100 protein-coding genes and 1 pseudogene (1 of these 101 only partly in view) are annotated in these 115343 nt (G+C 62.2%); 49 read left to right on the top strand and 52 right to left on the bottom strand.

The window, feature by feature from the left end; genetic code table 11:
• Positions 1-79 precede the first annotated feature (79 nt).
• Entirely contained in the window at positions 80-1387 is a 1308-nt protein-coding gene (shiA, locus tag AAGS40_RS25410; RefSeq protein WP_345817218.1) for a shikimate transporter, read from the top strand.
• A gap of 654 nt (positions 1388-2041) precedes the next feature.
• Here the strand turns inward: shiA and AAGS40_RS25405 are convergent.
• Positions 2042-2845, bottom strand: coding sequence for an MBL fold metallo-hydrolase (locus AAGS40_RS25405; protein WP_345817217.1), 804 nt, complete (start codon positions 2843-2845; stop codon positions 2042-2044).
• Positions 2846-2889: 44 nt separating this feature from the next.
• On the bottom strand, positions 2890-4053 hold the full coding sequence (locus tag AAGS40_RS25400) for an alpha/beta fold hydrolase (protein WP_345817216.1): 1164 nt from the start codon (positions 4051-4053) through the stop codon (positions 2890-2892).
• A gap of 487 nt (positions 4054-4540) precedes the next feature.
• Here AAGS40_RS25400 and AAGS40_RS25395 point away from each other — a divergent pair, with 487 nt between their 5' ends.
• Entirely contained in the window at positions 4541-5452 is a 912-nt protein-coding gene (locus AAGS40_RS25395) for a LysR family transcriptional regulator (RefSeq protein WP_345817215.1), read from the top strand.
• A gap of 6 nt (positions 5453-5458) precedes the next feature.
• On the opposite strand, the gene AAGS40_RS25390 is transcribed toward AAGS40_RS25395, so the two are convergent.
• From AAGS40_RS25390 to AAGS40_RS25350, 9 genes are all read right to left on the bottom strand, one after another.
• Positions 5459-6844, bottom strand: a complete 1386-nt coding sequence (locus AAGS40_RS25390; RefSeq protein WP_345817214.1) for an MFS transporter — start codon at positions 6842-6844, stop codon at positions 5459-5461.
• Positions 6845-6937: 93 nt separating this feature from the next.
• Positions 6938-8668 carry a GMC family oxidoreductase N-terminal domain-containing protein gene (locus tag AAGS40_RS25385; RefSeq protein WP_345817213.1) on the bottom strand — a complete coding sequence of 577 codons (1731 nt, stop codon included), beginning with the start codon at positions 8666-8668 and terminating at the stop codon, positions 6938-6940.
• 40 nt (positions 8669-8708) lie between these two features.
• Positions 8709-9515 carry an enoyl-CoA hydratase-related protein gene (locus tag AAGS40_RS25380; RefSeq protein WP_345817212.1) on the bottom strand — a complete coding sequence of 269 codons (807 nt, stop codon included), beginning with the start codon at positions 9513-9515 and terminating at the stop codon, positions 8709-8711.
• Between the two features lie 6 nt (positions 9516-9521).
• Positions 9522-11147, bottom strand: a complete 1626-nt coding sequence (locus tag AAGS40_RS25375; protein ID WP_345817211.1) for an AMP-binding protein — start codon at positions 11145-11147, stop codon at positions 9522-9524.
• Positions 11140-11676 (bottom strand): (2Fe-2S)-binding protein, encoded by a 537-nt coding sequence (locus AAGS40_RS25370; RefSeq protein WP_345817210.1) that lies wholly within the window; start codon positions 11674-11676, stop codon positions 11140-11142. The genes AAGS40_RS25375 and AAGS40_RS25370 overlap by 8 nt, the downstream gene beginning before the upstream one ends.
• The gene (locus tag AAGS40_RS25365; protein WP_345817209.1) at positions 11673-12494 is read right to left on the bottom strand and encodes an FAD binding domain-containing protein; all 822 of its coding nucleotides are present in this window, start codon (positions 12492-12494) and stop codon (positions 11673-11675) included. Before AAGS40_RS25365 ends, AAGS40_RS25370 begins: the two co-directional genes overlap by 4 nt.
• Positions 12491-15541: a molybdopterin cofactor-binding domain-containing protein gene (locus tag AAGS40_RS25360; RefSeq protein ID WP_345817208.1), complete on the bottom strand. Its 3051-nt coding sequence runs from the start codon at positions 15539-15541 to the stop codon at positions 12491-12493. The genes AAGS40_RS25365 and AAGS40_RS25360 overlap by 4 nt, the downstream gene beginning before the upstream one ends.
• Positions 15538-16161, bottom strand: a complete 624-nt coding sequence (locus AAGS40_RS25355) for a UbiX family flavin prenyltransferase (RefSeq protein WP_345817207.1) — start codon at positions 16159-16161, stop codon at positions 15538-15540. The genes AAGS40_RS25360 and AAGS40_RS25355 overlap by 4 nt, the downstream gene beginning before the upstream one ends.
• On the bottom strand, positions 16154-17617 hold the full coding sequence (locus AAGS40_RS25350) for a UbiD family decarboxylase (RefSeq protein WP_345817590.1): 1464 nt from the start codon (positions 17615-17617) through the stop codon (positions 16154-16156). Before AAGS40_RS25350 ends, AAGS40_RS25355 begins: the two co-directional genes overlap by 8 nt.
• Positions 17618-17924: 307 nt before the next feature.
• Between AAGS40_RS25350 and AAGS40_RS25345 the strand changes: the two genes are divergently transcribed.
• The gene (locus AAGS40_RS25345) at positions 17925-18860 is read left to right on the top strand and encodes a LysR family transcriptional regulator (RefSeq protein WP_345817206.1); all 936 of its coding nucleotides are present in this window, start codon (positions 17925-17927) and stop codon (positions 18858-18860) included.
• A 583-nt stretch (positions 18861-19443) separates the two neighbouring features.
• Positions 19444-21687: a xanthine dehydrogenase family protein molybdopterin-binding subunit gene (locus AAGS40_RS25340; RefSeq protein WP_345817205.1), complete on the top strand. Its 2244-nt coding sequence runs from the start codon at positions 19444-19446 to the stop codon at positions 21685-21687.
• A 199-nt stretch (positions 21688-21886) separates the two neighbouring features.
• On the opposite strand, the gene AAGS40_RS25335 is transcribed toward AAGS40_RS25340, so the two are convergent.
• Entirely contained in the window at positions 21887-22147 is a 261-nt protein-coding gene (locus AAGS40_RS25335) for a hypothetical protein (RefSeq protein ID WP_345817204.1), read from the bottom strand.
• A 580-nt stretch (positions 22148-22727) separates the two neighbouring features.
• On the opposite strand from AAGS40_RS25335, the gene AAGS40_RS25330 reads away from it, so the two are divergent.
• The 3 genes from AAGS40_RS25330 to AAGS40_RS25320 all read left to right on the top strand — a co-directional run bounded on the left by AAGS40_RS25330 (position 22728) and on the right by AAGS40_RS25320 (position 27511).
• Positions 22728-23486, top strand: coding sequence for a hypothetical protein (locus AAGS40_RS25330; protein ID WP_345817203.1), 759 nt, complete (start codon positions 22728-22730; stop codon positions 23484-23486).
• A 780-nt stretch (positions 23487-24266) separates the two neighbouring features.
• Entirely contained in the window at positions 24267-25604 is a 1338-nt protein-coding gene (locus tag AAGS40_RS25325; RefSeq protein WP_345817202.1) for an MFS transporter, read from the top strand.
• A 626-nt stretch (positions 25605-26230) separates the two neighbouring features.
• On the top strand, positions 26231-27511 hold the full coding sequence (locus tag AAGS40_RS25320) for an FAD-binding oxidoreductase (protein ID WP_345817201.1): 1281 nt from the start codon (positions 26231-26233) through the stop codon (positions 27509-27511).
• Positions 27512-27569: 58 nt separating this feature from the next.
• Here the strand turns inward: AAGS40_RS25320 and AAGS40_RS25315 are convergent, their stop codons facing one another.
• The 3 genes from AAGS40_RS25315 to AAGS40_RS25305 all read right to left on the bottom strand — a co-directional run bounded on the left by AAGS40_RS25315 (position 27570) and on the right by AAGS40_RS25305 (position 30745).
• Positions 27570-27833: a DUF3761 domain-containing protein gene (locus tag AAGS40_RS25315; RefSeq protein ID WP_345817200.1), complete on the bottom strand. Its 264-nt coding sequence runs from the start codon at positions 27831-27833 to the stop codon at positions 27570-27572.
• Between the two features lie 118 nt (positions 27834-27951).
• Positions 27952-29259, bottom strand: coding sequence for an MFS transporter (locus tag AAGS40_RS25310; RefSeq protein ID WP_345817199.1), 1308 nt, complete (start codon positions 29257-29259; stop codon positions 27952-27954).
• 55 nt (positions 29260-29314) lie between these two features.
• Positions 29315-30745, bottom strand: a complete 1431-nt coding sequence (locus AAGS40_RS25305) for a sulfatase-like hydrolase/transferase (RefSeq protein ID WP_345817198.1) — start codon at positions 30743-30745, stop codon at positions 29315-29317.
• Positions 30746-30876: 131 nt separating this feature from the next.
• On the opposite strand from AAGS40_RS25305, the gene AAGS40_RS25300 reads away from it, so the two are divergent.
• The gene (locus AAGS40_RS25300) at positions 30877-31827 is read left to right on the top strand and encodes a LysR family transcriptional regulator (RefSeq protein WP_345817197.1); all 951 of its coding nucleotides are present in this window, start codon (positions 30877-30879) and stop codon (positions 31825-31827) included.
• A 35-nt stretch (positions 31828-31862) separates the two neighbouring features.
• Here AAGS40_RS25300 and AAGS40_RS25295 read toward each other — a convergent pair whose 3' ends face one another.
• Together AAGS40_RS25295 and AAGS40_RS25290 are read right to left on the bottom strand one after the other, a co-directional pair.
• Positions 31863-32771, bottom strand: a complete 909-nt coding sequence (locus tag AAGS40_RS25295) for an alpha/beta hydrolase (RefSeq protein WP_345817196.1) — start codon at positions 32769-32771, stop codon at positions 31863-31865.
• A 25-nt stretch (positions 32772-32796) separates the two neighbouring features.
• The gene (locus AAGS40_RS25290; protein WP_345817195.1) at positions 32797-33693 is read right to left on the bottom strand and encodes an alpha/beta hydrolase; all 897 of its coding nucleotides are present in this window, start codon (positions 33691-33693) and stop codon (positions 32797-32799) included.
• Positions 33694-33790: 97 nt separating this feature from the next.
• Here AAGS40_RS25290 and AAGS40_RS25285 point away from each other — a divergent pair, with 97 nt between their 5' ends.
• Positions 33791-34177 (top strand): MerR family transcriptional regulator, encoded by a 387-nt coding sequence (locus tag AAGS40_RS25285; protein WP_345817194.1) that lies wholly within the window; start codon positions 33791-33793, stop codon positions 34175-34177.
• A 231-nt stretch (positions 34178-34408) separates the two neighbouring features.
• Here AAGS40_RS25285 and AAGS40_RS25280 read toward each other — a convergent pair whose 3' ends face one another.
• Complete coding sequence (locus AAGS40_RS25280; protein WP_345817193.1) at positions 34409-35023, bottom strand: NIPSNAP family protein; 615 nt, start codon at positions 35021-35023, stop codon at positions 34409-34411.
• Positions 35024-35119: 96 nt separating this feature from the next.
• On the opposite strand from AAGS40_RS25280, the gene AAGS40_RS25275 reads away from it, so the two are divergent.
• Positions 35120-36076, top strand: coding sequence for a LysR family transcriptional regulator (locus tag AAGS40_RS25275; RefSeq protein WP_345817192.1), 957 nt, complete (start codon positions 35120-35122; stop codon positions 36074-36076).
• Positions 36077-36167: 91 nt separating this feature from the next.
• On the opposite strand, the gene AAGS40_RS25270 is transcribed toward AAGS40_RS25275, so the two are convergent.
• Positions 36168-36860: a VIT family protein gene (locus tag AAGS40_RS25270; RefSeq protein ID WP_345817191.1), complete on the bottom strand. Its 693-nt coding sequence runs from the start codon at positions 36858-36860 to the stop codon at positions 36168-36170.
• Positions 36861-36874: 14 nt separating this feature from the next.
• Positions 36875-37456: a cytochrome b gene (locus AAGS40_RS25265; RefSeq protein WP_345817190.1), complete on the bottom strand. Its 582-nt coding sequence runs from the start codon at positions 37454-37456 to the stop codon at positions 36875-36877.
• A gap of 320 nt (positions 37457-37776) precedes the next feature.
• On the opposite strand from AAGS40_RS25265, the gene AAGS40_RS25260 reads away from it, so the two are divergent.
• The 6 genes from AAGS40_RS25260 (at position 37777) to AAGS40_RS25235 (ending at position 45854) form a co-directional block, all read left to right on the top strand.
• The gene (locus tag AAGS40_RS25260; RefSeq protein WP_345817189.1) at positions 37777-39123 is read left to right on the top strand and encodes a sorbosone dehydrogenase family protein; all 1347 of its coding nucleotides are present in this window, start codon (positions 37777-37779) and stop codon (positions 39121-39123) included.
• 99 nt (positions 39124-39222) lie between these two features.
• Positions 39223-40527: a LarC family nickel insertion protein gene (locus tag AAGS40_RS25255; RefSeq protein ID WP_345817188.1), complete on the top strand. Its 1305-nt coding sequence runs from the start codon at positions 39223-39225 to the stop codon at positions 40525-40527.
• A complete protein-coding gene (locus tag AAGS40_RS25250) occupies positions 40527-41351 on the top strand; it encodes a hypothetical protein (protein WP_345817187.1) in 825 nt (274 codons plus the stop codon). The genes AAGS40_RS25255 and AAGS40_RS25250 overlap by 1 nt, the downstream gene beginning before the upstream one ends.
• The gene (gene larB, locus AAGS40_RS25245) at positions 41348-42067 is read left to right on the top strand and encodes a nickel pincer cofactor biosynthesis protein LarB (RefSeq protein WP_345817186.1); all 720 of its coding nucleotides are present in this window, start codon (positions 41348-41350) and stop codon (positions 42065-42067) included. Before AAGS40_RS25250 ends, larB begins: the two co-directional genes overlap by 4 nt.
• A 148-nt stretch (positions 42068-42215) precedes the next feature.
• Positions 42216-43208, top strand: coding sequence for an aldo/keto reductase (locus AAGS40_RS25240; protein WP_345817589.1), 993 nt, complete (start codon positions 42216-42218; stop codon positions 43206-43208).
• A 399-nt stretch (positions 43209-43607) separates the two neighbouring features.
• A complete protein-coding gene (locus AAGS40_RS25235) occupies positions 43608-45854 on the top strand; it encodes a multicopper oxidase domain-containing protein (RefSeq protein ID WP_345817185.1) in 2247 nt (748 codons plus the stop codon).
• Positions 45855-45902: 48 nt separating this feature from the next.
• On the opposite strand, the gene AAGS40_RS25230 is transcribed toward AAGS40_RS25235, so the two are convergent.
• The 3 genes from AAGS40_RS25230 to AAGS40_RS25220 all read right to left on the bottom strand — a co-directional run bounded on the left by AAGS40_RS25230 (position 45903) and on the right by AAGS40_RS25220 (position 50095).
• Positions 45903-46973, bottom strand: coding sequence for a linear amide C-N hydrolase (locus tag AAGS40_RS25230; protein ID WP_345817184.1), 1071 nt, complete (start codon positions 46971-46973; stop codon positions 45903-45905).
• Between the two features lie 275 nt (positions 46974-47248).
• Complete coding sequence (locus tag AAGS40_RS25225) at positions 47249-49567, bottom strand: molybdopterin cofactor-binding domain-containing protein (RefSeq protein ID WP_345817183.1); 2319 nt, start codon at positions 49565-49567, stop codon at positions 47249-47251.
• A complete protein-coding gene (locus AAGS40_RS25220; protein ID WP_345817182.1) occupies positions 49568-50095 on the bottom strand; it encodes a (2Fe-2S)-binding protein in 528 nt (175 codons plus the stop codon).
• Positions 50096-50257: 162 nt separating this feature from the next.
• Here AAGS40_RS25220 and AAGS40_RS25215 point away from each other — a divergent pair, with 162 nt between their 5' ends.
• Entirely contained in the window at positions 50258-51154 is an 897-nt protein-coding gene (locus AAGS40_RS25215) for a LysR substrate-binding domain-containing protein (RefSeq protein ID WP_345817181.1), read from the top strand.
• Here the strand turns inward: AAGS40_RS25215 and AAGS40_RS25210 are convergent.
• A complete protein-coding gene (locus AAGS40_RS25210; protein ID WP_345817180.1) occupies positions 51151-52038 on the bottom strand; it encodes a LysR substrate-binding domain-containing protein in 888 nt (295 codons plus the stop codon). The two genes, AAGS40_RS25215 and AAGS40_RS25210, sit on opposite strands and share 4 nt — an antisense overlap.
• 241 nt (positions 52039-52279) lie before the next feature.
• On the opposite strand from AAGS40_RS25210, the gene AAGS40_RS25205 reads away from it, so the two are divergent.
• From AAGS40_RS25205 to AAGS40_RS25165, 9 genes are all read left to right on the top strand, one after another.
• Positions 52280-53236 (top strand): amidohydrolase family protein, encoded by a 957-nt coding sequence (locus AAGS40_RS25205; RefSeq protein ID WP_345817179.1) that lies wholly within the window; start codon positions 52280-52282, stop codon positions 53234-53236.
• A complete protein-coding gene (locus AAGS40_RS25200) occupies positions 53236-54162 on the top strand; it encodes an amidohydrolase family protein (protein WP_345817178.1) in 927 nt (308 codons plus the stop codon). Before AAGS40_RS25205 ends, AAGS40_RS25200 begins: the two co-directional genes overlap by 1 nt.
• Positions 54163-54277: 115 nt before the next feature.
• Complete coding sequence (locus tag AAGS40_RS25195) at positions 54278-55672, top strand: UbiD family decarboxylase (protein WP_345817177.1); 1395 nt, start codon at positions 54278-54280, stop codon at positions 55670-55672.
• Positions 55669-56259: a UbiX family flavin prenyltransferase gene (locus tag AAGS40_RS25190; protein WP_345817176.1), complete on the top strand. Its 591-nt coding sequence runs from the start codon at positions 55669-55671 to the stop codon at positions 56257-56259. The genes AAGS40_RS25195 and AAGS40_RS25190 overlap by 4 nt, the downstream gene beginning before the upstream one ends.
• Positions 56260-56298: 39 nt before the next feature.
• Positions 56299-57414 carry a GTP-binding protein gene (locus tag AAGS40_RS25185; RefSeq protein WP_345817175.1) on the top strand — a complete coding sequence of 372 codons (1116 nt, stop codon included), beginning with the start codon at positions 56299-56301 and terminating at the stop codon, positions 57412-57414.
• A gap of 143 nt (positions 57415-57557) precedes the next feature.
• Positions 57558-58898, top strand: a complete 1341-nt coding sequence (locus tag AAGS40_RS25180; RefSeq protein WP_345817174.1) for a nucleobase:cation symporter-2 family protein — start codon at positions 57558-57560, stop codon at positions 58896-58898.
• Positions 58899-58986: 88 nt separating this feature from the next.
• Positions 58987-60372 (top strand): amidohydrolase family protein, encoded by a 1386-nt coding sequence (locus AAGS40_RS25175; protein WP_345817173.1) that lies wholly within the window; start codon positions 58987-58989, stop codon positions 60370-60372.
• A 20-nt stretch (positions 60373-60392) separates the two neighbouring features.
• On the top strand, positions 60393-61124 hold the full coding sequence (locus AAGS40_RS25170) for an Asp/Glu/hydantoin racemase (protein WP_345817172.1): 732 nt from the start codon (positions 60393-60395) through the stop codon (positions 61122-61124).
• Between the two features lie 83 nt (positions 61125-61207).
• Positions 61208-62131 carry a DUF72 domain-containing protein gene (locus tag AAGS40_RS25165; RefSeq protein WP_345817171.1) on the top strand — a complete coding sequence of 308 codons (924 nt, stop codon included), beginning with the start codon at positions 61208-61210 and terminating at the stop codon, positions 62129-62131.
• A gap of 204 nt (positions 62132-62335) precedes the next feature.
• On the opposite strand, the gene AAGS40_RS25160 is transcribed toward AAGS40_RS25165, so the two are convergent.
• The 8 genes from AAGS40_RS25160 to AAGS40_RS25125 form a co-directional block, all read right to left on the bottom strand.
• Positions 62336-63505 (bottom strand): zinc-dependent alcohol dehydrogenase, encoded by a 1170-nt coding sequence (locus AAGS40_RS25160; RefSeq protein ID WP_345817170.1) that lies wholly within the window; start codon positions 63503-63505, stop codon positions 62336-62338.
• Between the two features lie 259 nt (positions 63506-63764).
• Positions 63765-65099, bottom strand: a complete 1335-nt coding sequence (locus AAGS40_RS25155) for a cytochrome c (RefSeq protein ID WP_345817169.1) — start codon at positions 65097-65099, stop codon at positions 63765-63767.
• A gap of 4 nt (positions 65100-65103) precedes the next feature.
• Positions 65104-65583 (bottom strand): hypothetical protein, encoded by a 480-nt coding sequence (locus AAGS40_RS25150; RefSeq protein WP_345817168.1) that lies wholly within the window; start codon positions 65581-65583, stop codon positions 65104-65106.
• A 2-nt stretch (positions 65584-65585) separates the two neighbouring features.
• The gene (gene ctaD, locus AAGS40_RS25145; protein WP_345817167.1) at positions 65586-68192 is read right to left on the bottom strand and encodes a cytochrome c oxidase subunit I; all 2607 of its coding nucleotides are present in this window, start codon (positions 68190-68192) and stop codon (positions 65586-65588) included.
• Between the two features lie 11 nt (positions 68193-68203).
• The gene (gene coxB / locus AAGS40_RS25140; protein WP_345817166.1) at positions 68204-69169 is read right to left on the bottom strand and encodes a cytochrome c oxidase subunit II; all 966 of its coding nucleotides are present in this window, start codon (positions 69167-69169) and stop codon (positions 68204-68206) included.
• Between the two features lie 17 nt (positions 69170-69186).
• Positions 69187-69420 carry a hypothetical protein gene (locus tag AAGS40_RS25135; RefSeq protein WP_345817165.1) on the bottom strand — a complete coding sequence of 78 codons (234 nt, stop codon included), beginning with the start codon at positions 69418-69420 and terminating at the stop codon, positions 69187-69189.
• Between the two features lie 166 nt (positions 69421-69586).
• Entirely contained in the window at positions 69587-71965 is a 2379-nt protein-coding gene (locus AAGS40_RS25130) for a PAS domain-containing protein (RefSeq protein WP_345817164.1), read from the bottom strand.
• A 216-nt stretch (positions 71966-72181) separates the two neighbouring features.
• Positions 72182-74011 (bottom strand): MEDS domain-containing protein, encoded by a 1830-nt coding sequence (locus AAGS40_RS25125; RefSeq protein WP_345817163.1) that lies wholly within the window; start codon positions 74009-74011, stop codon positions 72182-72184.
• A 193-nt stretch (positions 74012-74204) separates the two neighbouring features.
• Here AAGS40_RS25125 and AAGS40_RS25120 point away from each other — a divergent pair, with 193 nt between their 5' ends.
• Positions 74205-75959 (top strand): ATP-binding protein, encoded by a 1755-nt coding sequence (locus AAGS40_RS25120; RefSeq protein ID WP_345817162.1) that lies wholly within the window; start codon positions 74205-74207, stop codon positions 75957-75959.
• 405 nt (positions 75960-76364) lie between these two features.
• Here AAGS40_RS25120 and AAGS40_RS25115 read toward each other — a convergent pair whose 3' ends face one another.
• Together AAGS40_RS25115 and AAGS40_RS25110 are read right to left on the bottom strand one after the other, a co-directional pair.
• On the bottom strand, positions 76365-77051 hold the full coding sequence (locus tag AAGS40_RS25115; protein WP_345817161.1) for a phosphatase PAP2 family protein: 687 nt from the start codon (positions 77049-77051) through the stop codon (positions 76365-76367).
• A 315-nt stretch (positions 77052-77366) separates the two neighbouring features.
• Positions 77367-79292: a PAS domain S-box protein gene (locus AAGS40_RS25110; protein WP_345817160.1), complete on the bottom strand. Its 1926-nt coding sequence runs from the start codon at positions 79290-79292 to the stop codon at positions 77367-77369.
• A 270-nt stretch (positions 79293-79562) separates the two neighbouring features.
• Between AAGS40_RS25110 and AAGS40_RS25105 the strand changes: the two genes are divergently transcribed.
• The 5 genes from AAGS40_RS25105 (at position 79563) to AAGS40_RS25085 (ending at position 84404) form a co-directional block, all read left to right on the top strand.
• Positions 79563-81011, top strand: a complete 1449-nt coding sequence (locus AAGS40_RS25105; protein ID WP_345817159.1) for an ATPase domain-containing protein — start codon at positions 79563-79565, stop codon at positions 81009-81011.
• Between the two features lie 15 nt (positions 81012-81026).
• On the top strand, positions 81027-81392 hold the full coding sequence (locus AAGS40_RS25100) for a response regulator (protein WP_345817158.1): 366 nt from the start codon (positions 81027-81029) through the stop codon (positions 81390-81392).
• A 102-nt stretch (positions 81393-81494) separates the two neighbouring features.
• Positions 81495-81851: a response regulator gene (locus AAGS40_RS25095; RefSeq protein ID WP_345817157.1), complete on the top strand. Its 357-nt coding sequence runs from the start codon at positions 81495-81497 to the stop codon at positions 81849-81851.
• Between the two features lie 441 nt (positions 81852-82292).
• Complete coding sequence (locus AAGS40_RS25090; RefSeq protein WP_345817156.1) at positions 82293-83441, top strand: HAMP domain-containing sensor histidine kinase; 1149 nt, start codon at positions 82293-82295, stop codon at positions 83439-83441.
• 420 nt (positions 83442-83861) lie between these two features.
• Positions 83862-84404 (top strand): DUF4142 domain-containing protein, encoded by a 543-nt coding sequence (locus AAGS40_RS25085; protein ID WP_345817588.1) that lies wholly within the window; start codon positions 83862-83864, stop codon positions 84402-84404.
• 251 nt (positions 84405-84655) lie between these two features.
• Here the strand turns inward: AAGS40_RS25085 and AAGS40_RS25080 are convergent, their stop codons facing one another.
• Together AAGS40_RS25080 and AAGS40_RS25075 are read right to left on the bottom strand one after the other, a co-directional pair.
• Positions 84656-85063, bottom strand: coding sequence for an Hsp20/alpha crystallin family protein (locus AAGS40_RS25080; RefSeq protein WP_345817155.1), 408 nt, complete (start codon positions 85061-85063; stop codon positions 84656-84658).
• A 25-nt stretch (positions 85064-85088) separates the two neighbouring features.
• The gene (locus AAGS40_RS25075) at positions 85089-85529 is read right to left on the bottom strand and encodes an Hsp20/alpha crystallin family protein (RefSeq protein ID WP_345817154.1); all 441 of its coding nucleotides are present in this window, start codon (positions 85527-85529) and stop codon (positions 85089-85091) included.
• 245 nt (positions 85530-85774) lie between these two features.
• Here AAGS40_RS25075 and AAGS40_RS25070 point away from each other — a divergent pair, with 245 nt between their 5' ends.
• The 5 genes from AAGS40_RS25070 (at position 85775) to AAGS40_RS25050 (ending at position 88589) form a co-directional block, all read left to right on the top strand.
• Positions 85775-86215 (top strand): hypothetical protein, encoded by a 441-nt coding sequence (locus AAGS40_RS25070; protein WP_345817153.1) that lies wholly within the window; start codon positions 85775-85777, stop codon positions 86213-86215.
• Positions 86216-86581: 366 nt separating this feature from the next.
• Positions 86582-86818, top strand: coding sequence for a hypothetical protein (locus AAGS40_RS25065; protein ID WP_345817152.1), 237 nt, complete (start codon positions 86582-86584; stop codon positions 86816-86818).
• Between the two features lie 221 nt (positions 86819-87039).
• Positions 87040-87297, top strand: coding sequence for a hypothetical protein (locus AAGS40_RS25060; protein ID WP_345817151.1), 258 nt, complete (start codon positions 87040-87042; stop codon positions 87295-87297).
• Positions 87298-87374: 77 nt separating this feature from the next.
• The gene (locus tag AAGS40_RS25055) at positions 87375-87611 is read left to right on the top strand and encodes a hypothetical protein (protein WP_345817150.1); all 237 of its coding nucleotides are present in this window, start codon (positions 87375-87377) and stop codon (positions 87609-87611) included.
• Positions 87612-87707: 96 nt separating this feature from the next.
• Positions 87708-88589: a formate/nitrite transporter family protein gene (locus tag AAGS40_RS25050; protein ID WP_345817149.1), complete on the top strand. Its 882-nt coding sequence runs from the start codon at positions 87708-87710 to the stop codon at positions 88587-88589.
• A gap of 158 nt (positions 88590-88747) precedes the next feature.
• On the opposite strand, the gene AAGS40_RS25045 is transcribed toward AAGS40_RS25050, so the two are convergent.
• The 8 genes and pseudogenes from AAGS40_RS25045 to AAGS40_RS25010 all read right to left on the bottom strand — a co-directional run bounded on the left by AAGS40_RS25045 (position 88748) and on the right by AAGS40_RS25010 (position 96356).
• Positions 88748-88990: a hypothetical protein gene (locus AAGS40_RS25045; protein ID WP_345817148.1), complete on the bottom strand. Its 243-nt coding sequence runs from the start codon at positions 88988-88990 to the stop codon at positions 88748-88750.
• A gap of 90 nt (positions 88991-89080) precedes the next feature.
• Positions 89081-90286 carry an MFS transporter gene (locus AAGS40_RS25040; protein ID WP_345817587.1) on the bottom strand — a complete coding sequence of 402 codons (1206 nt, stop codon included), beginning with the start codon at positions 90284-90286 and terminating at the stop codon, positions 89081-89083.
• 137 nt (positions 90287-90423) lie between these two features.
• Positions 90424-90990, bottom strand: coding sequence for a hypothetical protein (locus tag AAGS40_RS25035; RefSeq protein ID WP_345817147.1), 567 nt, complete (start codon positions 90988-90990; stop codon positions 90424-90426).
• A gap of 26 nt (positions 90991-91016) precedes the next feature.
• Positions 91017-91811 carry a hypothetical protein gene (locus AAGS40_RS25030; protein ID WP_345817146.1) on the bottom strand — a complete coding sequence of 265 codons (795 nt, stop codon included), beginning with the start codon at positions 91809-91811 and terminating at the stop codon, positions 91017-91019.
• A 140-nt stretch (positions 91812-91951) separates the two neighbouring features.
• Positions 91952-93337 (bottom strand): sigma-54 dependent transcriptional regulator, encoded by a 1386-nt coding sequence (locus AAGS40_RS25025; RefSeq protein ID WP_345817145.1) that lies wholly within the window; start codon positions 93335-93337, stop codon positions 91952-91954.
• A complete protein-coding gene (locus AAGS40_RS25020; protein ID WP_345817144.1) occupies positions 93319-94902 on the bottom strand; it encodes a HAMP domain-containing sensor histidine kinase in 1584 nt (527 codons plus the stop codon). The genes AAGS40_RS25025 and AAGS40_RS25020 overlap by 19 nt, the downstream gene beginning before the upstream one ends.
• A gap of 107 nt (positions 94903-95009) precedes the next feature.
• Positions 95010-95249: pseudogene (locus tag AAGS40_RS25015) on the bottom strand (hypothetical protein); the annotation flags it as partial.
• A gap of 174 nt (positions 95250-95423) precedes the next feature.
• Positions 95424-96356 carry a LysR family transcriptional regulator gene (locus AAGS40_RS25010; protein WP_345817143.1) on the bottom strand — a complete coding sequence of 311 codons (933 nt, stop codon included), beginning with the start codon at positions 96354-96356 and terminating at the stop codon, positions 95424-95426.
• 229 nt (positions 96357-96585) lie between these two features.
• Between AAGS40_RS25010 and AAGS40_RS25005 the strand changes: the two genes are divergently transcribed.
• The 3 genes from AAGS40_RS25005 to AAGS40_RS24995 all read left to right on the top strand — a co-directional run bounded on the left by AAGS40_RS25005 (position 96586) and on the right by AAGS40_RS24995 (position 99781).
• On the top strand, positions 96586-97359 hold the full coding sequence (locus AAGS40_RS25005) for a putative hydro-lyase (RefSeq protein WP_345817142.1): 774 nt from the start codon (positions 96586-96588) through the stop codon (positions 97357-97359).
• A 131-nt stretch (positions 97360-97490) separates the two neighbouring features.
• Positions 97491-98798, top strand: a complete 1308-nt coding sequence (locus AAGS40_RS25000; protein ID WP_345817141.1) for an MFS transporter — start codon at positions 97491-97493, stop codon at positions 98796-98798.
• A 638-nt stretch (positions 98799-99436) separates the two neighbouring features.
• Positions 99437-99781, top strand: coding sequence for a response regulator (locus AAGS40_RS24995; RefSeq protein WP_345817140.1), 345 nt, complete (start codon positions 99437-99439; stop codon positions 99779-99781).
• 54 nt (positions 99782-99835) lie between these two features.
• Here the strand turns inward: AAGS40_RS24995 and AAGS40_RS24990 are convergent, their stop codons facing one another.
• Positions 99836-100405, bottom strand: a complete 570-nt coding sequence (locus tag AAGS40_RS24990) for a hypothetical protein (protein WP_345817139.1) — start codon at positions 100403-100405, stop codon at positions 99836-99838.
• Between the two features lie 650 nt (positions 100406-101055).
• Between AAGS40_RS24990 and AAGS40_RS24985 the strand changes: the two genes are divergently transcribed.
• The 3 genes from AAGS40_RS24985 to AAGS40_RS24975 all read left to right on the top strand — a co-directional run bounded on the left by AAGS40_RS24985 (position 101056) and on the right by AAGS40_RS24975 (position 104196).
• Positions 101056-101460 carry a hypothetical protein gene (locus AAGS40_RS24985; protein ID WP_345817138.1) on the top strand — a complete coding sequence of 135 codons (405 nt, stop codon included), beginning with the start codon at positions 101056-101058 and terminating at the stop codon, positions 101458-101460.
• Between the two features lie 27 nt (positions 101461-101487).
• The gene (locus tag AAGS40_RS24980; RefSeq protein WP_345817137.1) at positions 101488-102000 is read left to right on the top strand and encodes a cupin domain-containing protein; all 513 of its coding nucleotides are present in this window, start codon (positions 101488-101490) and stop codon (positions 101998-102000) included.
• 516 nt (positions 102001-102516) lie between these two features.
• Positions 102517-104196 carry an ATP-binding cassette domain-containing protein gene (locus tag AAGS40_RS24975; RefSeq protein ID WP_345817136.1) on the top strand — a complete coding sequence of 560 codons (1680 nt, stop codon included), beginning with the start codon at positions 102517-102519 and terminating at the stop codon, positions 104194-104196.
• A 98-nt stretch (positions 104197-104294) separates the two neighbouring features.
• On the opposite strand, the gene AAGS40_RS24970 is transcribed toward AAGS40_RS24975, so the two are convergent.
• A complete protein-coding gene (locus tag AAGS40_RS24970) occupies positions 104295-105509 on the bottom strand; it encodes a mechanosensitive ion channel domain-containing protein (RefSeq protein WP_345817135.1) in 1215 nt (404 codons plus the stop codon).
• Positions 105510-105837: 328 nt separating this feature from the next.
• Between AAGS40_RS24970 and AAGS40_RS24965 the strand changes: the two genes are divergently transcribed.
• On the top strand, positions 105838-106680 hold the full coding sequence (locus AAGS40_RS24965) for an SHOCT domain-containing protein (protein WP_345817134.1): 843 nt from the start codon (positions 105838-105840) through the stop codon (positions 106678-106680).
• A gap of 172 nt (positions 106681-106852) precedes the next feature.
• On the opposite strand, the gene wrbA is transcribed toward AAGS40_RS24965, so the two are convergent.
• The 3 genes from wrbA to AAGS40_RS24950 all read right to left on the bottom strand — a co-directional run bounded on the left by wrbA (position 106853) and on the right by AAGS40_RS24950 (position 108772).
• Positions 106853-107452, bottom strand: a complete 600-nt coding sequence (gene wrbA / locus AAGS40_RS24960) for an NAD(P)H:quinone oxidoreductase (RefSeq protein ID WP_345817133.1) — start codon at positions 107450-107452, stop codon at positions 106853-106855.
• Between the two features lie 23 nt (positions 107453-107475).
• On the bottom strand, positions 107476-107916 hold the full coding sequence (locus AAGS40_RS24955) for a nuclear transport factor 2 family protein (protein WP_345817132.1): 441 nt from the start codon (positions 107914-107916) through the stop codon (positions 107476-107478).
• A gap of 100 nt (positions 107917-108016) precedes the next feature.
• A complete protein-coding gene (locus AAGS40_RS24950) occupies positions 108017-108772 on the bottom strand; it encodes an SDR family oxidoreductase (protein ID WP_345817131.1) in 756 nt (251 codons plus the stop codon).
• A 141-nt stretch (positions 108773-108913) separates the two neighbouring features.
• Here AAGS40_RS24950 and AAGS40_RS24945 point away from each other — a divergent pair, with 141 nt between their 5' ends.
• The 3 genes from AAGS40_RS24945 (at position 108914) to AAGS40_RS24935 (ending at position 111982) form a co-directional block, all read left to right on the top strand.
• Entirely contained in the window at positions 108914-109840 is a 927-nt protein-coding gene (locus tag AAGS40_RS24945; protein ID WP_345817130.1) for a LysR family transcriptional regulator, read from the top strand.
• A 128-nt stretch (positions 109841-109968) separates the two neighbouring features.
• Complete coding sequence (locus tag AAGS40_RS24940) at positions 109969-111561, top strand: flavin monoamine oxidase family protein (RefSeq protein ID WP_345817129.1); 1593 nt, start codon at positions 109969-109971, stop codon at positions 111559-111561.
• Positions 111554-111982, top strand: a complete 429-nt coding sequence (locus tag AAGS40_RS24935; RefSeq protein ID WP_345817128.1) for a cytochrome c — start codon at positions 111554-111556, stop codon at positions 111980-111982. The genes AAGS40_RS24940 and AAGS40_RS24935 overlap by 8 nt, the downstream gene beginning before the upstream one ends.
• Before the next feature lie 185 nt (positions 111983-112167).
• Here the strand turns inward: AAGS40_RS24935 and AAGS40_RS24930 are convergent, their stop codons facing one another.
• The 3 genes from AAGS40_RS24930 to AAGS40_RS24920 all read right to left on the bottom strand — a co-directional run bounded on the left by AAGS40_RS24930 (position 112168) and on the right by AAGS40_RS24920 (position 113992).
• The gene (locus AAGS40_RS24930) at positions 112168-112944 is read right to left on the bottom strand and encodes a molybdopterin-dependent oxidoreductase (protein WP_345817127.1); all 777 of its coding nucleotides are present in this window, start codon (positions 112942-112944) and stop codon (positions 112168-112170) included.
• 22 nt (positions 112945-112966) lie between these two features.
• Positions 112967-113593 (bottom strand): cytochrome b/b6 domain-containing protein, encoded by a 627-nt coding sequence (locus AAGS40_RS24925; RefSeq protein WP_345817126.1) that lies wholly within the window; start codon positions 113591-113593, stop codon positions 112967-112969.
• 147 nt (positions 113594-113740) lie between these two features.
• Positions 113741-113992, bottom strand: a complete 252-nt coding sequence (locus AAGS40_RS24920; protein ID WP_345817125.1) for a pentapeptide MXKDX repeat protein — start codon at positions 113990-113992, stop codon at positions 113741-113743.
• A gap of 223 nt (positions 113993-114215) precedes the next feature.
• Between AAGS40_RS24920 and AAGS40_RS24915 the strand changes: the two genes are divergently transcribed.
• Positions 114216-114788 (top strand): sigma-70 family RNA polymerase sigma factor, encoded by a 573-nt coding sequence (locus AAGS40_RS24915; protein ID WP_345817124.1) that lies wholly within the window; start codon positions 114216-114218, stop codon positions 114786-114788.
• Positions 114785-115343, top strand: the 5' portion of a protein-coding gene (locus AAGS40_RS24910) for a DUF1109 domain-containing protein (protein WP_345817123.1). 83 nt of this gene lie beyond the right edge of the window; only the first 559 of its 642 coding nucleotides appear in the window; the start codon lies at positions 114785-114787; the stop codon falls past the right edge of the window. The genes AAGS40_RS24915 and AAGS40_RS24910 overlap by 4 nt, the downstream gene beginning before the upstream one ends.

Below are 115343 nucleotides of genomic sequence, written 5' to 3'. Positions count from 1 at the left end.
GGAGTCAGCGTTCGCCCGGCAAGCGCCTTTGCCGACCACATTAGCCGGACGCTTAAACGAAACACATTCGAGACACGCCATGACATTCGCCGTTCAATCCTCCGAAGCCACCACTTTCGTCCGCTCCGACAAGAGCCGCGCGCGCAAAGCAGCGCTGGGCAGCTTTGTCGGCGCAGTGGTCGACTGGTACGACTTTCTGCTTTACGGCATCGTCGCCGCCATCATCTTCAACCGTGAGTTCTTTCCGCAAATCAGTCCGGCAATGGGCACGCTTGCCGCCTTCGGCACCTTCGGGGTGGGCTTCCTGTTTCGCCCGCTCGGCGGCTTCGTGTTCGGGCACTACGGCGACCGGCTCGGACGCAAGCGCATGCTGGTGCTGACCGTCATGATGATGGGACTGTCGACCGCGCTAATCGGCTTCCTGCCGACGTTCGCGACGATCGGCTGGTGGGCGCCGACGCTGCTCGTGTTACTGCGCGCAATCCAGGGCTTCGCGGTGGGCGGTGAATGGGGCGGAGCGGCGTTGATGGCCGTTGAAAGCGCACCGGAGAAAAAGAAGGCGTTTTACAGCAGCGGCGTTCAGGTGGGTTACGGCGTCGGACTGATCCTCGCCACCGGCATTGTGTCGATCCTGAGCCAGACGATGGACAACGAGACTTTCAGAACATGGGGTTGGCGCATTCCCTTCGTCTTCAGCGTGGTACTCGTGCTGATCGGTCTGTGGGTACGCTCGAGCATGGAAGAGTCGAAAGAGTTCGTCGAAAAGGTCGAAAAGCCCCGTCATCGCGCACGCCTGCCGATCGTCGAGGCGTTGCGTCAGCACCCGAAAGCCTTCCTGCTCATCATCGCACTGCGTCTTGCCGAACTCTTCACGATGTACATCGTCACGGCTTTCGCACTGAGTTATTCGACGACCAATCTCGGCATGCCGCGCCAGTTCTTCCTCAACATCGGTCTGCTGGTGGGCGTCGTGAGCGTCGTGACCATTCCCTGTTTTGCGCTGCTTGCCGACCGTTTCGGACGCCGCCGCATCTATATCGTCGGCGCACTCGTGGGCATGCTGAGCGCCGTGCCGTTTTTTCTCGCTCTCGACGCGCGTTCAACACTCTGGATCGTCGTCTTCGCCGTGTTGCTCGCCAACGTCGCACACGACATGGTGGTGAGCGTGCAGCAGCCGATGTTCACCGAGCTGTTCGGCACCGAGTATCGCTACAGCGGCGCAGGCGTCGGCTATCAGGTCGCGAGTGTCGTGGGCGGCGGCTTCACGCCGTTCATTGCCGTCGGCCTGGTCAGCTTCGCGGGTGGCTCGTGGCATCCGGTGGCGGCCTATCTAGCGGTCGGCTGCCTGCTGTCTCTGGTCGTCGCCGCTCGGATGAAAAAACACTGACATAACCGTGCGGGGAGCCTTTGGCATCGGATGCCAAGGGCCCTCCGTGCCTCGATCAGCCCGGCTGACGCGGGCGATGCCACATGTCACATGGTTGGGGAGATCGCGGTTGAAGTCGTGATCGCGAACGCGTTCCCTCGATCACTCGCCCGGCGGATGCGCGCCGCCGTCCAGCGAACTAACGATGTTCGCGCGACGAGTCGAATGACGACTTAAAGTATGGATTCCGCCTGCCGTAATACCCACTGGAATGTCGACTGCAACGTACTGCGGCGGCGCGCCCTTAACCGGTCCACGTGGCCTTTCGTATGTGAATCTGAAGTGCAAAGTTCTCAAAAATGCAATATATGCACGAGGGGCGCGCTCGTCCCTGTGCGGATGGGCGGCAGGCCTGGCGATAAACCCACGAAAAGTGTCACCGGTCAGTGCGACAGATGTGGAAGTATCCTGCGCATCGGACTCAGCGCATTGCCCTCTGCGCAAGCCGGCGCCTCCGCGGTACGGTCCGTCACACTCGGCTAGCCAGGTACGGCGAAGCAACTGAGCGGTCGGGTCCATGGCGCGAGGATGTGATGCCCGGTTTCTCAACCGCGCTCGCCTACACCGTTCCAGTTCCGGAACCGTCGAGGGCTCTCGATAGGGCGCCGACTCGCGTCATGCGAAGTCCTGGTCCGCCATGCGCGTCAGCTTGCGCTGGGAACAGGTGCACCCGGTCGCCTGCATTCCGTATCTGCGGCCCGGTGCAAGGAGTTGCAGTGAGCCGGCGTGCCGACGCACCTCTTCGGCGGGCAGCGGACCGCCGTGGCCCATGTGGAAGCGCCGTATTCCCGCGTCGACCATGCCGAGCAACGCTGCGCTGACAGCTTTCGGGTCGTCTTCGAACGGAGGACGCATGGCGTGGCGCTTGCGCATGATTCCCCCGAGAAAGACACCCGATGCCACCAGATCGCCGACCAATGCGTCGCCACTGCTCAGCTCGACCGACACAGAGCCCGCCGTGTGGCCTGGGGTGTGCGTTGCCAGCCCGTCGATCCCATAGCCGCTCAGATCGAAGCTGGCGCTCTCCTGCAGCAGGATGTCCGGCGTGAAAGGCAGGTAGGGCTCAAGAGGCAACCCGGAGCGCAGGAAAAGCGGTCCCCACCAATGGGCGACGCAGTATGTCATCTCCTTGCGCCGCTCGTAGTAGTCCAGATCGGCCGCATGAGCAAGGATCGGTGCGCCCGTGAGTTCACGCAGTCGGGCAGCCGACCCCGCATGGTCGGTATGCGCATGCGTGATGACAATCAAGGTGACATCGTGAAAGCCGCGGCCAATCTTCCTCAACGCACGCTCGATCTTCGTCTCCGATCCCGGCGTGCCCGTGTCGACCAGGATGCAACCGGTTGTACCGACAACCAGGTGGCAATGCACCATGCCCAACGGCAGGATCGGGATCGTGATGATGGATGGGGGAGTCACGATGTATTTTCCTTGTACGTGGTTGATGGGCCACACCTGCCGGTTCAGTTCAGCCCCAGCGGGTTCGAAATGCGCAGTCTCCAGCCACCGTCGCGTCCCCTTTCCATGACCTGCGTGGCAGTACCGTGCTCCACGTGGGGCTGCCCGTCTGGCAGCGTCACGTTCAGCGTCCAGTCGAGCAGCACGAGTGCGATGTCGCCGCTCTGCAGCACACGACGCACGGTGTTGCGAATGCGCGGTCGGAGTGCCAGCAGTTGCGCGAAACCGCTACGTAATTCAGCGTTGTTTTGCTGTACCACGTCGCCGTTCGTCATCCGCATCGTGGCCTGATTGCTGAACACGCTGACCAGCGCATTGAGATCGCCCGCATTCAATGCCGCGTCGAAAACCACCGGGACCTCGCCGGGCGTGCTGCACACGGCGCACCTGTCCTCGATAGCCGCGACGAAGCGCGCGATGGTCTGTGCAACTTCGAGCGGAGCTTCCAGCGGCGACAGGTGTCCCGTTCCCGGCAGGATGTGCAACGCCGCGTGCGGAATGCGAGGCAGCAGTTCGGCCTGCAGCGTCGCGACGCGATCCACCTGGTCCAGCTCCCCGGAAATGACGAGGGTCGGGGCGTCAATCGCCGCCACCGCCTCGCTGATGTCTTCGCGCATCGCCACGTTCGGCCACGCCGCCTTGGCCTGCGGCGCGCCCTTCAGGCTGTCCTCGATCACTTGCTGGCGGCAGGCGGCGTCGAGCGGTTTCGCGGTCAGCACGTGATCGATAACGAACTCGACCGATTCAAGAGATTGATACGCGCCGGCCAACGTCGCACGCTGCTCATCGGAGAGGCGCATCGGCGACGGTGGCGACGGGGCGACGAGCACAAGGCCCTCGAGCCCGCGCGGCCGGCGCGATGCGATGAGTTGCGCGACCTTGCCGCCCATCGAGTGACCGACGAGAACGCAGCGTTGCAATCCCAGCGCTTCAATGACGCCCTCGGCGTCCGCAGCAAGATCAGCGATACGGTAGCCATCTGCGGCCGCCTCGGAGTCGCCCCAGCCTCGATGATCGGTGGCGACGATCCGGTAGCGGTCGGACAACTCACCTGCCACTCGGTCCCACGTTCGGGACGAGCCGCCGTAGTAATGCAGGAATACGAGTGCCAATTCCCCGCTGCCTTGCTGCTTGACGTGAATCCGCGTGCCGTTCGTCTGGATGTCCATTGCAGTGCACCTTGTTCATTAGGTGCATCGATGGTAGATCCCAGCCCGGCATCTGATAATTCCCGGATCAGTGGTGACAGTCGATAATGGTGTTACCGAATCGGAGCGCAGGTCTGTTTGACGAGCTTCGGGCGGCTACCCACACAACACGCGCGACTTCTTGTGGTCGCTCATAGTGGGCGCATCCACGTTACGAGTGAGCATTCAGTTACCGAGGAGCGCTGCGACCCGGCTTGCGGTTGCCTTCGCCGATTGCGGATTCTGACTGGTCACGCAAGTACAGACGCCTGATGGCACAGCGGGTATCGTGACTGGGGCTGCTGGATCACTGGTCCTGTGACTGCCGGGTGGCCTTGCCAAGCGTTGTGCTCGCGCCCCCAGGAGCGCTTCGTCACGACCGCGCGCGGCTGCTAGCGCTCCCGCACTCTTGTCATGTCAGCCGATTTCGTGTCTATTCGCTATTTACGATGAAGCCGGTAACGCCTGCATGGAACTGAAGCACATTCAATACTTCATCGCCCTGTTCGAAGAAGGCACCGTTACGCGCGCGGCGAGCCGGCTGAACATCGCGCAGCCTGCGCTCAGCATGCAGATTGCCAGGCTCGAAAAGGAAGTCCGCCAGAAACTCTTCGAGCGCGGACCGCATGGCATGGCGCCGACCGACGCCGCCCGGCTGATGTACCGGCTCTACACGCCGATCATGCGCGACATCGCGCACGCGCGCGAGCACATGAGCCGCCGCGACGTGGTGGTGACGGGGCGCGTGTCGCTAGGGATGGTGTCGTCGGAGGCGCAGAGCGTGTTGCCCGAATCGCTCGCGAGATTCGACGCGATGTTTCCTCAAGTCGAGGTATCGGTGGCCGATGGCTTCAGCGCGCAGCTGATCGACGCGGTCGAGGCAGGCCGCCTCGACGCTGCCATTATCAACAAGCCGCGCGGACGTCTCACGCTCGACGTGGAGCCACTACTCGTCGAAGAAATGGTGCTGGTGACGAGCGCGACACATGACCCCGACCTGCCCGACGAAATCGACCTGACGCAGCACACGGATTTCGAGCTGGTTCTGCCGACGCGCCGCAACGGCCTGCGCGGTGCGCTCGACGCAGCGCTGATGGCCGCCGACGTTCTGATCAGGCCGAAGTTCGAGATTGATCTCTTGAGCACCATCGTGCAGTTCGTCAAGCAGAGCAGCGTCGCCACGATCCTGCCGCGCGTCGTCGTGCAGGCGGACGTCGACGCCGGTCTGCTGCGCGCGCGCACGATCGTGTCGCCGCCGATCGTGCGTCAGATCATTCAGGTCACGCATCCCAAGCGGCCGATTGGTCCGGCCGCGCAGGCATTGATCGCGATCATCACCGAGGAGATTCGCCGCGTGACGATCGGCTCATCCGACGCCTGACCGTCATCACGGGTTGCGCGTGCGCGCCCCGTTGTCGAGCTTTCCGAGTTTGCCGAGCGTTTCGGGCACCACGAATGCGCCGACCAGGAAAATCACGCTGATCGCGCCCGCGAAGATTGCGAGCGTGAGTGGCAACTGGCTCGCATCCTTCGCGACCAGCGAGACGAAGGTCGGCATCATCCCGCCAATCGCGAAGCCGATGTTCCATGACAGGCCGGTGCCGGTCGCGCGGATCGCAGTCGGAAAGCGCTCGTTCAGGAAAATCAGCACCGGCGCGTAACCCGCGCTGCCAAGCGCGGACAGCACGACCGCGTACACGCCGACCATCGTGATGCTTTGCGCGGTCGGCAACAGCAGGAACAGCCCTGGCAGCGCGACGAGCCGAATCAGGCCGACCCAGATGAACGTCCATTTGCGGCCGATAAACGTGCTGAGGTGCCCCGCCGCGACCGACGCCACCACTACGGCCAGGCTGCTGATCATCAGGATGGCGGCGGCGGCGCCGTTCGGTGCGTGACTGACCACCTTGAGGAACGTCGGCAGATAGCCCGACGTCAGGTAATAGCCGCTACCGCCGCCGATCGTCAGCAGCAGGTTCACGAACAGCACGCCGCGATACTCGCGCGAGAACAGCGTGCGAACCGGCGAGCGCACCACTTCGGCCGTTGCATGCGTCACCTGGGCCGCGGCTTTCGCGGCTTTTTCCGCAGCAATCTTTTTCCAGAGCGGCGACTCTTCGAGACTGTTGAACACGAACAGACCGAGCACCGAACTCAGGATGCCGGTGAAGAACATGCAGCGCCAGCCCCACACCTCGAACGCATTGCCCGGAAAGAGCGCGGACATCGCCAGATAGGTGAGCGACGCGAGCAACGCGCCGAGCCCTGCGCCGCCGCCGCCGATCAGCCCCGAAACCGCGCCGCGATACTTCGGCGCGACCGATTCGGTGCCGATCGTGTGCGTGGATGCGACCACGCCGCCCACGAATACGCCTTGCACCAGACGCAGAATCAGAAAGAGGATCGGCGCCGCGAGACCCGCTTGCGCGACCGTCGGCAGCACGCCGAACGCAGCCGTCGATACGCCGACGCCGACCACCGCTGCGATCATCGCGCCCTTGCGGCCGTGGCGGTCCGCATACGAGCCAAATAGTGCGGAGCCGAGCGGACGCATCAGCAGCGTCACGGCGAAAGACGCATACACCGCCGCGAGCGACAGCATCGCGTGTTCGGACGGAAAGAACAGCCGCCCGACAATGGGCGCGACGTACAGGAGCACGAACAGATCGAACAGATCGAGCGCCCAGCCCATGCACGAGGCCATCACCGCGCCCATGACCTGCCGTTGATTGACCGGAACCGCGACGGTCCCCTCTTGCGCTGCTACGGACATAGAAATCTCCTTGAGTGTCGCCGGGCTGGCGATTGACTGGCCCGGTACGGCAGGCGCGCTTCGATGCGCGCTCTTTGCGGGGTTAATGAATCGTTAGTACAGCGCGGCCAGCGGCGACGCCGCGCTCGCCCGTCGCTGCGCCACCATTGCGTCGGCGATTTTCTCGGCGATCATGATGGTCGGTATGTTCGTATTGGCGGACGGCAGTCGCGGCATCAGCGACGCGTCCACGACGCGCAAGCCTTGCGTTCCGCGCACCCGGCCCTCGGTATCGGTCACCGCGTCGCGATCGCGTGCGTCACCCATGCGGCAGGTGCCGCTCGCATGCCAGACGCCGAAAACGTTCGCGCGGATGAAGTCGGCGAGCGCCCGCTCGTTGTCGAGCAGCGCACTCGTCCGCAAGCCCTTCGTGAAGAAGCGTTCGATCAGCACCCGTCGCAGCGGCGCGGGCAGATCGAGCATCACGCCGAGCATCGAAGTGAGGCGCGCATTGCCGGCGCCCACCTTGCTGAGCGCCTTGACGCGCGGCGAAAATGCAGCAGGAAAAAAGTCGCGCCCCAGACTGTCAGCGCGCCCCAGACCGGACGCGGCGACAACGTGCGCGAGCAGGCGCACACCGAAGGCCAGTCGCTGCACATCGCGCTCATCGTCGAGCAGATTCAGATCAACGCTTGGCGCGGCGAACGGATCGGACGACGCGAGTTGCACACGACCGCGAGAATAGGGCCGGTTGCACCACAGGAAAAACAGGCCCAGCCGGGTGCCGAGCGCATGCCATGCGGCGCGCGTTGCGCTCGACAAATACAGGTCGGACGCGTCGCACCCTGCTACACCGGAACTGATGCGTGCGGCCGTCATGCTGGCGCGGCGGCGCGCGAGCGGCATGCGAAAGCGCGGCTCCAGGAAATGGCAGAACGTGAGCGACGGATGATCCTGCAGATTGCGCCCGACGCCAGGCAAATCCACCGCACAGGCGATGCCGAGTTCGGCAAGCTCCTGCGCAGCGCCGATGCCGGCGCGCAGCAGCAGTGCCGGCGACTGCAACGCGCCCGCACTCAACACGACTTCGCCAGCTGAAAACTGCACGCGCTCGCCGTTTGGCGCAATAGCCAGCACACCGCGCGCGATCGCGCCTTCCATCACGATGCGCTCGACGCGCAGATTCGCGTACACACTGAGATTCGGACGCTTGCGCGTCGCTTCGTCAAGATAGGCGATGGCCGTGGACACGCGCCGGTCGTCGAGATTCGAGAACGCGCCGGGAAAGAAGCCGTCGCCGAACTCGCCGTTCTGATCGCGCAGTTCCGCGAGGCCGACCGCGCGAAAGCCTTTCGCAAAAGCATCGCAAAACGGCGGCCAATCCTTCGGCATGATGCGGCGAATCGGGACCGGACCATCGCTGCCATGCAGCTCGCCGCCCGGAAAATCCACGTCGCGTTCGAGCTTGCGGAAATATGGCAGCACATCGCGCCATGACCAGCCGTCGGCGCCGTTGGCGGCCCACTCGTCGTAATCGCGCGGCAGGCCGCGATTCGCCGACTGCACGTTGATGCTCGAGCCGCCGCCCATCACGCGGCCCTGCTCGTACACGCGCGGCGTGGCGTCACGCGTGGCTTTCGCCTTCAGCTCCGGCCAGATGTAGGTGTCGCCACAGAACACGGGCATCGGATAGCTGTCGAGAATGGCCTCGGGCACCGCGCCAGGCGGCGTGTCGGCGCCCGCCTCGATCAGCGCGACGCGCACCGATGGCGACGCGGACAGCCGATGCGCAAGCACGCATCCCGCCGAGCCGCCGCCTACGATCACGTAGTCGTAGCGCTCCATTCTCATGTCTCCAGTCTGTTGTTTTATGCGCAGCGGCGCGTCAGGAGCCGCGGAACACCGGCTTGCGCTTGCCGTGGAACGCTTCGACGCCCTCGCGGAAATCGTCCGACGCACGCAGCCGGCTGTAGCAGTGCCCTTCCAGTTCGATCGCGATCGACAGCGGCGCGTCTTCCGAATCGTTCAACAACTTTTTCGCGGTGCGTTGAGCGAGCGGCGAGAATGCGCGCAACTCATCGACCAGCGCATCGGTGGCCGATTCCAGTTCCGCGTCGGCCACGCAATCCACCGCGATGCCCCACTCGTACGCCTGCTTGCCGGGAATGCGGCGTGAGCGCATCACGATGTCCTTGGTCCGGCCAATGCCGACCATTGCCTGCAATCGCGCCGAGCCGCCCGAGCCGGGAATCTGGCCGAGCTTCTGCTCCGGCAGCGCATAGAACGTGGTGTCGGTGACGATGCGGAAGTCACACGCGAGCGACAATTCAAAACCCACGCCGAAGCAGAAACCGCGGTTGGCCGCAATCACCGGCTTCGAGCAACGCGCGGGCGCCGCGATATTCCATGCAAGCTTCGACACGCGTTCCGGCGACGCTTCGAGAAAGCCCTTGATGTCGCCGCCGCTCGAAAAGTGCTCGCCCTTCGCGCGCACGACGATCACGCGAACACGGTCGTCGTCGTCGAGCGCTTCGAAAACGGTGCGCAACTGGTCGCGCGCGTGCATTGAAATCACGTTGAACGGCGGGCGATGGAGAATGATGTCCGCGCGTTCGCGTGCGGCATCGACTTCGACGGAAAAGCCGTCCAGGTTTTGCAGCAATGCGTCGGCGCGATGAGCGAGTTCGGTCATAACGGTTTACTCCTTGGTGGTTTCGGTGGACTGCGCGGCGGCCGATGGCGTAGCCGGCGCGGTCTGTTCCTGCGGATCGGGCGCGTACTCGCCCGCGGATAACTTGCGGCGCAAAATCTTGCCGACCGGCGACTTCGGGATGTCGTCGACGAACACGTAATCGCGCGGGCGCTTGAAGTTGACGAGATCGGACTCGCGGCACCACGTGTCGAGCATGCCCGCGTCCACATATTCGCGGCGCTTGATGAACGCGACCACGCGCTGGCCCCAGCGCTCATCCTTGACGCCCGCCACCGCCACTTCGTCGACGGCGGGATGCAGGGACAGCACCGACTCGATATCCACCGGCGAGATGTTCTCTCCGCCGCTGATGATCATGTCGTCGATGCGGCCAGTCACGAAGAGATCGCCTTCGCTATCCAGATAGCCAGTGTCGCCGGTGAAGTACCAGCCGTCGCGCAACGACTTCGCGTTCGCGTCCGGGCGGTTCCAGTAGCCTTCGAACGCTTCGTCGCCGAGCAGATCGACAATGATCTGCCCTTCTTCGCCGGCGGCGACGATGTCATCGGGCGACTGTGCGTCGAGCGCGACCACGCGCAGCCGGGTATTGATGCCTGCGCGGCCCGCGCTGCCGGGTTTGCGCGGCGCGTCCTGGTCGATGCTGAACGTGTAGACCTCGGACGAGCCATAGTGATTGACGAACAGTTCCGGCTCGAACGCGGCCGAGAGGCGCTTGAGCAACCCGTCGTTCATCGACGCACCGGCGAAGCCGAGCTTTCTGACCGACGACGTGTCCGTGCTGGCAAACGCGCTTTCCGCGATCAGATCGTGATACAGCGTCGGCACCAGATACAGGCAGGTCAGCGCATGCTTCGAAATGCATTCGAGCGCGAGCTTCGCGTTCCAGCGCCGCACACAGACGAACAGGCCGTCGACCAGCGCCATGGCGAGCAGCGAGCGCACGCCCATCGTGTGATAAAGCGGCATGACGCCGAGTGTGCGTTCGCCGCGCCGGTACAGGTTCTGCGCGACATGCGCGAGCGCGCCTGCGCGTTCATGCCGATGCCGGCGCGGCACGCCTTTGCCTTTTCCGGTGGTGCCCGACGTATAGAGGATCAGCGAAATGTCCTCCGCGCTCGCGTGCGTCGTCACTTTGGCCTGGCCGCTTTCGCCGCTCTCGTGCTCAACGTTGCTGCCGCCGCAAGGCGCGAGCAGCGCGGCGAAATCGATCGTGCGGCCGGGCGCGTCGTCGAGTCCGATGCGCGGCACCTTCTGCGCTGCGGGGCTTTGCATCACTGCGTCGGCGGACACGGGCTCGTAGACGATTGCCCTGGCAGCCGCATCGCTTACGCAGTAGTCGAGCTCTTCCGTCTTCGCGCGCCAGTTCAGCGGCACGATCACGATGCCCGCGAATTGGCCGGCCCAATGCAGCGTGGCCATCTCCCACCGGTTCTGCAGGACCACGAGCAGCCGGTCGCCGCGCTGCAAGCCCTGCTCGCGCAGGTTAGCGGCAACATCCAGGATCACGCGATGCCATTGCGCGTACGTCAGTTGCTGCTCGCCATCGACGAGCGCGAGCGCATTCGGGCTGCGTTCGACGCTCTGCAAAAAGGTACGCCCGAGATCAAGCATGCTCGACCTCCTTCCCAGCGGCAGCGTTTCGGCGCCGTGCCGCGACGTCCAGCACCGCCGCCACGATCGGCGTATAGCCCGTACAGCGGCAGATGTGGCCCGACAGCATCTCGCGCACCTGTTCTTCGCTCGGGTCCGGCATGCGTTGCAGAAAGTCCGCGCACGACATCAGGATGCCCGCCGTGCAGAAACCGCACTGCAGCGCATGATGACGCTGAAAAGCCTGCTGCAGATCGCCGAGCGTCTGCGCGGGCGCGAGGCCTTCTACCGTTTCGACGCGCCGCCCGTCCGCCTGCACCGCAAGCATCAGACACGAGCGCGCCGCCACACCGCCGACGTGCACCGTGCACGCACCGCACACGCCGTGTTCGCAGCCCACGTGCGTGCCGGTCGCGCCAAGTTCATGCCGGAGGAAATCCGACAGCAGTTCGCGCGGCTCGCAATAGCCGCTTCGTTCGCGGCCGTTGAGCGTCAGCGTGATGCGCTGCGCTTCGCCGTGCCGCATGAGAGTGTCCGACATCTTGCTCACTTCGCCTCCTCGATCACGCGCCATCCGAGTTGCCGGACCAGATTCCGGCGATACTTTGCGCTGATGTACGCGTCGTCCTGCGCATTCAATTTCCAGCTGAGATCGTTCAGTGCACCGCGCAGGTCGTCGCCGGTCAACGCCGGCCACGTTTCCGTCACCGGCCGGTCCGCCACGCCGCCTACCGCGATCCGGATCGAATCGTCGCGGACCACCGCCGCGCAGGCGACGATCGCGAAGTCGCCGTGGCGCGCGGAGAACTCGCTGAACCCATAGCGCTCGCCCGGCTTTCGCAGCGGAAAGCGCACCGCTTCCACCAGTTCGTCGGGTTCGCGGGCGGTCATCAGCATTCCCTGAAAGAAGTCTTGCGCGGCTAACGTGCGGTGCTTTTTCTTTGAGCGCAGCATCACGTCGCCGCCAAGCGCGCTCAACACGAGCGGCAATTCCGCGCTCGGGTCCGCATGGGCGATCGAGCCGCACACGGTTCCGCGATTACGGATCTGAAAATGCGAGATGTGCGGAAAGGCCAGCGCCAGCAAAGGCACTTCGTCGTGCAAACTTGCACGCCATTCGACGCTGCCTTGCGTCGCCGCCGCGCCGACGACGAAATGCCCTGCCCTCGTATCGACTCGCACACTGTCCAGTTCGGCAGTGCGCGAAATATCGATCAATACCTTCGGCTGCGCGAGCCGCATGTTGAGCACGGCCATCAACGACTGGCCGCCCGCCAGCACGCGCGCGTCTTCTCCGTATTGCGCGAGCGCGTCGAGCGCGCCCTGCGCGGTGCCTGCCCGTAAATAATCGAATGCCGCGGGCTTCATGCCTGCCTCCTGAAACGCGCGAAAAAGCGGGCGAGCCACGATCCACGCGGCTGCGCCGGCTTGCCCGCCGCCTGCCGTCCGAGCGATTCGAACAATTGCCTGAGCACGACCTTGGCCGCGCCTTCGAGCATTCGTCCGCCGACCGCCGCAACCTTGCCCGACACCTGGGCTTCGTAGTCGTAAGTGAGCCGCGTGCCGTTCGCTTGCGGCGTGAGTTCGACGAGACCGCTGCCGCGCGCGCTGCCAAGCGGCGAGATGCCCGCGCCCGCAAGACGCAGACGATGCGGCGCATCGATTTCCGACAAGCCGATGCGCGCTTCGAACCGCGCCTTGATCATGCCGACGCCCACTGTCACGTCGGCGCGATACTGATTGGGCGCGGTCTCATCCAGCGCATGACAGCCGGGAATCACATTCGCGAGCGCCTTCGGATCGAGCAGCACCGCGAATACCGCCTCGGGCGTCGCGGGCAGATCGACACGGCCTTGCGCGGTCAGCGCGCGGCCGCCGCCGGCCACGGCCGGCTTCTTCACCGGGGCCTCGCGATACTCGGGACGCGACGGTTCCGGATCGTCGATGCCGATCATCTCCAGCACCTTCGGCGGCGTGAGCGGCAGCCGGATATCCTCGACGCCGAGTGCATCGGCCACCGCGTTCGCGATGCACGGCGGCGTGCTCATGTTGTTGCCTTCGCCCAAGCCCTTCGCGCCGAGCGGCGTGAAGGGCGACGGCGTTTCGAGATGCACGATCACGGGATCGGGCACTTCGCAGGTGGTCGGCATCAGATAGTCGGCGAGCGTGCCGGACTGGAAACTGCCGTCCGCGCCGTAGCGGAACTCTTCCATCAGCGCGGCGCCGAGGCCCTGCGCAAACGCGCCGCGAATCTGGCCGTCCGCGAGCGCCGGATTGAGAAGGGTGCCGGCATCGTGCACGGTGACGTAGCGGTCGATTCGCACGCGCCCCGTCGCGCGATCCACTTCGACGCCGCACATGTCGAACGCGAAACCATACGCCGCCGATGTGTTGATGCGATCCTGGTCGTCCGGTGCATCCGTGTTCGGCGGCGACCAGAACACGGTCTCTCGCAGACCCGGCTCCTCGCCGTCCGGCAGCAGCGCGGGCGCCCAATGCGGCGCATTGCTCGCGGCGCGCGCAAAGGGCAACGCGCGCTCGGGTGCGCCAGCGCGGAAAATGCGCGCGCCTTCGAAGCGCACGTCGCCGGGCGCACAGCCGAAATCCTTCGCGAGCACGCGTGCGAGCTTGTCACGCACGCGCGTGGCGGCCAGATGCACCGTGCCGGCCACCGCGCCCGCAAAGCGGCTCGAATAGTTGCCCGACGCGACGGACCATGCGTCCTTGTGCGTATCGAATTCGACGTTGACGACGATGTCCTTGGGGTCCAGTCCAAGCACGTCCGCGACGACCTGCGCGCAGACGGTCATGTGACCCTGGCCTGCGGGCGTCGAGGCGATGGTGACGACCACGCCGCCCAGCAGATCGACGCTGACGGTTGCACTGGCGATCGCGCCACTTTTCGGGCCGGCCTTCCTGCGGGCCTCCGCCGGCATCACCGTGGTGATGTAGCCCATGTTCGAGATCGACGGTTCGACGATTGCCGCAAAGCCGATTCCGTACAGACGCCCTTCCTTGCGCGCAGCGTCGCGGCGCGCGGCCAGTTCGCGGTAGCCGCCGTCATCGAGCGAGCGGCGCAGCGCTTCCTGGTAGTTGCCGGAGTCGAGCAGCGCACCCGCCGCCGCGCGATACGGAAACGCGTCGGCGGGCACGAAGTTGCGCCGATACACGTCGAGCACATCGAGCTTCAATTCGATCGCGATGCGCTGTATCAACCGCTCCAGCGCGAAATACACCTGCGGGCCGCCAAACCCGCGCACGAGGCCGGTCGGCGTCTTGTTGGTCAGCACGACGCGGTTACGCACCAGCAGATTGGGAATCGCATACGCCCCGGTGAGACAGCCGTGCATCCGGTAGAACGTCGCAGGCTCGGGCGCGCGCACGTAGCCGCCCACGTCCTCGAGCTGATCGTAGGACAGCGCGACGATCCGTCCATCATCTTCGACGGCCGCTTCGAGCGTCGACAGACGCGCAGTCGCCGAGGTCGCGGCGCTCAGATGTTCGAGCCGGTCTTCGACCCACTTGACGGGCGCCCCGGCCTTGCGCGCCGCAAGACACATCAGCACGACGTACGGGAAGACTGCCTGCTTCACGCCGAAGCTACCGCCGGAATCGCGCGGCGCCTTGTGACGCAACCGGTTCGCGGGCACGTTCAGCGCCATCGCCATCACCGCGTGCAGGGAGAACGGGCCCATGAAGTTCGACGTGACGTCGTACCCTTCGTCGCCGGACAGATATTCCGCGATCACCACGCCGCATTCGATCGGCGCGCACGTGTTGCGCGGATAATGCGCCACCAGTTTCACGCGATGCGGCGCGTGTTCGAAGGCCGCTTCAGGCTCGCCGTAACGAAAATGCCGGTCGCTGATGACATTCGTACCCACGCGCTCGTGCAGCACGGGCGCGTCGCTTTGCACCGACTGTTCGATCGAGGTCACCGGATCGAGCATCGCGTATTCGACCTTGATGAGATCGAGTGCGTCCTCGGCGAGCGCGCGCGACTCGGCCATCACGACCGCCACCGGTTCGCCGACGTAACGTACGCGGTCCATCGCCAGCGCCCACTGTTCCATCGGCGACTTCACGCCCACCACGAACGGACGCGACCACGCGCGCAGATCATCGCGTGTCAACACGGCGCGCACGCCCGCGAGGCCCTCGGCCGCCGCTGCATCGATGGAAACAAGCTCGGCGTGTGCGTGCGGCGAACGCAACACGGCCGCGTGCAACGTGCCCGGCTTCACCGCGAGGTCGTCGCCGTAGCGGCCACGGCCGGTGAGGATTGCCGGATCTTCCAGACGCTCCATCGGACGGCCGACGTGGCGCTGGGGCGCCGGGGCCGGTCCTGCCTCATTGGCGTGAGGCTCGGCCTTGCGAGCGTTCGGTTCGGCGAACGCCGTCTCACGCTGGTTCATTGCGTCGTTCCTCCCGTTTCGTCGCGGCGCTCAAAGGCATCGGCCAGTCCGCTCCAGCGGTGTGCAATCTCGCCGTGCTCGATTCCGAACAGATCGAGAATGCGCCCGACCGTGTGATCGACCACGTCGTCGATGCTCTGCGGGCGCGCATAAAAAGCCGGCACCGGCGGCATCACGATCGCGCCCATTTCGGTGGCGAGGGTCATGTTGCGCAGATGGGCGAGATTGAGCGGCGTCTCCCGTGCGACCAGCACGAGGCGGCGGCGCTCCTTGAGCATGACGTCGGCGGCGCGCGTCAGCAGGTTGTCCGCGAAACCGTTTGCGACGCTCGCGAGCGTTTTCATCGAGCACGGCGCGATGACCATGCCCTCGGTCAGGAATGAACCGCTTGCCAGCGTCGCGCCGATGTCGCGCACGTTGTGTACGACGTCGGCCAGCGCGTCCATGTCGCCGCGTGCAAGGCCGAGTTCCTGCGCCGCCGTCAGCGCGCCCGACGGCGACACCACCAGGTGCGTCTCGTACGTGCCCAGCCGCCGCAGCGCGGCGAGCAGACGCACGCCGATCACCGCGCCGCTCGCGCCCGACATGCCGACGACAATGCGCTTTTTGCTATCAGTCATGATTGCGTGTCAGGTAGGCGTCGAATGCGCTGTTATCCGCGGCGACGAGCGCGTCGAGATCGACCACGTCCTGACCGGGAATCCGGACCCGCGTGAACACGTGTGCCGGATAGACGACCGGACGCGTCGCGTCGAGGCCCATCTTCGCGCTCTGGCCTTGCAGGTACGCGGGCGCGTCGTCGGGCTGACCGACGGTGGTCGACGGATCGAGCGGCGAGCCCTGGGCGCCCGCGATCACGACGAGATCGCGGTCGGCCTGGAAGCGCGTCGCGATCGCCCACTCGATTTCGGCGGGATCGTGCACATTGACGTCGGTATCCACGACGACCACCTGCTTGATGTCGTAATGCGCGCCGAACGCGCACAGGATGACGTTTTTCGCTTCGCCTTCACGCTGCTTGTCGAACTGCACCCACAAGTGATACCGGCACACGCCGCCCACCGACAGGTGCACGTCCTTCACGGCCGGATGACTGCGCTGCAAATGGGCAAGCAGGGTCGCTTCGCGAGGGATTGCACCGAGCAGCAAATGCTCCATCTCGGCGGGCACGATCGTATGGAAAATCGGGTCACGCCGATGCGTGAGCGCGGTCACTTCGATGACTTCGCGCGCTTCCCGTGCGCTGTAGTACTTAGGGAACTCGCCGAACGGACCTTCCGGCTCGCGCACGTTCGGCAGGATGCGTCCTTCGATCACGATCTCCGCGAACGCGGGCACGTGCACGCCGTTCGTCACACACCGCACGACCGGCAACGGCGCGCCGTGCAACGCGCCGGCAATTTCCAGTTCATCGCGATCGATCGCCGTGATTGCCTGCGACGCGAGCATCGTCAACGGATCGACGCCGATTACGATAGCCAGGTCGAGCGCGTCGCCGGCGGCTTCCGCTTCGCGCTGGAAAGCATACAGATGGCGCGGCAGCAGCAGAATCGCCATGCGGTCCGGGCCGTGCACCTGGATGCGGTTGATCGAGACGTTCTGCACGCCCGTGCGCGGATTGCGTGCAATCACGAGACCCGCGGTGATGTACGGACCGTTGTCGTGCTCGCTATGCGTGGGAATGGGCAGCAATGCGTGAAGGTCGATGCCGCTGGTTCGCACCACTTGCTGACACGGCGCGCTATCGCGTTCGACGAGTTTCGATGCAAGCGGTGCCGCTGCGGCGGCCGAAAAACGTGCAAGCAAAGAAGACTCTTCGACGCCCATCGCTTCTGCGATCCACGCGCGCTTCGAGAGAAAGCCGCTGACAACCGGCATCGCATGGCCGCCCGGTTGCGTGAAGAAGCTCGCCTTGCTGCCGTCGAGCCGCTTCGCGATGGCGGCCAGTTCGTGTTCGAGCGCAACAGGTTGGTCGATCGTCGCGACCCGGCCAGTTCGGGCCAGATGCGCGAGCCAGTCGCGCAGTGACCGCACGCCGGTGCTGGCGTGATCCGAATCGTGTTTCAACGAATGCATGCCGACTGCTGCGGCTTCGCGTGTGTTCATCAGCGTCTCCATCTGTGCGCGCCTGTCAAGCAAAGCGCATGAACGAAGACTAATGGGATCGCCCCATAACGGCTAATACTGTTTTTTGATGCGATGAATCATCGCTTCTTATATCGGTATTAGCCCGGATGACACGCTCCTTACAAACGCGTATCAATGAGCCGCTGTGACGGCCTTGCAGGGTTGGAGGCTGATGCGGCCACCAAAGAACGGCGCCTGTTCGCGAACTGATGAGCGCGCCAAACCGTATTAGCATTGCTGATGCCATCAGGGAAGCATGGATCTCAAGCAAATTCAGTATTTCATCGCGTTGTTCGAGGACGGATCGGTCACACGCGCCGCCAAGCGGCTCAACATCGTGCAGCCGGCGCTCAGCATGCAGATTGCGAAACTCGAAGACGAACTGCATCAGCAGCTGTTCGAGCGCGGCGCGCACGGCATGGCGCCGACCGCCGCCGGCCGTCTGATGTACCGGCTGTTTCTGCCGATCATGCGTGACCTTGCGCATGCGCGGCAGCAACTCGTGCAACGCGACGAAGTGGTGACCGGGCATGTGGGCATCGGGCTTATCGCATCGGTGACGGAAAGCGTGCTCGCGGACTCGCTGTCGCGCTATCATGCGCGCTACCCCGAGGTTGAAGTGACCGTCGCCGACGGCTATAGCGCAACCTTCATCGACTGGGTTGCGGGCGGGCAGCTCGAGGCCGCCATCATCAACAAGCCGCGCGCCCGTCTGTCGCTCGATGCGCGCCCGTTGCTCGATGAGGAGATGGTGCTGACCACCAGCGCCGTGCATGGGCCCGATCTGCCGCACGCGATTGAATTCGGGCAACTGTCCGAACTCGAACTCGTTTTGCCGACCAAGCGTCATGGTCTGCGCGGCGTGCTCGACAGCGCCGCCCAGCACGAGGATTTACTACTCGCGCCGCGTTTCGAGATCGACGTGTTGTCTACTATTCTCAAGCTCGTCGAGCACACGCGCTTTGCGACGATCCTGCCGCGCATCGTCGTCGAGCGGGCGGCGCGGCACGGCACGTTGCGCGCGCGTCCTATCCTGGCGCCGCGCATCGTGCGACATATTCTCTGCGTCAGTCATCCCCGCCGCCCATTGAGCGCGGCGGCCGAAGCGCTGATCGAGATCATCGGCGACGAGCTGCACCGGGCGTCGACCATCACGGGTGACGAGCCGCCACACGACACGAAAGATCGCTGAATACGAACGCGACACATCGGATGGCCCGCAAGCGGAGCGGCTCCTACGGCGACAGCATAGTTCTAGACGAGAAGCTCGTTGCGCACCTGATGCCGAAGCGACGACTTGGGGAGCCAATAGATCAGAATGGTTGCCGGCATGCTTGGGCGACGCGATCGTTGGCTCACTGGCAAGATCCCAACATCGCGGGAATGCGCGCAGGCTGTCACCGTGTCGCCGCAGCGCGATGCCCTAACACGCAAGGAGGCCCCCTCTCCTGCGAAGCCGCAGTTGATTGGTAAGGACTACGGGTTGCGGCTTGACCGTTAGTTGCGATTTTCCAAGGATTCAAAAACCGCGGCGCGGAATGGCTCAAGCGAACAGGGCCGCACTCAGGCATTCTTTAGCCGATTGAGCGATGCCGAAGCCACACCAAGCAGAGCGAGGATAAGCGTGGCAAGCTGAACCAGAACGGTTCGTATTCGAGCGGGCCTGGCGCCAGCGGCTTCCACCGCACCATGTGCCGACCTGGCCCTGGCGCCCAGGCTCACGGTCTGAACAAATGGCACGACCTTCTATCTGTAAGGGCTTGCAAATGGAATCCATGATCGCACCACCCGTTCGGGTCGACGCATTTGCCAAAGTCACCGGCTCCGCGCAGTTTGCCGCGGACTTCGTGTTCCCAGGCCTCGCGTACGCATCGGTGGTAACGAGCCACATCGCCCGCGGACGCATCGTGCGCTTCGAACTGACATGCGCTCGTGCCGTCGATGGCGTACTCGGCGTCTTTACGCATGCTGACCTTGGAAACGCGATCGCCCACGTGCCGCACCTGATGGCGGGCGGTTACGCGAACAGTTCGGCGCTGCCGCTCGGATCGGCTGAAATCCATTACGCCGGTCAAATCGTCGCGCTGGTCGTCGCGCAAACCCAGCAGGCCGCAGACGAAGCCGCTGCACGGATCGAAATCGACTACGAGGTCGACGAGGCCGCACTGGATCTCGACGATCCTCGCGCGTTGACCGAACCGCTCGCCGCCGCGCACGAAGGCTACAAGGACGTCTGCACAGGTGATGCGCCCGCGGCCTACGCCAGCGCGGCCGTGCGGATCGACGCGACGTACCGTACGCCGATCCAGCATCACAATCCGATAGAGCTTTTTTCGACGACCTGCGTCTGGGACGGCCCGCATCTGACCGTCTACGATACGAGCCGCTATCTCGGCGCCGTCAAACACGGCCTCGCCCGGCAGCTCGACATGGACGCTCGTGATGTGCGAGTCGTTTGCCCGTTCATCGGCGGCCATTTCGGGTCCAAGCTGGCGCTCGCGCAATACACTGCGCCAATCGCCTGGGCTGCACGGCGGCTGGGGCGCCCGGTACGTTTCGTGGCCACGCGCGCGCAGTGTTTTTCGCTTGCCAATCATCGTGCAATGAGCCGGCACCGGATTCGCCTCGGGGCGACGCGCGAAGGCCGGATCACGTCGCTTTTACACGATGCCGAAGCGTCGACCTCCCGCTTCGACAGCTTTGCGATGGAAGGCACCGACGTCACTGCAAGCCTCTACGGCATTGCGAATGTGCAGGCATCGGAGCGCCTCGTTCGCATCGATTCGAACACTCCGGGTCCGATGCGCGCGCCGCCCGAGGTGCCTTACCTGTTCGCGCTTGAGAGTGCGATAGATGAACTTGCGACCAAACTCGCCATGGACCCGATCGAGTTGCGGCGGCTGAACGACACGAGCGTGGATTACCTCACGGGCAGGCCATTCGTACCACGCAGTCTGATGCCGTGCTTCGACGCGGGGGCGATTGCGTTCGACTGGGCACGCCGGCGCGCGGCCCCTACGAGGGTCGGTGATTGGCTCGTCGGACTCGGCTGCGCAAGCGCTGCGCGACCCGCCAAGGTGGGCCCTGCCGTGGTGCGAGTCGTGCTGTCGGCAAACGGCCGGGTGCGTGTCGACACATCGCATCACGAAATCGGCAACGGCCTTTATACGATCCTGGCCATGACAGCAGCTGCCGCGCTGGCGGTTCCAATCGAACGGATCGACGTTCGGCTCGGCGACACCGCATTGCCGCCGGCTGGCATCTCGGGCGGCTCGTCGACGACAGGCAGTCTCGTGCCAGCGCTGGATCGCGCTTGCGCCATGCTGCTACGGAAGATGGGCGAGATCGGCGGCGCGGGCATACACATCGAAGACAGCGGCGGGGTCGGACAATGGATGGCACGCGCCGGAATCGATGAACTGGCGGCAACGGCCGAGTCCGGCGCACCCGAGGCACTCGACAGGCTGCGCCACGGCAAGCTCGCGCTGTCGACAATCGACGACTCGCCGCGCTGGGTCTTTGGCGCACAGTTCGCCGAAGTACAGGTTCACGCCGTCACGCGGGAGATCCGCGTCTTACGACTGCTTGGCGCGTTTGCGGGGGGCAGGATCGTCAACCGCACAACGGCGCTCAACCAGTTGCGCGGCGGCATGACGTGGGGTCTGGGCTCCGCGTTGCTGGAAGAGACGGTGACTGATCGCGCTTCCGGCCGCTATCTGAACGACAACCTGGAGGAATATCTGCTCCCTGTCGCTGCGGACGTACCGCAAGTTGACGCACTATTCGTCGCCATGCCGGAGGATGACGCTCTGCCGCTCATGGGTCTCGGCGAAATCGGCGTGATTGGCGTCAATGCGGCGATTGCCAATGCCATCCGGCATGCAACGGAAATGCGAGTACGGCAGACACCGATCCGCGTGGATGCGCTGTGGGAAGAGAACGAGAACGACGCAGCGCCGTCGTCGACATCTTCGCCAGGCTCGCCGGTGAGGGACTCGGGATTTATTGGGTTCTTGTAGAGCGGACCCGCGTCAGGCGTTTTAGCCGGTGGATTCTGCTCCGGGGGCAGTCGGGTCCGAAAGGTGGGATGGCTTCATCGGGAACGTCTACTCGGTGAGGCAATGACTGACGGTGGCGGCACAAAGAACAGGCCATGTGACCCCGGCCGATGCACGGCTTCTGGCGTGCCGTTGCAAGCGGTCAGGGTCCGCGATGGACTTACAGTGCCCGCGGCAAGCCGCCTGTCTCGTCTGGCGTATCGCGCGCGTCACTGTCGCCCATCGAATGATCGTGCAACGCCGTCTCCTTCGGATCGCGTGGAATGACCTTGTCGACACGCTCGTCGGCAATGTCGGCATCAGGCAGTGCGCCGCCCGGCGCGTGCGTCCCCGACTGCACGGCCGGATCGCGGTCTTCTTCAACGTGCGGCGCGCTGCCGCCCGGTTCCTGCTCGGGAGAGCTTGTGTGAGTGGCGGTCATGAGAACTCCTTTATCTGGTTTCGATAAGGATGGGACGCGCAAGCGACGTACCTACGCCGCCGGTGATTTCGCAGCAATTGCCACGCTCGGAATTAGAACAGTGCGAGTAGCTGCGATGTTGCTGTCATGATCAACTCGAAGCGGCCGATAACGGCCGTTCGCGCCGGTATGCTTCGAGCATTAAATTTGGCTCGACACCGACAATCGTCCGTGCCTCGCCATTTGCTGTGGAGCAGAGGCGACACTCCTTGGCGGCGGTCCCACGAAGTCACCGAAAACACCGTCGACAAATCGGGCGTCGCCTGAAAAATACAGCACATCTCTGTCGACGCACGTCCAGTCAATTGCTTTACACGCCAATGTTGCGAAATCGCAAAACCACTCTTCAACTTAACTTACACAATCTTACTTGACGTATATTCTCGCCTGCGTGCAATGACGCGCTCGGCGAAGTGTTCAGGCATTGCCAGCAGCATTTGGCAGTGCATCGCCGGACAGCATTAAAAAATGATTGGGTATTCGACCAAAGTAGATTCGGGGGAAGCCCGGCCCTTTAGAACCGGGGTAATGAGAGGCCAACATGAAAAAAATCGTATTCACGGGGATTGTGTCTGCTTTTGTACTTGCCGCATGCGGCGGCGGCGGCGGTAGCAGCAGTGGCAGTAGCACGGGCGCCGTAGCCAACGCCCCGACAGTGCCTACGGATGCCCAAGGTATCTATACTGGGACCGACTCGTCCGGTGACCAGATCACCGGCATCATTCTCGATAGCGGCGCGTACTATTTTGTCTACGTCAACACGGCCACGAATGTTTTAGGACTCGTGCAAGGTACTGCAACCGGCGGCTCGGGAAGTTTTCAGTCTGCGAATGCGATGAACTACGTCGTCGGACGCAACTCCGTGACCGGTGAAACCGTCAATGCGACCTACACCGCGAAGAGCAACATTTCTGGCTCCATCACGCCTTCATCCGGCAGTGCCACGACGTTTAACGGTACGTACAGTACATTGAACAATCAGTCGCCAAGCATTGCATCGATCGCCGGAACCTACAGCGGCGCTGCGGGATCGGCGAAGACGGCTGAACTTGTCACGATGACCCTCGCAACCGACGGTTCGATCTCAGGACGTGGGGTGAGCGGCTGTGTTTTCACGGGTTCGCTCAAACCGCATTCAAACGGCAACTACTACGATACGTCCATTACGTTCGGTGCCGCGCCCTGCCTGTATGCCGGCCAGACAGTCACCGGTGTTGTCGAGGCGAACAACAATGCAATTATTGCTGCCGCGACGCTGCCGAACCGTTCTGATGCGTTCGTGCTCGCCGCAACAAAATAATCTGACCTTGGTCGGGTCTCACGAAGTATTGACCTGACGCTTTGCATTAATCGTGCAACCGGGAAGACGAGCGATAGCTAACGCCGTCGTCGATCTTCCCGAACTCTTTTTCTCATCATTAAAAGAGCGAGGCACGGGCGCGGAATGAGTACGTCATCGCAACTTGTCTGCGATGCGATTGATTGATTGATTGCCTTTCATCTCGGGATGCCGGCGCGACGCAAAGGCACCGGTCCCGAATAATGAGTAGCAAAAATAGCAGCGACGAACGTTGTTTTAACTCGCCTATTTTGAATTGCTGCGAGGCAAGGACTACGCTTGCGCCGGCGGTAGAAACTTTGGCCTTAAGAACAGCGCACGGTTGCCGTAATTAAAGCGTCAAACGGCGATCGCAAATCGGTCCTTTTTCCGCCTCAAGTGGCCATCAAGCTGACTTGGAAAAAGTTCAGTCCAGATATGAGTCGACGCCATTGCCGTGCATTACCCCAAAGCGATCTCTTTCTGGATGGCCAGACCATCAAGTCGTCTTCCACCGACCCCCCGGATCATTGGGGCGCTTATCGCCTTTGTTACAGCGCGAGAATCAGGTAATCGACACCCATACGACGACTGTAATTGCTCAAGGTATGTGCAAGAGCCACCTCCCGAACAGGTTAGTCGCCCCCTCCCCCGAACCAACATCACCAAATCAGATCACCGTCATCCCATTTATTCATTTTTCCTCGACGGCACACACGGGTAGTCTGAAGAGCGTCATCAAGCCACTGCCGCTCTATAAAAATGACTGAATCAGCAAACCCAGGCGTACGGCCGACGTACGCAGAAAGAAATCATGCTTACTGGAAACGCAACCTGGCCGTGTGCGTCTTCGGGTCATTCACGACACTCGTGAGCCTAAGCATGCTGCTGCCGTTCCTGCCGCTCTATGTCGAGCAACTTGGCATGAAATCGGCGGCCGCGATCGTCCAATGGTCGGGAATCGCGTTTGGTGCAACTTTCTTTGGTACGGCAATCACCGCGCCGCTTTGGGGCCGTCTGGCCGACCGCTATGGACGCAAGCCCATGCTCGTGCGTGCGGCGCTCGGCATGGCGGTCGTCATGTCACTGATCGGCATTGCCCATACCGTCAATCAACTGGTCGTGCTCCGTCTGCTGGCGGGCTTGATTGGCGGCTATGCGTCCGCTTCAATCGTGATGATCGGCACGCAGGCGCCGCGCGAGCGGGCCGGATGGGCGCTCGGCGTGTTATCAACCGGTGCGCTGTCCGGCAATCTGATCGGGCCGCTGGTTGGCGGTTTTCTGCCCGGACTCGTCGGCATTCGCGGCACCTTCTTTGTCGGCGGCGCGATGATTGCAATCGCCGCCGTCGCGACGATCATGTTGGTCCGAGAAGATTTCGACAGCGCGCAAGATGCCAGGCGCCAGCGCACCGCTGCGGCATCACCGCGTGAGCAGGCGAGCCGCTACGTGATCCCCGCGCTGCTCGTCACGGCTATGATGGTTTTGCTCGCCAATATGTCGATTGAACCGATTATCACCGTTTACATCGGCCGTTTAGGAGTACCGCGCGATCATCTCGCCCAGTTCGCGGGTATCGTGATGGCCGCGTCCGCTTTCGGCAGCATGCTTACGGCACCCCGTTTGGGCGCACTCGCCGATCGCGTCGGTGGCTGGAACGTGATCATCGGCTGCCTTCTGGCGACCGCACTCGTCCTGCTCCCGCAAGCTTTCGTGACACGCTGGTGGCAACTGGCCCTGCTGCGCGGGCTAATGGGAATGACAATCGCCGGCCTGCTGCCATCGATCGCAAAACTGGTGCGACATTCCGCCGACGAGCATCATTCCGGCACGGTGCTTGGCTACCTCCAGTCAGCGCAGTTTTCCGGACAGGTTATCGGCCCGTTGATCGGTGGCCAGATCGGCGCCCATGTTGGACTTTCGCCCGTTTTCTTCGTCACCGGGTCCTTACTCGCATTGTGCGCACTCCTGAATCATATGGTGCGCACCGATCGTCGCGGCAAAGGAGTTCGGCCGCACGAACGCATGGCTCGGTCCGGCGCTTTGCCGCGAGAGACTCGAAACACGGCCATCGACGTCCAACATTGCAAGGACGAGTAACGTCGCCGATTGCAACCAGACAAACCCGTGCAGTCCGACGAAGTCTCGCGCAATTCTGTCAGGCAGGACGCCGAGCTTGCTCAGCCGGTCTGTGTAAGTGATTAGCGCAAACGCGCCGAGCCTCATCTGTTACGAACGCGGGTCCGGACCATGCCTGCATGTTCATGAAGTCAGCCATTCATTGCTAACGTTACCCTCGGACCGACTGCTGGCAGCCGTTCATATGACCAATTAGCGCCGCGTCCGGCGCTTCAAACCAGCCGACGATTGATTGCGTTTCATTCGACGCGTGCTCGCTCGTCTTGCTGTCAGTGCCGTCAATCGGAAGCGCCTTCCGGTCCCTGCGCTATAGCACTATGCTTTCTATCAAGTGAATGGCGAAGCCAGATTCTGAAGAGTCCGGACAGGTGCGTAGATGCCGATGGATCCGGCGCGGCCGACATCGCGCTTGCCGGTGCTCAGGCTTAACGCGTCCTGCCACGGCGGCGCAACATGCGCCGGCGCCGGATGGAGTAACTCTTTAAGGAGACAGCGTCATGAACGAGTTTGCAATTCCGGGATTTCACGGGAGGCTGATCGGTCCGTCGGACAGTGACTACGACGAAGCACGATCGCTGTACAACGGCATGATCGATAAGCGGCCCAAGGTGATTGCGCGCTGCACCGACGCCGCCGATGTCATGGCGGCAGTCAACTATGCGCGCGAGAACAGACTGCTTCTCGCGATCCGCGGAGGCGGACACAGCGGGCCCGGTCTGGGCAGTTGCGACGATGGGCTCGTCGTCGACCAGTCGCACCTGCGCAGCGTGCGCGTCGACCCGGCGAGCCGCACTGTACGTGTCGATCCAGGCTGCACGGCAGCGGACCTCGATCATGCGACCCACGCGTTTGGACTCGCGGTCCCGCTCGGCATCGTCGGCAGCACAGGAGTCGCAGGTCTGACCCTGGGCGGAGGAACCGGCTACCTCACGCGCAAGCATGGCCTCACGATCGACAATCTGCTGGAGGTGGACATGGTGCTTGCAGACGGCTCTTTCGTCACCGCTAACAAGGACGAGCACGACGACCTCTTCTGGGCGGTGCGAGGTGGCGGCGGTAACTTCGGGGTCGTCACCAGTTTCCTGTTTCAGGCCCATCGCGCCAAATCGGTGTTCGCGGGTCCAATCTTCTGGGACGCCAGGGACGCGAAAAAAGTGATGGCGACTTACCGAGACTTCATTCCACACGCCCCCGAAGAGCTCGGTCTTTTTGTCGGTCTCAAAACCGTGCCGCCGACCGACCCTTTCCCGCAGGAGCACTGGAACACACGCGCCTGTGCTCTGATCGGCGCATACAACGGCGCGATTGCAGACGGCCAGCAGCTGATGGCCTCGCTGCTGGACAAACTGCCCGCCCCGCTCTTTAACTGGATGGGCGAGATGCCATGGACGGCCATCAACAGCCTGTTCGATCCGTTTTTCCCTAAAGGTCTGCAGTGGTACTGGAAGGGTGACTTCGTCAAGGCGCTGCCTGACGAGGCGATCGACGTGCACATCGCTCACGCGCTCAAGGCGCCGACGCCCTTTTGCCTGATGCACCTTTACCCCATCGACGGCGCAGTTCGGCGGGTGCCCAAAGATGCCACGCCGTGGAGCGCGCGGGACGCGTCCTTTTCGATGGTCATTGCCGCGATCAGCCCGGACCCCAAGGACGCCGACGCGCTTAAGACCTGGGGCCGCGCATACTGGCAGGCGATCCACCCGTTCAATCTGGAAGGCGGCTACATCAACTTCCTGGACGCAGACGAGGCAGAGAGCCGGGTCGAGCTGAGCTACGGGGAAAACTATGCCCGCCTTGCCTCGATCAAGGCGAAATACGATCCCGACAACCTTTTCCGGGTCAACCAGAACATCAGACCGAAAGCGTGAATCGACGCGTCTGGCCTCACCCTAAACGCCACTTGCGCGACGGAAGTGCGCCAATGCATTACTCCCACTCCGCTACCCCACCGTGATGAGAGCATGTGCCGGAGTGATGCTGGCTGAAACTGTACGTACCGTCGCCGCAGTGAGCCGTCGCGCCAGTGGGCACACCGCCGGTGCGCGAGTGAGCCGGTGAGTGCACGTGCTGACCAGACCTGTTGGTGTACTGGTGGTGTTCGCGTAGTTGCGACTCGTCCGGCTCCGACCTGTAGGCAAAAGCAGGCGTAACGACAATGCCGATCAGTGCGGCAAATAGAAGATGCTTCATTGAGTCCCGGTTGCGTTTGCTGGTTTCATTCTTCTTGCGCAACTATACCAGGGCGACTCAGCGAGCGTCCGTCGCGGGTCTGTCACATCATTTGTCGACCGTTATGTATCTGTATCAGTCAACGCCTTTCCGCGCTACGGCCGATCTGTCCGCCATAGCGTTTCATGCCCAATCCGGCCGCCAACGCAATCACGGCAACGCCAGTCAGAAAGAGTCCCGGTGCGGCCGCTGAACCCGTCTTGTGCAACAACTGGGTCACGACGAGCGGCGTGATGCCCGTGAAGATGACGGTAGCGAGATTCAGAGACAACGCGATACCGCTAAAGCGCACGTTGGTCGGAAAAAGATCTGCCAGTAGATACGCATACGACCCATTGACCAGCCCACCGACAAAGCCAATTACGACGAACGCGAAGACCGGATCGATTTCGTGAGCGGCGATCAGCCGGTAAAACGGATAACTGCCGAGCACCATGAAGAGCGAGCCGATGCGATGCCAATGACGCGGCGCGAGGCGATCGCCGACCCAGGCAAAGAACAGCAGCGACGCCGACATCGTTGCAATGCCCACATTCTGGCCGGCGCTCGCCAGACTTGGCGAGATATGCAGCACCGTGGTCATGTACGACGGCAACACCACGAACAGCAGACTGTTCGACGCATTCACGATACCCGCCACGCCGACGCCCACCGTCACCTGCTTCGGATAGTCCGTCAGCACGATCCGGAACGGACGCTTGACCTTATGGCTGCGCAGGCGCTGAAATTCCGTCGACTCCTCGAGCGACGTGCGCAACCAGTATGAGACGAGCCCGATCACCCCGCCGAAAACAAAGGCAATCCGCCAGCCGAAAGACAACACGGCCTCTGCGCTCAAGCCTGCGTGAAGCACGAGGCTGATCAGCGTGGCGGTTAGCACACCTGAGTTCAGACAGAAGATCACGAGCCCGCTTACGAGACTCGCGCGTTGCGGGATTTCCTCGACCACATAGGTGATCGAACAAGGCAATTCGCCCGCGAGGAAAAACCCTTGCGTCAGGCGCAGCAGCACGAGGAGTACGGGCGCCATCACGCCGATCGACGCGTACCCGGGAATCAGTCCGATGCCGATCGTCGACGCCGACATCGCCAGCACGGAAACCAGAAACACCAGCCGCCGCCCGAAGCGGTCGCCGAGACTGCTGAGCACGATGCCGCCCAGCGGCCGCGACACGTAGCCAATCGCGAATACACCGAAGGTGCTGATCAACGACGCGATCGGGTCCGCGGCCGGAAAGAACTGGCGCGCGATTTCACGGGCAAATACGCCGTAGATAATGAAGTCGTAGATCTCCAGTGAGCCACCGAGGCTCGCGAGGATGACCGTCTTCCATCGAGTTTGCCGCGTCGGCTCATGCGCCGTCGCTGCCAGGTCTGCTGAGGCCATCGCGTTGTCTCCGTCGATTATTAGTTATGCGCTGCACGAGCGATCGAGCCGGATATCATTCGACCGGCACGGGCGTCGCCGCGGGTGTGCCGGTTCGCAGCGCGGCCTCCCGTCCGCCGAACGCCTCGACGAGGCGCGCCTGATCCGCTTTCGCGAGCAAGTCCACGCCTTCAGGATCGAGCCGTTCCCGCAGACGCCGCTCGAAGAGAGCGACGACATCAGCGTACTCCGGCAACGCCGCCAGGTCGCGCAACTCCTGCGGATCGCTGCGCACATCGAACAGCTCGGGCGGCAAGCCGACGTAGTGATGGTACTTGTAGTCCGCATCCGCGAGCATATAGGCCGCTGTCTCCGAGCCGACGGCATGGTACTCGCTGAACGCAAGCCGCCCGCGCCGATCCGGCGCATTGGCCAGTTTTGCGAGCGATTCGCCCGGGCTGGTATTGCCGGGGGCCACGCAACCAGTGCGCTCCAGGATCGTGTTCTGGATATCGATCAGCGACACAGGTGTTTCACACGCGTGGCCCCTGGGAATACCGGGGCCGGCAACGATCATCGGCACGCCGGTCGACTCGCGGTACATCAGACATTTATTCCACATGCCGCGCTTGCCCAGGTTATCGCCATGATCGCTGCTGTAGATGATCGTGGTCGTTTCGTCGAGGCCGTTGGATTTCAGCGCTGCGAGAATCTTTCCGACCTGCGCGTCGAGGAAAGTGACCAGCGCGAAATAACAGGCCATTGCGAGACGGCGCCGCGCGTCGCTGCCGATCGCGGCGTCATGGTCCATATGAACCGCCTGCCGTTCGACCCACGGGTGCCGCTCATAACCGCTCGACGGATGCAGCAGCGGCAGCTCGATGCTGTCAGGATCGTAGAGATCGAGGAATTCCTGCGGTACGACCAGCGGAAAATGCGGCGCGACGAGGCCCGCGAACAGTACCCAGGGCTTCGGGTTGTCGCGCTGTTCGCCAAGCCAATCGACGGCCGTATCGGCCACGCGCATGTCGAAGCGGTTGTAGTTCGACAGGCCTGGGCCAATGTTGTCGTAGAGCGGCGAGCGCCCCATGGTGTGCGGCAACGGATTGCGCACAGAGCCCCACACCTGGCCTATTCCATCGAGGATATGCACGGGATGGTGCTGACGGCGGAATCCAACAGGCGCTGCGTCGCCCCGGTAATGCAGTTTGCCGATCGAGTCGGTCACCATGCCATTCGCGGTCACATACTGCGCCCAACCCGGCGTCGCGCCGTCGTACGCGATAGCGTTATCCCAGCAGCGGATCTCGTGCACCGAGCGCCCTGTCGCGAGGCTGGCACGCGCCGGCACGCAGATCGGCGACGGCGTGTACGCATTGCAAAAGCGCGTGCCGCGCGCAGCGAGCGAATCCAGATGAGGGGTGTGAATGAACGGATGGCCGGCACAGCCCATCAGGTCGTGCTGATGTTCGTCCGACAGAATGAGCAGTACGTTAGTGGCATTCATATGTGGGTCTATCAGGGCGCGCTGTGGGTGCGGCTGTCTCCTGTACCCGATGATGGTCCGCACACGCATGACGATCAATTGACATTTTTTCGAAAGCGCATAACCATAAGTTATTCGCAATGAGGAGCGTCGTGGACCCGATCGAGCGGTTTTTCCAGGCCGGATTGAAGTTGAACCACCTCAGGCTGCTCACCCTGTTCGCCAGTCTTGGCCAGATCCGGCTGGTTGCTGACAGGCTGAATGTGACGCAGCCGGCCATATCGAAACAGCTTGCCGAACTCGAGGCTGGCCTCGGTGTGCCGGTCATGACGCGGGTCGGCAACCGGCTTGAGTTAACGGCCGTCGGCGAGACGCTCACGAGGCGCGCGCGAGAGGTGTTCCATCAGCTCGAACAGGCGCGCTACGAAGTGGACGCGCTCACGAGTGGCCTTTCCGGCAAGATTTCTGTAGGTGCCGTTGCCACCGTGCTGCCGGTATTCGCGCCGGAGTTGATACTTGAACTGAAGCGGCGCGCGCCGCACGTCAACGTTGCCTTGCACGAAGCGACCAGCGACCGGCTCTTTCCGATGCTCGCGAACGGATCGCTCGATTGTGTACTGAGCCGCACCGAGCCGGCAGGTTTCGGTAAGAGCGAATTTGCGTCGCGCGCCATCATGGACGATCCGATCGTCGTGGTGTGCGGGCGAGATCATCCGCTGGCGAGCCGCAGAAACGTTGTAGTCGAAGACCTGGCCGGTTTGCCCTGGATCCTGCCGCCGAAGGAGGCGCCCACCTACCTCGCGTTGCAAGGCTGGCTTGCCGGTTCGGGGATCGCGTTCCCGGACGGTTGCGTGCAATCCATTTCGCTGCCCACCAATGAGGCCATGCTGGCGAACTACCCATTTCTCGCACTGATGCCATTGGCGGTTGCGCGTAAGCGAGCCAGCCGCGCCGGTCTCGCCATCCTCGCGATACCTGGCGCGAGCTTTCTCGAAACGGTGCAGTTGTTCTATAGCACGTCGTCCGTGAATCCCGTGTTGCCTGCGGCGCTCGAATGCGTCGGCGCCGTTCAGGAGCGGCTATGCCGGTCGATGGCCGACTGATTGCCGAGACGCTGTAGCGCGGCGCGCACAGCCATCTACCAGTCAGCGATTCGCGCCCACAAGAAATCCTCAAGCGACGCCAGGACCTCGTTCGGGGCGTCCTCAGGCAGCAGATGGCCGCCGGGCAATCCTCTGCCCGTCACATTCACGGCCCACCGGGACCAGACTTTGAGAGGCAGAGTCCCTCTCGCCTGCTGTTCGCTCTCGCTCCACAGTATGAGGACCGGGCACGCGAGTCGTCGGCCAGCAGCCGAGTCGCTTGCGTCGTGCTCCAGGTCCTCGGAAGCGGCGGCACGGTAGTCTTCGCACATGGCGTGACGAACGTGCGGATTTCTGAACGCAGTTCGATAGGCGTCGAGCGCCAGGGGATCGATCCGGTCGAGTCCGCCCGCCATCCTGGCCAGTGCCGTGTCGAGATACGCGTCCGGATCGGCTGCAAGCATTCGCTCTGGAAGATCGCCCGGCTGCGCGAGGAAGAACCAATGCCAGGCGTTTAACGCGAACGTCCTGTCAATGGTTGCGAATGCATCGAGCGTGGGTATCACGGTCAGCGACGCGTACGCCGAGACGCGTTGAGGATGGTCGAGCGCAAGCCGGTATCCGGCCCGAGCGCCTCGATCATGTCCGATCACTGCGAAACGCTCGTGCCCGAGTTGGCGCATCAGCGCGACGAGCGCACCGGCCACACGACGTTTCGTCCAACGCGGCTGATCGCTGCGGGTCCGGCTCTCGCCGTACCCCGGCAGATCCGGCACGATGACGGTGTGCGACTTCGCGAGCGTCGGCGCAATCAATCGCCACGCAATGTGTGTTTGCGGATAGCCGTGCAACAGCAGAACCGGCGAGCCAGTTCCGCCCATTCTGCCGCGAAACGAGACATCCCCCGCTTCGACGTCGAGCCTTGCGAAGCCCGGAAAGAAATCATGCGCGGCTTCATGCACCATGGTCGCCCTCCCGTAGATCGTCACTTCATTGCTGCGAGGCCGACCGGACAAACGCCGCCAGATCGCGATTGAAGCGTTCGGGTTCCTCGATGAACGGCGCGTGACCCGAGTCCGCGTACACCTTGCTGACAATACGCGAATTGAGCGCACTCGCCCGGGCCAGCGTCGCATGCGTGTCGACGAGCGCGTCGTGACCGCCGTAGATAAAAAGCAGCGGCACACGCGCGTTGCCTAGCCCCTGCGCGGCGAAGACCGTCATTGTCGGCACTTCCTTCTGCATGTCCCACGATGCCATCGCGGCATTCGCGAGCAGCCGGTCGAACGTGTCGGCGTCAGGCCGATGGTTGAAACACAGGCCGACGAACGTGCGCTCACCATCGAGATGCGTCTTCAGATCCGGCGAATTCATGTCGCGATAAACTTCTGGATGGTCGACGATCTGCCCCGGCGCAAGCTCGACCACGCCGTCGACATACACCGCACCTGCGATCGCGCGGTCGCCATATTTCGCGAGATAGTTCGATATCACGACGCCGCCGAGCGACCAGCCGACCACGACAGGCCTCGCCGCATGGGAGCCCTGTATAACGGCTGCGAGGTCATCGGCCCAGCGGTTTCCGTCGTGATACGACGCTGCGCCGGACGGCTTGTCCGACAGACCGTGGCCGCGCAAATCGTACGTAATGATCCGGTATTGACGCAAGTCGGGGCTCTGCACTTGCGCGTCCCAGTTCAGGCGGCTGCCGAGCAGTCCATGCACCAGAATGATTGGCCGCCCGTTCGGATCGCCGCTTTCCTGTACCGCCAGCTTTACCCCATCTGTCGAAGTCACGCTATAACTTGTAGGCGCCGCGCTCGCGTCGTGTGCGGACGCGAGCAGCGTTGCCGCAGAAAACACCAGAATGCATAACTGGTGGAACATTCGTAAGCTCATTGCCTTTCCCGGAGAGTGTCAGTGCCGCTAGTCTCAACCCTTACACTGATGTGAGAGTCAAGCAGATTGTGTTAGCCTGCTTTTCATGAGACCCGCCCCTGTACAGGAACTGCTGACGATCGGTCAACTCTCGCAACTCACCGGCGCGAGCGTGCGATCGATCCGGCACTACGACGAACACGGTCTGCTCGCCTCGGTACGAGCGAGCAACGGCTACCGCATGTTCCCGGAAAGAGCCGTTACGCAGGTCACGCAGATTCAGCGCATGATCGCGACCGGTTTTACCATCGACGATATTCGCGGCTTTCCGGATTGCATGCTTCTGATCGAGGGCGCCCGCTCTTGCGATCAGATCACGGATGTCCAACGGGCAAGGCTCGAAGCCATCGATCGTCAGATCGCGGACCTCGAAAAACGTCGCGCGCGGCTCGTCAAAACGCTGCAGGAAGGTGCAGTGCCGCCTGTTGACTGACGCAGACTGCGGCGCACGGAGGTCGCCTTCAAACGGAAACGTCAGGCGCGCTTAAGCACACGGCAGATTCAGTTCGGAATGCGCAGTCTTTCGGTAACCCCTCTTTAGAAAGCGCTCTATCCACGTAGGTTGCTGGATGAACGGGTCGCGGCGCAGCGTGCGAACGACGCCGCTGCCAGGATGGCGGCGGCCGCACACCGCACACCGCTGCAGCGCTGCACCCGCAAACACTTAATGCAACGGCGACCACATCTCCGGCAAACAGATCGTGGACGTCGCCCTTTCAATCTGTTCCGGGCCACCTTTCGGCGGCCACAGACCTTCGGCGTAATGCCGCTTTCTTAACGCCATCCGCTCTTCGAGACTTGAGAACCCCCAGATGTGCACGATGCGCGGCGGTCCATCGAGTGCATACATGTTGCCAATCAGATGCGACGTGTAGGCGTGGGCTGGACCGAGCGCCTGTTCCCACGCGGTCATGGTCGGCGCGACGCCGCCGGCTTTCAGCCAATAGCGGCGAATCTCGTAGAAGCTGCCGAAGGTCGCTGGCTCGATGTCCGGTAAAAAGGGAAAAAGCATGTAGCTTTCCATCGCCAACTGAACGGTCGCGCTTTCGATTCCGAAGGGTTGTTCGGCGGTCAACGCGCGATCGCGTTCATGCTGCAATTCACCCATCGTCTCGAAGCCGCGCAGCACGACGATGCGCGACAGCTCACCGATTTCAGTGCGCCATGCTCCAAGCAGTCGGCCGGTCGCGCCGTCATTCGATACCCACCGATGCGCGCAGTCCGACACACGGTCCTGCTCCAGAAGCGGACACGACAACGTTGCCAGTTCATATTGCATTGCTCCTCCCCTTACATGACATGCGTCTACTCTATTCCCAAGCGTAAGCTTGATAAACGCATCGCGTGTTCGAACAGAATCCACTAGTATTGAGCAATGGATCTCCTGAAAGCCATGAGCGTCTTCGTTCGCGTCGTAGAGCTGGGTAGCCTGACGGCCGCGGCGAAAGCATTCGACCTGTCCCCGACCATGGTCGGCAACTATCTCCAGGCTTTGGAGAGTCGCTGTGGCGCGCAACTCGTTCACCGCACGACCCGCAAGCAGAAAATCAGCGCGTTCGGGCAGACTTATTACGAGCGATGCGTGGAGATCCTGGGCCTCATCGACGACACAGAACAACTGGCGCTCGATCACCTCGCGAAACCTAGCGGACGCTTGCGTGTCACTGCGCCTGTCGTCTTCACGAATGAATGCCTGATTCCCGCGCTTGCGGACTATCACGAGCGCTATCCGGAGATCAAGCTGGACATCGTCGCGACCGACGGGCTCGCGGATCTGTTCGACGAAGGTTTCGAGGCTGCCATTCGCATTGGGGCTCTGGCGAACCCTCTTGCGGTCGCACGTCCTCTAGCACCGTACCGTCTCGTGCTATGTGCGGCGCCCGCCTACGTCGACGCGCATGGCGCGCCGGCCACGCCACACGCGCTGGGTGAACATCAATGCCTGACGTATGCGTACCCGCCGCGATCGGAATGGTACGCGGCGCAACCGGAATGGACGCTACACGGCCCGCGTGGGCCGGTCAGCGTCCCGGTGGATGGCAGACTGAAAATCGACAATGCGGAGGCGCTACGCCGCGCAGCGTTAAGAGGACTGGGTATTGCGATGCTCCCCTCCATGTTGATACTCGGGGATTTGGGCGAAGGGCGTCTGATCGAAGTCTTGCCGGACTTTGCCGCCCCCGAGCGGTCCATGAATCTGTTGTATCTGCAGGAGCGGCAGAAATCGCCGAAGCTCCGTAGTTTTACTGAGTTCGTGGTCGAGCGGTTCGGTGCGAATACGTCCGCTCGACAGACCTTGCCGACCGCCAGCGCACCCGGCCGCACGAAGTAGCAGCAGCACGGCCGCTCACAGCGGACTCTGCTCCTGGCGTTGCAGCAAGGCTCTGCACGTTCCCTGTCAGCGGGCACGTAACGACTAACGCTCAACTCGCACCGAAGATCGCGCCAACAGAAGAGGCTAACCCCATTGATAGCGCACTCCAGAAGGCAACCCGAACGACGCCCGGACCCACCTTCGCACCGCCGACGCGTGCCGCCAGTCCGCCAAGAATCGCAAGGGACACTAACGCAGTCGCTGCAAGGCTAAGGACGACCTTTTGCCGAGGCGCAAGCGCAGTGACGGTGAGTGGCAACGCCGCCCCTACCGAAAAGCTGCATGCCGAGGCGAGTGCCGCCTGGAAGGGTCGAGCGGTCGTGACTTCGGAGATACCCAGTTCGTCGCGTGCATGTGCGCCGAGCGCGTCATGTGCCATGAGCGCCTGCGCAACCTTTTTGGCGAGGGCCATGTCGAGGCCGCGCCGCACATAAATGGCCGCCAGTTCGCGGAGTTCGCGGGCGCCGTCCGCTTCGAGTTCAGCCTGCTCCTCGGCGAGCGCCGCTTTTTCCGTATCGGCCTGCGAGGAAACCGACACGTATTCGCCGGTCGCCATAGACATCGCGCCCGCCACGAGACCCGCGAGTCCGGTCAGAACAAGATGGCCATGTTCGGCGTGTGCTGACGCCACGCCAATGATGAGGCTGGCGGTCGAGATGATCCCGTCGTTTGCACCCAGCACTGCAGCGCGCAACCAGCCAACCGAATTGATACGATGGGGTTCTTCATGTGCTTTGCGCATGTGTTGCGAGGCTTCTAGTCATTCCAGTTGGTCTCGCGCCTTCCTGAGGACAGAACGCCTGGCAGCATCCGCTGCAAAACGTGGTCTCGCAGAACAAACCGATGGAATAGCGCCGCTGCGATATGCAATACGATCAGCGCGAAAAGGATCCAGGCCAGTTTGCCGTGCACGTCGCCCATCTCGTGGCCAAACGCCGAGCCCGGAGCGCTCAGTGACGGATACGGCACGACCCCGAGCAGGCGTACCGTCCACCCGCGCGAAGAAGCGTTGATCCAGCCCAGCAACGGCACGACAATCAAGGCGGCGTAGAGAAGAAAATGCGTGATGCCGGAGATCACCCGCAATGGCGGCGACAAGTCCTCGGGCGCCGGCTTATGGCTTAGCCTCCAGATCACCCTGACCACCACCACGGCGAGAAGCGCCGAGCCTACCGCGAGGTGCCACGCGATCAAATCAACTGGCCGCGTATCCTTGTGGACATCGGGCATGGTCCAGCCAATCGTGAACTGCACGGCGACCAGTAGGACAGTAAGCCAATGGAGCGCGCGGGCGACCGTGTCGTATGCCGGTCGTGCACCTTCGTTGACTTTGACCACTCCGCCTCCCTCACAATGTCTGGCACGTCGGCACAGCCAACCGCACGGCGCCCTATGAAAGCAGCAGCGTGTGCGGTCAGAAGCGCGACAAATGTCCGAAATCTAACAAAACGACCTTAAGGAAACCTGATGATACGCGTGCAGTGATTCTGTGTGCCTTATTCGTCGTGCAACGCGATTAAAACTGTCCACCTTCATATTAAAACAGGCGCGCTCATCCAGTACGGCTGTCCGAACAGTCGCGTCCTACGGACGGTATGACAGGCAGGCTTCTTGCTGCGAGCAGAACTGTTTCGCTCACGCGATAGTCAGGAACGCATATGCGGCAATTCAAAACTCTGGTTGCGTTGGCGCTACTCCCGCTAGCGGGCTGCGCGCTCGGGCCGTCGAGTCCGAGCGATAACGCGTTCGGCGCATCGCCGCCCATTCCGGCGCCGGAATCCACCCTGATCCCGATGGTCAACATCGCGCCTGCTCAGCCTCGACCCGCCGGTTTCATGCCCACCGCTCCCGCCGGGTTCGCGGTCACCGCATTCGCTAGCGACCTGGCGCATCCGCGCTGGTTATATGTGCTGCCCAACGGCGACGTACTGGTGGCCGAAAGCGACGCACCGCAAGAGCACGACGCCGGAAGCGGCCTGTTCGGCTGGATCCGGAAACAGGTGATGAAGCGTGCCGGGGCCGGCGTGCCAAGCCCGGATCGCATCGTGCTGCTTCGCGACTCCAACGGCAGTGGGGTCGCCCAGATCCGTACGGAGTTTCTGCGCGGGCTGCACTCGCCTTTTGGAATGGCGCTCATCGGCAATCAACTGTACGTTGCGGACACGGACGCGCTATTGCGCTTCGACTATGAGACCGGGATGACGTCGATCACGAGCCCGGCAACGAAAGTCGCCGATCTGCCCGCCGGCCCGATCAACCATCACTGGACGAAAAATATTCTGGCCGACCGCTCGGGCAAGCATCTGTTCATCACAGTGGGATCGAACAGCAACGCAGCGGAAAACGGCGTCGCAGCAGAACAGGATCGAGCTCGAATACTTGAATTCGACGTGGACAGTGGCCGCCTGCGGCCCTATGCAACGGGCTTGCGCAACGCGAATGGACTATCCTGGCAGCCAGACAGCGGCGCTTTGTGGACCACGGTCAACGAGCGGGACGATCTCGGCAACGATCTCGTCCCCGACTACATGACAGCGGTGAAAGAGGGGGCTTTCTATGGCTTTCCTTATAGCTATTATGGTCAGCATGTCGACAGCCGGGTCAAACCGCAACGCCCTGACCTGGTCGCAACGGCCATTGCACCGGATTATGCGCTCGGCAACCATACAGCATCGCTAGGTCTCGTCTTCTACAACCGCACGCTGTTTCCCGCGCATTACCGGGGAGGCGCATTCATCGGCCAGCATGGATCATGGAACCGCAAGCCTCGCACGGGTTACAAGGTCGTCTTCGTGCCGTTTGCGCAAGGAAAGCCCGACGGCCCACCCGAGGACTTTCTCAGCGGCTTTCTCACGTCGGACGGCCACGCGGTAGGCCGCCCTGTCGGTGTGGCGCTCGACGCGCACGGCGCATTGCTGGTAGCGGACGACGTCGGCAATGCGGTTTGGCGGGTTTCGCCGCGCCTCGACCCGACCTCGACGCAGTTCAATCCGGCGGCCAGATGATGCGGAGGTTTTCGGCGACGGCGCGGCCGAAACCTCTCGGGATCAGGTATGCCCCATGCTGAAACTCCGCAGATCAGCAAGCTTTCCACGCGAGGCGTCATGCGAATTCATCTCGACCTGATTGGCGGTATGGCCGGCGACATGTTCATTGCAGCGTTACTGGATGCGCTGCCCGACCGACGCGACGCTGTGCTTGCTGCCATCCGACAGGCGTTCCCGACGCAATCCGTGCGCTGCGAAATCGAGACATTCAATGACAGCGTGCTGACCGGAAGTCGCTTCCATGTCGAACAGACCGACGTGGCGACCGGTAGCCAATCATCGCAACAACCCAGGCACCACACGCACGATCACGATCACGATCACGAAGCGTTTCATGGCGACCACACGCACAGTCACGGCCACGAAGCGCTTCACAACGACCACACGCACTGGCGCGATATCCGGACACACTTGTCCGCACGACTGACCGGCAACATTCTTCGTCACGCTATCGGCATATTCCAGTTGCTCGCGGAAGCCGAAGGCCGTGTGCACGGCGTGCCTGCCGACGCGGTTCAATTCCACGAGGTGGGCGCCTGGGACTCGATCGCGGATATCGTGGGCGCGGCATGTCTGATCGACTCGCTCGACGCACGCTGGACGGTCAGCGCCGTTCCGCTCGGCGGCGGCCGCGTAGCCACTGCTCACGGCACGATGCCGGTTCCCGCACCCGCCACCGCCCATCTGCTCGAAGGCTTCGTCATGCTTGACGATGGCATTCAGGGCGAGCGCATTACGCCAACCGGCGCGGCGATTCTGCGCTATCTATGCACCGCCCCGGATCGACACGCGGCCCCCACGCGGAGCACTATGCTTGCAAGCGGCATTGGCTTCGGCACGCGCAAGCTTCCGGGCATCAGCAACTGCGTGCGCGCACTCGTGATGGACGAAGCTGTGTCGCATTCGGCGGCTGGCAGTCACCGCCAGCTGGCAGTCATCGAATTCGAAGTCGACGATCAGACAGCAGAAGATCTGGCCATGGGCCTGACTCATCTGCGTGCCCATCCGGCGATATTTGACGTTGTCCAGACGCCGGTGTTCGGCAAGAAAGGCCGCATGGCGACGTCCGTGCGACTCCTCGCGTCACCTACCCGCATCGACGAAGCCCTCGAAGCCTGTTTCATGGAAACCAGTACGATCGGTCTGCGTTATCACATTGTGAACGGCGCGGCTCTACCCCGGCAGATGAAGGATGTGATGGTGGACGGTGAGCGAATTCGCGTGAAGTGTGTGCAGCGTCCAGGTGGCAACACCGCAAAGGCCGAGTCCGACGATGTGATGACGCGACAGAATCACGCGCGCCGGATGCAGATCCGCGCTCAGGCAGCGCTCGGCGCGGCCAATGAGGAGGAGCCCGAGTAATGTCCAACACTGTGGAAGCTGCGCTTGCCTACACACTCGAAGCCATCGGCGACATGACCGTTGCAGTCAGCGGCGGCGTGGACAGTATGACGCTTGCGACGCTCGCGCACCGGGAGGCGGCGCGTACCGGCGCGGCCGTACACGTCGTACATGCGAGTTCACCCGCTGTGCCCGCAGAGGCCACGGCGCGCGTGCGCCGACTCGCGAGTGACGAAGGCTGGTCCCTGACAGTGATCGACGCCGGGGAGTTCGCCAGTGCGCAATACCGGGCGAATCCGGTCAACCGTTGCTTCTTCTGCAAAAGCGCACTCTATGAAACGATCAGTGCGCATACCCATTCGCAGATTGTGTCCGGCGCGAATCTCGACGATCTCGGCGAGTACCGGCCTGGTCTGCTTGCGGCACGCGACCATCACGTGCGTCATCCGTTTGTGGAAGCCAATGTCGACAAAGCGACCGTACGCGAAATAGCGCGACGGCTCGGACTCGGTGAAATTGCGGAATTGCCCGCCGCGCCATGTTTGTCGAGCCGCATCGAAACGGGCATCCGGATCGAACCTGCTTCGCTCGAATTCGTCCACGCAGTTGAGAAACTCGTCGCATCTAAGTTGTCGCCGCAAACGGTGCGGTGCCGCGTGCGCGCGAGCGGCGTCGTCGTCGAGCTGGACTCGCGAAGCCTTACGGCCATGACGCCGCAAATCGAAGCCGCGCTGCGCGTCGAGATCGAACGGCGATACGGCCTTCTGCAACACCGGAGCGTTCCCGCAACGCTTGGCTTCGCGCCGTATCGGACTGGCAGCGCATTCCTGACGGAGCAGACATGAAAAGCAGCGAGGTCAACTTCGATTACGAACGCTCGGCGCGTACAGGCCTCGATGAAGTGGTCTTTGCAGCAGGCAAATCTGTTGATCAGATCGCGTATATCGTCGAGGCTGCCGTCGCGCGTCAGGTTCGCCTGTTGATCACGCGGCTCGCTCCTGCGCAGTTCGAAGCGTTGCCGGAAGCGCACCGCGCACGGCTCGACTATTGTGCGGTGTCGTCGACCGCGCGACTCGGCGCTACCGCGCCGCTCACACGCGCACCACGCATTGCGTTGCTGGCGGCGGGCACGTCGGACATTCCGGTCGCGCGTGAAGCGGAGCGAACGCTCCGCTATTACGGCGAGGCCATTGAGTTATTCGCCGATATCGGTGTTGCCGGGCTGTGGCGCTTGACGGAACGGATCGACGCAATCCGTCTATATCCAGTGCTGATCGTCGTCGCCGGGATGGACGCGGCACTGCCGACTGTCGTCGCCGGCCTCACGCACAGCGCGTTGATCGCCGTGCCGACGTCGGTTGGCTACGGCGTCGCGGCCGGCGGTCACACGGCCCTGAACGCCATCCTTGCAAGCTGTTCGCCAGGTATCGCGACAGTCAATATCGACAACGGATTTGGCGCGGCGTGCGCCGCTTTGCGCATCGTCCACATGATGGATCGCGCTGTCGCACAGGTGGCAATCGCATCCGGCGAAGCGTCACCGCTTTCGGAGGAGTCCTGACATGAAGCGTCGTACTTTCCTGCAGCGAACCGCGGCTGGCGCGGCGGCGGCGGCGGCTGCAGGCGGCAATGCGGCCGCCCAGACGATGTCGTCGCAGCCTGCGCAGCCGGTCAACCCGGACGGCACGACCGGGTCGCTCGACCCGCGCATGCTGCTGCGCGTGACGGATGCCGGCGAACTGCGTGGCGATATGCTGTACCGGACGCTCGGGCGCACCGGCGAGAAGGTGTCGGCCATCGGCCTTGGCGGCTCGCACATCGGCAAGCCTCCGGTCGATGCGCAAATGGCCGTCAAGCTGATTCATGCCGCGCTGGACCGTGGCATCAATTTTCTGGACAACTCGTGGGACTACAACGGCGGTCAGAGTGAGCTACGCATGGGCGCCGCATTGTCGCAAGGCGGGTATCGCAACAAGGCGTTCCTGATGACGAAAATCGACGGCCGCACCCGCACGTCGGCGCAGCAGCAACTCGACGAATCGTTGCAAAGGATGAAAGTCGATCACATCGACCTCGTGCAGTTTCATGAAATACTGCGCTTCGACGACCCTGACCGCATTTTTGCCAAAGACGGTGCGCTCGAAGCACTGGTAGCCGCGAAAAAGGCAGGCAAGGTGCGCTACATCGGCTTCACGGGACACAAAGATCCACGCGTGCATTTGTACATGCTGGCGACCGCCGAGAAATACGGGTTCCACTTCGACACCGTGCAGATGCCACTGAATGTCATGGACGCGCACTTTCGCAGTTTCGGCCATCTGGTGCTGCCTGAACTCGTGAGGCAACAGATCGGCGTGCTCGGCATGAAGACGTTCGGCGACAGCGTCATACTGAAGAGCGGCGTTCCGCTTTCACCGGTGGATATGCTGCATTTCTCGCTTAACATGCCGACGTCGGTGGTGATTACCGGAATCGACAATCAGAAGGTGCTCGACCAGGCATTCGAGGCGACCCGAACCTTCCGGCCCATGTCTGTCGACCAGGTTGCTGAGATGGCGGACAAGACCCGGCTATTCGCGTTGGAGGGCAAATACGAATTATTCAAGACGTCCAGCTACTTCGACACCACCGCCAAACATCCGGACTTTCTCGGCGGCCTGACGCCGGGCGTCGAGGACCTGGCGCCAGGCCCGGCAACGTGACCCAAGGGATAGCGCAGCGCGCCGCGGCCGGCCAGATGGCGGCGGCAACTTGCGCTGACTTTCCGTTCAGCTACCTTACAGACGAGCGGTTTATTAATGCCACCTCCGGGCTCATGACCGATGAGCGTGGTCCGGCCGCGTGCCTGACGGTTTCCCAACGGCCGTGCCGCTGGCACGCCCGGCATGACGGTGAAACGCGACAAGACCTCATGGTTTAGTGACTGCTCAATTCCAGATACTTTTGCGCCGATTATAGTCACCACGCTGTAAGCGGCCGACCCGCCGTACGTGTCCGAAAGGCGGCACCGGGCGGGTCATTCCGGCGCCAGCGAGATTCTTTTCTCTGAGCGTGCCGGCCTTCATTGAAATTCCCCACACTCGACCTGAAGCGGAGTCCCTATGCGGTCCATTCGATGGTTTGCCGCTCTTCTCGCGTGCGTGGCGTCCTGTGGCTGGCTTACCGCATTCGCTCAACCCATATCCGGTGACACGCGTTCGTTCGTTGATCTGGGTAATCCGAAGGCGGCGCTCGGCGTTGCGGAGGCCACGCTCTTCGCGCGTCCCGATTGCGGCGTCAGTGTGTTCCCGGTGAACGGCACGACGTCGGTGACGCTCAATGTAAGCTATGCGACCTATCGTTTGTACAACCCGTCTACCGACGCGTACGACACGTTGAACATGCGCGCTTACAACGGCTGCCCGCTTGGGACCACGGTGAACGTGACACCAGGCGGGACGCTCAATGTTCACGTGGCCAATCATCTCCCGCCCGAATCGGTCGCGACGTGTCCGCCGGATGCGCCTCATGACACGCCCCATTGCTTCAATACGGTCAACCTGCATACCCATGGCATGCATGTGTCGCCATCGGGACATTCGGACAATGTTTTTGTCGCATTGCCGCCGGGCACGTCTTTCGATTACAGCTATCAGATACCGCGCAACCACCCGGCGGGTACATTCTGGTATCACTCGCATTCCCATGGATCGACAGCGATCGACGTGTCGAGCGGCCTCGAGGGTGTGCTGATCGTGCGAGGGAATCGCACGGCGGCGCAGCGCGCGGCCAACGACGGCATCGCCGATATCGACACGATTCTGCATGGCGCCCAGACGAAAGCCGCGTTTCGCGAGCATGTCCTGATGTTCCAGCAGGTCGAATATGGCTGCTTCGACAACGCCTCGCCGAGCGCCGCGCCGCTTGCCGACCCGACCACATTCGAATGGATTTGCCCGCGAGGAACGGTCGGCGAGCTTCGCAACTATTCACACCAGCTCAACTTCGTCGCCGATCCGCGGCCCGGACACGCGGGTCAGTTCAACACGACATGGGCTATCTCAGGCCGTTACACGCAGATCAACGGAAAAGTGCAACCGGTCTTTCCGTCCACGCACGAGCGCGTACCGGCGGGTGAAATCCAGCGCTTGCGACTCGTGCATGGTGGCAATCGCGATACGATCAACGTGAAGATCGTGCGCGCGATAGTCGCGCCAACCGAAGCCTCGAACGATGCCTACGAGGACAGCCATCTCGACAGCACGACCGCGCAGGCCATGTCGCTGCTCGCCGGCAATCGCAGCAAAGCAAGCCAGGCCACGACGCTCGACACCCTGTGCAGCGGAGAGGTCGTCAAGCAGGTGGAAATCGCCGTTGACGGGCTGACCCGCAACGCGATGGTGGAAAAGGACGTCACGACGCTAAACCCCGGTTACCGTAGCGACGTGCTCGTCGCATTCCCTCGCCCCGGGCTCTACTGCATCCTCGACGAAGCGGCCGAGGCGTCCACGACAATCAACTATCGGCCGAACGCAGGCAATGTGAAAGACCGCCGCCTGCTGTCGTTTGCGCGCGTCGGCACGGGTACGGACATCCCCGACTACGCGACCGACGGTGCCGGTCATACGAAGTATTGGCAGTATGTGCGCAACCGGCTGGTCGAAGCCAACAGCGATTTGCCTGCCGACGTGCTCGCGGACCTGCGCCACCTCGATACGCATGTGTTCGCACCGCACAAGCCGATCGAGGGGCCTGTCCACGTAAAGACACCGACCACATTCGACGTCGCCGTAACAAACGGCGCGCTGCAATTCATGATCGACGGCCACACATACGATCCGTCACGCGTCGACTACGCAGCGACGCTCGGCACCGCCGACGAGTGGCAACTGACGGCGACCGCAGCGGGCGGCCATGTATTCCATATTCACGTGAATCCATTCGAAGTGATCGATATCCGCAACGCCAGCGGCAAGTCGATCTTCGACACGAGCGGCGCGTGTACGGCCGATGAGATCGCCACGGGCGATCTCGAATACTGTGCGCTGCACGGTGTGTTTCTCGACACGCTGTTTCTCAAGCCTGGCTATACGGTTCTGACGCGCACCCGCTACGAGGATTTCACCGGCGAATTTGTCATGCATTGCCATATCCTCGATCACGAAGACGCCGGCATGATGCAAAACATCGAGGTGTTATCGCCGGCCAACGCGTTGATATCGCGCCTCACGACGCCCATTGCTGCCGCCGGCGCACGCGTCCAATCGTGGATGAGGCAGGCGGCAGGAAAGCGACCCGATATCGATCTTGCACTCAACGCTCCCATTTGCCGCGCGGGCAACCGCGTACAGGTGGCCACGCAGCCATAGCAAACCGTGTCCGGCCGCTTCTGGTGCGACCGTTCCAGATGGCTTGAGTTACCCGCCGCTCAGACCGAGGAATTGAAACGGCGGCGCAGGCTGGAAGTCTCTGGACACTTCGCCGTCGAACGTATTGCGCTGGTCCTTGCCGAGGTCGAGACGTTTGACGGGTGCGCCTGCCGAGAAATCAAGCTTCTTCAGATCGACCCAGAACGTATTAGGTGTCAACGCCGATTCAAAGAAGTAAAGCAGGCGCTTGTGATCGGCCACGGTGCGCCAGCGGGTGGACGAGATGTTCGGCTCGTCCGGAGTGGTAATGCCGAACGGCACGGACACATTGCGGATCACACTGAATACGCTGGCAAGGGCGACGACGGGGTCTTCGCTTTTAGGAATGGCATTGATGTAAAACGAAGCGCGCGCGAATCTGTCCGCGGAACGGTTTGTACCGGGCAACCAGGCCGTGCCACCAATACGTCCCCAGTACTCGTTGAGGGCAAGCTGTTCGTCGAAAGTCGGCGAGTTGGTCATGACCTGATACTGCCTGCCGTGGTGGATGACCTGCTTGCCGGCGATGTACTCGACGATAGCGCTGTCGCCGGTAGCATCCGACATGGCAAGGTGCAGCGTGGCGAGCCGCTTTTCTCCGGGGACATTGTCCGTGACAATGGTGAAGGGCTCTTTCTCCAGTGCGGCGACCGCTTCTGAAACCGTTGCGAAATTGTCCAGCACGTATTGCGCCCACGCGGCAATGGTCAGTCCCGGCTTCGAGTTTTTGTCGAAGGCCGGATATTGCGATTCGACGAGCCAGAGCAGTTCCGCCGCCAGGCCTTTCTCATTCATGCCGTCGGTGGTGGAGACGTCGTAGCCGGTCGCGACCACGCTACCGTATCGGGCGGTCCATCTAAGTGAATTCGGACCCGCCTCGCCATTGCGGGCAATGCCACGCGGAAGAATGTACAGATTGGTCGAAATGTCGAGTTTCCAGTCCATCGATCGGGCTGTGATGACGTCGTTATTGTCACCAAGGTAGACAACCCGCGTGCAGGCAGGCGAATCGATCGGAATGGCGACTAGCGCCGCTGCGGCGCAAAGACCCGACAGGGTTGACCGGACGAAGCGGCGCATGGTGATTCCTCACTGTTGTCAACGGATACTGAACAATTGTTTTCCGATGCCTGCGACTGAAACCGTCAGATGCAGCCTGGCTGCTTGCGCATTATCGCGTTGATTTTGCCTTCACGGCTCATCGCCCATGTCTCACACGTGTTCGCTATTAAGTTACCGTGCCGGCAACACTTTTTCCAGCGCAGCGGGCGCACCGGCTGCGAGGACGATGAGTTCACCTTTAGCGGCGACATCCGGTCGCCCAGGCATGGGCAATAGCTGTCGCGCTCTTGTCATCAAATATCCGGTCCATCAGGCGCATCCAGGTTCGCAGACGTTTCAGCATCGTCATGATTCACCGCGTTGACCGCTTTTGCGCGCATCCTCGCCAGATCAAACGGTGTGTCCCGCAGCCGTTTCCCGGTGAGCCGGAACACCGCATTCGCCACCGCCGGCGCAACCGATGGACTCGACAACTCCCCAACGCCACCCGGCTTCGACGTATCCCCTTGCACGATCACAATATCGACCTCCGGCATGTCGGTCATGCGCATCACCCGGTACGTCTCGAAGTTCTTCTGCTCGACCTGTCCATGCCGGATATCGATCCGATCCGCCGTCGCATGTCCGAGGCCCCACATCAACCCTCCGTATAGCTGCTCCTCGACCCCGCCAGGCGAAACAGCCAGACCGCAATCCGCGACACAGGTCAGCTTCTCGATCACGACGCCATCACCTCGATGAGCGGCCCGCGCGACCACCGCAACGTAACTGCCATAAGCCTGATTGGTCGCGACGCCTAAAGCAGTCCCGGCCGGCAACGCACTTCCCCATCCTGCACGCTTTGCGGCCTCCCGCAACACTGCCTGGTGCCTCGGGTCTTTCATATGCGCAAGCCTGAAATCGACCGGGTCGCGATGCCCCGCATGCGCCGCCTCATCCATGAACGACTCGACAGCGAATACGTTCGGGATGTAGCTCACCGCGCGATACCACCCCGTCGGCACGCCGGTCTCATGGCGCACCCAGCCGATGTCCACGTGCGGCGCATCATAGGCGAACTCATACTTGCTGATCGCTTCGGTCGTACTGTAATCCATTCGATCCGGACGATCGAAGTATCCCGGCTCCCACTGTTCCGGCGAAGCGGGCATCACCGCGCGTAACTGCAACGTCGCCAGGTTGCCGCGCGTGTCGAGTACCGCCTTGCCGCGGTGATAACTGGCCGAGTGATAGAAGAGCGCGCGCATTTCATCTTCCCGGCTATTCATCAGCTTGACCGGCTTCCCCACGTTTAACGCGAGCCACGTCACTTCAAATAACCAGTACTTCGACTCACGCGAACCAAAGCTGCCGCCTGAAACAAACTCGTGCATGACCACACGATTTGCCGGCACGCCGCCAATGACTTCAGCCGCTTCCAGTACGGTCGACGGCACCTGCAGTCCACCCCAGTACTCGATCCCGCCGTTTGTTGCCCACGCAGTGACGTTCACGGGCTCGAGCGGATTCGATGCCTTATAGGGCATCGAATAAGAAGCCTCGATAACGCGCGCGCCATGCGGCCATGCCGTGACTGCATCGCCACGCTCAATGGTGGGCACGACGTGCGCTGCGGGATCGTCGAGCCACGCCGCCTGCTGCGCGGCGAGCCTGTTGCTATCGAAAGTCTCGAACGGACTATCTTCCCATTCCACATGCAGCGCGGCCTGCCCCTTGTGCGCCGACCAGTAGTCATCGGCTAGCACCGCCACCCCCGCCTGATTGCCGCCGAGAATGTCAGGACGCCCAGGAATCTGTAAAACCTGGCGCACACCCGGCACCGCCAGCGCGGCTTTGGCATCCACACTGCGCACACGTGCATTGACGACAGGAGCGCGTGTAATGACCGCCACCTGCATTCCCGGCAACGACACGTCGATGCTGTAGACAAACGCACCCCTCGCCTTCTCCGCTGCGCCCCGCTTCTTCTGCAGTTTGCCGATGTATTTGAACTGCGAAGGCTCCTTCAACGCCACAGTTTCAGGCGCGGACATGTGCGCGGCGACCTGCGCAAGCGAACCATAGCTCGCACGCCGACCACTCGCCTTCTCGATCACGAAACCATCTTCGGTCCGGCATGACGCCGCTGCAACGTTCCATTGTTCCGCGGCCGCCGCGATCAACATCGTGCGCGCCGTCGCACCCGCGCGCCGCAAGCGGTCGTATTCCAAAGACACGCTCGTACTACCACCTGTCGAAAACACCTTCCACAGCGGATGAATGTAATCGCCGTAGAACGGATTCTCCGGCGTGATCACATCGACGCGAAACGGATCGACGTCCAGTTCTTCCGCGACGACAGCCGCAAGCGCGGTGCGTGTGCCGGTTCCGGAATCGTGTTTATGGACGACCAGTTTGATCGTATCGTCCGGCAACACCCGCACCCAGGCGTTCGGTTCAAACTCGCCGGGCGCGGGTTCGGGATCGCCGCCTTGATTCCCGCTTCTGGCGAGCGCTTCCGGCAACTGAAAGCCGATCGCGAGACCGGCGGCCAACAGTGCCGAACTTTTCCTGATGAATTCACGGCGCGCCGCACCGCGAGCGCTGATCCGTGCTTCCTTGTCGTAGCGCATTCAAGCCTCCTCGCTGGCAGCATGAAACGGGCAGGCGGAAGCGCAGACACGCATATCGACGGCCGCTAGCGTCGGATCGCCCGACGCCGCCCGTTTGATCGCCTTGCGAATTCGCGAGTAGGTGCCGCAGCGACAGATGTTGCCCGCCATCGCGGTCGAGATGGTCTCGTCGTTGACGGCCGGCTTGCCGTTGAGAAACGCAGCCGCCTGCATCAACTGGCCCGATTGACAGTAGCCGCATTGCGGCACGTCCTCAGCGACCCACGCGAGCTGCAGCGGATGCCGCCCGTCCTTGGACAGGCCTTCAATCGTGGTAATGCGTTTGCCCGCCACGGCGAGCGCCGGCAGCAGACAGGAGCGTACCGCTTCGCCTTCCAGATGCACGGTGCACGCACCGCAGAAGCCGCCGCCGCAGCCGAATTTCGTGCCGGTCAATTTGAGCCGGTCGCGCAACACCCACAATAGGGGCATGTCTTCCGGTACATTGTCGAGCGAGTGCCGCGTGTCGTTGACCACGATCTCGATCATGCGCTGTCTCCTGATAATTGTTGTGCAGCGCGGCGTGTGCAAGCAAAGATGCACAAAAGGGCCGCGAGCGTGCGGCCATTATTGAAAGCCGCCGCCCGCAACGCCAGCGACGATTTCTTCCATCACCCGTAAGTTTCGCTAACACCCCATGTCGAAGCACCCATGTTGAAGCGCTATCCGTCCATCCAGTCGATGCAGGCCTTTCTGCAGGCGGCGCGCGTCGGCAGTTTCTCCAGCGCGGCGCGCCACCTCTCGCTCACGCACAGCGCGATCAGTCAGCAGATCCGCACGCTGGAAGAGTTTGTCGGCCAACCCCTCTTTGTGCGCGAAGGCGGCCGCGTCGTGCCGACGGATGCGGGCGTGCTGTTTGCCAACCAGCTGGCCGATGGCTTCGAGCAGATCGACCGTGCGTTATCGTCGGTGAAAGAGCGCACGGTCGAGCGGTCCATCACGCTCGACGTCGACCCCGAACTCGCGCAGAGCTGGCTGGTGGCACGCTTGCCCGCCTTGCTCGGTGCGCTGGGCAGCACCTCGCTTACCGTGCTGTCCACGCCGCGCCACGAGCGCGGCGCATTCGAGCGCGTGGACATTGCGCTGCGCTACGGGTACGGAGAATGGGATGGATTCGAAAACGTGTTGATCTGCGGCGACCGCCTGACGGCGGTGGGCTCGCCTTCGCTATTGCAGGCACGGGGGCTTGGCGCGCCGCTTTCGCCTCACCAATTACTGGACCTGCCGCTGCTGGGCTATACGAAGCGCTCCTGGATTCCGTGGCTAGCCGCCGCAGGCTTGCCCGCCGTCGAGCCCAACGCGGTAGCCGTCTTCGACAATGCCGCGGCCCTGATCGCCGCCGCGAGCGCGAGCGTAGGCGCGGGTCTGGCGCGCGGCCTGCTCGCCGCCGACGCGCAGCGCAACGGCACCCTGATCGAACTCACCGATGTGGAAATCCCGACGCACTACAACCTCTACGCGGTATGGCCGCGTGAGAAGGCGGCACGCGTCGCACCGCTCATCGACGTGATCCGCGACCTGGTCGCTCAAACCCGCAACCCGCATTAGTTTGTACTGGCAGCCACGTCACGCACGGTATCGAGGAACAGTGAAAGTACCGGGGAAGGGTCTTCTGCCCGATAGCGCGCATGCAACGACACTTCGGGACACGGCGCGGCCGCCGGCACGAATGCGACGCCGCCCGTCGACAACTGCCGCGCGGAAGAAGGCAGCAACGCCACGCCCAGCCCCTCGCGCACGAGGCACAACAACGTATGCACTTCGACCACTTCCTGTTCGATCACCGGCGTAAACCCTGCTTCGACGCAACAGTCCTGTAAAAAGCGTGCGAGTTGCGATTGCCGCAGACCAAACGACACGAAGCGTTCGGTCGCCAACTCACGCAGCGCAATCTCTTCACGCGACGCCAACGCATGCCCCAAGGGCAACGCGACCACGGCCGACTCACGCATGACGACTTCGCTGCGAATCTCCGGATCGTCGTGCGACACGCGAAAGAAACACACATCCAGTCGCCGCTCCTTTAACGCGAGGATCTGCGCGGCGGGCGTCATCTCATGCAGCGTCCAGCGCACCTGTGGATGCTTGTGCGCGAATACCCGCAGTGCGCGCGGTATCGGCTCGACCATTGCCGAACTGATGATGCCGATCTCGAGACTTCCCACTTCGCCCCGCCCCGCACAGCGAGTCAGATCGATCGCACGTTCGAACTGCGCAAAGATCAACGGCACCTGTTCTTTAAGTGTTTTCCCTGCATCAGTGAGTTCGACACGATGCTGCGAGCGCATGAACAACGCAGTGCCCATCTCCTCTTCGAGGATGCGAATCTGCTGACTCAGCGGAGGCTGGGAAATGTGTAGCCGCGCGGCTGCCCGGCCAAAATGCAGTTCGTCGGCAAGCACCGCAAAGTAGCGCAACAAGCGGATGTCCATATCGCAAACGTATCAAGATCGTGATTAAAAAATATTGTACAGAGCGCTTTTATCTTGTGAGACTGCATCGCAAGCAGCAGTGCACATCAGTGTGACACTCGATGCCGGCGAGGGGAAGGCGCGCAAACACTGCGTCTTGCAAAGGGCCGCATGGGCAAGCCCAACGGGCTCCGTTCCATCGATGCGCCTGCCCGCGATCCGGCAACTGGATACACCAGTTCCTCTCAAGGAGATCGAGTACATGATCATCGACACCAGCTGTTATCCGACCAACCTGGTCGACCTCGCATGGCGCCACGACGGCGAGCCATTTTCCGCCGAGCGTCTGATCGAGGTGATGGACGGCCCCTACGTCATCAACGGCAAGCCTCGTCGGATCGACAAGGCGTTCATTCAGCCTCCGCAAGGCAACACCATCTATACGTGGACCGATGGCAACCGTTCGGGCCGCGAGTCGATCGACGACTACATGGCGTACACCGTAGAAAGCGTGCAGAAGTACCCGGACCGTCTGCTCGGTTGCTTCGTCTACAACCCGCGTTGCGGTCCGGAGAACGGCGCGGATGCGATCGAGTTCTATGCAACGGAGCACGGCTTCAAGATGGTGCAACTGCAAGCGAACATGCATGCGTACCGTCCCGACCGCGCGCTCGACTGGCTGCGCCCTGCGCTGCGTAAATGCGCGGACCTCGGTCTGCTCGTGAAGCTGCACACCGGCGACGGCCCGTACAGCATTCCGAGCGAATGGTATCCGCTGATCCGCGAATTTCCGTCGGTAAACTTCATCATGGCGCACTTTGGTGTGCAGACGGGTGGCGTGTATTGCTTCGAGCCGTACCAGATGGCACTGGACACGCCCAATGTGTACTGCGAATCGAGCTGGTGCCTGCAATCGCGCATCGTCGAATTCGCGAAGGTGCTGCCCACCCACAAGATTCTTTACGGCTCCGACACGCCGCCAAACGAGCCGGGCATGTGGCTGCGTCTGCTGGAAGTGTTGTGTCACGAACCGCCGCAAGGCCTGAATCTCGACGAAGACACGCTTGAGGATTACCTCGGCAACAACCTTGCCCGCATGATCGGCATCGAGCCGACCGCTCGACCAAAAAGCGTCGAAGAAGCGCAAGCCTATCTGAAACACCACGCCGGCGCCGCGCTGAAACACGCGCGCGAGGCGGACTACGCAGGAGCCCGCTGATGATCATCGATACCCATCTGCACCCCACGAATCTCGTCGACGAAGCGTGGCGTCATACCGGCGAGCCGTTCACCGGCGAACGCCTGCTGAAGATGATGGACGGTCCATACATCATCAACGGAAAACCGCGCCGTATCGACATGGGCTTCATTCAGCCGCCGCCCGGCAACACCGGCTATCGCGACGGGAATCGCCGCGGCCGGGAAGGCATTCGCGATTACATGTCGTATATCGCCGAACTTACGCAGAAGTACCCCGATCGCTTTATCGGCAACTTCACGTACAACCCGCGTTGGGGCCCGGAGAACGGCGCAGCCGAACTCGAATTCCACGTGAAGGAATACGGCTTCAAGATGCTCAAGCTGCACGCGAACATGCATGGCTACCGGCCGGATCGCGCGCTCGACTGGTTGCGGCCCGCGATGAAGAAGTGCGCCGAACTCGGCGTGGTCGTGCTGATTCATACGGGCGACGGACCCTACACCATTCCGACGCAGTTCTATCCGATCATCCGCGAATTCCCGATGGTGAATTTCATCATCGGTCACTTCGGCATTCAAACGGGCGGCAATTACTCGTTCGAAGCCTTCTGGATGGCAATGGACACGCCGAACGTGTACTGCGAATCGGGCTGGTGCTACCAGTCGCGCATCGTCGAATTCGCTCGCGAACTGCCGCGCAACAAGATCGTGTTCGGCACGGATTCGCCGCCGAACGAGCCGGGCATGTGGCTGCGCGAACTCGAAATGCTGTGTGGTCCCGCGCCGCAAGGCATGGATCTCGATGAGGACGGACTCGAAGACTACATGGGCAACAACATCGCCCGTCTGGTCGGCATCGAACCGACCCGACCGCCGAAGGACCTTGCCGAAGCGGAGAAGCGTTTGAAGGCGACGTACGTCAATGATGTGACGCAACCGGCCTGACGCAGACTGCCACGGTTTGAAAGCAGGCGCGGTCGGCGCCGCGCCTGCCCGTTTCGTTCGACGAGTTCCACCTGCACAGCGGCCCGCTTTGTTATCGCTTTCGACGGAGTTCACCATGGCGGATAATCTCCTCCGCGCTACACAGGATTTTCACCGCTTCGCGCAAGCGTACCGGGAACACTATCCCGACGATGTATTGACGTTGACCGAGCCCCTGTCGGCGGATCAGGACGTCACAGCGGTCGTCGCGGAACTCACTGCCCGCGGTCAGCATCCGATGCTGATCTGCGAGAAGGTCGACGGCATTGCGACGCCTGTCGTGACCAACTTCTTCGCTTCGCGCAATCGCATCGGACGCCTGTTCGATGTCGATGCGTCGGGCCTCTTCGACGCCTATCAACAGCGCGCCAATGCACCCATCGCGCCCGTGTTCGTGGCGACCGGCCCCGTGCTCGATCGTGTGATCGAAGGCGACGCCGTCGATCTCGTGCAACTGCCGATGATCCGCCACTTCGACACCGATCGCGGCCCGTATGTCACCAATGCGGTGATCGTCGCCGAAGATCCGGTCACCGGCGTGGCGAACCTCAGCTATCACCGCTCGATGCGGCACGCGAGGAATGCGTTAGCCACCAGCCTGCATTCGCGTGGTCACCTGTGGCGCATGCTGCAAACCGCGCAAGCGCGTGGCGACACGTTGAAAGTCGCCATGGTGATCGGCGCGCATCCGCTCTTCATGCTGGCCGCAGCCGCACGCGTACCGTTCGGCACGGATGAGCGCACCATTGCAGGGGGTCTCTTCGGTGCACCGCTGGAACTGGTGCGCACGCCGCGCTACGGCATCGGCGTGCCCGCTTCCGCGGAGTTCGTGCTGGAAGGCACGATCGATCCTTCCGCGCATGCCGAAGAAGGCCCGTTCGGCGAGTTCACCGGCTATTCGTCGGATCGTTCGACGAACAACGTGCTGCGCGTCGACACGATGATGGCCCGGCACGATGCATGGCTCGTCGACGTGGTCGGCGGCCCGTACGCCGAACATCTGACGCTAGCCCGCCTGCCTCGCGAAGCGGAGATGAGCGAGAAGCTCAAAGCGCGCTTCCCCTCGGTCACCGCCTTGCACTACCCCAACTCCGGCACGCATTTTCACTGCTACGTGGCGCTGAACCAGACGCGCGACGGCGAAGCGCGCCAGATCATGCTTGCGCTGCTGGGCTGGGACCCGTATCTGAAGAACGTCGTGGCGGTGGACAGCGACACAGACATCACCAACGACTCACAGGTCTTGTGGGCGATCGCCACGCATACTCAGCCGCATGAAGACGTATTTATCGTCAACGGCTTGCCGGGCAGTCCGCTCGATCCTTCGTCGTCGGCATTGGGCACCACGTCGCGCATGGGTGTCGATGCGACGCGCGGCTCGCATTTCGACGGCATCCGCGCACGGATCAGCGAGCGTGCGTCGCAACAGGCCGCGGACATTCTCGCTCGCGCGGCCGGAGTCCGGCGATGAGCGCGCGACGGCTCGTAGTGGGCATCAGTGGCGCATCCGGTTTTTCCTATGGTGTGCGCCTGCTGCAACTACTGCGTCAACTCGATATTGAAACGCATCTGACCGTCTCGCGCAGCGCGCTGCTCACGATGACGCACGAGACCGATTACAGGTACGCCGAAGTCAGCGCGCTCGCCAGCGCGACCTACCGTTGCGACGATATGGCCGCAGCCATTTCGAGCGGCTCGTTTCGCTCGCTGGGCATGATCGTCGCACCCTGTTCGATGAAGACGCTTGCCGAAATTGCGAGCGGCATGTCGTCGAGCCTGATTTCACGCGCCGCCGACGTCACGTTGAAGGAGCGCCGCCCGCTGGTGCTCCTCGCGCGTGAAACCCCCTACACGTTGGCGCATCTGCGCAACATGATCGCCGTAACCGAAATGGGTGCGATTGTCGCGCCACCGGTGCCGGCGTTTTACGCGCGCCCGTCTTCACTGGACCAGATGATCGACCACACGCTAGGCCGCGTGCTCGACCTGTTCGGTCTCGAAGCGGGCACCGTCAAACGCTGGCGGGAAGTGGAAGCAACCGCCCCGCCTATCGCCTGATAGCCGAACCGCAGTACAAACGAAGAACGGAGACGAGCCATGAATCACATTCACACCACCCATCACGAAGTCGAGAAAATCCCCGTCACGGTGCTGACCGGCTTTCTCGGTGCCGGCAAAACCACGCTGCTCAACTACATCCTGCGTGAGAAACACGGCCGCAAGATTGCTGTGATTGAAAACGAGTTCGGCGAGATCGGCATCGACGGTGGCCTCGTGCTCGAATCGACCGAAGAGATTTACGAAATGACGAATGGCTGCGTGTGCTGCGTGGGCGCAGTGCGCGAAGACCTGGTGCGGATCGTGCGCATGCTCGTGGAAAGGCCGGACCGGCTCGATCACATCATCGTGGAGACAAGCGGCCTCGCCGATCCGTATCCGGTCGCGCAAACCTTTTTCCTCGACGATCCGATTGCGAAACAGGTGACGCTCGACGCCGTCGTCACGATGGTGGACGCGAAGCATATCGCCGCGCACCTGGACGATCTGGTGCTGGACGGCAGCGACAATCAGGCAGTCGATCAGATCGTGTGCGCGGACCGTATCGTCATCAACAAGGTTGATCTGGTCGGGCCGGACGATATCGCGTCGCTCACGCACCGCATCCGTGGACTCAACGCTACCGCGGAGATCGTGGAGTCGAGCTATGCGAGGATCGACCTCGACAGGATACTGGGTGTGGGTGCGAACGAATTCTCGCAGATTCTCGTCGAGACCGATGGCTTGCATGACGAACACGCGCACGCTCACGAAGAGCGGGAAGCTCACCATGAGCACGAACACGGGAATGACCCCGCGCACGGCCACGCCCTTCTGGACGCCGATCACGCCGACCATCGGCACGACGACAGCGTGTCCTCCGTCGGTATCGAAGTCGACGCGGATATCGACCTGCACGCGCTACAGAACTGGCTCGCCGAGCTGCGCGATTCGGACGCGGCGAACTTGTTCCGTATGAAGGGCATTCTCGCCGTGCAAGGCCAGTCGCACCGCTATGTGCTACAGGGCGTGCATAACGTCATTGAACTGCGCGCGGCGCAAGCGTGGGGCAGTGAGCCGCGTTCGTGCCGGCTTGTTTTCATTGGACGCGATCTCGATCGCGCCGCGCTGACCGACCGCTTCCGTGCCTGTCTTGCCGTGCCGGTCGCGGCCTGACGGGAGACCCGCCCGGCGCGCGCTGTCATGCCGAACGGCGAGAGCCGTGTTGCGCGTTCCGGGCGAAAACATCATGCAAGTAACTTGCAGACGACCGCGGTAAGCGCTGAAGCGCCCGCTCCGGTCGACATAGGAGACACGTCATGAACACCGCCATACACCCCGTCGATCGGATTCTGCCGAAGCGCCAGATGATCACGCTCGGTTTGCAACATATGCTGGTGGCGTATATCGGCGCGATTGCTGTTCCGCTGATTGTCGCGTCGGCACTGAAGATGTCGCTCGCCGACACCACCGTGCTCATCAGCACGGCGCTCTTTTGTTCGGGTATCTCAACGATTTTGCAGACCGTCGGCTTCTGGAAGTTTGGTGTGCGTCTGCCGATTCTGCAGGGCGTCGCGTTCAGCAGCGTCGGGCCTGTCATTGCGATCGGCACGAGTCCGGGCGTCGGCTTTGCCGGTGTGTGCGGCGCGGTGATTGGCGCGGGTGTTTTCACGATGTTCGCCGCACCGCTCGTCGGGCGCCTGCGAAGGTTCTTTCCCCCCGTCGTGACCGGCTGCATTGTCACCGTGATCGGCTTGCAACTGTTTCCTGTCGCGTATCAGTGGGCCGGCGGCGGCGAGGCCGCGCAACGTCAGTTCGGCGCCCTGCCCTTTCTGAGCGTCACGCTGTTCGTCGCGCTCGTCATTCTCGCGATCAACCGCTTTGCCAACGCGTTTCTGCGTAACCTGTCGGTGCTGATCGGCCTCGTGGCGGGTGGCATTCTGGCGTGCTCGCTCGGCATGGGCAATTTTGCAAGCGTGGCGCAAGCGCCGTGGTTCACGATGCCGCTGCCGTTCCACTTCGGCACACCCGTGTTCTCGCTGGTGCCGGTGCTGACGATGATCGTCGTCATGGTCGTGCAGATGGTCGAATCCATGGGCCTCTTTGTCGCGATCGGCGACATTGTCGGCAAGGACGTGAGCGAAGAGGACGTGGTGCGCGGCATGCGCGCCAATGGACTTGCCAGCGCAATTGCCGGCATGTTCGCGGCGTTTCCGTTCATCGCCTTCATGGAAAACGTCGGGCTCGTGATTCTGACCGGCGTGCGCAGCCGCTGGGTGGTGGCGATCAGCGGCGTGCTGATGTGCGTGGTCGCGCTGGTGCCGAAGATCGGCGCGGTAGTGGCCTCGACGCCTTCGGCGGCACTCGGCGGCGCAGGTATCGCCATGTTCGGCGTCGTGGTCGCGGCCGGCGTGCAGACGCTGGCGAAGGTGGACTTCGAGCGCAATCGCTACAACGTGCTGATCGTCGGCTTTACGATCGCCACCGCGCTCATCCCGGTGATGGCGCCGCAGGTCTTCAAGCACATGCCCGACTGGACCCAGCCGTTCCTGCATAGCGGCGTAGTGCTGGCGTGTCTCGTTTCCGTCGTGCTGAACGCGGTGCTCAATGGCGCGCATGAAGAAGATCTGGTGGCGGCGCACAACATGGTCCGCGAATGACGGACGCAGGATGACGAGCGCGGCGGGCACGCCCAAGGATGATGCGGGACTGCCGGCCGCTTCGCAGTAACTGAAAGGACATCGAATCGTGAGCATGCAAACTGAAGCGTTGCTGATCAAAAACCCCGTTGCGGTGATGAGCGGAATGCGCGGCGAACGCGCGCGGCTTGGGCAGGTCGATCTGCGGATTGGTCGTGGCCGGATCGAAACCATCGCCCCGAATCTCGAACCGCGCGCCGACGAGCGCGTGATCGACGCGCGATCCTGTGTCGTCTATCCGGGGTGGGTGAATACGCACCACCATCTGTTCCAGAATCTTCTAAAAGCCGTGCCGTCCGGTATCAACGCGGACTTGCAGGAATGGCTGGCCGCCGTGCCGTATCCACGCCTTGCGAGGTTTACGCCGGAGCTGGCGCGGGTTGCGGCGCGTCTGGGCCTTGCCGAGCTGCTGCTTTCCGGCGTAACGACTTGCGCAGATCATCACTACCTTTATCACGCCGACGGCACCACCGAAACCGGTGATCTGCTATTCGACGAGGCGGCTTCGTTCGGCATGCGCTTCGTGTTGTGCCGTGGCGGCGCGTTGCAGGCGGCCGGCGATCATCCAGGCTTCTCCAAAGTCGCGCTCAAGCCCGAGACGCTCGATCAGATGCTGGCCGACATCGAGCGTCTGAAAGCGCGCTATCACGACAGCGCCGCGGCCTCGATGCGCCGCGTCGTCGTCGCGCCTACCACTCCGACGTTTTCCCTGCCGCCCGAGTTGCTGCCCGAAGTCGCACGCGCGGCTCGGCGGATGGGTCTACGCATGCATACGCATCTGTCCGAGACGACCCGCTATGTCGATTTCTGCAAGGAGCGGTTCAACCGTCTGCCGGTCGAGTTCGTCGCCGAGCACGAGTGGCTCGGACCGGACGTGTGGTTCGCGCACCTCGTGCATCTGCAGGCGAGCGAAATCGCGATGCTCGCCGAAACGGGCAGCGGCTGCTCGCATTGCCCGGTCAGCAACGCGCGCCTCGGCAGCGGCATTGCGCCGGCGCCGCAAATGGCGGCGGCGGGCGTGCCGATGTCGCTCGCAGTGGACGGCGTCGCGTCGAACGAGTCCGGCAGCATGACCAACGAAGCGCATTTCGCGTGGCTCGTGCATCGCGCGGCTCAGGGCGCGTCGGCGACCACCGTCGAGGAGACGATCCATTGGGGCAGCGCGGGTGGCGCGGACGTGCTCGGTCTCGATGCGGTCGGTACGCTCGAAGTGGGCAAGGCGGCGGATGTCGTGCTGTACGACATCGGCGATCTGCGCTTTAACGGGTTCCACGACATTGCGGTCGCGCCGGTGACGGCGGGCGAGCCGGCGCGCGTTCGCTATAACGTGGTGAACGGCCGCGTGGTGGTGGATGACGGCGTGATTCCTGGGCTCGATCTCGACGAACTTCGTTACGAAGCCGCCAGGGGCGTCAAGCTGTTGCTCGCTGACTAAAGCAAACGGGAGGCCTCAGAATGCACGGCAAACGAATCCGGCTTGGCATTCTCACACCGTCGTCGAACACGGCGCTCGAGCCGATCACCGCCGCGATGCTGAGCGAACTGCCAGATGTCAGCGCGCACTTTGCCCGCTTCAAGGTGACGGAGATCGCGTTATCCGACGCGGCGCTTGGTCAATTCGACGCAAGCCGGATCCTGGCGGCCGCGCATCAACTCGCCGACGCGCGGGTGGACGTGATCGGCTGGAGCGGCACCTCGGCGGGTTGGCTCGGGTTCCAGCGCGATCAGGCGCTGTGCAGACAGATTACCGAGGCGACCGGCATTCCCGCGACGACCTCGGTACTGGCGCTCAACGAAATCTTCGCGAAGACCGGCGTGCGACGCTTTGGCCTGGTATCGCCTTATACCGATGACGTCCAGCAGCGGATTGTGCGTAACTACGAGGCGCTCGGTATCGAATGTGTGGCGGAACGGCATATGGGGCTACATGACAATTTCAGCTTTGCCGACGTGCCCGACACGCAACTCGCGATCATGATGCGCGAGGCCGCTTTCGCGAGACCCGACGCGGTGATTACTTTCTGCACCAATCTGCATGCGGCGCATCTCGTGCGCGCGTTCGAAATGGCGACGGATATTCCCGCGTACGACACGGTGGCAACGGTGGTGTGGAAGGCGCTGAGAATGCTGGACGTGGACACGAAGCCGTTGAAGAGTTGGGGGCAGCTGTTTCGGGATCTGCAGTAGTCGGCGTTCGACGCGCCCGCGGATCGCTCCTTGCTCATCGCATTACCTGGAGGGTCACAACGCTTCGATACCAGGACTACAGCATGACAGCGCGGGACAACCGTCACACGCCGCACACCCGTATCGGCATCTCAGGATGGCGCTATGCTGGCTGGCGCGGCACGTTCTATCCGCAGGGATTGCGGCAGGCGGACGAACTTGCATTCGCAAGCCGCGCGGTGCAGACCATCGAAATCAACGGCACGCATTACAGCCTGCAGTCGCCGTCGAGTTATAGGCAATGGTACGAGGCCACCCCGGACCGGTTTGTTTTCAGCCTGAAGGGCGCGCGTTATCTGACGCACATGCTGCGCTTTCGTGACGACGACGCGCGCATCGCCTGCGCAAACTTTTTCGCACAAGGACTGCTTCAGCTTAACGAAAAGCTCGGACCGATCCTCTGGCAATTTCCGCCGTCATTCAGGTTCGAGCCGGACACCATGGCCCGGTTTCTCTCTCTGCTGCCGCGCGACACCGAGGCTGCGCTCACTCTGGCGCGGCATCATGACAAGCGCGTCAAACAGCCATGGTTACAGATCGACAAGCGGCGGCCGCTGCGCCATGCGGTCGAAATCCGTCACGAGAGCTTTCTCGTACCCGATTTTGTTAAATTGCTGCGCAAGCACGCCGTGGCGCTGGTCATATCGGATTCCACAGAAAACTGGCCGCACGTCGAGGACTTGACGGCCGATTTCGTCTACCTGCGTCTGCACGGCACACAGACACGCTACGCTGGCGCATACGAGGACGCAGCGCTCGACGACTGGGCGCGTCGAATTGCGTGCTGGGCGAAGGGCGGTGCGTTGCCGTCGGAGCGGTTGATCGCACCGTCGCTGGCCGTCCCGCATCGTGCGCATCGCGATGTGTTCTGTTATTTCGACAACGATCAGAAAACCCAGGCGCCGTTCGACGCACAGCGTTTGATCGAACGGCTCGGACAAGCCGTCCCCGCTGCGGCCACACGTTGATCGCCCGTGGTATTGGCCGATGTCGGCCATCGGACATTTCTCTTCCCGAAAACCTAGTGGTCCGTCACCCATGGTGCCTGCGGGCAATCCGTCCAACCTGTTATGGCAAGTTGAGCCGTGCGTTCCGCGCCGCCCGTGAAAACGACACTGCCCAACACGCCGTAACACGCAGCCGGCGCTCCGTCGCCGGCTGCGCGTGCATGCTTACGGCTTCAACACCACTTTGATACAGCCGTCTTCCTTATCGCGAAACACCTTGTACATCTCTGGCCCATCGGCCAGCGGTACGGTGTGCGTAATAACGAATGACGGGTCGATCTGCCCTTCTACGATGCGCTGCAGCAGATCGTCGGTCCAACGGTTGACGTGCGTCTGGCCCATGCGGAAAGTAAGCCCTTTGTTCATGGCCGCACCGAACGGGATTTTGTCGATCAGGCCGCCGTACACGCCGGGAATCGACAGAATGCCGGCGGGACGGCACACATAGATCATTTCACGCAGCACATGAGGACGGTCGGTTTCGAGCATGACCGCCTGCTTGGCGCGGTCGTACATGGCGTCGATCGAGCGTGTGGCATGAGACTCCATGCCCACTGCGTCGATGCATTTCTCCGGCCCCTTTCCCTGCGTCAGTTCGTTGAGCCGTTCGACCACGCTTTCGTCGTCGAAATTAATCGTAATGGCACCTGCCGCGCGTGCCATGGCAAGACGCTCAGGCACGCGGTCGATGACCACCACCTGTTTTGCGCCGAGCAGAATCGCGCTGCGGATGGCGAATTGCCCAACCGGGCCGGCACCCCAGATCGCCACTGTGTCCGTTGGCTGAATGTCACATTGCACGGCGGCCTGCCAACCGGTTGGGAAGATATCGCCGAGGAACAGGACCTGCTCGTCGGTCAACCCGTTGGGTATTTTGACCGGCGTGACATCCGCGTAGGGAACGCGCACGTATTCGGCCTGACCGCCCGGATAGCCGCCGGTCAGGTGCGAATAGCCGAAAAGGCCTGCAGTCGTATGGCCGAATACCTTGTCTGCCTTTTCCTTGTTCCGGTTCGAGCGTTCACAGACCGAAAAGAAGCCCCGCCTGCACTGCTCGCATTCTCCACAGGCAATCGTGAAGGGCACGACCACCCGGTCTCCGACTTTTAGCTTTTTGTTGTCCGCCCCTACTTCTACGACCTCGCCCATGAATTCGTGACCCATGATGTCGCCCGACTCCATGGTCGGCATGAAGCCGTCGAACAGGTGCAGGTCCGACCCGCAGATTGCACAACTCGACACCTTGATGATCGCATCGCGTGGATGTTCGATGGTGGGATCCGCAACGGTGTCATAACGAATGTCTTTCTTGCCGTGCCAACATAGTGCTTTCATCTCTATCTCCAACGTTCAGAAGCCCTACGCGACGAAGCCAGGCAGGCAGCAACGCGTCGCGCCTCGATCGGCACCGCGGTGCCAGCCTGAGGGCGCGCAAGCAGCGTGCCGCCCGCGCGGGTAAGCGAACTTTTCTATGAGGAGACAGAGGAGCAAATGTCCTGCAGGAAGATGGAAGATCCAGGTGCCGTTGGCCGGCGCTGCCTGACGTCAGGGCGTTCACTGCGAACGACCCCACTCCCGGCCATGCCTCATGCCGTTATTTATGAATCGCCGACCTCAACGCTTTGACATCGCGGTCGGACACCGGCGCAGCATGATTGCCCCATGTGTTTCGAATGAAGCTCACCACTTGCGCTATTTCAGTCGTCGTAAGTTGGCTGTTGAACGCGGGCATCTTCTGTGTTTTCGCGTTGTCATTCATCTTCGGGCTTTGGCTGCCCTCCACGACGATCCGGATCACCGACGTCGGATCGCCGGCTATCACAAGCGGGTTGCCCGCCAGCGCGGGGGCCTTGCCGGGCTCGCCCGTCCCATCCGCACGATGACAACGCGCGCAATAGGAGAGGAAGATTCCCGCGCCCGGGCGCTCCAGTTCGCCGCTCTCCACCGCTCTCGCCGTCAACGTTCGTGCGTGCAGGTTGTTGTCGAATGTTCCGCTCATGTTCTGTTCCGGCAGCGACTTCAGGAAGACGGCGATCGCATGCAGGTCGGCATCATTCAGATAGTGCGTGCTGTCGCCGACTACGGGCGCCATCGCGCCGAAAGCGGTGGCGTGCCCGCCATGTCCGTCGCGTAGAAACGCCGCGATGTCGTCTGGCGACCAGCGCCCGAGGCCGCTTCCCGGATCGCCGGTGAGGTTCGGTGCAAACCAGTTGTCGTTGATGCCGCCCGTCAGATAGTGGTCGCTTTTAAAGTCGTAGCCCAGTTCGTTGTAGGCAGGCCCGCGCGGCGTATGGCACGCGCCGCAATGGCCGAGCCCCTCGACCAGATACGCTCCGCGATTCCATTCGGCGCTGCGCTCCGGATTGGGCACGTACCGATCGTGGTTGCCGAACAGGTGGCTCCAGAAAAACATCGCCCAGCGCTGATTGAACGGAAACGGCAGCCTGGTTTCGGGAGCGTGGTTGGTCGACGGTTTCACGCCGTGCATGAAGTACGCGTAAAGCGCGGTGACGTCGTCGTCGTTGAGTTTGGCGAACGACGGATAGGGCATCGCCGGATACAGCCGCGTGCCGTTCCGTGTCTTGCCCGAGCGCAGTACGTCGGCGAACTGGCGCAGCGTATAGCGGCCGATGCCGAAGGTCGGATCAGGCGTGATGTTGCTCGCGTAGATTGGACCGAACGGCGAGTTCACCGGCATGCCGCCCGCGTATGGGGTCTTGTCGGCGGCGTCATGGCAGGCGGAACAGTCGCCCGCTTTGGCGAGATACTCGCCGCGCGCAATCAGCGCGCGATCGCTCGCGAGCGCCGGGTTGACGTTGATGCCGGCGAGACCTTCGGAGCCGGTGTCCCGCTCGCAGCCGGACAACAGCCCGACCGCGCATCCGATCATCAGCAATGCACTTGCGAGCGCCAGCGTGATTCGTTTCATTGCGTCAGTACCATTTGCCGCACGGCCCGACCAGCCAGGGCGCAAGCCATACGAAGATCACGCCCACGAAAAAGCCCGTGCCGACCAGCGCGCTGCACAGCGCGATAAAGCGGACCCGGCTCAAATCGTCGCCGCGCAGCTGGTTTCGCGTGCGCAGCGCTTCGTGCCGATGCGCGTGCGCATCGGGCAGGTGCGCGGCGCGTCTCACGAGTATCAGCCCATACCATGCAGAACCCGCGCAAAGCGCGGCCAATACGAGCGCGACTAACGGGATCGCGAAGATCCAGGTGTCAAAGCCGCTCCAAAGCGGCACCGCGCGCGGCGCGCTGACGCCGTAGCAGGCGCGCGCAGACAGTGTTTCCGAAACGATGACCTGCAATAGCCAGACGCCCGGGGTCCCGAACAGGCCGGCGATCGCGCAGGCCGCCAGCAGCTTGCGCTGCGGGGGTACTGTTCGAGGAGCAGCAAGACCCGAAGCAGGCATGACTAGTGCCCCCTGAGGATGAACGGCGACAGGTACAACGTCGAGAAGATGAACAGCCACACCACGTCGACAAAGTGCCAGTACAAGCCGCCGATCGTGATGGGTGCGGTCCGCTTCTCGTCGAGATAGCCGAGCGCGATCCACAGTGTCATCGCGGCCAGCACGATCAGCCCGACCACCACGTGCGCCATGTGAAAGCCGGTGATCATGAAGTACAGCGAGCCGTACAGATGCGCGGTCATCCCGTACGGATGATCCTTCCATTCCTTCAACTGAATCAGCAGAAAGACCACGCCGAGTGCGATGGCCGTCAGCATCAGGCCGATCGAGCTGCGCCTGTGGCCCTTCCTCAGCACGCGCTCGGCGAGCCACACGAACACGCTGCTTGACAGCAGGAAGCCCGTGTTCAGTGCACCGATGCCCACCTTCGGCATCCCCTCGGGCGGCCACGCAAGATGCGTTTGTGACTCGGAATACAGGTATGTGAAGATCAGATAGCCGAACAGGCAGGCTTCGGTCGCGACCAGTGTCAGCACGCCCCACCAGCCGCCCGAGTGTTCGCCCGCACTGCCGACCGGCAACGTCGCATCGAGGTCTTGCGAGGCGAGGTCGGCACGCGCGCTCGGCGGCGCCGGTTCGCGTTGCGCGAGCGCGCGGCGCGGCCACAGCCACGTGAGCATCGCCGCCCCACATGCGACAGTCGCCACTACCACGAAGCTGGGACTGCGCAGCAGCAGTGCGACGAAAAACAACGCGCTGAACACACCGAGCAGGAAGGGCGCATAGCTATCCGTTGGCATCTTCAGGATAACGTCGGCGTTGCCGCCGAGCGGCGATACGCCGAGCGTTTCCCGGCCGCGATGCAGCAGGTAGCCGCGCGTGAGACTCGAACGCTCGGCGCCTTCATCGCGTTGCATCCGGTCTTCCCACAACGGATGGCGCGACGCAATCATGGGCAGCACGGCAAAGTTGTATGGCGGCGGCGGCGACGGCACCGACCATTCGAGGCTCGAAGCGTCCCACGGATTCGCGCCGGCGCGCACACCGCGTCGCGCCGAAACCAGCGCATTGCCGATAAACATCAGCACGCCGATGCCGAATACAAACGAGCCGATGGTCGTCAGCATGTTGCTCAGGTCCCAGCCCATGCCTTCAGGATAGGTGTAGATACGCCGCGGCATGCCGAGCAGTCCGGAGATGTGCATCGGGAAAAAACCGAGATTGAAGCCCACCAGCACGACCCAGAAAGTGAGCTTGCCGAAGCGCTCGTTCATCAGCCGCCCGGTGAACTTCGGAAACCAGTAGGCGATGCCGCCCAGCACGGGAAACACGTTGATGCCAAGCAGCACGTAATGCAGATGCGCGACCACGAAGTATGTATCGTTGAGCTGCCAGTCGAGCGGCACCGCAGCGGTCATTACCCCCGACACGCCGCCAATCACAAACATCAGCACGAAGCCGGCGAAATACAGGAACGGCGTTTTGAACACCGGGCGGCCGAGCCAGATCGTCGCGATCCATGCGAACACGGCGACCGCGCTCGGCACCGAAATCAGCATGCTGGCCGCGCCGAAGATCGCCAGCGCGAGCGGCGGCAGACCGGTCGCGAACATGTGATGGATCCACACTTCAAAGCCGATCAGCATGGTCGCGACTGTGGACACGGCGACCGCGGCGTAGGCGACCAGTGGTCTGCGGCAGAAGGTGGGCAGCGCATCGGAGACGATGCCCATGGCCGGCAGCACGACCACGTAGACCCAGGGGTGCGCGAACATCCAGAACAGGTGTTGCCACAGAAGCGGCCTGCCGTCGCTGGCGACGTCGAAGAAATGGGTGCCGACGTTGCGGTCCATCCACAGAAGGAAAAATGCGAGGCTCACCGCCGGCACCGCAAACAGGTTCGCGAACGACGCGGTCAGCGTGCCCCACACGATGATCGGCAACCGGTTGATCGACATCCCGTCAGCACGCATCCGGAACAGCGTGACCACAAAGTTCGCGGCGCCGACCGTCGTCGAGATGCCGAGCAGCACCATGCCGAGCGCGTACACGTCGATGTTCGGGCCACGGTTGTAGTCGAGCGACGCGAGCGGCACGTAGTTGAACCAGCCCGCGTTCGGCGCTTCGCCGAGCGGGAAGCTCGCGTACAGGAACAGGCCGGAGAACAGGAAAATCCAGTACGACAGCGCGTTCAGGCGCGGAAACGCCATGTCGCGCGAGCCAAGCATCAGCGGCCACAGGTAGTTCGAAAAGCCGCTTAGCACCGGTAGCGCGTACAGGAAAATCATCGTCACGCCGTGCATCGTGAAGAGCTGGTTGTACTGGTCCGGCGTGAGCAGCGTCTCGTTGGGCCGCGCGAGCTGCAAGCGCATCACCAATGCCTCGACACCCCCAAGCAACAGGAATACGAATGCGGTGACGATGTAGCGCAGGCCGATCTGTTTGTGATCGACCGTCGAAAGCCAGCCGCGCCAGCCGGGCTCGGTTTCCCACAGGTCGTGCAGCCGGCGCTCCTCGGCGGAGCCCGGCATCACCTCGCCAATCTCCGGTTCGCGCCGGAAGGCGACTTGCCTGAGTGCGGTGAGATCCTCGCTTCCAGTGGTGGACATGTGGTATTCCATCAGTTGAGGGTCGCGAGGTAAGCCGCGAGATCGCGGGCGTCGGCCGGATTCAAAGCGATGTCGGGCATCAGCGCCTGCGGTTTGATTTCCTGCGCGTGCGCGATCCAGTCCATCACGTTGTCAGGGGTATTCGGCAGCGTTCCCGCAGCGATCAGACGGCGGCTCAGCAGATGCGTGAGGTCAGGGGCCTGCACGCCGGCCGCGTCGCTGCCGCGCACCGTGTGGCAACCGGCGCAGCGGTCCATGAACACGTGCTGGCCGCGCACCGCGTCGGCGCTCGCCGGCGCAACCGCCGCGCGAGCTTGTGCGGCGAACCATCTGTCGTAGTCCTGCTGGCTTTCGGCGATCACTTCGAACGCCATGTGCGCATGTTGTGCGCCGCAATACTGAGTGCATTGGCCACGATAGACGCCAGGATGATCGGCCTGAATCCATTGCCGGTTCACCTGCCCGGGAATGTTCTGCGTCTTGCCGGCCAAAGCCGGCACCCAGAACGCGTGAATCACGTCGGCGCTTTTCAGATTGACCTGTACTGGCTCCCCGACCGGGATGTGAATCTCATTTGCGGTCGCGAAGTGCTGCGAATCGCTCTCGCCGTAGTCGACCTTCCACCACCAGTCGTATGCGGTGACGGTGATCGTCAGCGCCGGTTCGCGCGACGGCGACGCAACCGCCGCAAGCACCCAGAGCATGTAAACCAGCGCGGCGAGCAGCAGCGCGGTAGAAATTAGCGTGCCGATCAGCACCGCGCGGCCGCCGCCGCGCTCGGTGATACTTTCGGCGAGTGCGTTGCTTCCCCCGATCGCTGCGCGGCGGTGAAACACCGCGATGAAGAGCAGCACCGCGATCACGAGGCACACGCCGACGCATAACGCCGTTAACGCCCAGCCAAGGATGAACACCGGCCGCGATGCGGGACCGGCGCTGTGCAGGATATACGCGAGGGGCGTGGATGGGAGGCTCACGTCGGCGCCCGGCGGGTCTACGATTCGCCGCGCGCTACGAGCGCGTTGATGCGCCGGGCGGAACGCAGCGTGATCACCGGGATGGTCGAAGAGGCATTCGCGCCGCTGTGGATCGGAAACACCAAACCGGCGAAGTGCCGCCGATTGCGGCCGTCGCGCAAGCGGCAGTCCGGCTCGAGAGCGTTCGATGCAAAATCATTGCTCAACCGTGCCGTACCGTTCCGGTAGCAGATGTTCTCGTTCTGTGCCATTGAGCCTCCGAGCGTTACCGGCGAATTTCTATGGTCAACCCGTTAGCAAGGAGCGTTCCGGTACTTTTCATTCCGTAATGTCGCTGCCCGCATACGTAGCCGCCTAAGCAAGTTCACTAGTGTCCGCCGCCTGCACACAACGACCGGTTCTGACGGAGTCACCCGTTCATTCACCGCCAACATCGTCGCCTGCAAGCAGGTGCTCGATGCGCCGCATATCGAGTGGCTTGGCGACATGTTCGTTGAAGCCTGCCTCGATCGCCTTCCGGACATCCTCGGGCTGTGCGTAGCCGCTGATCGCGATCAGTTTCGTCTTCGCGGGAAGCTTGCGCCGTAGTATCTGTGCAACCTCGTATCCGTTCATATCGGGAAGCCCGATGTCACATAGCACGACATCATGCTGCTTGACCTCTGCCAGTGCGACAGCGCTGCGTCCGTCGTAACACACTTCGACCGTATGTCCCAGCATCCCGGCAATCGCAGCAAGCGAATCCGCGGAGTCGGCGTTGTCATCGACAATGAGTATCCGCCACGCACGGGTATGACCGTCGTGTCTGACCGCCGGAGAATGTGGCGCGGGCGGCGCTGTAGCCGGTACAAGCGGCAGCTCGATGGTGAACTGCGCTCCGGCACCGGGTGTGCTGACCGCCGTGACGCTGCCGCCGTGCAGGCCGATGACCTCCTTCACCAGCGCGAGCCCAAGGCCGAGTCCGCCTTCCGTTCGCGCCAGACCTTGGCTTGCCTGCGTAAATGGGTCGAAGATGATCGGCAGCAGGTCCGGCGCAATACCAACGCCATTGTCCGTCACGTCAATAAACACGCTTGCCCCGCGTTTTTGGGCCGTGAGCGTAATCTGGCCACCCGACGGCGTAAATTTCGCCGCATTGCCGAGCAGGTTGCCGAGCACCTGTGAGAGCCTTGTCTCATCACCCTCCACGATAAGTGCCTCGCCATCTATGACGACACCAAGTTCCAGCCCGCGTGCCTGAGCGACAGCGCGGTAGTCTTCCGCAGTGCGCCGGGCCAATGCGGCCAGGTCCACCTTGGCGCGCTCCAGTTCGATCTTGCCCGTCGCGATCCGGGTGACGTCAAGCAGGTCGTCGACAAGATTGGTCAGGTGCGTGACTTGCCGGCCTACCACCTCTATCGCATTTCGCGCCTGTTGTCCGGAAGGGTCGACCCGGTCAAGCAGGTAAAGAGCGTTGCGAATCGGAGCGAGCGGATTTCGCAATTCGTGGGAAAGCATCGCGAGAAATTCGTCTTTGCGGCGGTTCGCGTCTTGCAGCGCCTGCTCCGCCCGCTTGCGTTCCGTCACATCGCGGGTGGTGCCGGCGATGGCTTCCACTTCATTGCGAGGGCCCAGCACAGGCACGAAAATATATTCGTAGATGCGTCGGCCGTAGGCGCCGTCGAATGGGACCTCTCCGCGAACCGACTGTTTGGTGGCGATCACCTGCTCGATCTCGCGATCATGCATCTCGGCATGCCACGGCTCGTAACCCAGTTCCAGACAATTCTTCCCGATCGCCTCGTCCCAGGTTCGATTCCACATACCCAGCAATACTTTATTGGCGTAGATGAACCGATGGTTCAGGTCAAACACATAGGCGAGGTCGGGAGAGTGTTCCAGAAAAGTTTCATAAAGTCGGCTGCGGCGCTCAGAATCTGCGACGACATATGCAAGTTCTTTTTGTCCACGCAATCGCTCGCTGGCGAGCCGCACTTTCTCCGCCACCTCCTGAATGAAGGTCAGTTCCTCAGTCGTCCAGTTCCGCGCCTGCTCATGGTTGACGAATACCACCGCCACCAGCTTGTTTTGCTCGATGACCGGGACATTGACGAATGATCCCGCATTGCGCCGCTTCAATGCTGCTGATGCCTGCGTAGTTCGATAGTCGCGCTCGACATCATTGATCGCGATAAATTCACCTGCCTTCAGGTCGTCAATGAACGAACCATAGTCTCGCAGATGGTGTGTGCCCGCCAGGCTCTCAACGCCCTCGGCGTTCCAGTCCCGCACGACGTGCAGTGTTTCGGCCGTGGGATCAATGGTTCCGTAGCCAACCCTGCTTGCATTGAGCGTCTCGCCCAGAAGCTGCGAGGCTCCATAGATGATCTCTTCGGATGTCGTCGCGCCACGCAGCAGATCAGCTAGCCTGAACAACGCGTTGCGGCGACGCTCGTTCCGCATACGCGTCGTGACATCACGGAAGTAAATCGCCAGTCCACCCTCTGCCGGGTAGACGTTCACGTCATACCAGCGGTCGTGATCCGGATAGTAGGAACAGAATGCAGCTGTCACGCGTTCACGCGCCGCTTTCCGGTAGGCCCGCTCAAACTCGCTGCCTACGGTACCCGGATACACCTCCCATATGCGCTGGCCCAGCAGATCAGAGGCCGGCCGCCCCAAGGTTTTTTCTGTTTGACGGTTAACGAAACAGAACTCCCAGTTTGCGTTAAGCGTGAAAAACGCGTCCGTGATGCTATCCAGAATGGTCTGGGGGTCCCCCAGATCGACCTTATTGCCGTTCAAAGAAGTGTGCATTGCGATGTCTTGGAATACGGGGCGCTACGGAAACGGGGCTCGTAAGCACAGTGATGCGCCAAAGCACGCTGGCCCAAGGATTGAAAACCCTGCAGGCTCGGCGCGGCGAATGGCTCTGAAGGCCGCAGTCTGCATTGCCCTGACTTGCGCTACGATGAACGGCGCGTGCGTCAGGGTTTATAACAGGCATTAACGTGGCATATCAATGCGGGTCTTCTACTGCACGTGCACCCAATCGTTGTCCGCATACCACAGCGACTGCAACAGCACATTCGGCGCGACCGGCTTCACCAGATGCAGGTCGAACCCCGCCTCGCGCGATCTGTCCTTGTCCGCCTTGCTTCCATAGCCGGTGACAGCGATGAGCCGTGCATGCCCAATGTGAGGGTCCGACTTCAGTCTGCGCGCGAATTCATATCCGTCGATGCCAGGCAGTCCGATGTCGGCGAGCACGACGTCTGGACGGAATGCGTGTGCTGCGCTCAGTGCATCTTGCGCCTCGTACGCTCGCCGCACATCATGGCCGTGCACTTCCAGCAGCGCTGCCGTGGCCTCGACGATATCGGGTTCATCGTCGAGAACGAGAATTTTGAGTTTCTTTGGCGGTGGAGCTTCACGCTCCGCGAGTTGCGCGCCGTCATGCGTAGCGCGCCCGTCTGGGGCAAAGGTTCGCGGCAACAGTACGACGAACTCGACCCACCGGTTATCCGCCGTCTGCTGCAATGTAAGCGTGCCGCCGTGCTTTTCGACGATCTGCCGCGCAATGGCCAGCCCCACGCCAATGCCGCCTTTCGGACGATCGAGACTCGTCGGCCCTTGCACGAACGGCTCGAAAACCCGATCGCGAATGTCCGCAGGCACGCCCGGCCCGCTGTCGCTGACCGTCACCCGGACTTCACTCGCATCCGCTTCGGCAACGATCGAAACCACGCCGCCTGCAGGCGCATGCTGCGTCGCATTAATAAGCACGTTCAAGAAGGCCTGCGCAAGACGCACGCTGTCGGCGTTGACCAGCACATCCGGGCCAGGCAATTCGACAATCAGCGACTGCCGCTGCCCTTGCGCCACGACGCGCATCGAATCGCAGGCGTCTGTCAGCACCGACCTGAGCGCAATCGTTGCGGTGCGAAGCGAGAACATCCCGCGTGCCGTGCGTTCCGCGTCGAGCAGGTCGCCGAGCATGACAGACAGGTTATGCACCTGCCGACTGACGATGTCCGTCGCAGCGGCGACGCGGCGATCCGTGGGAGCGGCCTCGCGTATCAGTTCGGCGGCGCTTTGCAACGGCGCGAGCGGATTGCGCAGTTCGTGGCTCAGCATCGACAGGAACTCGTCGCGCTCGCGCAGCAGCAGTTCGAGGTCTCTTGTGCGCGCCTCGACACGGGCTTCGAGTTCTGCATTCGCGCGCGCGAGTTCGGCCCGGGCCACCGCGAGCGGATCGCTCTCGACCAGTTGCCACGTGCCGTTGCGGCGCGTCAACGCGAACTGATGACTGTTGCACACGTCCAGAACGTCCGCCGCCGTCGAGCGCTGGAGGCAGTACGAGCATACGCAGATGATGCGGTACTTTCCCAGCGTCTGATTAAGCCGCGACTCGTACGCGGCGAAGTCGTGCCAGCGGGTCCTGTCGAGCCAGAACGTGTTGCCGGTGACGCGCAAGCCCTCGAAGCCGCGTGCGCGCGACTCCTTTTCGAAGCCGATCCATTGTTCGATCACGCGATCAGCGTCGAATGTGCCGTTGCCGAGATACCAGTCCGAGGCGGGCCTGAAATTGATCTGGCCCGACGCGATGTACTTCTTCATGTCCGGCAGTGCCTCGACCATCGCCGTTTCGGCCTCTTCGGCCGATAACGGGTCAGAAGCAACCCACAGGCAGCGCTCGTTGTCTTTCAGGCCTGCTTCGAAGTACGGCACCAGCATGTCGAGCAGATCACGCTTGGTTTCGTAAAAATGGCAGAAGTGCGTGCCCCAGCCCGCGTGGCCGATAGCATCGATGCCGCTCTTCCTGAGTGTCTGTTCGAGGGGGGAGCTTGTGCTGCCGTTCATTTCTCTCATATTCCACTGCGCAGACGTTTTAGCTTGCGGGAGCATTTCTTATACCTTCCCAATCAGCATAGTACCAGCGACCGCGAGTGCGCCAGCATGCATCCGGCGCCGGTGAGGCACAGGGCATGCTATCGGAACTCGATGGTTGCGTTGCGCAATGCATGCCAGCGTGCAAGGAGGAGGACGCCAACAGATGGACATCAACCGCGATCTGCCAGTCGACGCATATCGAATCGTCTTCCGGCTGATTCCCAGCCCTTGCCTGCTTCTGGCGGTCGACGACGGGTACACCATCCTCGACGCCAATGAGGCTTACTTGCGCGAAACCATTAGCGATCGTCCGGATCTGATCGGCCGCCCGGTTTTCGATGCCTTTCCCGACAATCCCGCCGACGGCAAGTCGAGGGCGACCCGGTCGCTCGGCGAATCGCTGGCACGTGTTGTCTGCCTGCGCTGCACGGACGCCATGGCGTTGCAGCGCTACGATGTGCCCGACCGATCGGGCGGTGAAGGCGCATTCATCGTGCGGTACTGGAGTCCCATCAACATCCCGCTGCCGGGCCCGGACGGTTCGGTGGCTTACATCATCCATCGGGTCGAAAACGTCACTGAGCTGGTCGCGCAAGGGTGGCGGCGCACGTCGGTACAGCCGGGTGAAGGCGATGGAAGTCCTTCGAGGCACGTCGAGAGCGAGTCCGAATTGATTCGTCGGAGCATGCAGCTGTCGAATACCAATCAGGAATTGCGCAGGCTGAGCGAGGAAGCATGCGCGCTCGCCGACCGGCTCAAGGACGAAAGCGTCAGGAAGGACGAGTTCCTCGCGATGCTAGGTCACGAACTGCGCAATCCGCTGGCGGGACTGGCATCGGCGTTCCAGTGCATCGAAATGAGCAACGCTGCAGAAGGCGTGCCGCAGGAGATCGGCTCGCTGATTAACCGCCAGATCGGGGCGCTGACCCGGCTGGTCGACGATCTGCTCGATGCGTCGCGGGTTTCGCGCGGCGCGATCCAGTTACATTGCGAACCGGTCGACCTGCGTATGGTCATCGAGACCGCCGCTTACTCGGTGCGCAAGGAGTTCGAGACGAAGGGACATTCGCTCGTCATCGACCTTGCGCCCGGCAACTACGCCATGAACGGCGACGCTACGCGCTTGCAGCAGGTTGTCGCGAATCTGCTCTCGAACGCCGTCAAGTTTACGGATCGGGGCGGAAAGATCCGCATGAGTCTGTCCGCCTGCACGGCGGGCGACCAAAGCAGGGCGAGCCTTACCGTCGAGGACAACGGGCGTGGCATCCCTGCGGACTCCATCGATTCGATCTTCGACCTGTTCGCGCAGGTGAACACCAAGCTCGACCGCTCCGAAGGCGGATTGGGCATTGGACTGAACCTCGCGCGCCGCCTGGTCGAACTGCACGGCGGCACGCTGGTCGCGCTATCCGAAGGGGTGGGAAAAGGCAGCCGGTTCATTGTCGATCTGCCGCTCTCGAGCGAGCGGGCGGGACTGCCCGCGCCGGTCAGCGGTCTTCCTTCTGCGTTACCCGATCGGGACGTCTCGATCCTGCTGGTGGAGGACAACGAGGACGTGCGAGCGGCGACTGCGGCGATGCTGGAAACGTTGGGGTACGCGGTCGCCACCGCTTCCGACGGCACGAGCGGGCTCGATTCGATGGTCGCCCAGACGCCGACGGTGGCCATCGTCGACATTGGTTTGCCCGGTATCGATGGCTTCGAGGTGGCGACGCGCGCCACGGACATGCTCGGCGACAAGCGTCCCTATCTGGTCGCGCTCAGCGGCTACAGCGGCCCGGAAGTGAGCGGGCGCGCAATGCGCAGCGGTTTCGACGCTGTTTTCGTCAAGCCGATCGACATCGGACTTTTGCAGCGGACCATCCGCAACGTGGCTTCGGCCAGTCGTCCGGGCAATACACAGAGCCGGTCTGCCTGATCCCCACGCACCGGCGGCGGCAGAAAAAAAGCCGCCCCAGGGGGGCGGCTGAAAAACACACCACGGCGAGGCTGCCCACCGTGACAATCTATTATCGGGTCGCATCAGCGTGGTCGGACGAAAACAGATTCAAAAAGTAGGAGTTAAGGTTTTCATAAGAATGAGGTGCTACGTTGCGCGCACGGGCGATCCGGAGCCGCGTTCGTCGATACGTACACCTGATGAACGCCGACCCACACCTGACACGTTTTAGAGGTGTCATTTTTTACTCAGACCGGCGAAGCGACAAGTCGCCATTGGCGCCTTGCGCGATGCAACCGGACCGACGCTCGCACCCGGAAGCGGCACCGCCTTCGAAAAGGATAGGTGTTTGCCCGGTCGCATCTATCGACGCGCTTGATGCCGCTACACAGCTTTCAAAACGGAGCTCGCCAAGCTGCGCAGTTCATCGAACTGGGTAACAAGCTCCAAGCAGACGACAAATGCGAGCATCGCCGACAAGCCCGGGCGGTGCTCGACCCACCGCAAGACTTTGGGCGCGTAGAGCCTTCTTACTGCATCCCTCGTCATCACATAGGTAATGGCTACGCCGATTGCGGCTCCGGCAAGGAGATCCGTGGGATAGTGAAAGCCGAGATACGCACGCGGGAGGCAGATAAAGACCGCGGTATAAAGCATGGCCAGCAGGCCAATACCAGGCCTGATGAAAAAGATGCCCAAGGCAACGGCCATCCATAGCATGGCATGATCGCTGGGGAACGAACTCCATTTCGAGAGCGTGGGGTCCCATGCAGAAGTGAAATGCAGATGCAGCCTGAGTTCGTAGATCGGACGCACCCGGAATGGCAAACATTCGGCGAGCAGCCGTCCGCAAGCAAGCGCCAGCCAACCGCTTGCAATGGTTGCGATAATTATCTCACGACGCCAGTTCGAACGCTCACCGGGCTGGAACCAGATCCACCACAGGATCGGAATGAGAACGAGCCCCTTGAACGTGTAAAGGTCCGCGACCGCCTTGACGATATGGTCTAACAGGCCCCCCCATGCTGCATGAGAGAAAAATGTTTCTATACCGGCATCGAACCTGTTCATGAATTTTTTCTGTTATTGACACAATCCCGTCATATTGGCGACCTTTTTATCGTCTGTTTGTGCGAAGGACCACGCGTTGCGCGAAGAAGAGCGGGCAGCGAGGCCATGCATCGCATGGAACCTTGCGGCGCGATTACACTTCTTTCGAACGCTTTTTTTGCCTACAAGTAACGCAGTGCGTGGCCCTGCACAGTGCGGCTGAAGCAGGTCGCCAGCTCTGAGCACGAGGCTACGGGAGTCACCGTTTCGACGAGCGTGATGGCGAGATAAGTATCATCCGGAAATCCCCCGCAGGCCCATGTAAAGCCGGTACGGTCAAACAGCAGTCGCCCGCAAAGCGCGTGCTACATCGGAAAGGCGATATGGCTTATGCACGAACACGAACTCACCGATCTCGCCGTGTTCGCGACGCAGCGTCGCCAGTGGATAAGCAGACGTCAGCACGACCTTGATATCCGGGTAGGTGGACTTCACGAAGCGCGCGAGCTCGATCCCGCTCTTCCCTTGTGGCATCACGACATCGCTGAAAACAATGTTGATGTCCGTACGGGTGCCGAGAACAATGGTGGCCTCCGCCGCGTTGGTGGCGGTCACGACCTCGTAGCCGATACTGCGGAACAGTTCAGCCGCCCCGGTGAGTACATCCGCTTCGTCCTCCACCAGCAGCACCGTCTCAACCGAAAGCTGCGTCGAGCGCACGGCGGTCTGCTGCACTTCGCCCGTAGCCTCGGGCAGATAGAGGTCGACCGTCGTGCCTTCGTTCGGCGCGCTCGTAATCACTACTTCGCCACCGGACTGCGTGATGAATCCATAGACCTGGCTCAGCCCGAGTCCGGTGCCCTTGCCGGGTTCCTTCGTCGTGAAAAACGGTTCGACGGCCCGCGACACCACTTCCGCCGGCATCCCCACGCCATTGTCCGCTACCGACACACGAACATACGAGCCCTTCGGCAGGCCGCCCACGGCGCCGGCTCGCAATTCGACAGTCTGCGTGCTGACGCCAATACGGCCGCCGTCAGGCAGTGCATCCCTTGCGTTGACGACCAGATTCAGGAGGGCGGCCTCGAAGCGGGGAGCGTCGACCCAGGTCAACGCCGGGCCGGCCGCCGATCTGATATCGATCGATACACCTTCGCGGCCGGCGCGCCGCAGCATGGGTTCGAAATCGCGAATCAGCGCGTTCAGGTCGTGGCGCTCTGCCTTGAGGGGTTGCTGACGCGCAAACGAAAGCAATTGCTGCGTCAGGGAGGCCCCACGGTCCACTGCCCGCTGCATGGTCTGGATCATCTTCGCGTCGAGGTGGGTCCGTGACTGCGTGGCGAGCACCTGGAGGCCGTTGGAGACCACGGCCAGCAGATTGTTGAAATCGTGCGCGATGCCGCCCGTCAATTGCCCGATCGCCTCCATCTTCTGTGACTGGAAAAGCGCCAGATTCGCGCGCTCGATCGCCGCGACCGCCTCCTTCCTTTCGGTCATGTCGCGCGTGACTTTGGCGAACCCGATCAGCGAGCCGTCCTCGCCACGTATTGCATCCACCACGACATGGGCCCAGAAGCGCGTGCCGTCCTTGCGGACCCGCCAGCCTTCGCGTTCGACGCGCCCCTCCGCTGCCGCGGTGGCCAGCATGGTGGCCGGTGCCCCGCTCGCACTGTCCTCGGCCGTATAGAAGCACGAGAAGTGTTTGCCGATAATTTCGGACTGGTCATATCCCTTGATGCGCGCCGCGCCGGCATTCCAGCTCACGATCTCGCCCGTCGGCGCCAGCATATAGATGGCGTAATCGGTGACGCCCTGAACGAGGATGCGGAACTGCTCCTCGCTTTTACGCAGCGCCTCGTTAGCCAGCATTCGCTCGGTAATGTCCCGTGTGATTTTTGCAAATCCGAGCAACTCGCCTGCTTCGTTGCGGATGGGATCGATCACGACGCTTGCCCAGAAGCGCGTTCCGTCCTTCCTGACCCGCCACCCTTCCGCTTCGAACTTTCCGTGTTCCTCGGCGGTGCGCAACGCCCTCTGAGGAACGCCCGCTTGACGGTCTTCCTCCGTATAGAACATCGAAAAATGCTTGCCTATTATTTCGGCAGCCACATAACCTTTGAAACGCTGCGCACCTGTATTCCAGCTCGCAATGTAGCCGTCGGGGTCAAGCATATAGATGGCGTAGTCCCGGACACTGGTCACGAGCAGTTCAAAACGCTGGGCGTCCGACAGGGCGGTTTTTGTTCCGACGGATGGAATCATGTTGGCGCAAATGAAAACGGTATCGACACCGGATTGTATCGAGATCCGTGTGGAGCGCGCCGACCGGCTGCCCGCCCATGCGCAGCCATGGCGCCGCAGGCCTGGTAAGCGTCAGCGGCCATTTGGCCGACAGACGACGTTTTACACGCGAGGGTTTCGGGTAGACTTCAAATTCGGGATACGGCCAGCACACGACAAACCCTGATCGCTCACGGTCGGCACGCGTGGAGGGCCGGTCGGTGTACACCTTCCTACTCACGGATTCAGGCAATGGACAAGACGCTTTCGCGGCTATCGAGCGATGTTCCCGGACTCGACGAAATCTGCGGCGGCGGGCTGGTCTCGGGATCGTCGTACATATTCCAGGGACGCCCTGGAGCAGGCAAGACGATTCTCGCCAACCAGATCGCCTTCGCTCAGGCCAGAGAAGGTCGCAAGGTTCTTTACGTCACGCTGCTGGCGGAATCCCATGACCGATTGTTCCAGTCGCTTTCCACTCTCGACTTCTTCGACGCAACGCGAATCGGCAAGGAGCTGACTTACCTCAGCCTGTTTCGTACGTTACGTGACGACGGCCTCCCCGCCCTTGTCGCGATGTTGCGCGGCGAGCTTGCCCGGCTGAACGCCAGCATGCTCGTGCTGGACGGGCTCCTGAACGCGCGCGAAATCGGCCAGACCAATCTCGACGTCAAGACCTTTGTAGCGGAACTGCAGGGACATGCCGCGTTCACGGGCTGCACAGTTCTCTTTCTGACGAGCGCACGCATCGACGAATCCAGTCCGGAGCACACGATGGTCGACGGGGTCCTGCAGCTCGAGGAAAGCCTCGTTGCGCCGCGAACGGTGCGCCGCATACGCGTTGCGAAGTCGCGCGGCAGCGGTTCCCTGGGTGGCATGCACCTCTACGAAATCAGCAGTCGCGGTATCGCCGTGTACCCCCGGCTGGAAGCGTCACGTGCGATGCCCTCCGGGCTCGATCGGCCCAGCACAGGACGGCTCGAAACAGGCACTGACGGACTCGACGCGCGCCTGAACGGCGGCGTACCCGGAAGCTCCGTCACGGCAGTAGTCGGACCGGCTGGCAGCGGCAAGACGACCTTTGGAATCGGATTCCTGCGGCTCGCGACGCCCGAGCGCCCCGCCGTTCATTTCGGCTTTTACGAAACACCTGAGCGTCTGATCGCCAAAGCAGCCGCGCTCGGTATCGACCTCGCAGCACTGGTCGATTCCAGCGCACTGCAGATCATGTGGCGCCCGCTCACTGAAAATCTGCTGGACAAACTCGCCTACGACCTGCTGGACGCCGTCCGCGAAACCCGGGCCGACCGCTTATTCATTGATGGGCTGGCCGGTTTCGAGCGCGCGACCGTCGAGCCTCATCGCATGGTCGAATTTTTTGCCGCGCTCACCAATGAGCTGCGCAGCATGGGCGTGACGACCGTTTGCACGTGGGAAGTCAAGGAGCTGTCGGGACCCTGGCTCACCAATCCATCGCCCGAGATCCTGAGCCAGATCGATAACGTCGTCGGCATGCAGCACGCAATGATGGGTGGCGTCCTGCGTCGCACGCTCTCGGTCCTGAAGGTTCGGGACAGCGAGTTCGATACGACGGTGGCGGAAGTCGCCATCGCAGGTGTCGGCGCCGGCTTGCATGTGACTGGCACGATGCCAGGCGCGGCCACCAGCTCGGTGCCCGGGCGCAAAGCGGACGGCGAGTAGGCGCGGGCCGGGCGCATGGCTACCCTCGTAGTTGTCGATGACGAGTCGCTCGTCACGGATTTCCTGACGTTTCTGCTGGAAGGCGAGGGACACACCGTCCATGTCGCCAACAACGGCAGGCAGGCGTTCGAGATCATTGGCCGCACGCGCCCCGCGCTCGTCATCACCGACCTCATGATGCCGGTCATGCCGGGCCTGGAGCTTGCTCGACTGTTGCGGGAAAGCCCGGAGTTCAACCAGTTGCCGATCATTCTGTGCAGTTCGGTTTCTGATCCCGTGGCGCAGCACGAACAGCATCTGTTCGCGGCGATACTCCGGAAGCCCTATGCACCAGCCCGACTTGTCAGCCTCGTCAACGAGAATACCGGCGCAACCCGTTGAGCCGGGCGCGCTCACGATGAGCCCCGCGTCAAGCGCGACTGGCCGGCTCAGCGGACCTTGCAGGGGGCCCGGCATCTCTAACGCATCGGCTTCGAGCGCTCCATGACGCGCATCCTTCTTGTCGACGACGAACCCGAACTGCTCGAAGCCTGGAGTTTCGCGCTCGAGTACGTGGGCCACAGCGTCGACCGGGCGCGCGATGGACGCGAGGCGCTCGAACAATTGAACCGCCACCGGCCCGACCTGGTAATCACCGATCTGATGATGCCCGGTATGAATGGAGAGGATCTGTGCCGGGCGATCCGGCAGAACGCTGAATGGGCGGACATTCCGATCCTGTTACACACCTCTGCGTATGCCGGCACACCCGTCAACGAGCGGTTATGGGATTCGTTTCTCCGGAAACCCGCTCGCCTGGAAGTTTTTCTCACCACCATTGAAAACCTGACCCGGGGTTGACAGGGATATGCCTCTCCTACCGGACAATCCGCTTTTTGCCTGGCGTATCACGAGGCTGTGTCGAGCCGGGATGCGCGCACCGATCCTGCGGAACGGTCGATGATGACAGACATCGACCTTTTCGAGCACCTCGCCGAACCTTACCTCGTGCTCGACAGTCAGCTTGCACCGGTGGCCGCGAACCGCGCGTGGCGTTCGCAATTTGGCGCCAACGTCGATGATCCGGACGCGGCGCCGCGCTTGCAGGAACTGGATCCGCTGCATCACGAACTGATCCGCTCTGTCTCGAGCGGCTTGCGTGCCCGACAGAGCTGTCTTTCGAATGTAATCCGCCTCTCCACCGAAGCGTCTTCACACGGCTGCGCCTCCCGGCAGCAGCGTTGCTGGCAGGTCATTGCGTCATCCATCCCCGCCACTGCGCGTGCACCGGCGCTCATTGCGTTGCGCTACGACGACGTGTCGGCACGTAACGTGGCCGTCGCGAAGCAACCCGGCGACACCATAGCCGAAGGGCTTGGCGAGATGCTCGCGCTTGCAGGCCTCGGCGTCTGGGAGCTGGAAGTCGCATCAGGCCGCATCCGGTGTAACGAGCCATGTCTGAATCACTGCGGCGCAGCACGGTCTGCGGACATTTCCAGAGAATGGCTGCTGGGCGACCTGCCGCGTCAGATCGGAGCAAATCCGGACGCGGCCAGGGACGGTCAGACTTTCGAGTTCGAGCGAATGTCGCCCGATGGCTGTCATTGGGTTCTGATTCGCGGCATCTGCTGGTTCAATGATGACAATACGATGCGATCCGCTACCGGATTCACCCTGGATCTGACCTCGCGCAAGCAGCACGAGTTTGAACTCGACGCGCTGGCCAATGCGGAACGCTCAGCGCGGGAGCACAGCGACGCGCTGGCACGCACGATGGACCATTTCATCGCCGCGGTGAGCCACGAGCTTCGGTCGCCTTTGAACGCCATCGTTTCTTGGGCAGAACTGCTTCAGCTCGCGATGGAGCCGTCGAACGTCGCCCGGGCCGGCGAGGCCATCCGTCGAAACGGCCGGCAGCTGTCGCACATGGTTGACGATCTGCTCGATAGCGGCGCAATTGCCACTGGCAAACTGTCGGTCAATCTACAGCCCGTGGACCTTGGTGCGCTTGCTGCGTTCGTCGCCGAGGACGTCCGCAAGCTCGCGCAGCATAAGGGTTTGCAGTTGCACGCCGCCGACATCTCGCCTTGTCTCGTCCTCGCGGACGAAAGCCGGATCAGGCAGGTGATATGGAATCTGCTGGCCAATGCCGTGAAATTCACGGACGCTGGCGAGGTGGAAGTATCAGTCAAAGCCACTCGGGATTTCGCGGTGATGACCGTGCGTGACACGGGGCGCGGCATTGCACCCGAGGCGGTGTCACTGATTTTCGACCGTTTCCAGCAGATCGCGCCGCATGCCAGTGGTCGCGTCGGGGGGCTGGGGCTGGGACTCTGGCTGGCGCGACACATCATCAGTCTGCACGGCGGGTCAATCGACGTTGCCAGCGATGGTCCCGGCTGCGGGGCCACCTTTACGGTAAAGCTTCCACTGGCGTCTACTGCCCGCTAGTTCCGCGACGGAAACCGATTCCGGTCGTCATTCGCTGCGTTGCAGTGAGCCGCAGACTCGCGGTCTGGCGTGGCGGGCGAATTGGCCGGCGACGGGCCGCGCAGTGAAACATCGCCACCGGACATGCCGCTACAGCCGGTCTTCAATCAGGAACGCCAGGCAGTTTGCCCTGTGTAGAGTGCGGCCGGATCGAATGCAAGGCCTTCTATAAGCGCTCTCCAGCGAAAGAATGCATTGGCTTGCCCTCGGCTAGTCGACCAGCGGATTTTGTCCAGCCACGGGAGTTGGCATGTGCGTTGCGACACCGTTCGTACGGCAATGGCCCACGTGACAGTTTGGAGCGCCAGACATTACTCCATGGAGCGCCGGCCTCCATTCAAACTCCCATAACTGACCTGGACAGAAAAAATGAAGAACCGCTTGAAGAAATTAACGATCATCAGCTCCGTCTGCGCAGCCTCCTGCTTCATGGCCGGCGCTGCGACAGCTCAGACACAGGCTGCCTCGACAACGGCCGCCAATCCGCTCGCGCAGGTTGACAAAGACTTCGTGCAGGCCGCATCGATGTCGTCTTCGACAGAGATCGACGCGTCGAAACTCGCGACCAGCCATTCCAGCGACAAGGACGTGAAATCCTTCGCGCATCACATGATCCTCGATCACACGAAGCTGACCGTTCAGCTGAAAATGGCCGCGCCTCACGGCGTTACCGTGCCGAAGGACAATTCGGACACTGCGGTGCTTGACTCGCTCAAGCCGCTCAAGGGGGCGGACTTCGACAAGGCCTACATCACGAAGGTCGGCCTTGAGGGTCACAAACAGGCAATTGCGGCCTTTGAGAAAGAAGCTTCAGACGGTCAGAACGCCGATCTGAAGAAAGCCGCGCAGAAAGCGCTGCCGACCATCAAGGAGCACTATCAGATGGCCCAACAGTTGGCTTCGAAGAAAGGTATTTCGGAGTAAGCGCCTTATGTCCGAGCCGCAAAAAACTTCCAGCCGCCGTTCGACGACCTAGCGCGAGGCGGCCCAGAAGCGCGGCTCTCTCCTTCCGGCGCCAACTATGAGTATGTTGCGATGCGGTCGACAGGATTCAGATCGTTCGCTCAACTTCATGTTGCCTTCGATCGGGGAAAAGCATTGTGGCATCGAAGCTCCTGCGGGGGCGAAGCGTTAAGGCAAGTTGCCCCGCTCCCGCTTCGGCATTCATCGCTGAATTAACCGACGGCGACCTCTATGCGCCGTGGCCGCGCCTCCTCGCGCCGGGGAATCAGCAGCTTCAGCACCCCATCCTTCAGATTGGCCTCGATCTTCGATGTGTCGAGTTCGGCGCCAAGCGTGAATGACCGGGCAAAGTCAGGAACACGCACCTCCGCATGCTGCAGTCTCAGGCCGTCCCGGGTCGGCACGTTGGCGGACGCCTCGATACGCAGATTGCCGTCCTGAATCCGGATTTCGAGGCTTTCGCGCGCCACGCCCGGCAGGTCGGCCCACAGGGTGATGCCGTGCGCGTCCTCGATCACGTCCACGGCGGGGCTCAACGTCAGCCGCTTTTCTGCCCGGCGCGACTCGGCAGGCGCTGCCTTGGTGGACTCCTGACGTGTAAGTTGTGTTGCATCGTTCATGATCGGCTCCTTCTCCGTTAGCTCGTTATTGAACAGTAATCGCACGCGGCTTCGACGACTCACGTTTCCCGATGCTGATGCACAGACAGCCGTTCACATAACGTGCGTCGACCCGGTCTGGATCGGCATGCTGGGGAAGCTCGATGACGCGGCGGAATTGGCCGCTGAAACGTTCGTGTGCGTAATGACGCGTCGCCTCGTCGGCTGGACGCGTTTCTTGCGCCCGCTCGCCGGCTATCGTCAGCAGACCCTTGTCGATCGAGACTTCGAGCTGCTTCGGGTCGATGCCCGGTGCGAAGGCCACGATTTCAATCGAGTCATCCGTCGTGCCGACGTTGATCTGAGGGAAAGCCGACAGGCGGTCGGTACGGATACTGGTGGGATTACCGCCGAACAGCGCCGCCATCTGCTGATGCAGACGATCGAACTGGCTGAACAGGTCGGTCGTGAAGTAGAGATCACTCATGGTCGTTTCCTCGGGAAAATGCGGTGAGGAGACGGACGGGCCTACGCGCTCCAGTCCGTCTACCCAACGCGGGCAAACAAATCGAAACACGCAGCACGCGATGCAACGCCGCGTGGCTGCCTGAGCGAGATTAAAAATAGTTCTTGCCGAACAGATTTCAAGGGCGTCGCCAGGAATTTTTTGGCTCTTGAAAAATGCCTGCTGAACCCTACTCTGGCCGGAGTTGAGTGTCCTGGAGGATTGACATGGACTTCGATTCGGACTGGATTACGCTTGGTCGGCATCGCGTGCGACTGCGCTCGCCGAGGGGCTTCCCGACCGAGAGCATGCGCACCGCCGTGGATGTGATGCGCCTCGCCATTGAGAACAATATGAGCGCCCGGGCGCGGCTCGTCGACGTGACCGTGCGCGAAGAGAAATCGTATGAGCTTTCCGTGGGTACGACGTTCGCGGATGACCGGCTATGCGTCCCGCAGCTCGAATCGGCGATCGCGGTCGTGCTGGGCTTGCTGCCGGGACAGGTCCGCATTGTCGTGACAGTGGTCACGCAGGAGGAAGTGGACCTGCACTTCGGCGTGTACGAACGCATGCTGGCGGAGAAGATTGGAGGACTACCACCCATCGCAAGCGCGCGTTCCACCGCTAGTGAACACCCCACGAACCCGACGCCGACGCCGCGCGCGTAGTCGACGCGGCACGGTCCATGCTAAATCGGGAACGCGAGTTAATTTTTTTGCCAGGTCGCACCGCCGTCTGGCCTGAGCCCCGAGCCGCCGGTTTCGGGAGATGGACACTCAGTTTTCGGGGGCCCCGTTTCTGCGGTTGGCATGTCCGCAAACCAACCGTTCAATCGGGTGCATAAGCACCGAAGGGACGGTTCCCGAGCTAGAGCTCGTCGGATCGCCGCAGCTGCCGGTCTATGACGGCGGCGGCATGGCTCAGGCCAATGTGAGCAAGCAGGATTTCGGGTGCTCGAGGTGAAACCACGATCGGTCACTGGCACACGTCGTCAGCGCCGAATACTTCGTATCCGCATCAGACAGGAAGTCGTCATGCAGAGCCGCGATGAACTGAAAAACCAGCTGATTCTCGTCGAGCGGGAAAAGGACCGGCTTCTGAGCGAACTCAGAAGCCGACGCACTTATCTCGACCTGATGCGCCGCCTGATGAGGCGAGGCGCCGAGCACATCGTGGACGATGAAGAGATGGACCGGCTGATCACGTCCCTGATTGCCGTGCAAACGCTGTATGACCAGCTCGCCCGAACGCTGCGAAGGGAAGAAAGCTGATTCGCCTGATTTGCCTGCTTCGCCTGGAGCCCGAAACGGCATCTTGCAACGAGAGGCCGACGATGACACCCCTGAAACCCTTTCCACTCGACCTCGGGTGCGTCGAGCAAGGAATGCGGCTGTTCCAGACCAACGCGACAATCCAGGTCGCCTGCGCGGATGAGCGTCACGTCCGCAGGCACTAGCGTTGCTGCATAGTGCAGACACTCCAGGAGAAAGTCATGAACGACGAACCGTCAGATCCGGTCGAGCGGGCCGATCAACGCAGGCAAGCCGCCGGAAGCGGCGATGTCACCGAAAAACCGGATGGCACGATCGAGCAGCGTCCGCACGGCAATATGGACGAGACGCTGGTCCCGAAAGGCAAAGATCATCCGGAACAGGGCCCCTATGTTCCGGAACACGACGGTGTGGATCCGGACACGAGCCCCGACGCCAGCAGCGATCATCCGCGGGGAAGACCAGACTCGGGCGCCTGATGGCCCGCATACCGATCACGCCGCCCTGCTTCGGATAGCGCGGTTCGCAAGCTGTACTACTGCCATTGACGGAGCCCATGATGTCCGACGTTACCAACGACAGCACTACCCCTGAGGAAGACGCCAAGAAAGCGCTACGAGAGGGGGACAGTCAGAAGATCGATCGAGTTCTCGATGACCTCGATGTCTCTACGACGTCAACTGGCGAGGATCAGACTGATAAACCTGATACCGAGGGTTCGAACTCTTCGAGCAAGAATCTCGACGAGCAGAATGCGGACAATAGCCAGGGTTCGTCGCACAGCCCTGACTGACAACAATCAAACGAATTGCATTTATCACGGTCGATCTGCGCGTGGTGATCGAGCGCGCGGACTTCCGTATCCTCCAACGGTTTTTCAAGGACAAACATGCCTGGCCAAGACTCCGGTTCCAATTCTCCTCACCTCGACGACGGCGAACAGGAGCAGGCAGCCAAGCACGCGTCTCCGCGCGCGCTTGTCATTCATGAGGTCGTCCGGGAAGAGGGCGAGACCGCAATGGAGCGGACCGCCGGCGCACTGATGATGTCGGCTCTGGCCGCTGGTCTCTCGATGGGGTTCTCGTTCCTGATCCAGGCTGTGATCGAAAGTTCGATACCCGACAGCCCCTGGCGCCATCTCGTCGCGTCGTTCGGCTACACGGTTGGATTTGTCATCGTCATTCTCGGGCAGCAGCAACTGTTCACGGAAAGCACGCTGAGCGCGGTTCTTCCTGTGCTGACTCGCAGAGACCTGAAGACAGTCGCAAAGACTGGGCGACTGTGGGCGATCGTACTGGTTTTTAACATCGTCGGTACATTCATCTTCGCCGCGATGCTCCAGATTCGTGGCGTTTTTCCGGACGAAGTCGTGAAGGCACTCGGACATCTCGCGGCGCAGCCATTTTCCGGAAGCTTCACGATTACGGTCGTTCGCGCCGTGTTCGCCGGCTGGCTCATCGCGCTAATGGTCTGGTTGCTTCCGAGCGCGCGTTCGGCACGACTCATCACGATTTTATTGATTACGTATGTGGTCGGAATCAGCAATCTGTCGCACATCATCGCCGGCTCCGTTGAGGCGAGCTATGGCGTGATGACCGGCGCCGCAAGCGTGCGGGACTACCTCTGCGTATTTTTTGGGCCCACCCTGCTCGGCAATATGATCGGAGGGATTTCTCTCGTGGCAATTATCAACCACGGCTCCATTGCCTCCGAAATGACGAGCACGGAGCAAAATGATTCTATGCAGGGCGAGGCGATTCGTGAGCAGTAAGGTCTGAGGCGCAGAGCCGATAGGAAGTCTTCCGCAATCCGGCCGCTTCGTTCGGCAGGCTTTCGCAGCGTGCGGTGCGATGCGTCGACGGGACAATCAGTTTCGTCGACGATGACGAGCAGTCTGATTTCAGTGTGTGCAGGGAAGCGACATATCAGTTAGGAGTCACTTCCGTTTTTACCGGCCGGGTCAGGCGCCCTGCGCCGGTCGGCGTCGTCCACTGAGCCTGGATTATCGTCATTCTGGTCCATTCCAACGAGATGACGCACCTCAGCAGGCGTTTCGCAACCGGCGATGTTGGCAATCGGCACGGGGCCCTCGCACAACCGCCCTCCCCATTGACCGCTTAAGGTGCGATAGATACGGAGTTGCCGGGCCTTGTGCTGAGTTCTGATTTTCATTGTGGCGTTCCATTGAGCAGACAGGTCCTGTCGCGCAAAAACTGGGCCTGTACTCGCGCCACACTTCCCGGCTTTGTCTCGACCGGATGGTCAGATGGCCGCAGCGGGCGGCGAGGGTTCTGTGTCAACGGCAGCCTTGTCTTCACAGGCACGCCGCACCTGGCTACTGAACAGCAGCCAAATAGCAATCGATCCGATCGAAATGCCGCCTAATGTCAGAAAGGCGACGTGGTAACTGAAGGTATTTGCGAGCCATCCACCCAGCGCCGGGCTCAAACCTGCACCGACCGCCTGGAAAGTCATGACCAGTCCCTGACCGACATTGACGCGCCCCGTGCCCTGTAACAGGCGGACCACGAGTGCCGGCACCGCGACGCTCTGCAATCCGGCACCGATACCGTCGAGTATCTGGACCGGCCAGATGCCCCCCAGACTGACTACATGTGCGGCAATGAACCCACGCAGCGGCAAGGCCATGAACGACAGCAGCATCACCCACCAGTAGCCGCGCCAGCGGAACAGGCGATTCGCCGCAAGCGAGGCCACCACCATGACCGACTGGGCGATGACGATCGTCTCGGCGGTTGCGACGCTGCCGTTCGCGCGATGCCCGGCAACAAGCGCGAGCCCATATAGCGGCAGCATTGCAGCGTTACCGAGATGGAACAGCGCCAGCGACACCGCTAGTGCGAGCAGCGGCCGGTGTCGCAGCAGCATCTTCCACCGGCCGGCCATGTCACCCTCGTGAGGATCATGATCGCGAGCGAGACCTCGCGCCGCGTCGTGGTCGATGGAGTGGGCAGGGATGGCCACGACCGAGGCGAGCGAAAGCAGCGCGAATGCAATGCTGAGTAAAAAGACCGCTCCATAACCGAAGCGCCAGCCCAGCCAGCCCGACAGTGCGGCGGCGGTGACGTTACCCGCATGGTTGGCGACCTGGTTGCGGCTGAACTGGCGATCGAACCCAGCACGATGAACGAGTCCGAGGCAAATGCCTGCGAGTGCGGGACCCACGGCGGCGCCCGTTACAGCGGTTGCCACCTGCGATAACGCAACGACCGGCCATGAATTCGACATCCATAACAATCCCGATGCGAACAGCGTCATGACACAGGCGATCGCCACCACCGCCCGTTTGTGCCGTGTCGCATCGACGATCGCGCCTGCTGGCGTGGTCGCCAGCATGCCGGCGATGCCTCCTATCGTCATCACCGAGCCGATCAGCGCAGGGTTCCAGCCCCGGGCCTGCAGAAACACCCCGACGAACGGCCCGATTCCAGCCTGCACGTCAGCCATGAAAAAATTAGTCGCATCGAGCGCATGGAGCGTGGAGCGGGCGGGTCGGTTCACGACATTCTCCCGTTGCGGGTTAGTCGGAGCTGGCTACCACGGGTGCACTTTTCTACCGTGCACCCGAGGGATCGCGGTCGCTTTTAATAGCCCGTCGCCGTCGCGTCGTCGGCGTCGACCAGTTCGGCGATGTCGTCGACTTCGATGCACGCGCCATATCGGTTTTTCACTCCGCGGCCCCAGACCTGGATGTGCGCACCAGGCTCCAGATAGCTGGACAACGCTTCTGCAGCATGCGGTGGCATACGCACAGATGTTCCGTCGGTCAGCAACGCGCCGCGCAGCTCGCCTTTCGGCCCGTACAGCGACAACTGGACTTCGCCCATCACATCCATCGGGCGCTTCTCGACGTGCGGCCGCTCATGCTTGTCGCCGTCGTGATGAGGTCCTTCGTCGAGAATCTCGACACCCTTTGACGAAGTCAGCAGAACGCCTGCGACGATGTCGGCCCCGCGCGGTTTGACACCTCGCACGCGCACCTTGTCACCCACGCTGACGTGCTTCGCCAACGGGCGGGACAAATGCGGCGGAAAATGTACCTGGCGATCATTGTCGAGAATGAAGCCGTCCAGCTCTCCGTGCGGATTAAGGAGGAACTGCGTGACCGTGCCGCGCGTTTCCTGCAGGCAAGCGGGATCAATCCAATGCATGGTGCTACTCCAAGAAAAGAGAAGAATTAATTCGGCGTGTTGTCGTAGAGCGGCGTCAGCTTTCCAGGTGCGCCGAAAGCGGTTGCCTGGAGCGCTTCGCCGTACTGATTGCGGGTGCCGTAGCCACTGGCCGCAACCACCACGTCCGGCCGCATCAGGCTGGCGAACTGCTGCGCCACCGGCGGGGGCATTTTGATGATCGTTCCATTGCTGAGCATGACGCCGTCAGGCTCTCCGCGTGGCGCCGTGGTGACGCGCGCGACGGTCCCCTCGACACTGAGTCTGACCAGCCCTGCTCCCCGCAATGCCGGCGGCATACGCATCGTATTCACGGGCGCAGGCTGGTCAACGACCTGCTGTTGCGTCCGCTCATTCGTGATTTGCTGCGCGGCCATGTTGCCCCCGCTGTCGCGAACGCCCACGATCTTGACCGGATCGCCGGAATGAATGGCACCGACCAGCTGAGCGCTCATGTGCGGCGGAAAGTGGACGAGCGAGCCATCGCCGAGCAGAAAGCCGTCGACATCGCCTTCCGGATTGATGACGAAGCGGCTCACGGTGCCCGTTTCACTGGCTGACTGACGCACCGGTTGAGGTGCGGGCGGCGGCGGGGCGATGGTCTGCGCCCCACCCGCCGGGCCGCCCGCAACCGGCGGAGGAACGGGCATGCCGGGACCTTGAACAGGCGGTGTCTGCGCCGCGCACGCGAGCGTGGTGAAGCATAAGGACAAGCCCATCGCGCGGGCGAGCTTCGTGCGCAGACTGGCTAGGCCAGCGAGCGCGGGGCGGGCCGACGCGGCGACGATAATTTTTGAGGCCATGATGCTCTCCGTTGAACGACACGGACAACATTGCAAAGCCTATGCCACCTTTGGAAGTCCCTGCTGGCTGGCACTTTGCGCGTGCTGGAGCCAGCCGGCTGTCAAGCAAGCCGACACACAGCGTCGGGTCGCTTGACACGTTATTCGAGCTTGAGCGCCGCGAGCTTCGCGTACAGCGTTTGACGACTAATGCCGAGCCGCCGAGCCGCATCGGCGCGGTTGTTGCCCGCAAGCGTGAGCGCGTGAGTCACCATGGCACGTTCGAGTGATTCCACGGCGTCCGGGAGTGACATTTCGAGGTAGCGTGCCGCCGCCGGCGGGCCGCCTCCCTGATCGTCCTGTGGTTGCGAACTAAGAAACGCAAGGTCCTCTGCGGTGATCGAGGGACCCGGAGCCAGCGCGCCTGCACGCTCGATCGCGTTTCTCAGCTCACGGACATTGCCCGGCCACGAGTAATTGAGCAGCAGCCGTTGTGCGGGCGCCGACAACCGCATGTCGCGGGACCGACGGGCCGAAGCCTCGGCGAGGAAGTGTTCGGCAAGTGGAAGGATGTCGGCGAGTCGCTCCCGTAGAGGCGGAAGCTCGATAGGGATGATGTTGAGCCGGTAAAGCAGGTCTTCGCGAAACGCACCCGTTTCGACCATCGCCTTCAGGTTCCGGTGGGTCGCCGCGACGAGCCGGATGTCGACCCGGATCGCCCGGTTGGATCCGACTGGCGTAATCTGCCGTTCCTGAATCACCCTTAGCAGCTTGGCCTGCATCGGCAGCGGCATGTCGCCTACTTCGTCGAGGAGTAACGTACCTCCGTCGGCCGAGGCAAAGCACCCAGCCCGGTCCGCGGATGCCCCTGTGAACGCGCCTTTGACATGGCCGAACAGTTCGCTCTCCAGCAGGTCGGCGGGAATGGCCGCACAGTTCACTGCGATAAACGGTTTGCTCCGACGCCTGGACGCATCGTGAAGCACGCGCGCCGCCACCTCCTTCCCCGTACCCGTCTCACCGTGGAGAAGGACCGTTGAGTCCGACGATGCCGCGCGTCCGATCTGCTTCTGCACCTCGCGCAGTGTCTCACTCACACCCAGCAGCCGCGGCTTCGCGCTCTCCGGTTCGACGCTGAACGGAGGCAATCGCTCCCCCGACGTCTCGCCGGTTTCCGTCGATGAGACGATACGCTCGATCAGCGACTGTATCGCCTGTCTTCCGACCGGCTTCGTCAGGTGGTCGAATGCGCCGAGTGTCATTGCGCCGATGGTGTTATCGCTCGATGCGAAGCCTGTCAGCATCACCACTGGCAGCGCCGTGCCGGGCGTGCTCCGCTGCAAAGCTTCAAGGACTGCAAGACCGTCCATGCCCGGCAGACGGAAGTCGAGGAACATGCAGGTCAATGGTTCACGACTGCTCCCGACCTTTTCCAGCGCCTCTTCGCCGGTGATCGCTTCTTCGACCGTATGCCCAAGGTCAACCAGCGTTTCGACCAGCCCCTCGCGGAAGCCATCATCGTCGTCCACTACGAGTATGTGTGCCATGGGACCTCAATGACGAAACACGCGCCGTTCTCAGTTTCCGCCAGATACGCGCTGCCACCGTGGGCGGTGGCGACTTCGCGGGCAACGGCAAGGCCGAGGCCCGAGCCGTCCGGACGGCCCGTGACGAAGGGCTCGAAAATACGCTCGCGGTCCGCCGCCGGCACGCCTGGCCCATTATCGACAACGGCGATACGCAGCATGCGGCTGTCGTCACGCGCAACCTGTCGAGCGCTGACGGTCACCCGTCCGCCGACCGGTGCATGCCTGATTGCGTTCAGAATAAGGTTATCGAGCGCTCTTGCCATCTGTACCGGGTCGAACTGCGGCGCATCCTCTTCCCCGGCCCGTGGCGCTTCGTTCAGGCAGGCGACGTCGAGCGACAGCGTGACGCTTTTCATCCTCGCCTGCTCGTCATGCGTATTGACCGTCGACGCCACCCATTCTGCCGCGTTCATGGGTCTCGGCGCCAATGCCACGGGCTGCGTCAACGCGAGCAAACTCGACACCTGGGTTTCAATGCGCTCCACCTGACCCAGTGCCGACACGAGCGCCGAGTGGTGTGCGTCGCCGTCGTGCGCGAGGATGTTCTCCAGTTTCAACCTTACCGCGCCAAGTGGGTTACGGATTTCATGCGCCACCTGCGCAGCGAGCTTGCCAAGCGACGAGAAGCGCTCTGCCTGCAGCAGCTTTTCACTGAGTGCGGCGGCGCGCGCCTGCGACGCGCTGGATCGCGCAGCGAAGCCGTTGACGGCGACGATGATCTTGTCGAGATCCGGCTCTCCCACCGCCGCAAGGCTGACAAAAGAAGCCGCCGTATCGGGCGATAAACTGCGCTCGAGTGCGGACAGACTGTTGCGCCAACGTCGCAACGCGATTCCAAGAAGCAAAGCAATGACAAGGATGCCCGTCAGGACCACGGCGAGCGACAGCACGAGCACATGACCGTACGGCCCAAGCGGAGCCTGGGCCCGAGTGAGGGTCCAGGCATACAGCCCCCGGCTTCCGGCAACCGGGCACGCGGCACCCACCGTTGCACCCTGTCCACCGGGCACGGAGTCATTGACCGGCCCATGTCCGGATGCGGCCTGGCGCAGTGCCCGCAGTATCAGCGGTGTCTCCGCCTCCGGGATGTCGCGCTTGACGCCGCTACCTTCATACGTAGGGAACGAGTACGCGAGGAAGCCACGAGAAGGTCTCGGCGGCGCAGCGGGCTCCACGTGAGCCTGCGGACCGGCCATCGGACGTGCGGGCGGGCTCGAACCGGCCGTCCCGCTTTCGCTGTCTTCCCAGAAACCGCCTTCGACCTTGGGCGCCTGGATCAGCACAGTGTCGAGGACCGCATGCATCAGGTCCGTGTCGTAAGCGTCGCCCGCGAACTGGCGGGAGAGCGAATAGCGCGCTGCGACATGCTCGCAGGCCACGGTGGCCTGCTGACTGGCGATAGCGATCTGCCGACTCTGGTCCGTCTGGAACAATAGCCAGATGATCCCGGCGAGCAGCACGCAGATAACGGCAACGAGGGCCCAAAGAAGCACAAGCTGCGTCGCGAAGGGAATCCGCTTCATCGTGGGTGGCTCACCGCGCGACCGCAGCGCTATCTCGTCTGCGGCTGAGCTTGCTGGGTAGCTTGCGCCTGTTGCGCCTGTTGCGCCTGTTGCGCCTGTTGCGCCTGTTGCGCCTGCTGTGCCTGTTGCGCCTGCGCACGTTGTGCGTCTTCTTTCGCCTTTTTGCTAGCCATGTGGTGTCCCACGACGCAGCCGCCAGCCGCTCCGAGCACGGCATGGCCGCTTCCGACAAAGTGGCCGGCCACGCCGCCCGCAGCGGCACCCTTCAGGCAACCGGCAGCGTTCGCGGCGCTGATTGTCGATAGCGAAAGTGCACATGCTGCCAGCGCGAGAATTCTCAATTTCATTTTTTTTCCCTGGTGAGTGATGAATTGCCACGCTCCCGGTTGCAAAACTCATGCCACTTTCTTATGGATATAAGTGTTGTGATGACCGAGACTCCCAGCCGAGTACAAGATCAGGGCACTTAGCGGCTCATTCGCGTCACGCATGAAGGTGTCTTCCGGCACCGCATTTCGCGGTCACAAGCGTTCAATCAGGCGCCGATCCCCCGACTCACAGTATTCGTGGCAGGCCGCACGTGCCGCGTTCGCCGCGCCGTGCACAAACAGTGGCGCATCCGCACGGCGCGACATCGACACCACGATTGACGGCGGCAAGGGCTGCAGCGGCAACTCCACCACTTCTCCGCGCGCGATGAAATCGGCGACGAACAGACGAGGAATGGCCGCCACGCCGAAACCATCGCGCACCAACTGTACAATCACCGAGATCGACGGCGAACCGGTAATGCGCGTATCCGAGAGCGGCACGCTGTTCGCGAGCGCGAGTTTGCTGACGATGTCCTCCAGCGCGCGGTGCGGTGCCGTGCCGCGTCCAAAGGTGAGGATTGGATGACGCAGTACGCGCCTCGCGAGGCCGCTGCGCGAAAGCGGCAGCAGTCCCGCGCGAGCAATCCAGTGCACCGGATAGTTTGCAAGCGCGTCGCACACGACGGATTCCTCGTCGCTGCCCTCCACCCGAATGATCAGATCCAGCTCGCCCGCCATCAGGCGACGCTGCAACACGACGCTGACGTCGACGGCCAACTCCACCTCGAGTTGCGGGAAATCGTGTGACAGGCGTCGCATGTAGTCGGCGAGCCAGCTGTGGACGACCGTCTCGATCACGCCGAGTCGCAGTTTGCCGCGCATCGCGCCTTCGTTCGACGCGGCGGCCTGCAACTGGCGCGTCGCTTCGACCACCGCCTTTGCATAGCCGAGCAGGTATTCGCCGTTCGCTGTGAGCCGGAACTCGCGGCTCTCGCGATCGACGAGGACGGTCCGCAGCTCGTCTTCCAGTGCTTTCAGACGTTGGGAGATCGCGGCAGGCGTGGCGTGCAACGCTGTCGCCGTGGTGCGAAAGCTGCGCAGCTTGGCCAGCGTGACGAAGGTTTCCAGAAAGCGGGTGTTCATAGCCGGAAGGACCAAAAAACGGGAAGAAGAACGGCTCCAAAAAACTCAACGTGATTCGGGAAAACCCGCAATTCCGTTAAGAAATTCTATTCAACTGGCGCAAGGAAAACTAGTTAGCGTCAGATTTTCTTCCTTTCTATGCTTTGACCCAAGCACAAGAAAGGGCGCTTGACGCCAATGACCTGCACCGCACGCCAACCCGAACAACCCGCAAGAGAACGCCAACACCATGACGCCATTCGAATTCCGCCAGGCCGTACGTCATCGCGACTTTCGCGGCCCGACGGCCGGCCAGTGCGGCGACTACGCGCAGGCGAATCTCGCGATTCTGCCCGCCTCACACGCGCACGATTTTCTGCGTTTCTGTCATGCCAATCCGAAGCCGTGTCCGCTGCTGGGCGTGGGCGAGCCCGGCGACTTTCGCGTACCGGTGCTTGGCCGCGACATCGATATCCGCACCGACGTGCCTGCGTACAACGTCTACCGCGACGGCAACCTTCACGAGCGCGTCGAATCGATCGAAGCCCTCTGGCAGGATGATTTCGTCGTATTCGCGATCGGCTGCTCGTTCTCGTTCGAGCACATGCTCGCCAAGGAAGGTATCGGACTGCGCCACGTCGAAGAGGGCCGTAACGTACCGATGTACCGCACTCACATTCCGAACCGGCGGGCCGGCGTGTTTGGCGGCGAACTCGTCGTATCGATGCGCCCGCTGCGCGGCGCCGACGCGATTCGCGCGGTGCAGATCACGAGCCGTTTTCCGGGTGTGCATGGTGCGCCCGTGCATATCGGCGATCCGGAAGAACTCGGCATCGCCGATCTTGCACGCCCGGAGTTTGGCGACGCGGTGACGATCCGCGCAGGCGAACTCGCGGTGTACTGGGCATGCGGCGTGACGCCGCAAACGGCGCTGATGGCCGCGAAGCTGCCGCTCGCCATTGCGCACGCGCCCGGCCACATGCTGATGACAGACATCACCAACGCATCGCTCGCGATCTTCTGAGCGCGCCGCGGCGCAGCGCCAGCTTCACCGCATCCCGAAGCCATCCGGCCACTGGCCGGAGGGAATGACGCATCCCTTTGCGCTTGCGCGGCTTTGCTGATTACTCATGCGTCGATCCACAGGAGCAACAGATGGACAGCAAAACAGTCGCGCGAGGCGTCGACGATGCCGCCCACATGGCGGCGACAACGGGCAGCCCGCCCCTTTCCTGGTATGCGGAAGCCGGTCCGCGCGCACGTCGCGCATTCTGGAGTTGCAAGGTCGGCTATGTGCTCGACGGCATGGACACGCAGATGCTGTCTTTCGTGATTCCGACACTCGTGTCGGTCTGGCACATTTCGCTCGCCGACGCAGGCTTCATCGGCACCATGACGCTGCTTTCGTCCGCGCTGGGCGGCTGGATCGCGGGCATACTGTCCGACCGCATCGGTCGCGTCCGCACGTTGCAGCTTACCGTGCTGTGGTTCGCCGTATTCACCGCGCTGTGCGGTCTCGCGCAAAACTATGGCCAGCTGCTCACGGCCCGCGCGCTGATGGGCTTCGGCTTCGGCGGCGAATGGACAGCGGGCGCAGTGCTGATCGGCGAAGTGATCCGGGCACGCGACCGCGGCAAGGCGGTCGGCCTCGTCCAGTCGGGCTGGGCGCTCGGCTGGGGCCTGGCTGCCCTGCTCTACGCGGTTTTGTTCTCGGTGATGGCGCCTGACATCGCGTGGCGCGTGCTGTTCCTCATCGGACTCGTGCCGGCCTTGCTCGTACTGTTTATCCGCCGCTATGTGAAAGAGCCAGAAGTATTCGAGCAGGCCAGGGTTCGCCACACGCATGCTCAGGATAAGCCGCGCTTTACCGAAATCTTCGCACCCCGACTGCTTTCCACGACATTGCGCGCCGCCCTTCTCACCACCGGCGCTCAGGGAGGCTACTACGCGATCACGACATGGCTGCCAACGTTTTTGAAGACCGAGCGTCATCTCACGGTGATGGGCACGGGCGGCTATCTGGCGATGATCATCGCCGGTTCGTATGTGGGTTATCTATGCAGTGCGTGGCTCACGGACAGAATTGGCCGCAAGCCGAACTTCATCCTGTTCGCGCTCGGTTCAATGGCGATCGCGTTCGCGTACACGTCGTTGCCGCTCACCAATGCATCGATGCTGTGGCTTGGATTTCCGCTGGGTTTCTTCGCATCGGGCATTTTTTCGGGCATGGGCGCGTTCCTCACTGAACTCTTTCCAACCCGCGTGCGCGGTTCGGGCCAAGGCTTTTGCTACAACGTTGGCCGCGCGGTCGGCGCGCTTTTCCCGGTGCTGATCGGTACGCTGTCGAGCCGGTTCGGCCTCGGCGCGAGTATCGGCATATTCGCGGTGGCGGCCTATGGCGTGCTGATTATTGCCGCGCTGACGTTACCGGAGACGCGCGGCCGCGAACTCGAATCGGCGTGACCGCACGTTTGCATCGTCATGTGCTGCAAGCCGTTACGCCGGCCGTTGTCGGATTTACTTGTCGAGCGACCCTTTGCGAAACTCAGGCGTCGAATCAGTCAATTCAGGCAGCGCATCTCACGCTTGGATTTCCTGACTCACCAACCTGTTTTTTGCGATGATGGCAGCAAGAGAGGCCGTGCCAGGCTCGCTCCAATGAAGCTGATTGCGAGCGTGGCAATCTGAAGCGAAACGTGTCCTCGTTCTTCGTCGACGAATGAGCGGAGATACGCGAGAAAAAATATCACAACTTTAGGTTTGCTAAGTTTCAAGACGAGGTCATGCCCATACGAATGGGCCGAATCGACTTACCGGAGACAGTCGCCTTCGCGCACACCGGCGCGCTGCGCCCGACTGGGCGCCGCGCGTTGCAGACTGCAGCATCACGAACAGCTTATTCGGACACGTGTGGACATCGGGACGGGCGAATCCCGAACGACGACATCGCGTCGACTGAGTGGGCATGGCGATCGCGTTCGACTGCAAAAGCGCTCGACAGATGTATTTTCTGAGGCCAGTTCAACGCTGCACGGTGCAAAAGTACGGCGAACGCCATAATATGTAGGTTTTGGCGGGCTCACTGTCCACGGAGATATGTCTTGAATGTCCTGTTTGTTGATGACGACCCGGATTCGGCCGATGCATTGGCCGCCCTTGTAAAAACAATGGGGCATGAAGCATCAGTCGCATACGATAGCGCAACTGCGGTTGAGCTTGCGCACGCTACCAATTTCGACCTCATCCTCCTCGACTTGCAACTAGGCGACGCCGACGGTCGGGACGTCTGCGCCGACATGCGCCGCGAGGGCGCGTCGCGACACTCGCAAATCCTCGCCATGACTGGCTATGTCGGATTGGAACAGAACGTCAGTCTTGGCGACTTCAACGGCTATGTGCTGAAGCCGCTTCAGTTCGACCGGCTTGAAGATCTGCTGACGTCGTAGCCGGCAACGCCCGTGTTTATCCATACAGGGCACGTGTCCAGAATGGCGTGCATGTCACACGCCCGCTACCGGCTCACGTGCCTTGGTCGGATCGAAGTCCGCCCACGCACCTTGCTGCCAAAGGCCGGACGCGTGCTCGATGTCCATCGCATCGCATTCTTTTAGCGTCGCCACGGCCGTGTCGGCGGTTTCCGGCCCGGCGTGTACGGCGATCAACACGCCCGATTGGCGCGCGTTCTCGAAATTGTCCAACGACGTCTGCGATTCGGGTTTCGAACCCTTCGTATGCGACATCGCGCCCGATAGAGAACCGAGATAAGCACCGACACCCGTGGCGATCGGAATCGCAAACCACGACGCGTGAAGCCCGAAACGGATCGCTACCCCAACACCTGCTCCGAGCAGCAGTCCGACGAAGACACCTTTGCCCGCGCCTTTGGGTGCTTCCTTCGAGCCATGATCGGTCATCGCGTCCCCACCAATCGGGGTTCGCGCATGCTGCCCGTGCTCAGTCACATAGACGATGGAAAGATCTTCCTTCGTAAAACCCACGGCTTGAAGTCTGCGCGATGCGCCTTCGGCTTTCTCGAAGGTGTTGAATCGGCCTGCAATGATCAGAGACATGGGAGATCCTGTAATTTGCGTGAATAGGGAGACCTAAGAGGATTGGAGGGCTGCCTACGCACAGCACCGCATAATCTGGACCCGGTCTTTCAGTTGAGCTCTGTCGCGGGCAAGCGCCTTCTTTTTTTCTGTCGGCTAACCCCGGGTCACCGCGACACGGGTCTTCGTCCCTTCCACGCCGGAGCTTTATTTTCGTGTGCTCTTTTACGCCGCCAGGGCATGTCGCTTGCGCGCGATCCTGATGTGAGCAGCAAACGCTCACTCACCACTTTCGCTGAAGGCGAGCCATGAAATCTCCACGCAAGATTTTCTTTTCGATGCTGGTACTGCTGCTGTCAGCCGCACCCTTCGCTCATGCTAGCGGGACCGCTAACAGTGGCGACGTCGCTCCGAAGGCATCTACCGATGGGACAAACCGTGACGCTTCGAATAGCACGGAGCCTGACGTCTCGGCCGCGCGCAACCTTGCGCCCGAGCGTTCTGACACCAGCAAGATGAACGGTTTGAACAAGGGTACAAACAGTGGCGCAAACAGCGATGTCAACAGTCCTGATCGCGGCCCAAGGCGCAGCGGCCAGTGAACCGCAACGTGTATCCGCAATGAGCACAACGTGGTACGCGCCGCTTCAATCGGTTGACGGCACGCAGGTATGTCCGACGAAAAGTTGAAAGCATCGCGGTCTAATATCGTGGTGTTCGCCGTTGCTGTAGCACGGCGGTGCCGAGCGCGACTCGCGCAGCCGACCCCGGGATTCACATCCATGCAGATAGTCAGATTCGTATCAGGCTTGGCCGCCCTGGCCGCGATGTCCACGGTTTATGCCGAGGGGTTCGTGGTCACGCAGTCGATGTCGAACGGACGTGAAATGCGTCTTCTTGAACATGCGCCTGAATGTGATGGCGGCCCCGGTGCGTTCGTCTACAGGCGCGGCAAGCAGATCGAGCAGACTTGCCATGTCAGCGTGACCCCTGGAGGCGCCACCATTATTCTTCCCGCCTACGAGCCCCGCGTCTTTATCCCGCGCGACACGCTCGATCAGAACTCGAAATCCTGAACACAATGCGCGACTGAGGAGGTTTCAATGGCCGGAGACGGTATTAACCGACGCGAAATGCTGGCAATGTTGGGAGGCATGGCGTCGCTGCTGATGGCCGGCCGGGCCGAGTCCAGCACGATCGACACCAGCCAGAGCATGTATACGCTGCCCGAAAATATCAAGTTTGTCGCCCAAGGCAATGCGCCGCCCAGAAGCGTCGAAAGCGCATTCCTCTACAGCAGTCCCGAGAAGGAAGGCATCTACTATGCGCTACTACGCTGGTATCCCGGCTACATGAGCGCGCCGCACAACTATGCAACGGATCGTCTGTGCGTAGTGGTGTCAGGCACATGGTGGATCAACAGCGGCGCGGACTTCGATCCCGGACACACCGTCCCCGTGCCGGCCGGCACTTTCGTCCGGCGCGTTGCGAGAACCTGGCACTACGATGGCGTTCCGCGCGGCGAACCGGAGCCGGCAACGATCGCCATCTGCGGAATCGGCCCGGTAGACATGCGCATGGCCGAGCCGGACAAACCGTTGGCACGCGCCGTATAAATCTGTGGCCCGATGCGGCGCGTCATCTTCGGACTCGCGGCCGCCGCGATTTCGCTATAGGGCGTCGACAGAAAGATTGATTAGTCGAACTAGGCCAGGTCCCCGGGGATTAATCAACCGCGGCTGTTCTCACGCCCCTCGACTAGCAGTCCAGCTTCAGCAAGGCTACCAAGCGTGATCGGCGAGACCGGTTTCCCGGCAGGCGCGCAGTTCTCCCTTGGTGCGTCGTCGTTTGCCACCCGCTGCGCGCTTCCATCACGAACGGCGGGACCGGCGGCCGTAGCGGATCAGCGTTGCGCCACGCCGCCGTCGCCCTCGGCGACAGCACGTTCACCCGGATACCCGTTCGTTGCGCTTGAGGCCAACCTCGCCGATGCACCGGCACGCGTTTCCTGCTGTGACCGGTGAGCGCGGCGGCCAATGCAGGCAGCGCTGCGCCGTCTGGCGCAACGTAGAAAAATGCAGCCCTGTCATCCCAGTCGGCTATCATGCCTGTCCTCCTTGAAGTCGCTCCTTATGATTTCCGTCCGTAATGTCACGCTGCGCCGTGGCGTCAATGTCGTACTCGACAACGCATCCGTCACCTTTACACCTGGCGAAAAGATTGGTCTGGTCGGTCGCAACGGCGCCGGGAAGTCATCCTTTTTCGGCCTGCTGAACGGCACGCTGCACGAAGACAGTGGCGAGTTTTCGATCCCCACCGCGTGGAGAATGGGCCAGGTCGCGCAGGAGATGCCGGAAACCGGCCAGAGCGCCACCGATTTCGTCATCGAGGGTGACACCGTACTGCTGGCCGCGCAAGCCGAAGTAGCCGCCGCTGAGGCGAGCGACGACGGCATGCGCATGGCGCACGCTTACATGGCCCTGCATGACGCTGGTGCCCACGACGCCCCCGCGCGTGCCCAGTCGCTCATCCTCGGTCTTGGCTTCAGTGCCGCGCAGCTTGACCAGCCGGTCAACAGCTTTTCCGGCGGCTGGCGTATGCGCCTGCAACTGGCGCGCGCACTCATGTGCCCGTCTGACCTGCTGCTGCTCGACGAGCCGACCAATCACCTCGACCTCGACGCACTGGTCTGGCTGGAAGCATGGCTCAAGCGCTACCAGGGCACCATGGTCGTGATCAGCCACGATCGCGAATTCCTCGATGCCGTGACGCAGGTGACGGTGCACGTCGACAACGCCAGGCTCGTGCGTTATGGCGGCAACTACAGCAAGTTCGAAGAGATGCGCGCCGAGCAGTTGCTGTTGCAGCAGGCCGCCATGGCAAGGCAGGCGGACAGGATCGCCCACCTGCAGAAGTTCATCGACCGTTTCAAGGCGAAGGCCTCGAAGGCGAAACAGGCGCAGAGCCGGGTCAAGGCGCTCGAACGCATGGAAAAGGTCGCACCGGTGCTGGCCGACGCAGAATTCACCTTCGAGTTCAAGGAGCCGCTCAACGTCCCCAATCCGCTGCTGTCGATGCTCGACGCGAGCTTCGGCTACCCCGCGCCCACCGACGCGGCGCCGGACACCCCGCCGACGGTCATCGTGCGGGGCATCAACCGCTCCGTGCTGGCTGGCCAGCGTATCGGCATTCTCGGCGCCAATGGACAAGGCAAGTCCACGCTGGTGAAGACGGTCGCGCACGAGCTGGCGCCCATTGCCGGCGAGATCAGTGAAGGCAAAGGCCTGAACATCGGCTACTTCGCGCAGCAGGAACTCGACGTGCTGCGTCCTCTCGATACGCCGCTCGAACACATGATCCGGCTTGCCAAAGACACGCCGGCGCATCTGCGCGCTCCGGGTCAAAGCGGCACTGAACAATCGCTTCGCACGTTCCTCGGCACGTTCAATTTCAGTGGTGACATGGTCCATCAGGCAGTCGGCACGATGAGCGGCGGCGAAAAGGCGCGGCTCGTGCTGTGCATGATCGTGTGGCAGCGCCCCAACCTGCTGCTGCTCGACGAGCCGACCAACCACCTCGACCTGTCCACACGTGAGGCGCTAGGCATCGCACTTAACGAATTCGAAGGCACGGTCACGCTGGTCAGTCACGACCGGTCGCTGCTGCGCGCGGTATGTGACGAGTTCTGGCTCGTGACCAAGGGCGGCGTCGAGCCTTTCGACGGCGATCTGGACGATTACCAGCAGTTTCTGCGCGACGAGGCGCGTCGGATGCGCGAGCAGGCCGCTGGAGAGCAAAAGGTCATCGCCTGAGCGAGTGCTTTGGCGTCTTTAAACTCAACAAGTCCGCCAAGCGCCTCAGTAACGTTGCAGACGCCAGCTCGACATCGCACGTCCCTCGGCGCCTGCGACTACAGCTTCCTGGCTGATAGGGCCGACTCCTGCCAGCAGCGCAATCCGAACAGCGGTACAAGTCCGTAAGCGTGGTCGAGCATGTCCGACTGCAGTTCTTCGTAACGCTCCCAACGGGTCTCGCCGACGTAGAGAAAGATCTCCAGCGCGACGACAGGCTGGCTGGCCTGTAGCTGGCGGACCACGAGTGGCATGTCGTGACGTACTGCGGGATGGTCACGGAAATAGGCGGTCAGATAGAGACGATACAGGCCGAGATTCGTGCGGCGCAGTCCGTCGTCAGGAGTGCGTGCGAAATGCGGCTGACCGATGCCGCTACGTAATTGGGCAAGGAACGCCTCATCGGCAAAGCTAACGGTATCGGCGTCGAAATGAATGGCATGTTTGACGCGTCGTGCACCGGACTCGCTCATGCCGCGCCAGTTCTTCACGCTGTTAGTGAGCAGCACGTAACTCGGCAGCATGACGATTGAATTGTCGAAGTTCTGCACCTTGATCGTGTTGAGTGCAATGTCGATCACCGTGCCATCAGCGACGAAGCCCGGCACTTCGATCCAGTCCCCCACTCGTAGCATGTCGTACGCAGTAAGCTGGATGCTCGCCACGAAGCCGAGCAGCGAATCGCGGAAAATGATGATAAGAAGCGCTGTCATCGCGCTGAGGCCGGTGAGAAAGTAAGCGGGCGAACGCTCCAGCAGCACCGAGATCGTGGCAATCAGCGCTATCACGTACAGTACGATGGTGGCGATCTGCAGGAAGCTTTTGATCGGCCGCTCGCCCGACGATGGAAAGTGACTGTAGCGCTCGCTGACGCTGTCGAGAAGCGCGAGCGCGGCGCGCAATAACGTGTAGACCATGTAGCAGGCCGCAAGGATCGCGAGCGGATGTCCAAGCGCGGCGATGAGCGGGAACGTCAGACCGGACAGCATCGGCGTGGCCGCGTAAACAATCGCGGCGGGTACGAGCGGCGCGAGCCGATGAAAGACTTTGTGGCGCTCAGCCGCGCGAAGCCACTTGAACTCTTCCCTGCGGGCGAGGTGTCCGACAATCGCCAGCATGACCCAGCGCGTCAGGTAGTAGCAGAGAGCACTCGCCAGCAGAATCGCGAGCAGCAGGGCCGCAACCAGAAGTATCGCGACGAACTCGCTATCGGTATATACATGGAACTGGTGCCAGCTCGGTCCGCTTTCTATACGCAGCGCCTTGTCGAACATAGCCTCTCCATTTGCGGGACATTGACTTCGCCGGTCTAATACGGTTTGTGGTCCTGACTTGCACGCTACGTCGATTGAGCGTCGCCCGGCGCTGACACGTCACCGCTCTGAGGCCAGCGAGGCCACGCCTGGTGCCACGGGTATCGCACGCAGGTCATTCTAGCGTCCCACAGCAAATATCCGGCTCTTGCGTAAAAGCAGTTTCGTGGATAACTTAGGCCGGGTCGACACGCCATGCCACGCCACGCCACTAACGGTGCGCCGTCGCGCATCGACACTGCGAACCGATTACGCCTGCTGTCGTCGTCAACCCAGAGAGGATCGCAAAATGCAAAAGCTCACCCCTGCCGGCCAGCAACTGATCGAACAATTGGCCGAGCGTCACGGATTCAGCACGGAGGCAGTCATGAGCATGCTTGCGTCGGTGATTCGCGGCGGCGGCGGCATGGCCCAGTTCAGTCACCCGGAGTTCGGCGGCTCAGGCCAGTGGATGCGCGGGGGCATGACGATGGTCTCCGACATGTTCAACCACCATTTGAAGGCGCGGGTCGATCAGCTCTGTCTGGCGCTCTCGAGTCTGATTGCGCAGCAGCCGGGAATGATGGGGAGCGGCAGCTTCCAGTCCCAGTCGCAGACCCACAACGCGCCGCCGTACGAAGCGGGTGTCGACGACGGGAGCAGCGATGCACAGCACGACTCAACCGGTTCGCCGAGTCTGTTCGTACCGGCCGCTCCAGGCGCGTCGAACGACTGGTGGCCCGCTGAACTGGGGCGGCCCAACAGCAGCGGTGCACAAAACGACGTCCGCTATGCTTTCTTCAGCGAGGCCCGGCGTCTTGCGATCGAAGTGAACGGCAAAGTGACGGTCTACGACACGGGCGACCATCGGATCAATGGGTTCTCACAGCAGCAGTCCCACGGTGCATCGCTCACATTTGAAAGCCAGCAAGGGAAGGTTGCTGTCGCCAGCCTGCCGGTTGTCGCAGCCGGCGGAGTCTCCCACCCGGCATCGCCGACGGTGCGCAACGAACCGGCGAGCACTCACTCGGGTGCTCGCGGCGAGCCAGACACGCTTGCCACCATTGAAAAGCTCGCTCAACTGCACGCGAAGGGTGTTCTCAGCGACGACGAGTACGCTGCGAAAAAAACAGAGCTCCTGAGCCGTTTGTGAACACGGCGTGACGCGGCCGGGTTGCTGCTGGGCCGCGTCCGGACAACGTCCCACCGTTGGCCGCCGCATGCATGCGCAGCCAGTCGAGCGGTTACGCCCGCCCGGCTTACTGGAGCATCACCGGAGCACCGCTTAAGCAGTATTGTTCCGTCGGCGCTCCGTTCCTTCGTTGTCAGGGGAACAGTTTGGCCGCGGTCTGCGCGACGAGTTTGCCTTGATGGCGGGCGCCTTCGAGGTCGATTTCACTCGGCTGACGCGAGCCGTCGCCGCCGGCAATCGTCGTCGCACCGTACGGCGCGCCGCCCACCACTTCTGACAGCGTCATCTGGCCCTGGTGGCTGTACGGGAGGCCGACAATCACCATCCCCAGATGCATCAGGTTGGTAATCAGCGAGAAAAGCGTGGTCTCCTGGCCGCCATGCTGCGTTGCCGTCGACACAAACGCTGCTCCCACCTTGCCATTGAGCGCGCCGCGAAGCCAGAGGCCGCCCGTCTGGTCGAGGAATGCGGCCATCTGCGACGACATGCGGCCATAACGCGTACCGGTGCCGAGCACGATCGCGTCATAGTTCTCCAGATCGGCAACGGTTGCGACCGGGGCGGCCTGATCGACCTTGAAGTGATTCTTCTCGGCGATTTCACGAGGCACCGTCTCCGGAACCCGTTTGACATCGACGACCGCTCCGGCGCTTCGCGCGCCTTCGGCGATCGCGTTCGCCATCGTTTCGATGTGGCCGTACGTGGAGTAATACAGAACGAGAACGCGTGCCATGACTCTCTCCAGCAAATGTGACGTTAAGGGACTGACAACTTCTCCTTGCTTCTGCCTGTGTCTTGAAAAACGGCAGGACTGAGCGCTTCTTGCGCTGCAACGGTATCAAGCGATTCCCGAAACGGCTTGATCTTTCCGTTTTCGGCAACCAGGCGACCAGCATACATCGCCCTGTCGAGCTTCCCTGCCGACCGCACGAGCGCTTCAGCCAAATGCTCACCGAATGCCTGCCCGGGTGGGTCGATGAGACTCTGCACGTTATTGAACCTGAAATCGGGCACTTTGTTTAGCAAGGGCGCCATAAAGTTTTCGATAGCTGCAGGCCCTGAAGCGCCAGTCGTCGGTCCGAGACTCGCGAGAGAGGGAAGCTCGATAATGCCGTCGTCGGCGAACAGTGCCGCAGCGGCCTTCGGATTCCTTACAGGCTCGTTGGACTGGCTGAGAAGCGATGCTGTCATTGCCATTTTCTACTCCGCGAATGAAGTCACAAGCGTTCTAGGCCCCGGAGCCCGGCTCGACACACGCCTGGCCGGGGCTCGCGAGGCATTGCGAACGATTGGTCCGTCAGACCTGTGCCTGACCACCATCGGCCGTAATCTCTGCGCCGTTGATAAAGCTCGAATCGTCCGATGCAAGGAACGTCACCACCTTGGCGATTTCGGACGGGTCAGCGAGGCGGCCCATCGGCACGAGCGACGCCAGGTAGCCCAGCAGACCGTCCTGACCTTCCCTGGTGTCGCCGCCGAGCTCCGCCAGACCGATCGTGCGCGTTGAGCCTGGGCTCACCACGTTCACACGGATGCCGCGCTCTTTCAGATCGAGCACCCAGCTGCGGGCGAGTGCCCGAACCGCCGCTTTCGAGGCGCTGTAAATGCTGAATGCCGCCGTACCCGTCGACCCGGCAATGGAACCCATCAGGATGATCGAGCCGCCTTTCTGAATGAGCGGAAGTGCTTTTTGCACCGTGAACACGACCGCACGGACATTGCGATTGAAGGTGTCGTCGAAATGTTGCTCGGAGATATCGCCCAGCGGCGCCATCGTGCCGCCACCCGCGTTGGTGAAGAGAATATCGAGGCGCCCTTCGGCGTTGCGAATGTCGGCGAACACTGCGTCGAGGTCTTCTGCAACGGTGACATCGCCCCGCACGCCGCGAGCGCCGTGGCCGATCGCGGCGACTGCGGCATCCAGCTCCGGCTGACGGCGACCCGTGATGTACACCTTCGCGCCTTCTGCGGCGAGGTCCTGCGCTGCTGCGAGGCCGATACCGCTCGTACCGCCGGTGACCAGTGCTACCTTACCTGCCAGCTTGTTGCTCATGATTTTGCTCCGGGATATCAAGTGTCGATGGGTGTAACGATAGAAGACAGTGAGGAGGCGAAAAACCCCCGTCCAACGATTTGATTTTCCACATGCATGGATAATCGCTACACTGGTCTTTCAGCTCGACAGGAACCATCAATGGATCAGTTGCAGGCGTTGCGCGTCTTCGTGCGGATTGCCGAGTCCGGGGGCTTCAGCAAAGCGGCCGACGCGCTGAACGTGCCGCGAGCCACCGTCTCAAAGCTCATTCAGGAACTCGAAACGCATCTTCGTGTGAAGCTTTTTCAGCGTTCCACCCGCCGCGTGGTCGTGACCGAAGAAGGTCAGATCTACTACCAGAACGCGGTCAAGCTTCTTGCAGATATCGAAGAGATGGACGGGCTTTTCGCCGACTCTCGCGGCAAACCGCGCGGCCGCATCCGCGTCGACATCGGCTCGTCTCTGGCCAACCTGATCCTGCTTCCGCACCTGCCGGCTTTCCGCAGGCGCTACCCCGACATACAGCTCGACGTAGGGGTGAGCGATCGCCAGGTTGATCTGATCGGTGAGGGCGTGGACTGTGTCATCAGAGGCGGTGAGCTGACCGATACCTCGCTGGTCGCGCGACGCCTCGCCGGGCTCGAATGGGGAACCTATGCAGGGTCCGGCTATCTTGCCGAACGCGGCACGCCATCGCATCCCGACGATCTGCTCGCGCACCACGAGGTGGTAGGCTATTTTTCTTCGTTGAGCGGTCGCGTATTTACGCTTTTGTTCGAGCAGGGCGAGGAGACCATTACGGTTGATCCGAAAGGCGCCAGAGGTGTCTTCGTGAACGAAAGCACGGCTCATCTCACATCGCTCGTCAGCGGGTTGGGCGTCGGACAGACGTTTTCGTTCATGGCGCAGCCGTGGCTCGATAACGGCGATCTCGTCCAGGTCCTGCCGCAATGGAGCCGGCCCCTCCACCCGATGCATATCGTCTTTCCGCAATCGAAGTACAACAGCGCCCGGCTGAAGGTGTTCGTGGACTGGGTTATCGAAGTCTTCAGGCCGTACGACAGCGCGCCCGCTGCGCCGTGGTAACGTCAATGAATATCGCCGGCTTAACGGACTACCCCCATGTCTTCACGGGTATGGGTCGCGCCTGAGCAGGCGCCGCTCGCTCTCTCCATACCGTCTTGATGGCGGCCCAACAGGAGCACCGCGTCCCTATGTCGAAAACGACTCCCCGTGCAATGAGCCGCCGCCACCTGTTGACGCTGATCGGCAGGAACCTGGGCGCAGCCGCCATGATGCAAGGCATGGGTGCGTTAGGGCTCGCCGCGACCTCCACCTACGCCGGTCCGCTCAGACTGGAGGGCGCGCCCCGAGGGACGCGCATTCTCGTGCTCGGTGCGGGCATGGCCGGCCTCGTCGCAGCCTATGAGCTGAGAAATGCGGGCTATCGCGTCCAGGTTCTCGAATACAACGACCGTGCAGGCGGCCGCGCGTGGACTGTGCGAGGCGGCGACCGCTATACGGAACTCGGCGGTGCCGCTCAATCCTGTGAATTCGCGGACGGGCTCTATCTGAACCCCGGACCGTGGCGCATTCCCTATCACCATCAGGGCGTGCTGGACTACGCAAAACGCCTGAACGTACCCCTCGAACCGTTCATCCAGGTCAATTACAACGCGTACCTGCATTCGAGCGAAGCGTTCGACGGCAAGCCGCAACGATTCCGTACAGTACAGAGTGACTACCAGGGCTACGTCGCGGAACTGCTGTCCAAAGCCGTCCACGAACACACACTCGACGATGCGTTGTCAGCCGAAGACGCGCATCTGCTTCTCGACTCGCTGCGCCAATGGGGAGCGCTCGGTCGGGATGGCCGCTACCAGGCGGGCCTGCGAAGCAGCGCACGCCGCGGTTTCGCGGTTGCGCAAGGCGGCGGCCTGATGCCTGCAGCCGTGCCGTCGAATCTGCTCCCGCGCGACGCGTTGCTCGCCTCGCGTTTGTGGCAGTGGCTCTCATCCGGCAACGAGCAGGACTTCCAAAGCACCCTTTTCCAGCCCGTCGGCGGCATGGACAGGATTGCTCATGCGCTTTATTCGCAAGTGGCGAACGCCGTCGTATTGAACGCCAAAGTCACGGCCATCCTGCAGGACGAGCAACGCGTCAGCGTGCGTTATACCGACACGGCCACGCAAAGCGAGCGCACCGCCCACGCCGATTGGCTGGTGTGCACGATTCCCCTTTCGATTCTGAGTCAGATCGACGTTCAGGTCGGCGCATCGATGCGCGCCGCGATCAGCGCGGTGCCCTACGAGACATCGGTCAAGGTCGGGTTGCAATTTGGCCGCCGGTTCTGGGAAGAGGACGAACAGATTTACGGCGGCATCACGCATACTGATCTGCCTATCTCGACGATCGGCTATCCGTCGACCGGGTATGGCTCGACCGGTCCGGCGGTGCTGCTCGGCGCCTACATGTGGGGGCCCGCGAGTTACGAGATGGGGGCACTGCCGCCCGCGGAGCGGATCGCCGAGGCGTTAAGCCAGGGCAGCCAGATTCATCCGCAGTATGCGCGCGAATACCAGAACGGTTTTGCCATGAGTTGGAGCCGCTCACCTTTCACGAATGGCTGCTTCGCCGCATGGACGGATGCGTTGAGAAAGGAGCACTACGCGAATCTCTGTCAGATTGACGGGCGAGTCGTCCTGGCTGGCGAGCACGCCTCCCATATTCCGGCGTGGCAGGAAGGCGCAGTATTGTCGTCGCTGGATGCGATCACACGGCTGCATCGGAGAATCGTCAATGATTGAGCTGCCGATCATCCCAGGCGGGATGCTGATAGCTTTGCTGATGGCAACCACGACCGTTCCGGCCCAGCCTGCGGCCGGGCACGCATCGCACGCTTTCACGATTTCGCCGGGCGACCGCTTTACCGAGCAAACCGGCGAAGCGCTCTACAACGCCAGCTGCGCAGGATGCCATATGCCGGACGGAAAAGGCGCAGAGGGTGCGGGTCGTTATCCGGCGCTCGCCGGTAACCCCGCAGTCGGTGCGGCACCGTATGTCATTAACAACGTGCTGCACGGACGCAAAGGCATGCCGTCGTTTGGCGACGCGATGAACGACGAGCAGGTCGCCGCCGTCGTCAACTATACGAGAACCCATTTCGGGAATCGATTCCCTGAAACCGTCACGCCGAGTCAGGTCAAAGGCTTGCGCGAAGCCCAATGACAGGGCTGTGAGCCGACTTCTCCCGCAGCGTGCTCGACCCGGTCATCCGACGTGAACACACCGTGAACACGCTGTGATAACCGCCTGGCTCGGCATGCAGTACGTTGCCGCGCGACCGGGCACGGACGAACCCGTCAGACCGCTCCCTTCTGGCAGGCGCAGCCGCCGCGCCGATCACGGCCGCGTCAGGACCCGCCGAACCAGTTGTAACCCTGATCGACCCAATAGCCGCCCGGAAACGTGTTGGTTACGAAGATCTCCATGATGTGCTTCGGATTCTTGTAGCCGAGTTTCGTGGGCATTCTCAGTTTCATTGGATAGCCGTATTGCGCAGGCAACTGCCGGCCGTCATATGTGAAAGTCAGCAGCGTTTGAGGATGCAGCGCCGTGGGCATGTCGATGCTTTCATAGTAATTGTCCGCGCATTTGAAACCCACGTACTTCGCCGACAGATCCGCGCCCACGCGTTTCAGGAACTCAGAGAACGGCGTGCCGCCCCACCGGCCGATCGCACTCCACCCTTCCACGCAGATATGCCGCGTGATCTGTTCGGCTTGCGGCAACGCATACAGTTCGGGGAGCGTCCAGACTTTTCTGTTTTGCACGAGACCGCTCACCTTCAGGCGAAAGTCGCCGCCGTCCACGTGCGGCACGTCGTCGATTCCGTAGAACGCGTTGAACGGAAACGGCCGAGTGATCTGTGCTTCGGAATAGGTCGGTGCGAGACGCGTCGGGTCGAACAGGAACGCCTGCACGCGGTCGTTCATTCGCGACACACGCGATAAGAACGTTTCGACCGATTTGTCGTCGGAAAGGCTGCATCCGCTCAGCATGACGAGGCCGCCCAGCGTCAGGATGCGTTTGCCGAACAGACGCCGTGACGGCATGTCGAGTTCGCGGCGCACGTCAATGCTGAGCGACGCCTGATCGATGCGGGAGGTCGGTTGTTCAGATGGCTTCACGATTGTTGTCCTCTTCAGGCCGTTAGCGTCCGCGAATCATGGTCAGCAGCGAGCGCGGCACGAGCGCCACCATCACCAGATGAACGGCGATGAACGCGGCGAGCAGCGCCATGGCGCAAAAGTGAACGACGCGTGCGCGGTCGTAGCCGCCCATCAGCTCACGCAGGACTGGAAACTGCACCGACTTCCAGATGGCGAGACCCGACACGATCAGCACCGCGATGTCGATCATCACGAACAGGTAGGCGGCTTTTTGCACCGCGTTGTAGTGGCTCGCGTCCGCGTGAGAGAGCCGGCCTTTCAATGCCTCGCCCAGGTCGTGCAGGATCGCGCGCGGCGAAAGCGGGAAAAACTTCGAGCGGATGCGCCCGGTCAGCAGATTCATCGCCAGGTAAAACAGCGCGTTGAAGAACAGCAGCCACATGGCCGCGAAGTGCCATTGCAGCGCGCCGCCAAGCCACCCACCCAACGTGATCCCGGTAGGAATGTCGAACCCATGAAACACGGGCGACGCATCGTAGATGCGCCATCCCGACATCATCATCAGCACGACCGCCAGCGCGTTGAGCCAATGCGCAATGCGAACCCAGGCGGGCTGGATGGTGCGCGGCCGGTCGGGTGCCACGCCGGTTCGAGGAATCGCATTCATACTAGTCTCCGTGATCGGGCTAAGGGGTGGGCCGCGGGGTGGGCTGCTGGTTGGGGCCGCAAGATGCGTCTGAAATAAAGGCCGCGCAGGGCGTCGGGCGCGCGCCGGCGCGCACCGGCGCTCGCCGGCGACGCGCCCCGCCTGAGCTTACTGGCTCATTGCGTCGCCCTTCTTCATGGTGTCGTGACTCATCTTGCCGCCATCCTTTTTCATCGCGTCTTTCGACATGCCGTCCTTGCTCATGCCGTCTTTCGACATCGTGTCTTTGGCCATCGAATCCTTGCTCATCGTGTCTTTCGACATCGAATCATTGGACATGGCGCCGCTCGCCTGGGCAAACGCCGATCCACCGCCCGCGAGCAGGCTGAGGGCAACTGCTGCGATTGCAATGCGTTTCATGGTAACTCCTTGATGAGTGTTTTACGGCCTTATTGGATAGATAGACTGCCTGAGTGCAACAGCCGATGCGTTATCGTCGCGCATCCAGCAGGTAGTTCGCTCTGTTTCGTGGCGCGGTTACACTTGCCGGAATTTTTTTGCCCGAGGCACGAATCGCCCCCGCCTGGCCGCCAGTACACGCGACGATGGAATAGACTTCTGTTTCCTGTAACCGACACCCCCGATGAAGCGAACTACCGATATCTCCGCAGCGCAGGCAAAAGAGGCACATCTGCGTGCGCTCTTCCTGCGCAGCCTGGATGGCGACAGTGCCGGATACCGGCAATTTCTCGCTGAACTGGCTGTGCATCTGCGCGGCTTTCTGCGCCGGCGTCTGTACGAGCGGGCCGCCGATGTCGAGGATCTCGTGCAGGACATACTGCTGGCCGTTCACAACGCAAGACAGACGTACCGCGCCGACGAACCGCTCACGGCATGGATTCACGCGATCGCGCGGTATAAATTGACCGACTATTTTCGAACGCGGTCGCGCCACGACGCGCTGAACGATCCGCTCGACGACGCCGCGGAACTGTTCGCCGCGCCCGATCTCGAACCGGCGCAAGCCAAGCGCGACGTGGCGAAGTTGCTGGCGCAACTGCCCGATCGGCAGCGTCTGCCGATCGTGCACGTGAAGCTGGAAGGCCTGTCGGTGACGGAAACCGCGAAACTGACCGGGCTGTCGGAGTCGGCGGTGAAGATCGGCGTCCATCGCGGGCTCAAGGCACTGGCGGCAAAAATTCGAGGATCGCGATGAAAACCGATGACTTCATTTCCCTGCTGGCCTCCGGCGTCGCGCCCGTAGACCGGCACGCGCTCGCCAGGCGCTTCGGTATCGCAGTGCTGGTCGGCGCAGCCGGCGCAACGCTGATCACGGTCCAACTGCTCGGCATCCGCCGCGACCTCGCCGAAGTCGCGCTCACGCCGCTTTTCTGGGCGAAGATTGCGTTGCCGCTCTGTCTGATGATCGGTTCACTGTGGGCCTCGACGCGGCTCGCTCGGCCGGGTGTTCGCGCGGGCGGCAGCCGCTGGCTGATTGCCGCGCCGGTCGCGGCCGTATGGCTCGCCGGCGCATATGCGTTGATGGCGGAGCCCGTCGGCGCGCGGCTCGCGCTCGTGCTCGGTCAGACGTGGCGCGTCTGCCCGTTCCTGATCGCGATGCTGTCCGTTCCGGGCTTCGTCGCGGTTTTCTGGGCGCTCAAGGGACTCGCGCCGACGCGGCTCGCGTTATCCGGTGCAGTCGGCGGATTGCTCGCCGGCTCGACGGCGACGCTCGCCTATTGCCTGCACTGCCCGGAAATGGGCATCCCTT

Origin of the sequence: Paraburkholderia sp. PREW-6R (assembly GCF_039621805.1) — a bacterium.
Taxonomy (GTDB): domain Bacteria; phylum Pseudomonadota; class Gammaproteobacteria; order Burkholderiales; family Burkholderiaceae; genus Paraburkholderia.
This window is presented reverse-complemented; position numbering and strand designations above follow the sequence as displayed.

Bases quoted from the DNA above. Each gene is read 5' to 3' on its own strand.
- shiA (WP_345817218.1), top strand. From the start codon at position 80: ATGACATTCGCCGTTCAATCCTCCGAAGCCACCACTTTCGTCCGCTCC.
- AAGS40_RS25400 (WP_345817216.1), bottom strand. From the start codon at position 4,053: ATGGACATCCAGACGAACGGCACGCGGATTCACGTCAAGCAGCAAGGC.
- AAGS40_RS25395 (WP_345817215.1), top strand. From the start codon at position 4,541: ATGGAACTGAAGCACATTCAATACTTCATCGCCCTGTTCGAAGAAGGC.
- AAGS40_RS25390 (WP_345817214.1), bottom strand. From the start codon at position 6,844: ATGTCCGTAGCAGCGCAAGAGGGGACCGTCGCGGTTCCGGTCAATCAA.
- AAGS40_RS25385 (WP_345817213.1), bottom strand. From the start codon at position 8,668: ATGGAGCGCTACGACTACGTGATCGTAGGCGGCGGCTCGGCGGGATGC.
- AAGS40_RS25380 (WP_345817212.1), bottom strand. From the start codon at position 9,515: ATGACCGAACTCGCTCATCGCGCCGACGCATTGCTGCAAAACCTGGAC.
- AAGS40_RS25375 (WP_345817211.1), bottom strand. From the start codon at position 11,147: ATGCTTGATCTCGGGCGTACCTTTTTGCAGAGCGTCGAACGCAGCCCG.
- AAGS40_RS25365 (WP_345817209.1), bottom strand. From the start codon at position 12,494: ATGAAGCCCGCGGCATTCGATTATTTACGGGCAGGCACCGCGCAGGGC.
- AAGS40_RS25360 (WP_345817208.1), bottom strand. From the start codon at position 15,541: ATGAACCAGCGTGAGACGGCGTTCGCCGAACCGAACGCTCGCAAGGCC.
- AAGS40_RS25355 (WP_345817207.1), bottom strand. From the start codon at position 16,161: ATGACTGATAGCAAAAAGCGCATTGTCGTCGGCATGTCGGGCGCGAGC.
- AAGS40_RS25350 (WP_345817590.1), bottom strand. From the start codon at position 17,617: ATGCATTCGTTGAAACACGATTCGGATCACGCCAGCACCGGCGTGCGG.
- AAGS40_RS25345 (WP_345817206.1), top strand. From the start codon at position 17,925: ATGGATCTCAAGCAAATTCAGTATTTCATCGCGTTGTTCGAGGACGGA.
- AAGS40_RS25340 (WP_345817205.1), top strand. From the start codon at position 19,444: ATGATCGCACCACCCGTTCGGGTCGACGCATTTGCCAAAGTCACCGGC.
- AAGS40_RS25335 (WP_345817204.1), bottom strand. From the start codon at position 22,147: ATGACCGCCACTCACACAAGCTCTCCCGAGCAGGAACCGGGCGGCAGC.
- AAGS40_RS25330 (WP_345817203.1), top strand. From the start codon at position 22,728: ATGAAAAAAATCGTATTCACGGGGATTGTGTCTGCTTTTGTACTTGCC.
- AAGS40_RS25325 (WP_345817202.1), top strand. From the start codon at position 24,267: ATGACTGAATCAGCAAACCCAGGCGTACGGCCGACGTACGCAGAAAGA.
- AAGS40_RS25320 (WP_345817201.1), top strand. From the start codon at position 26,231: ATGATCGATAAGCGGCCCAAGGTGATTGCGCGCTGCACCGACGCCGCC.
- AAGS40_RS25315 (WP_345817200.1), bottom strand. From the start codon at position 27,833: ATGAAGCATCTTCTATTTGCCGCACTGATCGGCATTGTCGTTACGCCT.
- AAGS40_RS25310 (WP_345817199.1), bottom strand. From the start codon at position 29,259: ATGGCCTCAGCAGACCTGGCAGCGACGGCGCATGAGCCGACGCGGCAA.
- AAGS40_RS25305 (WP_345817198.1), bottom strand. From the start codon at position 30,745: ATGAATGCCACTAACGTACTGCTCATTCTGTCGGACGAACATCAGCAC.
- AAGS40_RS25295 (WP_345817196.1), bottom strand. From the start codon at position 32,771: ATGGTGCATGAAGCCGCGCATGATTTCTTTCCGGGCTTCGCAAGGCTC.
- AAGS40_RS25290 (WP_345817195.1), bottom strand. From the start codon at position 33,693: ATGTTCCACCAGTTATGCATTCTGGTGTTTTCTGCGGCAACGCTGCTC.
- AAGS40_RS25285 (WP_345817194.1), top strand. From the start codon at position 33,791: ATGAGACCCGCCCCTGTACAGGAACTGCTGACGATCGGTCAACTCTCG.
- AAGS40_RS25280 (WP_345817193.1), bottom strand. From the start codon at position 35,023: ATGCAATATGAACTGGCAACGTTGTCGTGTCCGCTTCTGGAGCAGGAC.
- AAGS40_RS25275 (WP_345817192.1), top strand. From the start codon at position 35,120: ATGGATCTCCTGAAAGCCATGAGCGTCTTCGTTCGCGTCGTAGAGCTG.
- AAGS40_RS25270 (WP_345817191.1), bottom strand. From the start codon at position 36,860: ATGCGCAAAGCACATGAAGAACCCCATCGTATCAATTCGGTTGGCTGG.
- AAGS40_RS25260 (WP_345817189.1), top strand. From the start codon at position 37,777: ATGCGGCAATTCAAAACTCTGGTTGCGTTGGCGCTACTCCCGCTAGCG.
- AAGS40_RS25255 (WP_345817188.1), top strand. From the start codon at position 39,223: ATGCGAATTCATCTCGACCTGATTGGCGGTATGGCCGGCGACATGTTC.
- AAGS40_RS25250 (WP_345817187.1), top strand. From the start codon at position 40,527: ATGTCCAACACTGTGGAAGCTGCGCTTGCCTACACACTCGAAGCCATC.
- larB (WP_345817186.1), top strand. From the start codon at position 41,348: ATGAAAAGCAGCGAGGTCAACTTCGATTACGAACGCTCGGCGCGTACA.
- AAGS40_RS25240 (WP_345817589.1), top strand. From the start codon at position 42,216: ATGCTGCTGCGCGTGACGGATGCCGGCGAACTGCGTGGCGATATGCTG.
- AAGS40_RS25235 (WP_345817185.1), top strand. From the start codon at position 43,608: ATGCGGTCCATTCGATGGTTTGCCGCTCTTCTCGCGTGCGTGGCGTCC.
- AAGS40_RS25230 (WP_345817184.1), bottom strand. From the start codon at position 46,973: ATGCGCCGCTTCGTCCGGTCAACCCTGTCGGGTCTTTGCGCCGCAGCG.
- AAGS40_RS25225 (WP_345817183.1), bottom strand. From the start codon at position 49,567: ATGCGCTACGACAAGGAAGCACGGATCAGCGCTCGCGGTGCGGCGCGC.
- AAGS40_RS25220 (WP_345817182.1), bottom strand. From the start codon at position 50,095: ATGATCGAGATCGTGGTCAACGACACGCGGCACTCGCTCGACAATGTA.
- AAGS40_RS25215 (WP_345817181.1), top strand. From the start codon at position 50,258: ATGTTGAAGCGCTATCCGTCCATCCAGTCGATGCAGGCCTTTCTGCAG.
- AAGS40_RS25210 (WP_345817180.1), bottom strand. From the start codon at position 52,038: ATGGACATCCGCTTGTTGCGCTACTTTGCGGTGCTTGCCGACGAACTG.
- AAGS40_RS25205 (WP_345817179.1), top strand. From the start codon at position 52,280: ATGATCATCGACACCAGCTGTTATCCGACCAACCTGGTCGACCTCGCA.
- AAGS40_RS25200 (WP_345817178.1), top strand. From the start codon at position 53,236: ATGATCATCGATACCCATCTGCACCCCACGAATCTCGTCGACGAAGCG.
- AAGS40_RS25195 (WP_345817177.1), top strand. From the start codon at position 54,278: ATGGCGGATAATCTCCTCCGCGCTACACAGGATTTTCACCGCTTCGCG.
- AAGS40_RS25190 (WP_345817176.1), top strand. From the start codon at position 55,669: ATGAGCGCGCGACGGCTCGTAGTGGGCATCAGTGGCGCATCCGGTTTT.
- AAGS40_RS25185 (WP_345817175.1), top strand. From the start codon at position 56,299: ATGAATCACATTCACACCACCCATCACGAAGTCGAGAAAATCCCCGTC.
- AAGS40_RS25180 (WP_345817174.1), top strand. From the start codon at position 57,558: ATGAACACCGCCATACACCCCGTCGATCGGATTCTGCCGAAGCGCCAG.
- AAGS40_RS25170 (WP_345817172.1), top strand. From the start codon at position 60,393: ATGCACGGCAAACGAATCCGGCTTGGCATTCTCACACCGTCGTCGAAC.
- AAGS40_RS25165 (WP_345817171.1), top strand. From the start codon at position 61,208: ATGACAGCGCGGGACAACCGTCACACGCCGCACACCCGTATCGGCATC.
- AAGS40_RS25160 (WP_345817170.1), bottom strand. From the start codon at position 63,505: ATGAAAGCACTATGTTGGCACGGCAAGAAAGACATTCGTTATGACACC.
- AAGS40_RS25155 (WP_345817169.1), bottom strand. From the start codon at position 65,099: ATGAAACGAATCACGCTGGCGCTCGCAAGTGCATTGCTGATGATCGGA.
- AAGS40_RS25150 (WP_345817168.1), bottom strand. From the start codon at position 65,583: ATGCCTGCTTCGGGTCTTGCTGCTCCTCGAACAGTACCCCCGCAGCGC.
- ctaD (WP_345817167.1), bottom strand. From the start codon at position 68,192: ATGTCCACCACTGGAAGCGAGGATCTCACCGCACTCAGGCAAGTCGCC.
- AAGS40_RS25135 (WP_345817165.1), bottom strand. From the start codon at position 69,420: ATGGCACAGAACGAGAACATCTGCTACCGGAACGGTACGGCACGGTTG.
- AAGS40_RS25130 (WP_345817164.1), bottom strand. From the start codon at position 71,965: ATGCACACTTCTTTGAACGGCAATAAGGTCGATCTGGGGGACCCCCAG.
- AAGS40_RS25125 (WP_345817163.1), bottom strand. From the start codon at position 74,011: ATGAACGGCAGCACAAGCTCCCCCCTCGAACAGACACTCAGGAAGAGC.
- AAGS40_RS25120 (WP_345817162.1), top strand. From the start codon at position 74,205: ATGGACATCAACCGCGATCTGCCAGTCGACGCATATCGAATCGTCTTC.
- AAGS40_RS25115 (WP_345817161.1), bottom strand. From the start codon at position 77,051: ATGAACAGGTTCGATGCCGGTATAGAAACATTTTTCTCTCATGCAGCA.
- AAGS40_RS25110 (WP_345817160.1), bottom strand. From the start codon at position 79,292: ATGATTCCATCCGTCGGAACAAAAACCGCCCTGTCGGACGCCCAGCGT.
- AAGS40_RS25105 (WP_345817159.1), top strand. From the start codon at position 79,563: ATGGACAAGACGCTTTCGCGGCTATCGAGCGATGTTCCCGGACTCGAC.
- AAGS40_RS25100 (WP_345817158.1), top strand. From the start codon at position 81,027: ATGGCTACCCTCGTAGTTGTCGATGACGAGTCGCTCGTCACGGATTTC.
- AAGS40_RS25095 (WP_345817157.1), top strand. From the start codon at position 81,495: ATGACGCGCATCCTTCTTGTCGACGACGAACCCGAACTGCTCGAAGCC.
- AAGS40_RS25080 (WP_345817155.1), bottom strand. From the start codon at position 85,063: ATGAACGATGCAACACAACTTACACGTCAGGAGTCCACCAAGGCAGCG.
- AAGS40_RS25075 (WP_345817154.1), bottom strand. From the start codon at position 85,529: ATGAGTGATCTCTACTTCACGACCGACCTGTTCAGCCAGTTCGATCGT.
- AAGS40_RS25070 (WP_345817153.1), top strand. From the start codon at position 85,775: ATGGACTTCGATTCGGACTGGATTACGCTTGGTCGGCATCGCGTGCGA.
- AAGS40_RS25065 (WP_345817152.1), top strand. From the start codon at position 86,582: ATGCAGAGCCGCGATGAACTGAAAAACCAGCTGATTCTCGTCGAGCGG.
- AAGS40_RS25060 (WP_345817151.1), top strand. From the start codon at position 87,040: ATGAACGACGAACCGTCAGATCCGGTCGAGCGGGCCGATCAACGCAGG.
- AAGS40_RS25055 (WP_345817150.1), top strand. From the start codon at position 87,375: ATGATGTCCGACGTTACCAACGACAGCACTACCCCTGAGGAAGACGCC.
- AAGS40_RS25050 (WP_345817149.1), top strand. From the start codon at position 87,708: ATGCCTGGCCAAGACTCCGGTTCCAATTCTCCTCACCTCGACGACGGC.
- AAGS40_RS25045 (WP_345817148.1), bottom strand. From the start codon at position 88,990: ATGAAAATCAGAACTCAGCACAAGGCCCGGCAACTCCGTATCTATCGC.
- AAGS40_RS25040 (WP_345817587.1), bottom strand. From the start codon at position 90,286: ATGGCTGACGTGCAGGCTGGAATCGGGCCGTTCGTCGGGGTGTTTCTG.
- AAGS40_RS25035 (WP_345817147.1), bottom strand. From the start codon at position 90,990: ATGCATTGGATTGATCCCGCTTGCCTGCAGGAAACGCGCGGCACGGTC.
- AAGS40_RS25030 (WP_345817146.1), bottom strand. From the start codon at position 91,811: ATGGCCTCAAAAATTATCGTCGCCGCGTCGGCCCGCCCCGCGCTCGCT.
- AAGS40_RS25025 (WP_345817145.1), bottom strand. From the start codon at position 93,337: ATGGCACACATACTCGTAGTGGACGACGATGATGGCTTCCGCGAGGGG.
- AAGS40_RS25020 (WP_345817144.1), bottom strand. From the start codon at position 94,902: ATGAAGCGGATTCCCTTCGCGACGCAGCTTGTGCTTCTTTGGGCCCTC.
- AAGS40_RS25010 (WP_345817143.1), bottom strand. From the start codon at position 96,356: ATGAACACCCGCTTTCTGGAAACCTTCGTCACGCTGGCCAAGCTGCGC.
- AAGS40_RS25005 (WP_345817142.1), top strand. From the start codon at position 96,586: ATGACGCCATTCGAATTCCGCCAGGCCGTACGTCATCGCGACTTTCGC.
- AAGS40_RS25000 (WP_345817141.1), top strand. From the start codon at position 97,491: ATGGACAGCAAAACAGTCGCGCGAGGCGTCGACGATGCCGCCCACATG.
- AAGS40_RS24990 (WP_345817139.1), bottom strand. From the start codon at position 100,405: ATGTCTCTGATCATTGCAGGCCGATTCAACACCTTCGAGAAAGCCGAA.
- AAGS40_RS24985 (WP_345817138.1), top strand. From the start codon at position 101,056: ATGTCCGACGAAAAGTTGAAAGCATCGCGGTCTAATATCGTGGTGTTC.
- AAGS40_RS24980 (WP_345817137.1), top strand. From the start codon at position 101,488: ATGGCCGGAGACGGTATTAACCGACGCGAAATGCTGGCAATGTTGGGA.
- AAGS40_RS24975 (WP_345817136.1), top strand. From the start codon at position 102,517: ATGATTTCCGTCCGTAATGTCACGCTGCGCCGTGGCGTCAATGTCGTA.
- AAGS40_RS24970 (WP_345817135.1), bottom strand. From the start codon at position 105,509: ATGTTCGACAAGGCGCTGCGTATAGAAAGCGGACCGAGCTGGCACCAG.
- AAGS40_RS24965 (WP_345817134.1), top strand. From the start codon at position 105,838: ATGCAAAAGCTCACCCCTGCCGGCCAGCAACTGATCGAACAATTGGCC.
- wrbA (WP_345817133.1), bottom strand. From the start codon at position 107,452: ATGGCACGCGTTCTCGTTCTGTATTACTCCACGTACGGCCACATCGAA.
- AAGS40_RS24955 (WP_345817132.1), bottom strand. From the start codon at position 107,916: ATGGCAATGACAGCATCGCTTCTCAGCCAGTCCAACGAGCCTGTAAGG.
- AAGS40_RS24950 (WP_345817131.1), bottom strand. From the start codon at position 108,772: ATGAGCAACAAGCTGGCAGGTAAGGTAGCACTGGTCACCGGCGGTACG.
- AAGS40_RS24945 (WP_345817130.1), top strand. From the start codon at position 108,914: ATGGATCAGTTGCAGGCGTTGCGCGTCTTCGTGCGGATTGCCGAGTCC.
- AAGS40_RS24940 (WP_345817129.1), top strand. From the start codon at position 109,969: ATGTCGAAAACGACTCCCCGTGCAATGAGCCGCCGCCACCTGTTGACG.
- AAGS40_RS24935 (WP_345817128.1), top strand. From the start codon at position 111,554: ATGATTGAGCTGCCGATCATCCCAGGCGGGATGCTGATAGCTTTGCTG.
- AAGS40_RS24925 (WP_345817126.1), bottom strand. From the start codon at position 113,593: ATGAATGCGATTCCTCGAACCGGCGTGGCACCCGACCGGCCGCGCACC.
- AAGS40_RS24920 (WP_345817125.1), bottom strand. From the start codon at position 113,992: ATGAAACGCATTGCAATCGCAGCAGTTGCCCTCAGCCTGCTCGCGGGC.
- AAGS40_RS24915 (WP_345817124.1), top strand. From the start codon at position 114,216: ATGAAGCGAACTACCGATATCTCCGCAGCGCAGGCAAAAGAGGCACAT.